This window comes from Maritimimonas sp. 2210JD6-3 (assembly GCF_056591795.1).
On record NZ_JBWQOJ010000001.1, the window covers coordinates 115,344 to 230,686 of the forward strand.

Sequence of the window (115,343 nt, forward strand, 5' to 3'; positions counted from 1 at the left end):
ATTCAAAATTATTTTATTCTCATAAGCTTGCCTATCATTTAGAAATCCGTCTGATTTATTCATGTATTTATGGGAAAACGTGGTTAAATATAGAACCAAGTTTGAAATTTTGCTTTTAAGTAGATAAACCTCCTCAACCTTTAAAGTATCCTTCCTTTCAGAATCAAAGAAGTTTTTCGGACAATTGAAGAATCGTTTATTGTTAGTTTCTTGTCCAGAATCTTCACAAATTCCATATACAAATGTTTCAAAATCTTTAATTCTAAATTCTTTAAATAAGACATCTTCATTATCCAAGCTAAGTTGACTTGTTTTGTATAGACCAGAACCACATGAACAAGCGATTATAATAAAAAGTATAGCTGAGATTAATCTTTTCATTTCGGAAGAGTTATTTGATTATATTCATATCTTCCTCCAAACATCCACCTGTAACCTCTATAATAGTCTGGATGATATGGTACATTGGTGTTAAAATGCAGGTAGTCTTGAAAATCTAATCGATTGTAATTATATAATGATATACTGCCGCCAAAGCCAGTTTTAATATTTGAAATGTTTAGTCGCCACCTTTGTTGATTATAAGAAAATTGATTGTCATCATAATAGTTCAAGTAGTCTATTTGTAGTTTGTCTGCAACATCAAATGCGTACTTTTGATAACCTGTATATTTGTGGTAACTTAATTCTATCAAATTGATAGGGTCTTTCATAGGACCGTGATAAGACAGAACAATCCCTCCTGTATAATATCTATCTCTTTTATCCCCTGCTATTTTTAAAATTGGCCCTCCGTCATTATAATAACTTACTTGACCTCGTCCTAGAATATTTAAGTTAAAAAACCCTACTCTTTGGGATTTCTTTTCTTGAACAAAAATCCAATTAGCCCCATAGGTAATTGATGATTTATAAGGGTTTTGTAAAGGGTTTGCGGTAAATTCAGAAAAATGATATAGTGGAACACTCCTGTCAGTAAAATCAAAATCCCTTTTATCTAATTGAACTGTTATTTGTGCGTTTGTATAAAAATGAGACTGAATTTTATACCATCTTTTACTTTGGTTGGCTCCAATACTACCTTTATTAAAAAAAAGAATACCTGAATGGACTGACGGAGAAATGTTAGTGTTATCAATTTTATATCCTATTCCTCCCGTGAGACTAAATTTAAAAGCAGGAGAACATTTATGGCTAAACTCGATATTTAATTTGGTTGCAACACCATATTGAAAAGAAGAATTAGAACCGCGAAAATCATTTTGTGCGATTATAATCTTCGATAAAAACAGAAGACTAAATGCGGTAACATATTTTATAAGGTTGGCCATATAGCCTTTAAATTTAGATTTTTAATAATAAAAAACACAATATTATGTAAGCTATTTCCTCTTATCTTTACTGTGCTCATCAAAAGCAATCAAATTGAACAACTGCCGCATCCTTGAACGTACCCGATTGCCATACCGTTCTTCTAGTTCTTGGGCATTAAGGTTGGTAGTGGCATGGGTTTTTAGTTTGTTTTCTAAAAATAAATCATATCTGGAAAGAAGTATTTCGCCCATTACGTTACAATCCTTTCCAAAATGCCTTCCGGTGGGTTCAACGCCCAAATCATCAAAACAATAGAATTTTTTGTCGCCGTAGGCTTCAATTATTTTGTAGCCTATGTTGTTAAAGGCAAAAGCAATATTTCGGGTTGGTATAACCTCATAGGGTTTTTGATGTGGTACCATATGACGTAACAGTTTCATTAAACTTGTCTTACCACAACCAACAGGGCCAGAAAGTAAAATCCCTTTGTTGATGTCGATGTCCAACTTTTTACAATTCGCTTCATCCTTGATGAAGTAATTACAGAGCTTGAACAGAATCTCTCGGTCTTCCTCAAATATTTTGAAGTTCTTTCCAAACAACAATTTTCCTTTGGCATTAAGGTAAATAAGCATTTTATCGAAATCGTATAGCAATTGATTGTTTTTCAGTTCTCCTAATTTGTATTGAACGCTGCCCTCGATGATGATATGTGGTTTTATAGTCTTCATTTATTCTGCCAAATGCCCATTATCGGCTTCATAAGGGTTCATTGTAGTTTTTGTTGGAACTTGTCTTTAGGTTGTCCATATTTTGGTCAACTGCGATTAACGTTTTTTCATTTTTCAATTCATCAGCTTTTAACATCCAGTTGCGAGCTGTGGCCTGCCAATCGACAATTTTTGTTTTGCCGCCTACTTTCCAACCGATGCCCTGATAATGATTGTAGAATTTTTTAGCTTCCAATGCTGGATATTTTTCTTCTTGAAAAAAATCAATCACTACATTTTCATTTTTTGGTGGCCCGAGTTTAGTATCGTTTGTATTGTTTTTTCCTGTTTGATTATGTTTGTTTATAGGTACCAGTGCTTGTTCACTGCTTGTTCCGATATTGGTGCAGCTTGGGTACAGTACTTGTTCATCACTTGTCCCAAAATTGAACATCTTGATTCGGCTTCCTTTAAATGGATTGTGTGAGGGTTCATATAACAGGTATTTCCAATGGTGCATTTCTTTGATACAACGATGATAGGTTGCCTTTGAACCAATTTTTGAATACTGCATAAGTTCGCTGCGATTGATGTAAAACTCATCAGGAAAATGATAGGCGTTCCATAACTGAAACAATGCCACATATAAACTGATATGCGTGGGGTTTAAACGACTGTCCTTTGAGAATTGTAAAAAAACATTGTTCAAATGTTTTATATAATTGATTTGCTCCATATAAAAAAGATTCAATAGTTAAGAAACTAATGTTTGTTATGAATCTTATTATTTTCCATCATCTTTAGTAGTTCTACATAATCATAATAGATAACCCCGCCAACCTTAGTGTAGGGTAGCGTTCCATTGATTCTAAGATTCTGTAATGTACCTGGAGAGATATTTAGTATTTCGCGAACTTCTGGAGATTTGAGCCATTTTTTAGAAGTCTGCCCAGATTGATTGTTCAGTAATTCTTTAATATCATCGAGTAGTTCCATTTTAAACTCTCGAAGATCTTCGGTTGTAATAATTGTTGCTGCCATTTGTAAAACGATTTTAGAAAAACAAAGCCGCCAAATAGTTGCTAATTTTTAAATGACGACTTTGAATTGATTTAACTTTCGTTTGGCAAAATTGGATAAGATTATTGGTTTTTATTACATAGTTGTACCCAAGTTGGGTGTTTTTATTTACTCATTATTAATGTGTTAGATTGATGCAATTTGGTTAGTAGAAAAAAAATGCTCCTATCAATTTGAAGCAAAAAAAATGATTTTGGTGAAAATTTTGATTTTACCCAACTTGGGTACAACTATAGGTTTTATGCATCAGATTCCCGATAGCGTTTTAATAACGCTTCTTTTAGCATATCAATAAATTTTGTTTGATTGATTTTTCTCGAACGAATGCCAACAAAGGTATGGTAGTAATTTCCCAAGTTAACATTGAACAAGTATTCAGCCGCAATTGCTAGTTGCTTTATACCAGCAGTACCACTATTGATTACCCCACAACTATGCAAGGCATAAATTAACTCGATTAAGTCTGTTTTATGTCCTGTCCAGAAAAGCTTCGATTTTTTCCTAAAGGGCAAGCTTATAGTTTCTCCATCATGATGTTTTTCTAGCACATCTATTTCAGCTTTTAAATAAACGATAAGCATATCGTATGCTAATATAGTCGCGACCGTACTATCATGGCTCGTAGAAAACTGTTCATCGGTAAAAAAATGAAAGGTGTCGGAATACAAACGTATATCGGCTTTTCCTCTTAAAAAATATTGTTCATCTAAAGAAGTTGCATTTCTGCGGTAGTATTGATAAAACTCTAAATTATCATTAAAATAATTTTGGAGTCTATCGATATGCCTGTTCAAATATTTGATTTGAGATTTATTACTGCTTCTAGGTCTTTTACTTTCGATATTGAACAGCTTTACGTAATAAATGAGTCTGCTAAACAATCTTGGTTTTGTCTTTTTGAAAAATGATATTTCATCTTGTTTTGTTTTAAATTCACAGTCAGTAACTAAATTTCGTATGTCCTTTAAAGCTCGTTTGGTAAGTTTAATCCCCTTTTCTGCTTTTACCAAAATGTCTTCTGTTTCAACTTCTAATATATCCAGTTCTTTATCTAACTTTATTACTATTTCTTTATAAATTTTCATTTTACATTATGTTTTATGTGAAATAGAAAGCTCTTTAAATTCTTAGCAATATCGGTATGTGCCACCCATACTATTTTTACGGGTCAGCCATACCAAAATTATATCTCTGTTGAATATCTTTTCGGGTGCAATTCAATTTCTTATTTTGAAAAAATATATTATCGTTGAAAAAGATGTTAATGCAGCAAAGCACATTAGAACTGTAATAGATTATTTTGATGATATTACGTTTTTAGGATACTGTAAAAATCAAGAGGAAGCACTTATTTTAATATTTAAAAATAACCCAGATATAATTTTTTTGGATATCGATAATACTATTGATAATCTACCTGAATTTCTTTTGGAAATCAATCAGCACTGCAAAAGCCTGCCTGTTTTTATAGCATCATCTTCTTCGGAAAAAGATGCTTGTAGAGCTTATAAATATGATTTTTTTGATTTTCTCTTAAAACCTTTAACAGAACTCAAATTACAGAGAAGTATTTTGAAGTATCAAAAAAAGCATCCATCGAAAACAAATGAGATAATATGCTTAAAATCAAATAAAGATTATCAATACTTAAATACTGAAATGATTCTTTTTTTAAAAGCCGACAATAACACCACCGATTTTTATATGAAAGATGGTTCTATAATAGGAGCTTACAAAACGCTAAAAACTTTCGAAAACACACTTCCCAATTTTTTTTTAAGAATTCATAAAAGTTATATTATAAACAGCAAATGTATTTCTAGAATTCATTACGGTAAATCGGTTTGCATTATTAGAAACCCTTCTCATAAAATACCCTTTACAAGAACTTTTGTTAAGAACATTGATTCTATAAATGCAACTTTATCAAATAGGGCATTTATTACGCTAAATTAATTTCCCTATATAAAAATAGGATTTTCCTCACAGTTGTATAGGTTTCACTAAATGGTTGTTTTTTAGACTGTTTTCTTCTACTACTGATACTACTTTAGCCCTCGAAGTTTCACTTGCGTTACAAAAACAACAACGCTTTTCATTGTACACAATTTAAAAAAACGGCTGTATAAACGGCATAGTAAACCATTGTTTAATCTTAAAATTTTGCATTTATGAAAATCTTAAAAAGTACCCTCGTTTTAATCCTATTTTTTAATCTTATAACTTCTTGCACTGTTGATGACATTACAGAAGAAACAGAGGCAACAGAAAATATACAAGCTACCGGTGGGGAAGAAACTGAAGTTGACCAAACGGAAAAAGGTTAAAAATATCTTTGCAAAAACTAATCAGCCTTTGGCACAATAGCTAAGGGCTTTTTCATAGATTTGTCTTATATAAACAAATCTTTTTGAGAGTAAATATCCTACATAAAACAATATTAATATTCCTTATTTTGCATGGATGCAGTTCCGAACATGATCAAACAAAACATTCAGAACTAAAAAACGATAGCATTTCTTTATGGCTTAAATCTTCAAAAAAATTATCTCTCCCATTGGAAGAACGCAAGTTTTATTTAAATAAAGCATATACTACAGTAGACCCCAATAAATTAGACACTTTTACTACCAGAACTCTAAGTAAAATTGCTTATCAATATTTAAAATTAAAGGACACTGCTAATTTTAAAAAACTAAATAAAGAAACCTATCGATTAGCACTAAGTATTAAAGATACTTTTGCTTTAGCAGATGTGAATTGGAATGAAGCTAACTTTTATAAAAAAAATGAGGTATATGATTCCGCTTACTATCACTATAACAAGGCGTATAAGTATTTTGAAAGTATAGACCAACAAAACTATGCTGCAAAAATGTTATTTGGTATGTCATTTATAAAAGGGCGTTATCGAGATTACTCAGAAAGTGAAATTTTAATTATAAAAGCCATTTCAAAATATAAATCCTTAAAAAAGAATGAGGCACTATATGCTTCATACAATCATTTGGCATTATTGCAAAATGATATTAAGGAATATGACAGGGCATTGTTTTACCACAAGAAGGCATTGGAATATTTAAATAAATTAAAAAACAAGAAACATTTTTATGGAGTCAGTTTAAATAACATTGGTTTTGTTTATCTCAAAAAGGGAGAAACATTGAAAGCATTAGAATATTTTAATGAAGTTTTAGAAAATGATAGTTTAAAAATCAAAGACATTAAGAGTTATGCTAGAGCAATAGATAATAGAGCCTATTCCAAATTTTTAAATAAGGATACTACTGATGTAATGCAAAATTTATACGAATCTCTCAGGATTAGAGATAGTATAAATGACAAAACTGGCATAGTCATAAGTAAGATTCATTTGTCTGAATATTACGCAACAATTCGGGACACAGTTAAGGCCATAACCTTTGCCAAAGAAGCAAATTTATTATCAAAGGAAATAAAAAACAGTAGGGATTATTTAGCTTCTCTTGAAGCATTGTCAGAACTAGATACTAAAAATGCAAAAGGCTATTTGAAAAAACATATTACGTATAATGACAGTCTACAAGATTTTGAGAGAAAAATTCAAAACAAATTTACCCGAATAGCCTACGAAACAGATGAATATATTGAAGAAACTGAACGCTTATCTCGCCAAAAATTTCGCATTTTAGTTCTTGCTTTAGTGATAGTCGTCATTTTGTCTCTTATATACTATATCATACTCCAAAGGTCAAGAAATAAACGGTTGTTACTGGAAACCGAACAACAAAAAGCCAATGAGCAAGTTTATATTTTAACGCTTAAACAACAAACTAAATTAGAAGAAGAAAAAACAAAAGAACGCAATAGAATATCCCGGGAACTGCACGATGGTATTCTTGGGAAATTATTTGGTATTCGTGTCGATATGGGTTTTTTAGAACTTAAAGGGAGTAATGATACCCTAAAAAAACATGAATCCTTTTTAGAGGAATTACAGTTTATAGAAAAAGAAATTCGGGAAGTTTCCCATAAACTGAATACTAATTTTGATAGTTCTGAAATTGATTTTAGCTCTGTATTAAAGCAGCTTATTGAAAACAAAAGTCATTTAGGCAATTTTAGTTATCAATTAAATATTAGTGATACTATTTCTTGGAACAAAATAGATGAAATTATTAAAGTAAATTTGTATCGGGTTTTACAAGAAGCATTACAAAACATTATTAAATACGCTAGTGCAACAATAGTTATTTTAAATTGTTCGGTAGAAAAAAGTAATTTAATAATAAGTGTAAACGATGATGGTAAAGGCTTTAACGCTAATAAACGAAAAAAAGGAATTGGCATTAAAAACATGAAATCTCGAATACAAAAATTAAAAGGTACGTTTACCATTACATCCGAAATTGGTAAAGGAACCGCAGTACATTTTACAATTCCAATTCATTAAAAAAATATGGAGAATAAAGAATATACAGTACTACTAATAGATGACCATCCTCTAATAACGAACGCCTATAAGAGTGCGTTTAATTATATTGGAAAAAATAATGATACTATGTCATTTAATATAGATGTTGCTCATAATTGTGATTCGGCTGATAGAAAAATTAAGTATTTTTCAACCAATAATAGGGATTTAGATATTGTTTTTTTGGATATCAGTTTACCACCTTCAAAAGATGGAAACATATTATCTGGGGAAGATTTAGGCCTAAAAATCAACAAATTGATGCCAGATACCAAAATTATAGTGTCCACTAGCTTTAATGACAATTATAGAATCCACAGTATTGTCAAGAGCCTTGACCCTGATGGATTTTTAACAAAAAATGATGTTAATCCAAAGAGTTTAGTAGCAGCTATTAATGATGTAATTAAAAATCCTCCTTATTACAGTAAGACTGTCGTAAAATTACTTCGCAAAGAAGTAACCAACGATTTTTTATTAGATGCTATTGACAGAAAGTTGTTATACGAACTTTCTATAGGAACAATGATGAAAGACCTTCCCAAAATATTAAAACTTTCACTTCCTGCTATTGAAAAACGAAAACGCCGAATAAAACAGGTTTTTGATGCTGAAAGCCCGTATGATAAAGAATTACTACAAAAAGCCAAAGAAAAAGGGTTTATATAAAAAATAATCAAATAAATAGTTTAAGTGAATAAAAAAAGTATGGGTCTCCCATACTTTTTTTACGGGTAGCCCATACTTTTATTTTATGGATAAGGTATAAATTCATAACCTACAATATCTCTAAATACTCTTTGAGATATTATTAGATATGGCGGAAATCGAAAAGCCAGCAATGAGTAGGTGTAATCAAAATCATATATGATGAAAAACAAGGAGAAAAGTCCTAAAGAAATTCTTGATACTAAAGAATTATCAGCATTAGAGAATGAGACATTAAAAGGTGGGACTGCTGCTAATGATAAAATCAAGCAGAAACAAAAATCAGGTGATCAATAGTTACTTGACATTAAATAATTGTGGCTTGATTTCATTCAAGTCACAATTATCTATTATTAATAAAAGTTAGTTTAACTCAGAAAATGAAAACAAATCAAGTAGATAAAATAAAAACAAAAAGCTTTAGCAAAGACTGGTGGTTTGAGTTTATTGAAAAAAATAATTCATTTACAGAAACTCAGGTCTTTAAGAATGTCATATCAGAGAATTTGATAAAAACTTTGCACAAAGGTGTTTTTGAGATGTTACAGTCAAGAATTAATAGACTTTACATATATGATGGTCTAAGAGTATATGTTGACGGTGAAAAATTAACAGATACCAAGACCGAAAAATTGCTTAAAACAAATAAGCTTAAAGATGGAGAAAACCTTGAATTATATTTTAAAAGAGTTTTCGGTCAGAATTGTGGAGTTATTTTAAATTGTGGAGAAAGTTATTCTGATATTTTAGCTGGAGAACTTTTACAAACTATACAGCCACTATTTGATATTATTGGAGTTCCTCCTTGGGGTCTTGAATTAACTACATTTATAGGAAACTATGGATGGACACCATTAGGCATTCATACTGATAAGAGAGGTGAAAATGTATTGCACTATCACTTAGGGCCTGGAAACAAGACAATGTATACTTGGGATGAATCGGTATATCAAAAAGTAGGGAAAGGAATTATTAACAATCAAAATATTAAGCCATTGCTAAAGTATTCCAATAAATACGAGTTTGGAATGGGAGACTTGTATTATATGCCTTGGAATAAACATCATGTAGGTTATTCGGGAGACTTTTCTATTGGTGTAACTATGTGGTTCAATAATCCCACTCGACAAAGTTTTTCAGAGGTTATGATTGAGTCAATTAAAAGGTTATACGTAAAAAATGATAAAAGTATAATTGAAAATCAGTTAGATTATTTAAACAATGAAAATACTTTTTTAGATTTTATAAGTACATTAAGCATAGATAATAAGACATTAAAAGCACCACTAGAAGATTTCTTAAAAAACTCTTATAGTGAATACAAAAAATGCTTGTCAAGTAATGGATTTTGGAGAAGTCTACCATTAAATCATTTTAATGAAATCGATCATGGTGAGCATATATTTCCTAATCTTGAAAATCAGGTATTACACCTTAATAAGGTAAGCAAAATTAATATAGAAAAAGTTGACAATAGACTGCTAATCTATGTTAGGGGGTCTAAACTATCGTTTAAATATTTCCAAGAACTTGTTGAAATTGTTGAAGAATTAAATAAAGGAGGGGAAGTAACTGTTAGGTCAATTATTGAAAAGCATTCAACTTTATCAAAGGAGGTGGTTTTATACTTTTTGAAGTTATTACTAAATCATAAAGGTATTGAAATCGAAGAACTAGACTTAGTTCATAGCGAATAAAATCAAATTTTATAAAGAATATTTGGGCTAACATATAAATATTAAGTTTCATGATTCAAGAACAATCATATTATGAAGTAATTAATTTTCCTAAGCTAAATGAAATATGTGAAAAATGGAAAATTATCAGAGAGGAATTTCTTCAATTGGATGCTCCAATTATGCCAATAAATAGAGTTGAAAAAACCCATGAAGATGTGTTTTCAGAAGTTCATAACCATGTAGTTGTTGAGGGAAATGAATATGGCTGGGTTTTGGGCTGGGGAGAAAATGGTGAAAACCATGACTGGATTCAATATGGCTTAATACTAAATGGTAAAAAAGTGCCTTTTACAGGGACTAAGATGAGGCGTACAATTGAACTCTTCAAGGGTGTTGAAGGCATTATTGCAGTAGCACTTTTGAAACTAAAACCTAATTCTATACTACATACGCATCGTCATCCTGATATTAGATTAAAAAGGGCTCTTCAATTACATTTGCCAATTGATACCCCAAAAGAATGTAACTATAACTACTTAAATGTTCAAGGAGAGTTCCGTCAATATGAATGTGGAAAACCAATCGTTTTTGATGGAGCTTTAGACCATTTCGCTCTAAACGAATCCCATAATGAAAGAACAACTCTTTATATAGAGTTTCATAAGAAAACATTGATATCTATTTAAATGAGAATGTTAAAATAAACGAAAACAAATGGATAATAATTATGAAATTATTAAAAATCGTCCTGATAGTTACGGATTCATAACAAGAGAAAATATTGAATATGAACTAGTAATTAAAGCATCAGGAATCGTTTATCTAAACAAAGAAGGTAAGCAAAAAAATGTTATAGAATTAGCTTTAAATTGTGATTTCAATAGTGCAAATAAAGATTATAAAACTGTGAAAACAATAATCTTTTTCTGTAAGGAACTTTCACAAAGATTAGACGCAGTATATATTCAGATGCACAATCAACCCGAACTTATTAATAATAATAAAACTAAAAGAAGAGGTCTTTCAAGAATCAAACTATGGAGTAGGATTATTAATAAACATTTTAAAGAATATGTTTTTTTAACTAATCAAATATTAGATCCCCATAAGGATAGAGATATTTTATGCATTGCGATTAAGAAAGATTCAATTTATTACAAACAAATAGTTACAAATTTTTATAGATTTCGTTACGCTCCAAAATAATATGTTCAGAAGTAAGTCGAATATTAATCTAGTACGTCAGCACGATAAAATGGATTGTGGTCCAGCTTCATTGAGCATGATTACTAGTTATTATGGAAATGAATTTTCACTAGAGAAATTAAGAAATTTATCTGAAATTGATAGGGATGGTGTTTCTATGCTTGGTATAATTCATGCCGCAAAAAAAATTGGATTTGAAACAACTTCAGTAAAAATAAATTTAGAACAGTTAGTAAATCATTCAGATAAATTACCCGTAATATTGTTCTGGAATAAAAATCATTTTCTTGTTTTAGAAAAAATTAGTTCAACAAAAAAAACAGTCAAATTTCACTTAGTTGATCCATCTCACGGAAAAACTATTTTAGACAAAAATGAATTTAAAAAATGTTGGTTAACAGAAAATGATTGTGGTATTGCCCTTTTTTTGAGCCCGACAAATAGATTCTATTCATTAAAAAAACAAAAAAACTCTAAAAACAGACTGAAAATCATTTTAAAGCTGCTATCCCCATACAAAAAGAGGGTGCTTCTTTTAGCTTCTTTTGTCTTATTTGGGAGTATTTTAAATATTACTCTTCCCTTTTTGACTGAAATGCTCATTGATAATGGCGTTAATAAAAAAGATCTTAATTACATAAGTTTAATTCTACTTGCCCAATTATTTGTTTTTTTAGGGATAATGTTTTTTAATGTTTTAAGAAACTGGTTTACACTTGTTATTGGGAATAGATTTAGTATTGATATTATTTCTTCTTATTTAGGTAAAATACTCAAATTACCTTTAAATTTTTTTGAGTCAAAAAATTCTGGTGATTTCAATCAGAGAATACAAGATAATGTAAGAATAGAAGAATTTCTTACCTCGGATAGTATTTTAACAGTCTTTTCTGTTCTTACCTTAATTACCTACTCTATAATTTTATTCTATTATGATTTTTATTTGTTTGCCTTGTATATGGGATTAACCATTATTGCTGTTTCTTGGTCAATTTTTTGGCTAAAAAAAAGAAAAGTACTGGACTATCAACTATTTAGAACTAAATCGGAAAGTCAAGAAGCAGTCTATGAATTTTATAATGGTATCAAAGAAATGAAATTAAATCAATTTGAAAATGTTAAAAAAGAGGAGTGGATTAATTTGCAAAATAGGTTATTTAAAATAAATATTAAATCACTTAAAATTGAACAATTTCAATCTACTGGTTTTACTTTTTTTAATCAATTAAAAAATATCCTTGTAACTTTTTTAGCAGCCAATTATGTTATAAAAGAGCACATGACATTAGGTGCTCTTTTAAGTGTTTCATATATAATTGGTCAAATGAATTCTCCAATACATCAATTGTTGATTTTTTTTAGGTCTCAACAAGATGCTTTTTTGAGTTTTAATAGATTAACCGAAGTGTACAATCAAAAAAATGAAGAAAAGGATACACACAAAACTTTGAATACAAGGCTTATTCCAGTAGATATAGTTCTAAAAAATGTAAGTTTTAAATATAATAATCTAGCAGACAAACTTGTTCTTAAAAATATTAATTTAACAATACCCGAAGGTAAAGTCACTGCAATAGTAGGACATAGTGGTAGTGGAAAAACAACACTAATGAAACTACTGCTTAAATTCTTTTTACCAACCTCTGGAAATATTTTTTATGGAGAGGATGAAATAAATAAAATTTCACCTCAAAGCATTCGTGAAAATTCTGGTGTCGTTATGCAAGACGGATATTTGTTTAATGATACAATTGAAAAAAATATTACTACTAATGATAAGAATATCAATAAAGAAAAATTAGTAAAAGTACTTAAGACTGTAAACCTATATGATTACGTTAACTCTCTCGCAATAAAAGAGTCAACTAAAATTGGGGCAGGCGGAAATAATTTATCTGGAGGACAAAAACAAAGAATTTTGATTGCTAGAGCAATCTACAAAAATTCCAAGTATTTTTTTCTTGACGAAGCTACTTCTTCACTTGATGCTACAAATGAAAAGTTAATTCAAGAAAATTTACAAAATATGTTTAATAATAAAACAGTTGTAATTATTGCACATAGATTAAGTACTGTTCAAAATGCTGACCAAATAATTGTTTTGTCAAAAGGTGAAGTTGTTGAAAGAGGTACGCATTCAGAATTAATAAATAGAAAAGGGAATTATTATTCCTTAGTTAAAAATCAATTAAATATATAGAAATCATGAACATTAAAATCACAAAGTTATTTATAGCTTGTTTATTTACAAGCTTTAGTTTCGCAAATGAAGTAAACAAATCGCAAGATGAATTAATCTATTCAGCTAATTTAACCAAGCATGAATATGAAACGGTACATTCTATTCTGAAAGAATATTTTGTAAACTTTCCAACTGATAGTAAGAGAAAAATAACTTACACAGAAAATGGAAAAAGTTACTCTTTAGAAATAATTTTAGCAAAGAGGAAATTAAAGATAAAGTATAGAAGCAATAAAGTTTTAAATAATAAAGAGAAAACATTGAGATATGTAATCACCAATAATCCTGACAATAAAATTAGAACTATAAAATCTAAAATAGAAGAAGTAAAACTAAGGATTAAAAAAAACAAGGAGATACAATAATGTATTTCGTTATTTAATGTTGATCCTAAGAGACAGGTTACAGATTAACTCCAGTATATTTTTGTCTAGATAAAAATATAAACGCAATTATGTTGGGGCATTTTATTTACAATTACAAAAAACACTATTGATAATATTCTATTAATATTATCAAGAAAAACTATATGAAATTTAAAATCATTATAATATTTTTTATATTATCAAATATAAATTTTACATATGCTCAAAATAAGATAAGAGGAAAAATTATAGATAAATCTCAAGTGTCTATACCTTTTGCCAATGTTGTTTTATATCAATCAGATATAGACAAAGTTGTGACAGGAACTGTAAGCGATGATACAGGAAATTTTTTATTTAATGATATTCCAGACGGAAGCTATGTACTCGAAATCTCTGTGTTAGGGTTTAAAACTCAAAAATCAGATTCTTTTACCTTATCTAATGAAAATAGTGATATATCAATGGATTTTATCCTAGATGAAGAAACCCAAGCACTAGATGAAGTAGTAATTAAAGGTAATCGTCCAGTAATTCGTCAGACTGCGGAAAAATTAGTTGTTGACTTGGAAAGATCGGAAATGGTAAGTTCCAATTTACAAGATGTCATGAAAAAAGTACCAGGGATAATTGTAACTAATGGTAATATTACTTATGGAGGACAGGAAGGAGTTAGGATTTTGATAAATGGAAAAACTACTGAATATATGGATATGACATCCTTGTTACGTGATTTGCCTGCCGATAATATTGCTAAGATTGAATTGATCCAACAACCTGGGGCGGAATTTGATGCTGAAGGGTCAGGCCCCTTAATTAACATCATCCTAAAGAAAAATGTTAAACTTGGGACAAATGGAAACGTAAAACTTTATACTGGTTATGATAACGAAACTGAATATGGCATAAGTGGTTCTGTAGCTAGTTATAAAAATAAATTGAACTGGCAGCTAAGTGCAGGATATAGAAAAACTGCATGGCGTGAAGATTTGTTTATAGTTCGAAAAGTTAATAATCAAGTATATGACCAATCTAATATTTCTCCTTTCGACCCAAGAACCTACAGGTTCAATGGGAGCTTGGACTATTACATAAATGAACATCATACATTTGGAGTTGGAACAAGTTTTATCAATACGGATTCTGATAGGGTTGCATCCAATAGTACCGAGATTATCGAAATTGGTTCATCAGAAACACTCTTGACTGAAAATAACTTTAAACGTAATAGAAAAACTTATAACATAACTCCATACTATAAGTTTGAAGATGAAAGAAACAAATTGATTTTGGATTTCAACTATGTTGATTACAAGAACGCTAATATCAACAACCTTTATAGTGTTGGTCAAAGTTCTATAATATACGATAATCAACGGTATTTTCAAGACGGTAAATATCAAATATCAACCTATAAAGGAGACTATAAACGTACTATGACCGGGGATTTTAATTGGATGTTTGGAGCGAAGTATTCTACGGTAACTACAGATAACGACTTGCGTTCCTTCGCTCAAAATATGGATGGAAATTTTATTTTGGATAATAATCTAAGTAACCGCTTTTTGATTGACGAAAATATCCTAGCCATATATTTAAAAACATTCAAGAAGTGGAAGTCTTGGTCCTTCTCTGGGGGGATACGGTGGGAAAATAGTAACACAAAAGGAACATCCACTAATCCTGTTGAAACAAGAAATAGGAATATATCAAAATTTTTCCCTAGTGCCAATATCGGAAGAAAGCTAAATGATAAACTCGGAACTAATCTGTCCTATAGTTATCGGATATTAAGACCCTCCTATAATTCTTTAAACTCATTTGTATATTATTATGACCCTTATACTTTTGAACAAGGGAATCCCAATTTAAAACCTGAATTTACAAACAGTTTTCAATTTGACTTTACCTATAATAGCCAACCTTTTTTTAGCGTAGGATATAAAAGTACTACAGATGCATTATTTGAAATTATATCCCAAAATGATGCTACAGCGCAGACATCTCGATCAGTAATCAATCTATCCGAACGAAAAAATTGGAACTTTAGAGCATTTGCCCCTTTAAACTTTATAAAAGGGTTGGGTGGTTATACAGGAATCATAGTAAACTACAATAAATATGAATCAAATGATTTAAAACCAAAATTGAATTTGGATAAGTGGGGTTTAACTTGGTACACAAATATGGAATATCAACTACCTTGGGATATAAATTCAGAATTAACGGGATTTTATACTACTGGTGGTCTTCAAGGTCAAATAGAACACGATTGGTTGGCTGGTCTTAGCTTTGCCATGAGTAAAAAATTTATGAATGATCGATTTAAAATAAATTTCGGTATTGAAGAAATATTCAATCGTAAATTCAAAGGCAATATTAAATATGCTAATATAGATGCCGACATTATAAGCGATTGGTCGCGTCAAAATGTTTATCTTCAATTAACTTACAATTTTGGTTCCAAGTTTAATAAAGAGAAAGAGAAAAGAAACTCATCTGAAGATGAACAAAATAGAGTTAAGGACAATAACTAAAAGAGGGTATTCTATAAGACTACTATCTAAAAAACAGGTGGCAAGATTTATGGTTTATGAATACCAAAAAGTTAGTGGTTCTATATGATATTTTTTCCTTTTGAAGCACATACTTACTTCCTTATAAATCCTTTCAAAATTCAATCGTAAATCCTCGTTGGAGTAATATGTACTATTTTTGGCAATTCTTTTTGAATGGACTGAAGCTTAAACTGCACCTTCTTATCTCTTCCATCAGCAAAGGCAATAAACTCATTTAGTTTTTGTCAAAAAAAGATAGCTTTTTTAGTAGTTAAAATAGTATGGGTCGCCCATACTATTTTTATGGGCAGCACATACCACGGTTCAGTTTTAAGTATTTAACTTTTACCATTAAAATCCGGTTAGATATGAAAAACAATTACCTGTATGTACTACTACTTTTATTGGCCTATACCAACGGCTGGAGCCAATCCAGATTTATCCATTTCAATGCCAAAGAAATAGATACGACCTTGATATCCGCCCACGGCGATTCGTTGCAAGTGGCAGCAGCAACAAATTTCGCAGAGAAAAAAGCAATGATAAATTACAATCCTGCTATCTCCTTTAATGGTACCAATGATTATCTTGTATTGGAAAAACCCATTTCGAATATTTCGCAAGTAACTGTTTTTACCATCTTTAACCCAGTAGTAATAGACACATTGCAAGGCAAAGCTGTTTGGGGATTACATAGTGAAGAATCGGAAATAGCATTGACCACCAAAGGCGCATTTACAGGCAATAAGTTCGCTTACTATACAGGCGGTGAATCCAACATCGCTACTTTACATACCTATACCCAAATGTATCGTTCCAAAGGAGAGCCTGGTACTGAGACCTACATAAGTATAGGAGCTACAAAAAAAGAAAGCCTGTACCCTTATTTTAAGGGAACTATTGCCGAAGTTATTGCATACGATGGCATTCTAAGAGGGACAAAGCGTCAATCTATAGAAACTAGTTTGGCTCTAAAATATGGCATCACCCTAGATGCCGAAAACTATATTACTTCCAAAAAGAAAGTGGTTTGGGATCGAGAAAACGATGCTGCCTATTCCTATAATATTGCTGGTGTTGGTCGGGATGATGAAACGGGACTCTATCAAAAACAAGCTACAAGTTCCAATGCCCCTGGTTTGTTGGGTATTGGAGTAGCTACAATGGCAGTATCTAACAACGAAAATACTGCCGTAATCAATGACCTGGATTTTATAGTCTGGGGAGACAACAATCAACCATTGGAACTGGAACCTGAAGGAAGTGTAACTGATAGAGTTCCCGTATTACAGCGTAAATGGCTGATTAAACCAACAGGAAACTCTGCTAAAGCCATTGAGACCCAATTGCAATTTGATGCAAGTACATTAGGGGACAGTACCCTAACTAAAGATAATTTCTTACTAATCATTGACACGACGGGGGAAGGTGATTTTTTACCTGAAAACAGTAAATACATCCAACCTTCCTCCATTTCTGAACAAGGTATTGCACTATTTAATAACCTTATATGGGACGAAGACAATTCTGGAAAAGACCTGTTCTCATTTACGCTTAAAAAAGATTTAGAGTTGACTTTATCAAGCCAACAGCCCATTATATGCCCTGATGGTTCAACAAACCTGGATTATCTGGCTACAGGGGGCATCCCTCCCTACAGTTATGATTTGGCAAACAATGAAACTTCCGCCAATCAACAATGGGATAGTAGTCAGGATGCTGAACAAAACAATAGCGTAGAAGTTACATCAGAAGGCATTTATACACTTACGGTTACCGATGCCTTGGGTACACAAACCCAACAAGAATACACCATAGTTATAGAAGAACCTTTAACAGTAGATTTAGGACCTAACCGGCAATTGAAGTTTGAAGAGTCTTTATTCCTACAAGCTGTAATTTCAGATGTAAACAGGGTGGTAAGCTATAGTTGGACGAGCGACAACGGATTTACCAGTGAAGAAGAAACAGTTTACATTGATGATCCAGGAACATACACCCTGACCGTTGAAACGGCATTGGGCTGTCAATACTCAGATGACATTCTTATAGAAGAAAGTTTTGTCCGCGAATTTATTATATATCCAAACCCTGTTACCGATGGTACCTATACCATCTCTATTGTACTGGCTGAAAAAGCCGATATAGATGTGACGGTTTTTAGTGTTTTGGGGGTCGAAGTAAGCTCAGAGGAACTTCAGGCCGAAGAAATATATGAATACGATAACAAACAGCGGGCCAATATAAAGGGTCGCGGCCTTCGAACTCCGGGGGTCTATAGTGTAGTACTGACAACACCCTTTGAAACCGTTTCCAAAAGCCTCATTGTAGAATAACCTATCTGTCACCTCTTATGCTATCAACATATAAAAAAACGATCATTATGATGAATTCCAAAATATACACCTTTTTCTTGACCAGTTTGATTTGTGCTGCCACTTTTGCAAATGAAACTATAAAAGAAACACATCCAAAAAAAGATAAGAACAAGACTTCAACAGAACGCTATTATCCTTCCTCTCTAAAAGAAGGCTATATCGGTGTTTTTGATGACCGGCCTTTGGACAGTCCTGCCGATAATGTATTTACGGTAGTCCTGGATGCCATACCGACAAATGACGAAGAAGTATGGCTTACCTATGACCTCTATGGTATTAGCGACCATACCGGTATTTCCCGAAGTATCAACAACCAGCTTTCTGCCGGGGGTTATTTGGTGGCTCTAAACAATGGATGGCAAAAACAAGAAGAGCAACTAAAAAAAGATTGGTTGCAACAGGGCGATAATATCATTCGTTTTACACTTCCTGAAAATGCCGGGTACAACTACCGTATTAAAAATCTGGGTTTACGCATTTTAAAAAAAGGAATTCAAGGGAGAGCTGTAATTATCAATCAACCTTTAGGGCAGAAATATGTCAATGATTTGGGATATCTCAAAGGTTTTGTACAGGGAAAAGACAGTCGGCAAGCACAGGTCTTCATCGACGATGTAGCCATTTATGATGTATCGGAGGAATTTGAGGCGTTGATTCCCAGACCAGCAAAGAAAAACAAGTGGGTATCTACTTTAAAAGTAGTATTCCCGGACGGTGAGACCTTTACAAAACAGATTGCTTATACTACCGCCGTTAAGGCAGACTATCAAAATACGATATCGGTGCGTTCAGCGGATTATGCCGTGAAACGGTATGCACCGGAAAAAACAATGGAGCTTTCCGTACAAGGCGCTGCCATTACAGTGGCTCCACAAGCATTGACGGTATCAGAAAATATCTCCATAACCACTTTGCGGGCAGTAGATATTCCGGCAATGGACGGTACTATGGTCAATGTGACCAAAAAACACAAAGGATACCGATTCTTGCCCCATGGCACACAATTTAAAAAAGAAGCCACCATTCATTTGGATTACGATAGTTCCAAAATTCCTGATGGGTACACACCTGAAGATATCAAAACCTACTATTTCGACGAAAAGTCCAAGCATTGGGTAGCCCTGAAAAAAGACAGTTTAGACACCAAAAATAACCGTATCATATCCAAGACCACTCATTTTACAGATATGATCAATGGCATTATTAAAGTACCCGAATCACCGGAAACGGCCGGGTTTACGCCTACATCTATCAAAGACATAAAAGCGGCTAATCCATCAGCGGCCATCAATACTATAGAGCCACCAAGTGCCAACAATATGGGTTCTGCCAATATTGGTTACCCGATTACCTTACCTGCCGGACGTCAGGGTATGCAACCCCAATTGGGCATTCAATACAACAGTAGTGGTAGTAATGATTGGTTGGGTATGGGTTGGAACTTGCAAATACCGGCTATCAACATCGATACCCGATGGGGCGTACCGCGATATGATACCGCTATGGAAACCGAAACTTATACCATGGGAGGGCAAATGATGGCGCCCGTGGCACATCGCGAGTCACCCGTGGCAAGAACTTCGGAAAAACAGTTCCATCCCCGTGTAGAAGGCAGTTTCAACAAAATCATCCGTCATGGAGACAATCCTACAAACTATTGGTGGGAAGTGACCGATAAATCGGGGACGATATATTCCTATGGAGGAACATCCGGTTTAGGCATAGTGGATAACTCTGTACTAAAAGATGCCAACGGCAACATAGCCCATTGGGCACTGGTAGAAGTACGCGACCTGAACGATAATTTTGTACGCTACCACTGCACCAAAGTACTAGATGTAGGTGTACAGGGTGGCAGTGTGCCTGGTCAAAACATTTACATTGACAGAATTACCTATACAGGACATGGCAATAGTGAAGGAAAATATGAAGTATTGTTTACTAGAGACCGTGAGCTGAACGAGGCTAAACGTACCGATGTAACCATTAATGCACGTTATGGTTTTAAGCAGGTTACAGCGGACCTATTGAAAAAGATAGAAGTACAACTGAACGGACAGAATATACGCAGCTACGAGCTTACCTATGTGCAGGGAGCTTTCTATAAAACCTTACTACAAAAAATAACTGAATTTGATGCCAATGGGCAGGAGTTTACCAACCATGAGTTTGAATATTTTGATGATGTTCAGGCAGGCAATGACTATGTTCCATATACGGCTATGGAAGAAAACTGGACACCACAGGAAGACACTGTAGAAGGTGATTTTATAAACCCCATAGAACATTTTGGTGATGAGGCATCCGCTTTGGGAGCCAATAAATCCAACGGTGGTGGCGGTGCCATTGCGGTAACAGCGGGTATTAATGATGGTAATTTGGCAGCAAAATCAAAAACAGCAGGAGTTTCCGTAGGTTTTTCAAAATCCAAAAACGAAGGGCTGTTGGCCTTAGTGGATATCAATGGTGACGGATTATCGGACAAAGTATTCAAAACGGATGAAGGGCTCTTTTTCAGGGCGAATCAGTCAGGTCCTGACGGTACAACTACATTTAGCGATGAAGACCCGATACCTATCGTTGGAATCTCTAACTTTAATAAAGGAAGAAGCAGTACGACCGACTTCGGCATCGAATCCCATTTTGTCGTTTTTGCCGGCGTACAGTACAGCAAAACAAAAAGTACAACCTCTACGTATTTCTCCGATGTCAATGGAGACCAGTTAATTGATATAGTAAGTGGAGGAATTGTCTATTTCAACCATATCGACGATAACGGAATCCCCACATTTACGGCATCAAGTGCACCAACACCCAGCCCCATCAATGCATCGGATAATATAGATCCGGCTATTGTGGAAACAGACCCTGCCGAACTGGAAGCAGCCATAGACCAAAACCCATTGCATGACGTGGTAAAAGTTTGGGAAGCTCCTTATGACGGTACCATCAGTATTACCGAAAACGTACAATTGGTAGAGGATACCAGTAGCGACAGGCAGGAATATACAGCGGCCGATGGAGTACGTGTAGCCATACAACATATTGGTACAGAACTATGGTCTACCACCATAGCTGCCGATGACTATACCCCAAAAACACCAACAGGGGTAGGTGCTATCACGGTAACCAAAGGCGATCGTATCTATTTTAGGGTACAATCGGTCTTTGACGGAGCCTATGACCAGGTGCAATGGACGCCTACCATAAGCTACACCTTACAAACTCCAGATTTGGTAGATGCCAATAACCTGCCCGTATATGCATACAATTCAGGAAATGATTTTATCATATCGGCACCCATGTCAACAGGCATGGCCATCGACGGTGAAGTTACCATTGAAGGTACTTTTATAAAACCTATTACCACAGATGATGTTACCGTTGAAATCATTAAGGAGACCAATGGTACACAGCAAGTGGTATGGCAACAGGATTTTGCGTGGAACACTGCTGTAAATCAAAATATAACACTTGATCAAACGGTTTTACAGGGAGAGACCTTTTATTTTAAGGTTTTGGCCAATACCAATATAGATTGGGCAGCACTACAATGGAATCCAAGGGTGTATTATACGGTTTCAAATGACCCGAATATTACACAGATAACCGATACTAATGGAAATCCGGTTTTGGAATTTTACCCTACCGTAGATTATAGTTTGTTCAATGTGTCGGCAACACCTACCCTGGCATGGGAAGCCACGCAGAATGAGACCGTTACCATTACCCCGCAACTTACCTTAGATGCAAATACAGAAAACGGTGCCATTGTTTTTTCCATAAAGAAAAGTGATGAATGGCTATACGAACAGAAAATAACCGTTACCAATGGTGTATTGGGTACACTAACACCAACAACGTTGGATGTAGTAACCGGAGATAAATTGTATTTGGAATACCATATCGAAAACAAGCTATTGGCAGATGTGGTAACTTCTACGAACACTGAAATAGCAGGAGCAGCAACAACTGTTGTTGCGGCCGGCTTACACACAAAATTAGAAGAAGCATCCCTATTTGGGGCCATGTACCGCAATTGGGGTCAATTTACCTATAACGGGAACAGGGACAGGGCTACACAACCCATCAATGAGGCAGAACTGGTACTGGACGATGCCATTACGAATCCGCCGGAAATCGATTTGAGTACGGCCACCACCCCTGAAGAAATGGAAGATATGTACGATACCCAGGGTGGAAACCGGGCCAATGAAAACAAGTTTATCTATATGATTCCGAATATGGAAGAACAGGCCTATGTGGGCTATGATGACCTTACCTATGTAAAAAAACAGGTTATCAGTGCCTCCAGGTTGGGGGAAGACGATATTTTGCCGATAAACCCATTAGAGGCAACGGGTAGTTCAGGAGGCACCGGAGCCACTGCCATTAAAAAGGTGGCCAAAAGCGAAAACGTAAGCTTTTCGGTAGGTATAGGACCAGCAGGCCTTAGCTATAGCAAAGGAAATACCATACAAGAGTATGACTATATGGATATGAATGGGGACAGGCATCCCGATATCGTATCCAAAAATAAAATCCAGTATTCCCTGCCTACTGGAGGTTTAGAAGCAAATGCCGTAACACATGCTTTTGGAAGGGTACATTTATCCGAACATGAGGCTACAGGCTTTACCCTGGGAGGCACCTTCTTGAAATCTGGTGACCAAAACTCAGATCAAAAAGGAAAAGGTTCAAAATCCAGTGATTCAGAATCAGAATCTAAAATAGCTGCTGGTATTAGTGGCAACTTCAACACTAATAATGACGAGACCCAATATGCATGGATGGACATCAACGGTGATGGCTTGCCAGACAGGGTCTATACAGGCGGAGAAGTGGAACTGAATCTGGGCTATACATTTGCCCCAAAAGAACAATGGGGTTATGTAGGCATTAGCGATGGCGACGCCATTAGTTATGGTGCCGGCCTTAATATTAATCTTTTTAATTACAGTTTATCTGTTGGTATTGGGCTTTCGAGAAGTGAAAGCGATACCAAAAAAACTTTGCAGGATGTAAACGGAGATGGTCTGTTGGATTATATTGTTGATGCCTCGCCCCTGGTAGTGGCGATCAATACTGGTAATGGCTTTGCCGCTCCAATCCCTTGGGCAGGTGCCGATGCCATACGCGAAGGCGTTTCCACGGGAGAATCTGCCAACGGCTCTTTTACTGCCTGTATTCCTATTTTACTGGCAAAATTGTGTTTTAACCCTTCAGCAAATGCTTCGCATGGGGTGAGCAGGGAAAAAGTACAAATTGCCGATATTGACGGTGACGGTTTCCCAGACTTTTTAAAGTCAGATAAAGACAATGACCTTACCGTATATCGTTCTACCATAGCCCGCACCAATTTATTAAAAGGGGTAAAACGCCCGTTAGGTGCCAGTTTTGCCGTAGATTATAAACGTGTTGGCAATACCTATGGACTGCCCAATGATGTATGGGCGTTGGCACGGGTAGCTATGCACGATGGTTTTGAGGGTGACGGTGCCGATACCATGGTAAGTACCTTTGAGTACGAAGAAGGTCGTTATGACCGTAACGAGCGCGACTTTTATGGCTTTGCCACCGTGAAAAGTCAACAGTTAGATACCGAAAACAGTGATGCCGTGTACCGTACCGTGGTACAGGAATTTAAGACCGATAACTACTACGAGAAAGGAACCCTGGAGCGGGAAGTATTACAGGATGCAAGCGAAAATCTATATACCGAAAGCCTCAATACCTATGAGCTAAAAGATATTGACAGTGGCAGCACCCTGCCCGACACCTTTAAGGCCAGAGATAACGGAGCCGCCTTTTTGGCCGCTACCGAAATGGCCAAGAACTTCTATGAAGGTCAGGGCACTGCCGGAAAGAGTACCCGTATGACTTATAGCTATGATTTGTTGGGTAATGTAACGGGTTATACCGACTTCGGCGATGATGGCAGTGATGATGACATCTCCTCATCCATAGCCTACCATTCGGTGCCTTCCAATTATATTATGGGCCTTCCGAGTAGTATTACAGTTACCGGTAACGGACAGACCTATCGCAAACGTGAGACCAGTATCAATACAGCTACTGGAAACATTACCCAAATACGTAAATATTTGCAAACAGGGGGTGTAGCTACCTATGACATGGACTATGACGGCTTTGGAAACCTGGCCAAGATCACCAGGCCCGAAAATGCCAATGGCGAACGCCTGTTCTTTGAATATACCTACGACCCTGAGGTGAACACCTATACCATAGGGGTTACCGACGGCTATGGCTATAGTTCTTCATCGGAATACGATTACCGTTTTGGGCAGTTATTGTTAAGCACAGATTTAAACGGGCAGCAGATGCGTTATGAAATCGACAATGTAGGACGTATCACCACCATAACAGGGCCGTTTGAACTGGCAGCAGGACTGCCTTATACCATTGCATTTGAGTATCACCCTGAAGCCGATGTACCTTGGGCGGGCACTAAACATTATGACCCGGCCCACCCCGATAACGATCTGGAGACCATTACCTTTATAGATGGTTTAAAACGAAGTTTGCAAGTCAAAAAAGACGGGGATATCCATTCCGCTCCCAATGCTGCCGACGATGAACAGATGATCGTTTCCGGGCGTGTTACCTTCGATGCTTTTGGGCGTATTATAGAAAGTTATTACCCTACAGCGGAACCTAAAGGAGGTGAAAGCGATTTTAACGATACCCCGGATGGCATTACTTCTACTAAAACGACTTATGATATTTTAAATAGAACACTAACATTAACCCTACCAGATGCTGCCGTAACTACTGCGACCTATGGTTTTGGAAGTGACCGTGATGGCAATACCCAGTTCAGTACTAGGGTAACCGATGCCAATGGTATCTGGAAAGAGAATTTTACCAATATACGTGGGCTTACCAAAGCCGTACAGGAACAGTACAGCCAGGGCAGCGATATCTGGACCAGCTATGCCTATAACCCTATCAACGAACTCATAGAGGTAAAAGACGACCAGGACAATATCATCAATTCTAGTTATGACTGGCTGGGCAGGCGTACCGAAGTGGTACACCCTGATGCAGGAATCACCAAATATGAATATGACCTGGCAAGTAATTTGACCAAAAAGATAACCGCAAATCTGGCGGATGCAAATTTGGCCATTGGCTACACCTATGACCATGAACGGTTAACGAACATTACTTACCCACAAAATCCGCAGAACAATGTCACCTATACCTATGGTGCTAGTGGTGCACCCAACTTTAGGGCAGGCCGTATTATAACACAAGAGGATGCTACCGGGGCACAGGAGTTTTTCTATAACGAGTTGGGGGCCGTAACCAAGAACATACGCACCATTATCGTACCGGACGCACAGCTGCTTACTTATACCACCCAATGGGAATACGATACCTGGAACCGTATTACAAGTATGATATACCCCGACCAGGAAACCCTGACCTATAATTACAACCTGGGTGGCCTATTGCATAGTTTTAGCGGACAAAAAGACGGTACGGACTATGACTATGTAAAACAACTGGGCTACGACAAATTTGAACAGCGTGTTTATCTGGGCTATGGCAACGGTACGGAAACCTTTTATAATTACGAACCCGAAAGGCGTCGTTTAAAAACCATGGTGGCAGAAACAGCAACCGACCGTAAGATGATGGACAATGTGTATACTTACGATAAGGTAAACAACATTCTCCGCTTACAGAACAATGCCGAAATACCGACCAGTAACCTTATGGGCGGACAGACCGATTACAATTATACCTATGACGACCTGTACAGACTTACCAATGCCACAGGTAGCCATCTCGGAAGCAACCATGAGAACAAGTATAGTTTGGCAATGGAGTACAACTCTATTCACAGCATTGTTAAAAAAGACCAGTTGCACGAGTTTAAGGGCTACGACGAGACCGAATGGAGCCCGCGTAACAAGACGACCTATGCCTATGATTATGAATATGGCGAAAACCAGCCCCATGCCCCAGTACATATAGGTAATAAAACCTATACCTACGACGCCAACGGCAACCAGACGGGTTGGACACATGATGTAAGCGGGCAACAACGCCAGATACTCTGGGACGAGGAAAACCGTATCAAGGCCATAGCCGATAACGGTGCTATGTTTAATTATGTATATGATGCCGACGGCGAACGTGTATTAAAAAGCAATGGTGGCGGACAAAACGTAAAGGTAAACGGTAAAAATACCGGGGGCAACGGTAGTATTGGTAACTATACCATTTATGTAAACCCCTATGTGGTCATACGCAACAGCATGATCACCAAGCATTTTTATATAGAGAGCCAGCGTATCGTGACCAAACTGGCAGAAAGCAGTGATGGGCTTTTACAGGATACGGCAGGCGATAATATAAACTATACCAATAAGACTGGGCAGTTAAAGGCAAGCATTACAAAACTGTATGCAGATTTGGGCTTGGAGGTGGAAAAAGTAGATGGTGAAGTCGGTAACTCTGGTAAGATACCCCCTGGGCAGAGTGGTATACACCCTGACCATCCAGACCACCCTAACAATGGCAACAACGGTGGTGGAAATGATGGAGGTTCCGGTGATGGAGGAACAGATGCTTCAGGCGGTAATGGTAACAATATAGAAGCCTTTATCTTTTATTACCACCCGGACCATTTAGGCAGTTCTTCGTATATTACCGACGCCAATGGCGAGGTATCACAGCATATAGAATACTTTGCTTTTGGCGAGACGTTCTTAGAGGAACATAGCAATACGGAGAGAACTCCGTATCTCTTTAACGGTAAAGAATTAGACGAAGAAACCGGCTTATACTATTATGGGGCTAGGTACTACGACCCGAAAACATCGGTATGGCAAAGTGTAGATCCACCAATTCTAGGCAAGTTTATGGATGGTGTTCACAATGGCGGAGTTTATAACTCGTTTAATCTGGGCGTTTACAATTATGTTTATCAAAACCCAGTAAAACTACTGGATCCTGATGGTAATCAGACAGAAGCCGTTGTAGATACCGTAACGGATTTTATCCCTTTTGTAGGAAGTGGGAAAGATATTTATAGAGGTGCCAGAGATGGAGACTGGTTAACATTTGGAATAGGTGTTGGAGGCTTAATTTTAGATGTAGTAACTTTGGGCGGTAGTTCTGTTGTTAAAGGAACGGTAAAAACGGTAGCCAAACAAGGTATAAAACAAGTTACTAAAGAAACTGCTGAGCAGGCTGCTAAAGCAAAAGCGAAAAAGGCAGCAATAATTCAAGCTAATAGAATTGCAGGAAAATTGGCAGAAGGAAAAGTAACAAAAACTTTGGCAAAAAGATTTAAGGGAAGTGATATAGGAGAGCAAATTACAGCAAGATTCAAAGACGGAAAAGCAGTTGTTTTTGATAATGTTGTAGTAAAAAATGGTAAAATACAATTAATCAATGAAACTAAATCTGGAGCAGCAAAATTAACTGCCGCACAAAAAAGATTTTTTGAAGGAGGTGAGGCTGTTAAATTTGTAGGAAAGAAAGCAGATGATTTGGGAATACTGGGAAAAAGTACAAATAAAACTAAAGTGGCTACGGAAATTACACGAGTAGACTAATAAATAAATAAATGAAAGTATCAGAAGTAAAAAAACAGTTGTTAGAATCATTTATCCCTTTAAGTAAGGAGTATGATTATAAAATAGTTAAAGGCAAATTTGCATTGATAAAGAAAAGTGCAAATGGATTTTCGTCCTTATACTTTACAGAAAATCACTGGCATGATGAAGTACAAATTATGCCAGCTGTTGAAATTGGTGTAAAGGAGATAGATGATATTATTAATAAATTTGATGAATATCATAAAAGAACTTTTTGGATGAATTTACTCGAATTGAAAGATTGGTATGATATTGGTAAAGTGGATTGGGATAAGTTTAATTTGAATCAAGGAAATAGATATAAACTGTTTAATTATGAAAATGATTTAACGAATGCCTCAATTGATATTCAAAAGTTATTCAAAGAATATGGTATTCGTTATATCAATGAATATGGAAACATACAAGGGGTAGATAAATTGTATAATAGCAATCCAACTGAAGAAGATAACCCCCATTGTGCTGGTTTTCAAGTTCAAAGTGTAGTTGGGTTAGTAGCTGCAAAATTAGCTGATAACCCAAAGTATGATGAAATTGAAAGTGTTTATACGAATAGAATAAATAATCACGAGGAGGAAGATACGATGGATGAAGAAGATATTGAACGCTTTTTTAAAGTTAAAGAATATTTAAAAAACGATGTTTTTGTTGACCAATAGAAATTTTTTTTTAGCACAAAGTGAATGAAATACAAAGTTTGCCTAATATTATCCATGCTATTGCTTTCTTGTGTTAATAATAAGAAAGATACTGTAACCAATACAGCCATTAAGTCTCTTATAAATAAAGATAGTTTACCTGTTGATTCTTTGAGGATAGCTAAAGTTAAAGACACACTTTCTTTAAGACAAAAACCTTTATCTGTTTCAAAAGAGATAAAACGAAGCATAGTAAAACCGGATTCAACCAGTAGAGATATTGTTTTAAAATACAGAAATGTTTTATCTGGAAAATTGGAAATTAAAATTCCTATATCTTTTGAATTGTTGCAGGAAGATATCTTAAAATTAAAGTATCCGAACAGTAACCCAAAAACAGTCAATGTTTATTCAAATGATGAGGCAACAATAAACCTATTGTTTAACCTTTCAGAGAAACCATTGCAAGCAAGTGAACTTCCAAATGTTTTAGAAAAAATAGTTAAGAAGTTTGAAGGTATAAATAGTATAACTATAGAAAATGCCGAAATACAAAAAATTAACGGTAAAGATATTGTTGTAATAGCCTTCAATTCTCAAGCAATTGATACAAAAGTCTATAATTTGATGTTTATTACGGATTTAGAGGGGAAATCATTTACAGGAAGTTACAATTGTACTTTTAAAGAACTGGTTACATGGAAACCGATAGGCATGAAAATTGTAGAATCCGTGAAAGTAATGTAAGCAAAAAATACTATAAAAATGAAAACTATACTATCCATACTATTTTCCCTTACTTTTTTAGTTAGTAGTTATGGTCAGTACTTAAAAGCTGATGTCGTACTAAAAGACGGCACTATAAAGCACGGCTTTATGAAAAAAATGAAGTTTGATACAGATGTTATTCTGTTAAAAACCACCAAAAAAGACAAAGAACCTATTGAAATAGACCAGAAAAAGATTGAGAAAATAATTCTTTTCAATAAAAAAGATGAGTCTGTTTCTTACGAATATTATTATCTACCCGTTGACAGATATTTAGGAAAAATGAGGATAAAAATGGAGCAAAAAAATATTTGGGTACAGTTAAGAATGGAAGGATATGTGAGTCTGTACCAATTTTCTAAAAAAAGTAGTTTTTATGATAATAATATAAGCATGTCAAGAGGAGTTAGCCAGATTGTATACTATGCAATTCGCAAAGGAGAAAAGGTTGCAACCAATATTGGAATAAATACCATGAATGGGTATTACTTAAAACGCGACGGTGCTAAATATTTTGCAGATTATCCCGAATTGTCTGAGAAGCTAAAAAAGAAAAAGAAAGGTTATAGGATAAGAGATATCATACAGATTGTTGATGAATATAATACATGGAAAACAGGTAATTAATCTGCCCTTTTCGGTACATCTGTTATAAAGTATTCCAAAAAAAATGATAATCAAAGTAGCCTTTTCCATTGGTTGTATATAGTTATATTTATGCTTTAAACGGATAAATTCCAAATCTTTTTATGCATAAAAAATGGCTCAATTATTGGAAAAACAGCTTAACCGATTCACAACGGTTACAGGTTGATTTTGAAAAGGAAAAACATTTTGTCATCAAAGATGTATCTATAGCATCTGGTGCTATTCCTGTTTCTATTACCAAAGAGCTTTTTCAAAGCGAAGAGCGGAAATACAACAAAAAAAGAGGAGTAAAAGATGTAACTGATCCAAAATGGGTACAACTCAAAGCTATTGATGTTCTATTGAGTGTTTTTACTTTAGTCCCGGTAGCCAAGCATCTATCTCATTCAAAGTCTGACAAACCTGCATATCCTTTTTGGATTAGGGCAGGTTTAAATCGAGAAGGAACGCTTAGTGTTCCTGACGAACCGTTTCCCTTGATTCCCAGATACTATTTAACCCCATCTGCCGGAAAAGAAGCCGATTTTATTCTGGGTGATGTGGACGTGGTTGACAAAGCAGCCGCGATAAGCCAGATAAAAGTTAAGACTTGGGGTGATTATATGGAATATATTTCCAAAATTTTTCAGGAAATCACCCGACAAGATATTGATACCTTTACCGTGGAAGGTTATCGATTGAACCATGAAATTATCATGTTCTCCCCAGATGAGGAACAAGGTGCTGCTTCAGGAATTATAAACCTCTATCATCATTTGATAGAAAGGGATAAAATCTCCGGATTACTTAAAAACTTAGTTCAACCTGATAAAAAAAGATTCCAAAAACCTGTCGGGGTTGATAAGTATATGGATGGTCTCCCGCTCCATCTTGGGCAAATGGGAGATAATTTTCCGCTGTCCATTACACAGCGGAAAACACTTAACACCTACCTATCGTCTGCTAACCATACAGTCTTTGCAGTAAACGGACCTCCGGGAACGGGAAAGACCACTTTGCTGCAAAGTGTGGTTGCCAATGAAATGGTGATAGCAGCTGTTAAAGGCAATAGGGCACCGATTATTTTGGCCTGTTCATCGAACAATCAAGCTGTACAGAACATCAACGAAAGTTTCTCCAAAGCCGAAAGCTCCCTTCAAAAGTTGCAAGGTAGATGGCTGCCCGATTTTGACGGGTATGCTTCATATTTGCCTTCAAACAAAAAATCGATAAACGAATTAAATGGAATCAATTTTATAAAACTGGATGGTTCAGGAACCTTTAAGGAGCTAGAGAATTTTGATTATTTGGAGAAGGCCAAATCATATTTTCTGGATAAAATATCAGCCTACAAGAATCAACGATTCATCAATATTGAACAATCCGCCAAAGTCTTACGTAATGAAATTCTAGAAATTCAATCTTTACTGGATACCTTTTCGCAAAAATGGAAAACTTATGCTACCGCTTGGGAGCATTTTAAAAAGGCATATCATCCCATAATACCTATTGATGGTTATTTAAAAGATAATTTGGCTGACAGGAGTTTAATTCAAAAAGATATTGAGTGGTTTAATAATACCGAAACATCCATAAATCGATACTATAAAAGTGAATCCGTTTTTCGCAAGCTGGGTTGCTTCTTCGGATTCAAATCCAGTCTTAGTTTGCGTGCTTTTGAAATAGATAAGATTTTTAAAGGTTGTCCAGTCAGGATTTCGCAAAAGCTAAATCGAGAAAAACATCGAGCATTGATGTTTTGCAATGGGCAAATCAATATTCTTGAGGCACTCGAACAATCAGTAATAGCATGGGAAAATCTTTGTGCCGAAAACGATATTTCGGGAATACCACCTCAAAACGAAGATAAATTATGGAAACTTGAGTGGGATAAGATAAACAATAAACGTTTTGAACCCTGCTATTTTTACGATGAACTGGATGTTAAATTTAGACATAAAGCTTTTCAACTGGCGGTACATTATTGGGAAGCCCGATGGCTCTGTGAAGTACCAAAACTTTTAATGGATGATAAAAAGGACAGCAAAGGGTATTACCCTTCCATCCGTAGGTGGGAAATACGGTCTATGCTCACACCTTGCTATGTAAGTACATTTTATATGGCTCCCAAATTTTTTTCCTATTGGGAATATGATGATGAGAACGAGGGATGGGCCAATCCACCCTTAACAGACTTGGTGGACGTACTTATGATCGATGAAGCAGGACAGACAACACCTGAAACTGGGGTGGCAATCTTTAGCCTGGCAAAAAAAGCTATTGTTGTGGGTGATATCAAACAGATAGAACCTATCTGGAATATTCCTTCAAAAATAGATGCTGGTAATCTTACAAAAAATGGACTGCTTTTAGATAATTGGACAGAGTCGGTGCATTATTATGAAAGTCTCGGTGTCCTGGCTTCCAGTGGCAGCCTTATGAAAATGGCGCAAACAGCTACGCCTTATAAAGAGAAAGATGCTTCAGAAAAAGGGCTTCTTCTCAGAGAGCATAGGCGATGTTATGATGAAATCATTGGTTATTGCAATTATCTTGCTTATGGTGGGCAGCTCGTACCGATGAAAGGATCCAAGCAAAACAATCATGTATTTCCTGCTATGGCAATTCAACATGTAGATGGTAATTCCATTACCAAAAACAGGGATAGGTTCAACTTAAACGAAGTAAATGCCATCGTAGAATTTCTTCTTAAAAATAAGATAGAAATAGAATCTATAAACGGAAAGTCCATTGAAGAAGAAGTTGGCATTATCACTCCATTTGTTGGTCAAAAAAGAGCCCTGACAAGAACCCTACTCGAAAAAGGGTTTAATGTAAGTGACATGAAGGTTGGTACTGTACATGCACTTCAGGGGGCTGAACGTTCTATTATCATATTCTCATCAGTGTACGGTGAAGGTGATGTGGGGGTCATGTTTTTTGATAGGGACAATAAACCCAACATGCTCAATGTAGCTGTTTCCAGAGCCAAGGAAAGTTTTATTGTATTTGGAAATAAAAACATATTCAACCCTAAATCAAACAGCCCGTCTGGAATGCTAGCCAAGTACTTGAAATTATAAGCAATCACCAGGTGAAAATGTACTTGTTAGGTCTTTTCTATCTTTTTGTTAAAAATAGATCTCACCTCGTTATGGATACGAATAAAATTCTCCTCTAAGTCATATCTAGTAATTTTTTTATAAGGTGGTAGATTCCTTTTGATTTCAGGTTGTCTGAACCGTACCCTTTTATCCTTACCATCTGCAAAAACGATAAATTCACCCTGCTTGAGCCCATAAAAGGCATCTGCTCTGGTTTTTGCTACTTCTTTTTCACCTTTGGTAATACGCCGTTCCCAACTCAGTCCGCTACTTTTACTGATGCTCTTGGTAGGCTTTTTGACGATCTCGAAAAAACGCTCATAGTATTTTGCCGTATCGGGGTCATTGGCCTTGCCAAAGAATTGATAGGATAGATTGCTTAAAATGGCTTTGCTAGCCTTCTCCCCATACATCATATCATTCTGTATTTTGTCCTGTAACACATATAAAGTCACAATATCATAACTACGGAGCGTTGCCGGAATGCGGTGCATATTTAGGAGCCGAATGGTCGAAGCTTCTTCCAACAATACAAAAGAAGGATTTTGGTTTCTTTCACTCATCTGTTTGGTAATGGTGTGCATAATGGTAGCGATTACCGGGGACAGGGAAGCCTCTTTTTTGGGATTGTTCACAATGGAAATCACTGCCGGATTCTCTGGGCCGTTGATATTTAACGGTACATCATCTGCCGACAGTACCATAAATATTTTTTTGGTGCTGATCTTTTTAAAGGCATTGGCCAGAGTACTTTTAACCCCTGCCGTCTGCCTGTCCGACCCTGTACCACTGATAAAGGCATCCGCCATTGCTTTAGATGTTAAATCCGCCTTTAAAAATACAATGAGTTCTTTGGTCTCCAGATATTGGTATAAAGCGATTAAATGCGGAATGGTACAATATTCCTGATAATCCGTTTTTAATCTCCAGATAAGCCCACCGATCAATCCCTCTACGGCATCTTTAAAAAACCGGGAGGTGCTGTTTTCCGAATCTTTTGTTTCCAACAGGTTTTCCAACAGCACCCTTGATATCTCATACACACTTTCTTCATCGGGTAGGTATCTTGGGGCTATGGGATTTACCTTATGATAAATGGGGTCAAAGGAAACAATATAAAAATGGGTGCTGCTTTTTTGGAACAGGGGATATGCCATTTCCGTAATCTCAAAATTCTTGTAATCGTGTAGTACGCCACAAAAATGATGCATGGCAAAATGTTCCAAGAAATTATAGACCACACTTTCGGTCTTTCCACTACCTGCCGACCCGATGATGGAAACGCCCCTGCGGATATTGTCCAGTTTATATTTAGTCCCCTTTGTCCTTAAAACGACCTTATATATTTTATTGCTGCTGGTCGTCTCTTCTTTATGGGCATATACATATATTAAAATGGCACAAAAAAGAAATGGCAGTATAACGTAAAGCATTGTTCTTAAAAAAGGCTGTAAACCCATAATGGGATATAGCATTGTGGATGCACCAATAAGACCAATAAGCAGCATATAAAAGCCAAAGCGTATATACCTTATAATGATAAAGGATAGTATAAGCCCCGTAACAAAATAGATAATTCCTGAATGTAATCCATCAATCATATTGTTTCAAGTTTATATGCCTATTGAACCAGAATTCATAGCCTTTTCAACACCTCTTTTAAGTTTCATAAAGGCTTTAAATGCCAATTGTACCTTATTGGTTGGAATGGAGGGGATATGTACTCCAGACTTGTGCAACATTTTGAAGGCCACTTGTTTTTCAGTGACAGGAAGTCCTGCTAGCATCGCAAAAAAACGTTTTGGGTCTTTGTCCAATAGATTTCTTGCCTGGTAACTTTCTACAAAATTGCGGTTATACCCAAATGTTTTGTCAAAGGTTTTTTCAACCGACTTACGGAATTTATCACGGTCAAAACCTTGTTTAACTTTTTTACTATTTAACGTAGTCTCACAGACCTTATTCTTTGCTCCAGGGGAAAGACTACGCCTATTGGAACTATCCATTCTGCTAACAATGATATGAACGTGCCCTTGATAGCCTTCCTTTTGCATCCCAACAACGACACGTTTGCCGTTCTGCCTGTGTGGGGCTTCCTTTTCGAGCTTGGCTATTTTCAGTTTCGGTCTATCAATATTTCCTTTTAATTCGCCTTGTTCTATCTGTCGTATTTCTTTTTTAAGTTCCAATATCTTGGTCGCATAGGGTTGGTTCTCCTGTATCTTCTTGTCCGTTTCCGAATAGAACCGCTCATATTCTATTTTGGCGTAGTATTTAATATCATCTACGGTAACCGCTTTATCCCTGTAAAAAGAATTGGCATAGTCCTTCATCAGTTCCCGGGTATAGTACCGTAGTTTTTCAGGGGTGTTACCGATGTGCTTGAGTTCTTTGGGGCTTGGGCTGACCACTAGGGAATAGAATTTAGGATCTTCCTTTTTCAGCTTATAGGTATTGCTGTCAATTTCTGAAATGACTTCTTCACGGTCAATCCTGTCATTATACTGGTCAAAAAAATGTTCATGGAGTTCGGGTTCTTTTTCCTCGTTTTCCTTTTCCAGATAGTTCACCAGGTCGCGGACACTGCCTTTGTAATTGATGCCCATTTGTTGTGCTGTAATACCTATATACATACGTTATAAATTTTTAAGTCTTCGTTTTATTTTCTCAAATTCGTTTTCGGTGATTTCCAGTTTTAAATACCTTTTGCCGAAACTACTTTTTACAACTTTCACCTTATCCAGTAAACACTTAAAATCCTCTTTTACCGCATCCATTTTATCGGCCAACCGTTCATAGCGGATTTTGGGTATTGTAGTTTCAACCGTTTGTTTTTCTTCCGGTACTGTATCTTCCAAGAATTTCCGTTCCACCAGTTCAGGTTCTTCGTTATCGTCTTGCATCAAATTTTCCTCAAAAAGCGATAAGAGCATGGCATTGGTGGGCTTGGTTTGGTCTTTTTCAATGCTTTTGATAATGGCAATGGAGGCATCGGTACGTTTGCGGTTCTTGATGATTTCCTGTACGATGCTTTTACCAAAACGGTCGGAGGGCATAAAGCCATGCCACTCAAAAAAGTTGATGATAAGCTCCATTGTTTCTGAATACGATTTCGATACTTTTTTGGAAAAGCTCTTGAATCTTCTGGCGGTGTTACGCTTAAATCGTATGGTATAAAAATTGTCCATTTTTTTGTTGTTAACTATCCTATTGGGTCATTTTTTTCCAATGTTTATAGGGTTTTACAGAAGATTTGACCCAATCATCAATATTCTTTCTTCATCCTTGATGTTCTAAAAACCTTGTAAATACAAGGGTTTGCGGAGCAAACTGCATTAGAGGCACCGCGTGAGCGTGCCACCCTCTTGCTCTTCGATTTCGTCATGCTTTAGCATGACAAAATTTTCAGACAACCTGACTAAAAAAGTCAGTTGCTCTTTTACGGAATTTACATTCCGTTTTAAGTTTTTTTGATATATACGGTCAAAGGAAAGTCAAATCTAATGTGCTTAACCGTGCTTAAAATATGCTGATTGACAGCTTTATAAATATATTGTTTTTATGTGCAAAATAAAAACGAAATTTGGTCTCAAATGATATGATTTAATACTAAAAAATATGATTTTGAGATAAATTGAAAATTAGAAAATCAGATTTTAAAATGTCCAGAGCTTAATTATTCAATAGGATACAAATTAAAAGACCCTTGAAAAAAATCAAGGGTCTTATTTACGGATTTATAGTATTTCAGATATTAAATACATACTGATAATTATATAAATTTCGTGTCGCTTCTTCGTCCAACAGAGCATCATAATTCAAATAATGTTCTTTGGCGTAGGCTTTAAGGTCATCCCCAAATTTACTTTCAATTTCTTCTTTAGATACCGATAATAAGTGTTGTTGGGTTTCGTTATCGAGGTTGTTAAAATTAATATATATCATTTTTAAAGTAGTATAGGTCGTATAAATCGGGATTAAAATCGTCGGGATAATCTCCCCATGTTTCCTGTTCTTCCAACCAGATTTCAAATTCGGTTTTTTATTGGTCTGTAGTTTTCATAATGCTGAATGTTATAAATCTCCGTTATCGGCAAAACTGTAGTAGTCACCATTGGGTGTAATAATCAAATGGTCCAGAACCATAATGTCAAAAAACTGGGCGGCTTTTTTGATTTTTTTGGTCAGATTTTTATCCGCCACACTAGGTTTTAATTGCCCCGATGGATGGTTATGAGCCAATATAACCCCAACGGCTAAAGATTTCAAAACAACTGCAAACAGGATGCGTATATCGACCATAGTGCCTGTGATACTCCCTTTTGACAGTTCATAAATACCTTTTACCTTATTGCTATTGTTCAATAGCAATACTTTAAAAGTTTCTTGCAATCCTATGGTGTCCTTGTTCCAATGCTCAAAAAGAAATTCGGCAGTATCTTGTGAAGATTTGATTTTAGGAGATTTCAATGTACTTGCCTTTTCTTTGTAGCTTATCTGTATTTCGTTAACTTTGTTATTCATTGTTTTTCTGATTAAGATTGATAATGAAAAGAGGGCAAGACTTTTCGACGGTTTGCCCTCTTTCTTTTTTACTTGTTATTTCCCATTAAAAGGATTTCATTTGCCACGATTTCGGTTACATAGCGTTTAACACCGTCTTTATCATCGTAAGAACGTACCTTTAGTTTTCCAACTACTCCAATTTCATCGCCCTTAGCTACATACTTTTCGATAATGTCAGCCGTTTTGCCCCAAGCGACAACGGTATGCCAATTGGTGTCCGTTTGCTTTTCGCCTTTAGCATTTTTGTAGTTTTCATTGGTAGCCAATGATAAGCGAGCTACTTTTTTTCCGCTTTCAAGATTCGTAATGGTTGGCTCTTGTCCAACGTTTCCGATTAACTGTACGTGATTTTTAATGGTACTCATAATAAAATGGTTTTAGATGCCTTTTTACAGGCTTGATTAATATTTCCCTTTTGATTTAAACTGGATTAAATTTTAAGGGGTGTTTGTTTGATTTCTTTCGTGCAGGGCACAATGGATAAAGTGGGTTTTGTCAAGACTTTTAGGGAACAAATCAGGAGTGTCTGCTACGTAGTAAAATCCTTGGATTTTCAAGGAAGTAGAAACCTTATTTTTCAATAAAACTTTGTACAGTCTTGACAAGTTCCATAAGGGCATTAGCAATTCTTTTAAAACCGTTCGTGATTTGAGCGTACCGACAGTTAAGCGAGTGAAACGAATGGAGTCTAAATTAGAATTGTTTATGCCATGCCTGTTTTTCGATGCCCCGAAAAACAACAAAAGGCTTTATCTATTATAAACCCCTTAAAATGTTCGGGGCAATACCTCAATTTTTAAGTATTATCGAGCAAAGGCTCAAGAAGAATTTGCCGATAATGCTGTTAAAAAAAATTGAGGTATTGACCTTCCGGTTTTTTTAGCGGACTTAACTTTAAAGATGGAGCTTGTAATGGAGTTTGCCCACTTCCCGACTTTCTCGAGAACGGGTGGGCAAGCGGAACGGAAATCGGAATCTTTAAAGTTGTGACCAAGACCCTTTTTGAGAGCAGCTCTTTTCCCGAAATGAAGAGCAACGAAATGTTGGGAAACGTGCTAAACGGAATAATATGTCAGAAGTATAATTAAAACTCCAGTTTAGATAAGGTACTGGAAAAACCTTTTTAAAATGACAGATTAAGCCATTTCGTATATCTCATCGAATAGTTTCTTGTCCAACTTTTCTTGTTGGGAAAAACTCTTTTTCAATGTACCGTGCAATACCGAGTTAAAGGCATTATAACCTAACCACAGATTGGGAGTTTCGTTTAACAGGATGGCTTCATTATCCAGAACTTCTATGACATCTCGTGATTTTTTGGAAGGGTCATTGTTCTTATCGCTACATTCATATCTAAACAGCTTTGTTTTTTCAAGAATGTCTCGAACAAATGCTTTGGTATCGAGGATTTCGATTTCCTTCATTTTATCGAATTTTTGAACAATCGAATAGAATTCATTGTCCAAAAACTTATCGAACAGTACATTTAATCTTGGCATTATTAAATCGATACTGTTCTTTGTATGTTTGATTGAAAAATCTATTTCAGTTTCTGCAACATGCAATCCATTGGAACATATTTTTCGATAAAAACCGAAATGTCCAGAAGTTTTTTCGCTACCATCATAGGAATTTTTAAAACGTAGCATTGGTAGAATTGAATCTTTGTCATTCTTGACCGAAAATTGGTTGTCTTCCTCGGTGATAAAATCCGTTATAAAAGACCTGTCATTTCGATTGATAGTTCGTTTATGATACTTCAGGTTGGCATCAATCAGCATTTGTTCTGCTTTCTTAAAAAACAGTTCATTAGGGATATGTCCGTAACTGTTGGAAACGACATTGACTATTTTACCATTGGAAATAATGGCATTTTCCAATCCTCTACGGGATGGAATTCCTGTTAGATTTTGTAATGATTTCATTTCTGAGAACACAAAAATCTCATCTTGTTGCAATTTGTTCAAATACATAATTTTAAATTTTTAGATTAAACATTATTTAATAGTATGTGGTAGTACAAGGGATGCTTTTCTCTATAGTAAGCTAAATGACTCTCTGCACTTTCAATAATATAATTTTCACTACTTAATCGATAATGTTCTTCTGCTTCTTGTAATGAAATGTTAGGTTTTTCAGATACTTGTTTCATAATTTTAAATTTTTAGATTAAACAATATTTTTCGGTAATATTGTATGATATAACTACATCCTCATCGCTCTCAATCATCAAAAAGGTGCTTTTGGTTAGTAACAACCTCCATAGATTTTGGATGGTTTTCTGTTTTCATTGATTGCTTCAGTGCCTTACGTCGTTTGTCATAAATCCATCTTCTAAGGTCGCTTAATAGGTGTGTTTCATAATCGGAAAGCTTTTCTGGAGCTATTTTTCCCATAGTCGCTGCCATTTCTTTTCTCTGGTCAGCGTTATTGAATACATTGGCATATTGAAGTCCGCACCAAGTATAGATATTGACCCATTCGGTGTGCATCGGAGCTTCAAAAGTTCGGGGCATCGTATAGGCTACGACTTCGGTCAAGGAGGCCATTGGTTCACCTGTTATTAGGCACATCATCCGGGCCATTGTTATTTTTTTCAATAAATCATCAGGTATGGCATCTTGCCAGGCAGATTTAAAAACAATGACAGGGCTTCTAATGCAGTCTATAAAGTCGAAGACAAAATCGGCTTTTGCTTTTTTATATGATTTAGACTGGTTTTTTTGATTGATTACAGGTTTACATTCGAAACCAAAATCAAGTTGTAGCAATTCTTTAGGATTTTCCATGATTATAAATTTTAATTGAACAATAGTTGACATAAAAAAAGAAAGCCCACTCATATCGAGCAGGCTTTCATAGTTGAAGCTATTTAAAGTTTCATTTAAAGTTCAAATTGAACAATCTGCTGTTCAATTTCAGATTTGCGTTGTTCCAAAGTGGACTGTAAATGTGAAGTTACCAACTTGATTAAATTCGTGTTGGTGGTCTTGAATTCCAAGTTTCGAGAATCACGAAGATAAAAAGAACTCGAATCGTCTTGATTGTAATTGAACTTGGTCAGCTCGTTTAACGTCTGTGTCAATCGTTCACGTTGCGTGGCCAATCCTCTTAGCTTTTCAAACTTCTGGATTCTGTCGTCCAAGTTGATTACTGGCTTTTGGGCAGTTACTTTCTTTTCTGGAATAACGGTTTTTCCAATTGCTTGTTCAGTTAGCTTCTTTTGTACTTCCTTTTTAACGGTTGCAGTTTGTTTTTTTGCTGTTCCGTTTGACTTTGTTTTTGTTTCCATAATTAAATGATTTTAGATTAAACAATATTTGAGCATCGACCAAACGGAAGACAAAATTTTGGAGTGGGAAGGAAACGGAATAAATAAGCGAGGGAAGAAGTGGTGGCTTTATGCCGTCCCTTTTCCGAGAAATATTTTGCGACGTTTATATTTCGGTAATATTGTATGAATATATATTCTCACCTATACATTTATCTATAGACTTATTTTTTTGGAAAGGATAGAGGTCAAAAAACATCTTAAACTATTGAAACTCTTTGCTCCTTCAAATTAAGGTTATCAGAATTAAGTTTAGCTTTTAAGCTCTGGATATCAGTACTGACTTTTTGCTCAATTACTCGTGCGTACACTTGAGTCGTGGATAATTTAGTATGTCCTAATAACTTAGATACCGTTTCTATAGGAACTCCATTAGATAAGGTAACCGTTGTTGCAAAGGTATGTCGGGCAGAATGGAACGTTAGTTTTTTTGGTATTTCCAATTCCAATGCGATTTCCTTTAAATAGGTATTCACTTTCTGATTGCTATATACAGGCAATAAGCTGTTGGATAATGCTCCGTCATATTTGTTTATAATATCCTGTGCTTTGTTCAAAAGCGGTATTTTAACAGACTTATCTGTCTTTTCTCTACTCGTGAATATCCAATAATCACCATCGATACCTTTGATAATATTGTTCTTGGTCAAAGATTTCACATCGATATAGGATAATCCTGTATAACAGGCAAAAACAAATATATCTCGGGTCTTGATATGACTTTCGTGTTTTAAAATGCCAAGCTCCAATACTTGCAATTCCGATTTTGATAAGAAAGCACGTTCATATTTTTGAAACTTTAATTTGTAGCGAGCAAATGGATTCTTTTCTATCCATTCAAGGTCTATTGCCAAATTGAGCAGCTTTTTAAAACGTTCCAAATGTTTCATAATACCATTATTGTTCAACGGTTGTGCATTGTTGATAGAGGGTGTATTACGCAAGAATTGCTCAAAATCAATGATAAAACTATAGGATAACTGCTTCAAATAAATATCATTGGCTTTTAATTTTTCCTTCAAAAACTTTTTTAAATACTTTTCGGTAGTGTAATAGTTTTTTAGCGTTCCGAATTTGAGAACGGACTTCATACTGGTATTATGGTAGTCTACTAATTCCATTAGGGTCTTGTGCTGTTCGTCCTCTCCCAAGAAACGGGCTTTGATATTGTGGGCGGTAATCAACTTGAATTCAGCCGTCAACTGCTTATGGCAGTCCAATAAATTGGCATAAATATTATCCAAATAAGCATTGAGCATTTTAGCTCCAGGTGTCCTTGGTTTGACTCTTTTTGATTTGGTGTCCCAATAGGTAACCAAAATGTCTCGTTTTAAACTGATTTCGGCACGTTTTCCGTTTACGGTGATACGGGCATAAATAGGGGCTGAATTTCCTTTTTTCTTGGCTAGGTTCAGCCAAAAATGAATACTGAATGTTTTTGAAGTTTGCATAAACTCTCGCTTTAAGTGAATATTCGATTTGTTTTACGAAAGTCAAATCGAAGCGAAAGTCAAATCTTAATTGAGTACCAATGTAATGAAAAATTTGGTAACTATACAGGTAACCGAATAGGTAACCTTTCATTTGATATTAAAGCTAATCTTATGAGTTCAATAAAAATGAAAATCATTGATTTTCATAAGATTAGCTATTTTTTGGTATCATTTGATACCCTTTTTGTCGGGGTGGCAGGATTCGAACCTGCGACCTCCGCGTCCCAAACGCGGCGCGATAACCGGGCTACGCTACACCCCGAGTTTTCATAGATTTTGAATATTGAAATTGGAAATTCAAACTCTACTATTTAGATTACTTTTCATGAGCATAGTTTATGCCGTGCTTGACACAGTACTACACCCCGAAAAATGGAGGGCAAATATATGTTTTTTATTAATAGTTACAATAGATATTTCTTTGTAAATTATACTCAAATTCAAACGAATAATTATGAACAAATTAGGTCTATGTTTACTAGTAGTTTTTTCTACCTTTCTCAATGCTTGTTCACAACCAACGGCTGAGAAAAATAATAAATACGGTTATGAAATTGTTGTTCCCAATCTATATATACCTTGGGGTTTTACTTTTTTGCCTGATAAGTCAATGCTAATCAATGAAAAGTCAGGTAAATTGATTCATTTTAAAGATGGAAAGAAAATCGAAATTAAAGGACTGCCAAAGGTGGAAGTTTTAGGTCAAGGTGGCCTAATGGATATAGAATTACACCCTAATTACTCTCAAAACAGATGGATCTATATAACCTATGCGATGGCTGCTAATAGTTCAGAAGGAGCAAATACCGCTTTAATGCGCTTTAAACTAAAAGACGACCAAGCAACAAATAAAGAACTTTTATACAAAGCAGAACCCGATACTGAAAGAGGGCAGCATTTCGGATCTAGAATTGTATTTGATAATGAAGGTTATTTATATTTTACGATTGGCGATCGTGGTAATAGAGATATAAACCCACAAGATATTACCAAAGATGGGGGTAAAGTATATCGATTATATGATGACGGAACTGTGCCTATTGATAATCCGTTTGTAAATAAAGAAAATGCCAAAAAAGCTATCTATTCTTATGGCCATCGAAATCCGCAAGGAATGAAAAAGCATCCTGTTACTGGTAGCATTTGGACGCATGAACATGGCCCAAGAGGAGGAGACGAGATTAATATCGTTCAAAAAGGTAGAAATTATGGTTGGCCTGTAATCACCTACGGTATTAATTATAGTGGTACGAAGATTACCAATAAAACATCGATGAAAGGCATGGAGCAACCTTTACATTACTGGACACCCTCCATAGCGCCAAGTGGAATGGCGTTTGTTTACAGCGATGTGTATCCCGAGTTGAAAGGTAATTTATTAGTAGGTTCTTTAAAATTTCAATATGTAAATCTTTGTAAATTAGAAGGAAACAAAGTAGTAAGTGAAGAACGATTGTTAGATAAAATCGGAAGAGTTCGCAGTATAGAGCAAGGTCTAGACGGTTTTATATACATTGGTGTAGAAAATCTTGGAATCGTTAAACTAATAAAAAAGAAATAATCTTACTTTTGTGAAGATATAAAATTAGATTTCATGTTAATTATCGGTATTGCTGGAGGCACAGGTAGTGGTAAAACTACTGTGGTAAAACAAATCGTAGATGAGCTTCCATATAAAGATGTTACAGTCATTTCTCAAGATTCTTATTATAAAGCTACTGATTATCTATCTTATGACGAACGTGTAAAAATTAATTTTGATCACCCTAAAGCAATTGATTTTAAGTTGCTTAGAGAGCACTTAGAAAAACTAAAAAAGGGCGAAGCCATAGATCAACCTGTATATTCTTTTGTTGAACATAATAGAACAAAAGAAACAATAATAACAAAGCCAAGTAAAGTTATCATCGTAGAAGGAATTCTTATTTTCTCTAAGCAAAAGGTAAGAGATCTGTTAGATATAAAAATCTTTGTTCATGCAGATTCTGATGAGCGCTTAATACGTCGTTTAAAACGCGATATACAAGAACGCGGACGCGACATGGACGAGGTTTTACAGCGCTATCAAGATACATTAAAGCCTATGCACGAGCAATTTATAGAACCTATGAAAGAATATGCAGATATCATAATACCTAACAACAAATATAATACGGTAGCTATAGATATAGTAAAGACCATTATAAATGATAAGTTATAGTAACAAATGACGCTTAAAGAATTTAGAAATAAACCTATTATAAAAATTCTGACTAATAGATATATGCTCATAGCAATCATTTTTATGATTTGGATGTTATTTTTTGACGGAAGTTCTATACTATTACATAACGATCTAGATAAAGAAACCAAAAGACTAGAAAATTCTAACGATTTTTATCAGAAGGGAATAAGTAAGGATAAAAAGAAAATAAATAACTTAAAACATCCTGATTCTTTAGAGAAATTTGCCAGAGAAGAATATAAAATGAAAAAGAAGAATGAAGATATTTACATTATTGAATTTGACACTATAAAAAAGTAAGATGAGTGATTTTTTATTTGACGAATTCGATCAGGTATCTGCGAAAGAATGGAAACAAAAAATACAATTTGATCTTAAAGGCGCAGATTATAATGAAGTATTAGTGTGGGAGTCTAATGAAGGAATTAAGGTAAAACCGTTTTATCACCTAGACGATTTTGAAGCTTTAGAAATTCCATCGTTTAAAGGTAAAAGTACCGTCTGTCAATCTATTTTTATTTCAGATGAACAAACTGCTAATTTTTTAGCCAACGATGCTCTTAGTCGAGGAGCAGAGGCTATACAGTTTGAAGCCAATGAACCCTTTAATATCGATGCTCTCTTACAAGATGTTACCCTGAGCGCAGTCGAAGGGTCTTTACATTTCAAACTAAATTTTTTATCTGAATGCTTTTTATCTGATTTAACTGAAAAAACAAAAGAATATACAGTATTCTTAAATGTTGATCCTATTGGGAAACTCGCTAAAGAAGGCAACTGGTTTTCGAATAAAGATACTGACTTTGTAGCCTTAAAAAATATTCTTTCAAAAGCAATTAAAAATGTTACTGTTTTAAGCGTTGATACAGGTTTATATCAAAACGCAGGAGCTAATATTGTGCAACAAGTAGCTTACGGGTTGGCACATGCAAATGAATACTTAAATTTTTTAAATAACTCACGTCTCACTTCGCGCGTAGTCGAGAAGTCTATTCAGTTCAATTTTTCAGTAGGTAGTAATTACTTCTTCGAGATTGCAAAACTAAGAGCATTTCGATATTTGTGGAACTTACTTTGTAAAGAATATAATCTAAACATTAAACCACTAATTTTTGTATCACCAACTTTGCGTAACAAAACCTTATACGATTATAATACCAATATGCTTCGTACAACTACAGAGTGCATGAGTGCTTTATTAGGTGGTGCAGATACAATCTCAAATATTGCTTACGATACAATTTATCATAAAAAAAATGAGTTTGGTGAGCGCATTGCACGCAATCAACTTTTAATATTAAAAGAAGAGAGTTATTTTAAAGATGCATCACAATTTACCGAAGGTTCGTATTATATTGAATCTCTAACAAAACAAATTGCAGAAAAAGCATTAGTACTTTTTAAAGATATAGAAAACGCTGGTGGATTTTTAAAACAATTGTTTGAAGGGACGATTCAAAGAAAGATAACTCAAAGTGCTCATAAAGAACAAGCTCAGTTTGATAGCGGACAAGAAATCTTGTTAGGAACCAATAAACATCCTAATAAAAAAGATAAAATGAAAAACGAATTAGAGTTGTATCCTTTTCTTAAAATGAAACCTAGAAAAACGGTAATTCAACCAATCGTTGCGAGACGTTTATCTGAAAGGTTAGAACAAGAGCGATTAAAAAAAGAATAATAGAAGATTATGGAAAGCTTTGATTCTATATTTAAATATTTTTTTCCAATTGTAGTGTTGCTACAATTTTTTGGATGCAATCTTAATAATAATTATACAGTATATGAACCCACACCAGTGAAACCAAGTTTAGAAATAGGCGCACCACCAGCAGTAGTAAATGATGCTGATTGTTCTGAATTAATTGGATATCAATACAATGGTTTTTATGAAACGGTAGAAGATGGAAAGTTATTTACTTTAAATACAGCTTCAAAAAAAGAGAGTTTAAGAGTTTCAGAAATACCAGTGATTACTAGTAACGACTTTGCTTCGGTGGCTAAAACCTATGATGCGATGGGAAAGCCTAGCTTACTTGTTACTTTCACAGAAAAAGGTAAGTTTACATTTAAAGAATTTACAACACAAAACATAAATAAAAAAGTAGCGATAATTATAAATGATAAATTGATTGCAGCGCCTAAAATTTTAGCTACCATTGCTGGAGGAAATGTCGAAATTTCCGGGAATTTTGCGCAAGAAGAGGTAAATGAGTTGTATGATGCTATTAATGCATTAATGTATTGTAAAAGTTAAATGACTAGAAAAGATATACAGCATATTCAAATTGAAATAAAAGACGTAAAATCAAAAACTTTTGAGCATGAGAACTTTGTTGCGGGTATTGCTCCTAATTTAAGAGGTCCCTATGCAACGATGTATGTTCGAAGACCTTGGACTATTCGTCAATATGCTGGTTTTTCGACTGCCGAAGAGAGTAATGCATTTTATAGAAGAAATCTAGCTGCGGGTCAAAAAGGTTTATCCGTAGCTTTCGATTTGGCTACACATAGAGGTTATGATTCAGATCATGAGCGTGTACAAGGTGATGTTGGTAAAGCAGGTGTAGCGATCGATTCTGTAGAGGATATGAAGATTCTATTCGATCAGATTCCGTTAGATCAAATGTCAGTTTCTATGACCATGAATGGTGCTGTACTACCCATTTTAGCCTTTTATATAGTGGCTGCCGAAGAGCAGGGGGTAAGTCTCGAAAAATTATCAGGAACAATCCAAAATGATATTTTAAAAGAGTTTATGGTGCGTAATACGTACATCTACCCACCAACACCTTCTATGAAAATAATTGCTGATATTTTTAAATATACCAGCAAAAATATGCCTAAGTTCAACTCTATTTCAATTTCTGGATATCACATGCAAGAAGCTGGTGCGACACCTGAAATCGAATTGGCATATACGTTGGCTGATGGCTTAGAATACATTAGAACTGGAATTGATGCTGGAATGGATATTGATAGTTTTGCGCCGCGTCTATCGTTTTTTTGGGCTATCGGAATGCATCATTTTCAAGAAATAGCTAAACTGCGTGCAGGAAGAATTTTATGGGCAAAGATCGTTAAACAATTTAATCCTAAAAATGCAAAATCTTTAGCATTACGAACGCATTGTCAAACCAGTGGTTGGAGTTTAACAGCTCAAGATCCTTTTAATAACGTCGCTAGAACAACTATAGAAGCGATGGCAGCTGCTTTTGGTGGCACACAAAGTTTACATACAAATGCTTTAGATGAAGCGATTGCCTTACCTACCGATTTTTCTGCTCGTATTGCAAGAAATACACAAATTTATATTCAAGAAGAAACAAAAATTACGAAAACAGTCGATCCTTGGGCTGGTTCTTATTATGTTGAAAAATTAACAGAAGATATTGCTAACAAAGCTTGGGAACTCATCCAAGAAGTTGAAAACCTTGGCGGAATGACCAAAGCAATTGAAAAAGGAATTCCAAAACTTCGCATAGAAGAAGCTGCTGCTAAGAAACAAGCTCGTATTGATAGTGCTCAAGACATAATCGTAGGAGTAAATAAGTGTCAATTAAAAGAAGAGGATCCGTTACATATTTTAGAAGTAGATAACGATGCGGTTCGCAATTCACAAATAGAGCGTTTAGCAACACTAAAAAACGATAGAAATTCAGTCGATGTTGATAAAGTATTAGATAAATTGACGATTAGTGCCAAGACAGGTGAAGGAAATTTATTAGCTTTAGCTATAGAAGCAGCTAGAGCAAGAGCAACTTTAGGTGAGGTTTCAAATGCGTTAGCAACTGTTTTTGGCAGATATAAAGCAACAATTAATTCTATTACAGGAGTGTACAGCAGGGAAATAAAGGAAGATAAAACGTTTAAAAAAGCCACAGATTTGGCAGATAGGTTTGCCGAATTAGAAGGGCGTCGCCCACGCGTTATGGTAGCCAAAATGGGCCAAGACGGTCATGATCGTGGTGCCAAAGTTGTTGCCACGAGTTTTGCCGATTTAGGTTTTGATGTAGATATCGGCCCGTTATTTCAAACGCCTAAAGAGGCTGCTAAGCAAGCCGTAGAGAATGATGTACATATTTTGGGAGTATCTTCTTTAGCAGCTGGTCATAAGACATTAGTGCCCCAAGTATTAGAAGAACTTAAAAAGTATGGTCGCGAAGATATTATGGTTATCGCTGGTGGTGTAATACCACCTCAAGACTATCAATTTTTATTTGATGCTGGGGTTGTTGGAGTTTTTGGACCAGGTACAAAAATTGCAAAAGCAGCTATTGAAATATTAGAAATATTAATTGAAAGTACCGAAGAAGTATAGAATAGATTATCTATCCTTCTTGTAAATTTTTTAATTATCCGTAAAGAGTCATAAAAGGTGTTTGTCAACTTGAACTTGTTTGAGGTTCTCACTGTAAATACTTGATTTATTGAATGATGAGATTCTGAAATAAATTCGGAATGACGCTTTAAAATATGTTTATGACATAAAACGGACATACAATTTTTTTTCTATATTCACTTAAATATAAAATCAAACATAATGAACAAATCAATCAAAACTGTACTTTTAGTAGTAGGTATTATCCTTTTAGGATATGGAATTTACACAATGGTAGCACCCGAAGCTTCTGTAGATCTTGGTGTTGCTAAAATAGAAGCCCAAGACAACACAAATTCTTATATTACTATAGGATTGGGTATTGTGGCTTTACTAGTTGGAATGCTTGGTGGTAAAAAAGCTTAAAAAATTAGTCTTGAAGGGCAAATACACGTTGTAAAAGTGTATTTGTTCTTGAGGCAATATCTGTTCTTATTTCTTTTTCTTGAATTGCTATCATGGTATAAACACCATCTAGTGCTTCATTAGTTACATAATCGGTTAGATCGGGATTTATCTTAGTGAATACAATTGGTAAGTTATTGTATTTGTTAATAAGATTCTTCCATATTTCATCTGCTCTTACTTTCTGAAAAGAACTTTTTACAACAGGATGAAATTTTGTATATAAGGCTTGTGAAGTATTGATTTTTAAGTAATTAGTTGCAGCATTGTTATTACCCAAAAGAATGTTTCTTGCATCAGCAAAAGTTATATTTTTAACGGCATCTATAAAAATAGGTGTAGCTTCTTTTACAGCATCTTCAGCTGCTCTATTCAATACTTTTAATCCCTCATCAGCTAAACTACTAAGGCCAATATCTCTTAATGTTTTATCAATTTTTTGTAATTTTTCAGGTAATAAAATTTTCACAAGTTCATTTTTGTAAAAACCGTCTTCGAGAGCAAGTTTACTTACTTGCTTATCGATTCCTATATTTAGAGCTTGTTTTAATCCAGAAATAATATCGGCATTTGTCACTTCACCCTGAGGCAATTGATTAACTACTTGTTGTAGTTCTGCACAAGATGTTAGTAAAAATAAAGAGACAAATAATAATATTTTTGAACATTTCATGCGAATTAAATTTTTTCAAAATGTTCTTTAGTTAACTTATGTTGAACGCCACCAGTGTGCTTAATATTACTTGGCTCAAATAATAAAACCCATACTTCTTCTTTTGCAATTGGTTTATGCTCAACGCCTTTTGGAACTATAATCATTTCCCCTTCATTAAGGGTAGTTATTTTATTTCTAAACTTTAGTATGAGTTGTCCTTTAACAATAAAAAATAATTCGTCTTCATCTTTATGATCATGCCATACAAATTCACCTTTTAGTTTTGCTAACTTCACATCTTGTCCGTTGAGTTGTCCTATAATTTTTGGGCTCCAATGCTCACTAAAAAGTGAGAATTTTTCTTTTATATTGACTACTTCCATTTTAATTTTCCAAAAATTTTGGAGCTTTTCTGTGTTTAGTACCTTGCTCATATGCATAAGCAATTTCTAATAAAATAGGTTCACTCCAAGCACGACCAAATATTGAAATGCCTACAGGTAACTCACCAACAAAACCCATAGGAACAGATATGTTTGGGTATCCTGCTATGGCCGCTGGCGAAGAACTTCCCAAGCCAAATGAGTCACCATTTAGATGATCAGTTTTCCAAGCTGGACCTCCAGTAGGAGCTACAATGGCATCTAAATTATGCTCATTCATCACACGGTCAATGCCATTTTCACGAGAACCTTTTAGCATATTAGCTAAGGTAGTTTTATATTCTTCTGAATCTAGTCCATCTTTTTCTTGAGCCATTTCTAAATAATGCTGGTTATAAAATGTTAATTCAATTGAATCTTTTTTGTTGAATGCTATGAGTTCTTCTAAATTTTTAATTTTTGCATCGGGACCTAACGCCTGAAAATATTTATTTAAACCATCTTTATATTCGTATAACATAATTTGAAAAGACATACCTCCAACACTATTATCTGTTATTTGCTCAATTTCAATAATTTCTGCTCCTTGATTTTTCATATAATCAACTGCTTGCTGAAAAAGTGTATCTACTTTGAAGTTTCTTCCGAGAGGTGCTTTATACATACCAATGCGTTTACCTTGCAGCCCGTCTTTTTTTAAGAATTGCATATAATCTTTTTTGATATGTTCTTTACTAGCTAGTGTTTTTGAATCTGTTGAATCAATTCCTGTTAATACATTTAAACATAATGTGGCATCTGTTAAATTTCTTGCCATGGGTCCTGCAGTATCTTGTGTAAATGAAATAGGGATGATACCCGAACGACTTATTAAGCCCACTGTAGGTTTTATACCCACAACACCATTTGCATTAGAAGGACATACAATCGATCCATTAGTTTCTGTACCTATAGCTACTAAACTCAAGCCAGCAGAAACAGCAGCTCCAGAACCTGAACTAGACCCGCAGGGATTACGATCTAATACATATGGATTTTTAGTTTGTCCATTTATGCCACTCCAGCCACTGCTAGACATTTCACCTCTAAAATTAGCCCATTCGCTCAAATTAGCCTTAGCAAGTATAATAGCTCCAGCTTCTTTTAATTTTTTTGCTACGTAGCTATCTTTAAGTGGTTTTGATTCAGCCAAAGCTCTTGAGCCAGCCGTAGTGTACATATTATCTTGTGTATCAATATTATCTTTTATAATAATAGGAATACCATGTAATGCACCTCGCGATTTTCCTTGCTCGAGTTCTTTATCTAGTTGCTTAGCTATTGTTAAAGCATCTGGATTTATCTGAATAATCGAGTTGAGTTGAGGACCATTAAAATCGATTTCGTCGATTCTATCTAAAAATTTTTGAGTAACTTCAGTAATTGTGAACTTGTTTTCAGCGTATCCTTGCTGTAATTGAGAAATAGTTAATTCTTCGAAAGAAAATTTTTCATTACTTTTTACATTTGATGATGTGTCAGACTTGCATGCATTTAAACAAGTTATTACTAATAGTACACTAATGAGTCGATTGGGAATAGTCATTACTTAATAATTTATTTATAGAACCTAAAGATACTTTTTTTCAATCTTTTAATATATCTCTTTCTGGTATTTTAACTTTTACCCACGTGTGAGGTAGGTGAGGTTTCCCATTTTCTTGTTTCCACTTTTTATGTGTTTTGTACTCATCGTACGCATTATAGCTAAAAAAATCTATAGTAGTATTGAATATAGAACGCTCATATTTTTGCATGCCACAAACGCTACACACCCACCAAGTAGTTTTTGTAGAAAGCATTACTATGGCTAATAGTATAAATAGTATTGCTATAAGGTGTCTGTAATTTAAACTCACTCTTGTAAAAAATAAAAAAACCGCAGTTAATTAGACTGCGGTTTTTTTATTATTTATAGAGTAAAATTAGTCTTCAGGAATGTTAGCAACTGCTCTTCCTAAAGCTTCTGCTTCTGTACTAACTACAAATTCAAATTCGTTATCAAGTAAGATTTTTACCAATTCTCTATCGTTATTAACCCAATAGTAAGCAGGTTTCATCTTTTTACCTTCGTGAACAAATTTATGAAGCGTTTGATTTTCACCGTCTATATCTGCAACTTCTTCACCTGCATAGGTAATCGTTTGACCTTTATGTACATACAATTTAGTCTCATCTAAAGAATTAAACTTGAAAACGCCTTCATTTTTATTAAAAGGTAGTTGAGGAACAATTGCCCATACATTAAAAGAAGGCACTGTTTCTGCAGGAATTCTAAGTACAGATTTGTGTTTCGGTAATAAAAATTGATTTACTTCTGGATCATTAGTAATTTCATTTTTAAAATCACCATGAAAACTCCAGAAAGAAGCACCTCTTTTAGTTTTTAATTTTTCACCATTGTAAACAACTGGATTCATGTTAGAATCAATCGTACCATTAAATTCTATCTTATTAGCATTTGCTAACTTATCTGTATCACAAGTAGTAGTTGAAGTAAAGTTCATTTTTTCGTTACCAAAGTTTGAATTTACTGTAGTAACAACAACAGATTTGTCTTGTTTATTTTTTTTAATCTCAATACTTATATATCCACTTCCATCAGAAGATTTAAACCAAGATTTTTTAGATTTTTTTTCATCAGAAAAAGAAGAGAATATTAAAAAACAAGAGATTAATAAAAGGGGTAGTTTTTTTATCATAGCTAAATATTTATTAAAATTACAATAACAAATATAAAATTTTTTAGCATAAGTGACTAATTTTTTTGTCTTTTGGTAGATTTTTGCTAACAAAATGCTCAAAAATTAGTTTTTTTGGCGTCTTCGTTCCTCTCTTTTTCTTTTGCGTTCTAAAATTCTTTTTCTACGCTCCTCTAGTCTTTTTTCTTTCTCAATTTGATTTTTAGCGCGTCGTTCTGCTCTTTCTTGGGCTCTTTCTAAGGTTGTTTTGTTATTGCCAAAAATACTTTCAAAAAATTCTTCGAGCCCAGTGTTTTCTATATAATCTTCGCATTCTAGCAGTTCATTTACATCTTCAGATACGGGTTCGAATTTTGTAAAATATGTTTTTTTAATCCAGTTCGTTTTTTGAACTGATTGTAATGTTTTCGCAATAAGAGGTAACGCCAATCTACTGCCAGAACCATTTGACCCAGTATTAAACTTTATAATAGGAGATGAAGCACCGACTCTTGTTACCATTACTAAATTAGGATTATAGGCAGCAAACCACGCATCTGCGTAGTCTTGAGATGTACCTGTTTTACCAGCAAGAGGCAAGGTAACACCATATGTACTTTTTAAAGAAACCCCAGTGCCTTCTACAATAGCTTTTTGCAGCATAGTATTCATAATCTCAGTAGTTTCCTTATGGAGTACACGCTCATTACTTTTTAGCAACTTGTTATAATAGATAGTTTCACCATCTGATTTTTTAATAGAAAGTATGGTTTGCGGTTGTACTTTATAACCTTTATTTGCAAACGCTGCATATGCAATAGCTACCTCGTAAATACTCGCAGTTGATGTTCCTAAAGCTGTAGAAGGTTTATTAACTAATTCTTGGGAGAATCCTAATGCTTCCCACGTATTTTTTAAATTAGTATAAGGTGTCTGCAGGTATAGATTTACAGTAGGTATATTCAAAGATTTTGCTAAGGAAGCTGAAAGCGAATACTTTCCGCCAAGAGAATTATCGTAATTATTGGGTTTCCAATTTTCAAAATCGGTTAAAATGATTTCATCATTATCTAAATAGTCGCAAGGTTGCATACCATTTTCTAAGGCAGCAGCGTACAAAATAGGCTTGAATGTAGATGCTACTTGTCTTTGTGCATAAATTTGATCGTAAGGCTGGGTTCTATAATCAATACCACCTACCCAAACTTTTATAGCTCCAGTATTCGGTTCAAATGCAAAAAAACCAGCATGTAATAATCGTAACGAATGCCTAATACTATCACGAATAGAAATGGAATCGGTATAGAAGCCATTCCAATCAAAAAGTTCTCTACTTTTCTTTTCGTTAGCACGTTTTGTTAGTTTTAGTCTCTTTAACTCTTTATCTACAAGTTCATGTAGTGCCTTTCTACTAGCGCCACTTTTATATTGTGTATTCAACCTATCTTGCATTACTTTTAAGTGACTTTTATAAGCATTTAAAGCGTAGTTCTGTAAGTTTAAATTCAAGGATGTTTTTATAGTTAATCCGCTATTTTCTATGTTGTAATTGGTTCCTTGTTTTTCATTAATATCTTCGAGAATTTTTTTTACATCTTTTTTTACTTGTACTAAAAAATAATTTGCAGGCCCTTCAGATTCAAGATTTGCATAGTCTAATTTTAATTGTAATTGCTGCAACGAGTCTTTTTCAATCTTGGTTAAATACTCATATTTTTCCATTTGAGCTAAGACTATATTTCTGCGCTTTAAGGCATTTTCTGGATACAACCTTGGATTGTAATAGGTATTTGCTTTCAGCATCCCTACCAATACAGCTGCTTCTTCAGTTTTAAGTTTAGATACTGGTTTGTTAAAATAGCGTCGTGAGGCAGCTTCTATGCCCAATACATTTTCTCCAAAAGGAACAGTATTCAGATACAAAGTCAAAATTTCTTCTTTAGAGTAGATTCCGTGTAAACGATGCGCTAAAAATCCTTCTTTGGCTTTGTTTACCAACATGGTTAGCGGGCCATGGCTTTTACGCCCATACATGTTCTTGGCTAATTGTTGATTGATAGTACTACCGCCACCCGAACTTTTTTTATTGAATAAAATTGTTTTGAACAGTACACGTAACAGACTTCGAGAATCTACACCTTCATGTTCAAAATAACGTGCATCTTCAGTAGCAACCAAAGCATTAATTAAATGTTTTGGAATCTTGTCATAGGTAATATTGATACGATTTTCAGAATAAAACTTACCAATAATAGCACCTTCTTCAGAAAGTACCAGTGTGGCAGTTTCATTTTTAAAACTTTTGAGTTCTTCGGCGGTGTAAAGTTTACCAAAAACACCGTAATAGACAGCTAATAAAAATAATGTTACCGCAAGAATGCCAACTATAGTTAGCTTGAGTAAGAGTTTAAATAGTTTTTTTAACATGTTTAGTTGGGGAATTCATCTTAAAATCTACGATTTTAAACGTTGTTTTAAAACAATTAGTATTGATAACTCTATAATAATTTTCCTAAAATTCTTGGCAGATTAAATATGCTGCAAAGCCAAAATCATTTTGTAAATTGCGCCTCTAATTTTAATACTTAGATGTTTAATAAAAATATAAAATTAATAATTGCCGTAGCTGTTTTTGCTTGGGGAATCTATCAGTTCATTGAGAAGAATATAGGCAATGGTATAGCTTTGATATTGTTGGCAGGTGTTTTTGTGTTTTTTTATTTTAAGAATGAATTTTTATTAATGGCATTTTTAAGAATGCGTAAACAGGATTTTGCTGGAGCGACAAAATGGTTGAATTATATTAAAAACCCTAGTGGCGCTTTATTAAAAAAGCAAGAAGGCTATTATAATTTTCTTAAAGGTATTATGGCCTCTCAAACGAATATTACACAAGCAGAGAAGTACTTTAAGCAAGCTATAAAATTAGGCTTGTCTATGGATCACGATCTAGCTATGGCAAAATTACAATTAGCGGGTGTAGCGATGACTAAAAGAAGAAAACGAGAAGCAACTAACTTAATAGCTGAAGCAAAAAAATTAGATAAACACGGTATGCTTAAAGAGCAAATTAAGATGCTAAAACAACAAATGAAGAAAATTTAACAGTACTTACTCGTTAAATATTGAAACTAAAAAACCTCGAAATCTAATATTTCGAGGTTTTTTATTCAATCTTAAAAGGGAATAAAGATTGTTTATGTATAATATATACTACTCTTCTTCTTGAGCAGCTACATTTGCAGCAGGCTTTTTAAATTTAGCGTATTTATTTTTGAATTTATCAATACGACCTGCAGTATCTACTAACTTCACCTTACCAGTATAATATGGGTGTGATGTTCTAGAAATTTCCAATTTAATTAATGGATATTCAACACCTTCTACTTCAATCGTTTCCTTAGAATCAGCAGTAGATTTAGTTAAGAATACATCATCATTAGACATATCTTTAAAGGCTACCATTCTATAATTTTCTGGATGAATTCCTTTTCTCATCGTTACTTCTTTTTATTTTGTTAAATATAGCTATGCTATTTTTGAGAGTGCAAATTTAATACTATTTTTGAAAAATCAAACAATAAAAATACTTTTTAAAACAAATTTAAGGTAATGACAATTAAATCGCTAGGTATTGCGAGTCTTTTAGCCGTTTTTTTAACTGCTTGTGGTAATCAATATAAGTTTGAGTTATCATCTCCAAAAGAGCTTCAAATAGATAAAAAATTAACAGTTTCTATTAAAGAGAAAAATGGCAAACCACTAGACTCTGTTCGTTATTACATAGACGGAATTCGATTAGATTCAAATACAAATATAGATATATCAAGTTTTAAATTAGGAAAGCATGCGATTTCTGCTACCGTTTTCTTTGAGGATAAGCAAAAACAGCTTACAAATACAGTATATTTTTTAGCAGACAAAGCACCAGAATTATATACGTATGAAATAATAAATGAATATCCTCACGATCCTAAAGCTTTTACGCAAGGATTAGAATTTCATGATGGCTTCATATATGAAAGTACTGGGCAGTATGGTGAATCTAGTTTGAGAAAAGTGAACTTAGAAACTGGAGAAGTAATTTTAAAGAAAGAGTTAGATAAGAAGTATTTTGGTGAAGGGATGACCATTTTTGGTGACAAAATTTATGTCTTAACATGGCAAAGTAAAAAAGGATTAGTTTTTGATAAAGAAGATTTTAAACTTGCGAATGAGTTTTACTACGGAGCTAGCCAGCAAGGTTGGGGCTTAACACATACTTCGAATAAATTTATAAAATCTGATGGTAGTGAACGTATTTGGTTCTTAAATCCTGTTACACAAAAAGAAGAAACATTTGTAGAAGCCTATATGCATAACCGTAAATTAGATAAACTTAATGAACTTGAATATATAAAGGGAAAAATTTATGCAAATAGTTGGCAAAATGATTTGGTAGCGATTATTAACCCAGAGAACGGTTTTGTTGAAGGTATTGCTAATCTTAAAGGGCTTCAAGAAAAGGCAGGACAAAAAGGTGACGAGAATGTATTGAATGGAATCGCTTATGATGCACCCAATGATCGACTGTTTGTTACGGGTAAGCGTTGGAACAAACTTTTTGAAATCAAACTCAAGAAAAAATAAGTAGATTTTAACTGTAATTATTATATGAGATTAGTATCTTCTTTAATTGTCATAATATTACTTATTGCTGTAAGTTCTTGCCGTAAAGATTTTGATACCATCGCTTCTACTGGAAAGTTGCAATTTTCTAAAGACACCATTTTTTTGGATACTGTTTTTACACGGTTGAGCTCCAGTACACGAAGTTTTAAAGTTTACAACAGAAGTAACGATGCTATAACAATCCCTACAATAGAATTAGGTAGAGGTGAAGCTTCTTTTTATCGCTTAAATGTTGACGGACAGCCAGGTAAATCTTTTGAAAATATTGATATTTTAGCCAAAGATAGTATCTATATTTTTGTTGAAGCTACTATAGATTTTGATGTAGTTGTAGATCCTTTATATACCGATTCAATTGTGTTTGATAAAAACAATAACCTTCAAGATGTAGATCTCGTTACGCTAGTACAAGACGCAACTTTTTATTTTCCTGAGCGTGATGCTGACAAAATCAAAGAAACCATTACTCTGGCTGTTGATGAAGAAGGAAATCAACTTGAAATAACGGGACGATTATTAAAAGATGATGAGTTGGTTTGGACCAATGAAAAGCCTCATGTTGTATATGACTTTATCGGAGTGCCCGAAGGAAAAACATTAACCATAGAGGCGGGAGCAAAAGTTCATTTTCATGCCAATTCAGGATTACTAGTGCAAGAAGGTGGTACTTTAAAAGTTTTAGGAGTATTAAATGAAGAAGTAGTATTTGAAGGAGATCGATTAGAACCAAGTTTCTCTGAAGTACCAGGTCAATGGGGAGCTATTTGGCTACGATCTGGTAGTGTAAATAACGAAATCAACTATGCAATTATCAAAAATGGTATTATTGGCCTTTTAATTGATGGAGTTATAGAAGACGATAACCCGCTAATGACGTTAAAAAACACGCAGGTATATAATTTTTCTAATTATGGTGTGTTGGCAAGGCATGGTAATATTATAGGTGAGAATCTAGTCATGGCGAATGCTGGGCAATCGGTATTAGCATGTACAGCTGGTGGAGATTATGAATTCACACATGCGACTTTTGCTAATTTTTGGATAAATGGTATAGCGAGAAATTTACCTGCAGTTTTAGTAAATAACTTTATAACCCGTATTGAAAATGATTTGGAGATAATAAATCCGATTAATTTGAGCAAAGCAAATTTTACAAATTGTATTATTGATGGTAATCAGAGTGTAGAGTTTCTATTAGATAGGGTGGATGGTGCTGATTTCAATTTTAATGTGTCACATAGTATGCTAAAGTTTGATACCAATAATGCTCAGTTATTAAATAACCCATTATTCGATTTTACAAATACTAGCTTATATCAAAATAGTATCCTTAACGGAACTACTGATTTCAGAAATAGTAGTTTAAATGATCTGATTATTGGTCAAAATTCTGACGCGAATGGCAGTGCTTCACTACTAAATGCGCAGCGTATTCCGCTAGATATTTTAGGGGTAGATCGAACCGTATCTCCAGATATTGGAGCCTATCAACATATTACGTTTGAAGAAGAAAATTAACCGTAATTATTTAAAATTTGGATATAGTTTTTCTACTTCTGAAGCTTTCATAGAAATAATATTTACATCTAAAGGAATAGCAACTAACGGTTGATCTAAAGAGTCACGTTGCACATTTACAATCTCATCTACAACAGACATGCCTTTAATAACTTTACCAAAGACCGTATATTTATTATTTAATCGGTGTAAACCGTCCTTATTTTGTACAATATAGAATTGACATCTGGCTGAAAGCATGTTAGGGTTGTCATCTCTACCAGCACCTACAGCACCATAATCATGTCGCAAACTATCATCAAATTCAGGGTCTAATAAATATTCAGGATCATTAAAACCTTCAGGTGTATCAGGGCACCCGCCTTGAGCAACAAAATTCGGGATTACTCTATTAAAGGTATAATCATCCCAATATTTGTTGGTAGCTAACTCAATAAAACTTTTTTTATGATTTGGAGTTTCGTCATATAACCAAATAAGTATTTCCCCTTTAGTGGTATTAATTTGTCCTATTTCATACATTTTCTCATTACTGCAAGATGAGTAAATTAAAATTAAAAACAGAAAACATAATTTCTTCATCATCACCTTTTATATATTTTACCATCTTTCATTACAAAAACAACATTTTCGAGCGTTTTTATATTTTTTGTGGGGTCTTCATCTACAGCGATAATGTCTGCCAAATACCCTTTTTTTAATTCACCTAACTTGCCCTCCATGTCTAATAGCTTCGCATTGGTTATCGTAGCCGATTGTATAGAAAACATAGGAGACCAACCTACTTCTACCATATAACCAAACTCTTTGGCATTTTCACCATGAGGAAATACGCCTGCATCAGTGCCAAAGGCTATAGGTACTCCCTCTTTGTAAACCATCTCAAAGGTATCTTTTAAAGTAGCTACCGTACTCTTAATTTTAGGAATAATAATAGCAGGATAGTAGTTCGGTATTTTAGCTTTTTCTTCGACATACTTTCCTGCAGAAAGTGTTGGAACCAAATAGGTGTTATTTTGTTTCATTAGTGCTGCTGCTTCTTTATCCATAAAAGAACCGTGTTCTATAGTTTGCACACCTGCTTTTATTGCTCGCTTCATACCTTCTTCGCCATGTGCATGTGCAGCGACTACCATGCCATATTCTTTTGCAGTCTTTACAATTTCATTCACTTCTTCTTGCGTAAATTGAGGATTTTGACCGTTCTTAGAAACGCTTAACACCCCGCCAGTAGCGGTAATCTTGATCAGATCAGCGCCGTTTTTATAGCGTTGGCGTACTGCTTTTCTTGCATCTTCAGGGTTATTAATGACACCCTCTTTAGGACCGGGATCTCCCATGAGTTCTTTTTTTCTTCCATTTGTGGGGTCGGCATGACCACCAGTTGTTCCGATTGCTTTTTCGGCAGTAAAAATTCTGGGACCAGAAACTTTACCTTTTTTTATCGCATTGCGCAAAGCAACATTTACACCACTTCCTCCTAAATCACGTACGGTAGTAAAACCAGCCATAAGTGTTCTATTTGCAATTTCGGCAGCATTAAAAGCAACATCGGCTTCGTTGTTTGTGAATACATCTAGATAACGTGTGGGACTTGTTTCTCCTTCTATATGCACATGCATGTCTATTAAGCCAGGAAGTACGGTTTTATCTTTAAGATCGATCACAGTATCATCAGCAGAATTTGGTTTTTTATAGCCTTTGTTTAGACTTTTTATTTTTTTTCCCGAAACTATTATAGTCATTTCGGTTATTACTTTTCCATTTCTTGTGTCTAATAACTTTCCACAATGTAAATAGGTATCTTGGCTATGCGAAAGTACTATTGAGCATAATAATAGTAATGAAAGTACATTTTTCATGTGTAGTTTTTTTGAGTTAGCTTGTATAAAAGTATCAAAAAAAAATGGTAGCTTTCAATCCAATAGCGATAAATAAAAATGAAAAGTAAAAATATAGTTGTTACGGGGGCTAGTAGAGGTATAGGTTATGCATTGGTAGCGCAACTTCTAACGAGCGGACATAATGTATTAGCGCTTTCGCGGAATATTACTCCATTACAAGATATGCCTTCAAAAAATCTAAGTGTAGATGTATGTAATAGTAAAGATGTAGAGCAAGTTACTAACTTTATTGCCGACAATTGGGATAAAGTAGATGCAGTTATTCATAATGCAGGAAAGCTAATTAATAAACCTTTCGCTGAACTTACCACAGATGACTTTATGGATGTATATAAGGTAAATGTTTTTGGAGTTGCCGAACTCACTCGTAAAGTATTGCCTTTTCTTAAAAAAGGAAGTCATGTAGTCACCATAAGTAGCATGGGCGGAATACAAGGAAGTATGAAGTTTCCTGGTTTGGCGGCCTACAGTTCTTCAAAAGGAGCTGTAATTACCTTAACAGAACTATTGGCCGAAGAATATAAAGATCGAGAGATAGCATTTAACGCCTTAGCATTAGGAGCCGTGCAAACAGAAATGTTAGAAGAAGCTTTTCCAGGTTTTAAGGCACCTAATACCGCAATTGAAATGGCAAATTATATTGCTGATTTTACTTTAAGAGGGCACCAATTTTATAATGGAAAAGTATTACAAGTATCCTCTAGCACGCCTTAATTTATGAGAGTGATTTTACAGAAATACGTACCTAAGAATTCAATAGATATGGTTGTCGATCTTATTAAAAAGTATCCATGTACCATAAAAATAGTTAAAAACCGTAGTACCAAGCATGGTGATTTTAGAAAATTGCCAAATGGTAAACAACAAATCACTATTAATAACGACTTAAACCAATATCGTTTTTTATTAACCTTACTACATGAGATTGCTCATTTAGTAACCTACCAAAACTATAAACGTATTAAGCCTCACGGTAAAGAATGGAAACAAACGTTTCAACATTTAATGTTACCCTATTTAAAACCAGAAATATATCCTAATGATTTATTATCATTATTAGCAAACTATTTTAAAAACCCTAAAGCTAGCACAGATAGTGATGTGAAATTATCGTTAGCTTTAAAACAATATGATGAGCGAAACGGAAAGAATTTTATCTTTGAGTTACCTATAGAGAGTAAGTTTATATATAAGAACAAGGTATTTGTGAGAGGCGCTAAGCGTAGAACCCGTTATGGTTGTATAGAAGAAACTAGTGGAAGGATATACCTATTTCATCAAAATGCCGAAGTGCAACTTTTAAATTAAAAAATTAAGCTACATGAATAAGAATTATTATGCAGTAATTATGGCAGGTGGAGTCGGTTCACGCTTTTGGCCTGTAAGTACCAAGAATTTTCCTAAGCAATTTCACGATATGTTAGGCACAGGAGATTCATTATTACAAAAAACATTTCATCGTTTGACTAGATTGATTCCTGAAGATCAAATTTTAATTTCAAGTAACAAGCGTTACAAAGAATTAATTTTAGATCAATTAAATATAAACCAAAAACAGTTAGTGCTTGAACCTGCTATGCGAAATACAGCACCTTGTATTTTGTATTCAGCATTAAAGATTTATCAAGAAAATCCTGATGCATTTATGGTAGTTGCTCCCTCAGATCATTGGATTGAAAACGAAGTAGAATTTATTAAAAATATTGAAACTGCTTTTAAAGCCTGTGCTGCAGAAGATATTTTAATGACCTTAGGTATTAAGCCTTCGTATGCAAATACGGGCTACGGCTATATTAATTTTGAGAACTCATCTAAAGAAATAAAAAAAGTTAAACGATTTACAGAAAAACCAGATATAGAAACTGCCACACAGTTTTTTGAAGGAGGTGAACACCTATGGAATGCGGGTATTTTTATTTGGAGTGTAAAAAGTATTTTAAACGCATTTAAAAATTATCTTCCAGAAATGTATTCACTATTCTGTGAAGGAGAAAATGTTTATAATACCGAGTTTGAAGATGATTTTGTTAATTCTAATTATGAAAAATCAGAAAATATATCGATTGATTATGGTATCATGCAAAATGCAAATAATATTTATGTATTACCTGTAGATTTTGGATGGAATGATTTAGGTACATGGAGCTCTTTATATGAAAAGCTTACAAAAGATGAACAGCTTAATGCCACCGTAAATAGTGATGCCATTTTCGAGAATGCTTCTGGTAATATGGTAAAGACCACAGATGGAAAAAAAATAGTAATTCAAGGATTAGATAATTTTATTGTAGTTGAAAAAGAAGATGTAATTTTAATTTGTCCTAAGAAAGAAGAACAAGAGATCAAACAGATTGTTGCAAAAGCCAAAGAAAAATTTGGTGATAATTTTGTATAATTACGAGTCCAAACCCATAAATAATGCAAGAAGAAGATAAAAAAGTTGAAGTTGAGTTTGATGTAGAAAAAGCAAATGTTAAAAAAGAATTTTCTGGATTTTTGGGAAGCGTTAAGCATTTTCTTAAAGATCTTTTAGAAATACGACACGACACAAATAAAGAAGGTACAGTTCAGCAAATAAAAGATGGTATCTCTATGAAAGGGCATACTGCTTGGATTTTAGTATTCTCGATCATCATAGCTTCTATCGGACTTAATGCAAATTCTGCCGCAGTTGTAATTGGTGCCATGCTTATTTCACCGCTAATGGGGCCTATTTTAGGGGCAGGATTAGCCATAGGTATTAACGATATTGATACACTCAAGAGATCTATGACCAATTTAGGAGTTATGATTGGTTTAAGTTTGCTCACTTCTTTTTTATTTTTTAGTATTCCGTTATTTCAAGAAGCTACTCCCGAAATTCTTGCGCGAACCAGACCTGATGTACGTGATGTATTTATTGCACTTGCTGGTGGATTGGCATTAATAGTGGCTGTAAGTAGGCCCTCAACACAAATTAATACCATAGCAGGTGTAGCTATCGCTACAGCTTTGATGCCACCTTTATGTACTGCAGGTTATGGATTAGCAACAGGTAATTTTGCTTTTTTTGGAGGTGCTATGTTTTTATTTACGATCAATACAATATTTATAGCATTAGCGACTTTTGTGATTGTAAAGTATTTACGCTTCCCAATGGTAAAGTATATCAATTCAGCAAGGCGTAAAACTATTGCTCGTTTTGCTTCTTTTGTAGCTTTTGTAATATTGGCGGGTAGTATTTATTCATTCTATAATTTATTTAAAGAGAATCAATTTAAACAAACAGCTAGCAGCTTTATAGAAGACATAAGAAACGGAGGAGTAGCAATTTTAGGAGAAGATGATGAGAATATCGATTACTTAAATAGAAGAATTAAGTTGCCTATTTTGGGTAGTGAGAGACCACAATCAGAAATTGATAGTTGGAAAGCTAAGATGCAAGAAATGGGATTAAAAGAAGTAAAACTTGATGTTCAACAAGGTGATGATTCTGAAATAAGACAACAAGTGCAAGATTTACAAGATCTGTATTCACAGAATCAAAAAATTATTACCTCTCGTGATGAATCTATAAAAGAGAAAGATGAGAAAATTAGAAAATTAGAGCAGCAACTTTCTCGTATTAGTGAAAATAGCGTTCCGTTATATCAAGTAGGTGAGGAAGCTAGAGTTTTATTTTCTGCCTTATCTGAAATTTCATATTCAGATCAGATAAAGACAAATTTTAAATCGTTAGATACGGTTCGAGTTTTTGAATTCAATTGGTATGATTCTATACCGCGAAAGGTACGAAGAGAGCAAGAACCTAAATTAAAGGAATGGTTAAAAACACGTTTGAAATTAGATACTTTACGCGTAGGTAATTGATATGGAAGAACAGCCTTTAATACGAATCAACAAATATTTAACTGAGGTAGGCTATTGCTCGCGACGTGCAGCCGATAAATTGATAGATCAAGGCAGAGTTACCATTAATGGTAACATACCCGAATTGGGCACCAAAATAACTGTGAATGATGAGGTACGAGTCGATGGCAAATTGATTTCAAAGCCAAAGACAAATCATGTTTACTTAGCGTTTAATAAACCAAGAGGAATTGTATGTACAACTGATACCAGTGTTGAAAAAGATAATATTATAGATTATATAGGGTATCCTAGTCGTATATTTCCGATTGGACGTTTAGATAAACCTAGTGAAGGTCTTATTTTTCTAACCAATGATGGTAATATTGTAAATAAGATACTTCGTGCTCGTAATAATCATGAAAAAGAATACATCGTTACTGTTGATAAGCCTATTACTAAAGAGTTTATCACTAAAATGAGTAATGGTGTTCCTATTTTAGATACTATTACTAGAAAATGTTACGTAGAACAAACTGCTAAATACAAGTTTAAAATCATTCTCACACAAGGGCTAAATCGACAAATTAGAAGAATGAGTGAGTATCTGGGTTATAACGTAACAAAATTAAAAAGAATTCGAATAATGAACATTTCTTTAGATGTACCAATTGGAAAATGGCGTTATTTTACAGATTATGAACTTAAAGAAATTAATAGGTTAGTAGCAACTTCATCTAAAACATATACTTAACTTAAATAAAAAAAACAATTTTTAAAGAACAAAGTATTAATTTCATTTTTTAAGCTACGGTGTATATAAACTTATTCTTAACTTTCATAGTTTAACCTAATTTCTTTAAGAGTTACTTGATTATTTTTTTTTCAGCCTTATCTATTTAAAAAAGTATTACTTTTCTCTAAAAGTTTGAAAAAATTTATTTAAAATTATCCAAATCTGCACAAGTTAATTTTAGGTTATTCAAGATAATTTCGTAATTTTCGATACGATTATTTATCGTATTTAATGGTTTGATATTCAGTTAAATGTATTATTTATAAATCACTTGAATAATCTTTTTTACGAATGCACAACAGATTAGATATATTTATCCTCACCTATATGAATCTTATGAAGCGATTTCTAGCCATTAGCTTATTGTTTGCTGTTGTTCATCTTTCAGCACAGCAAAAATATCAAAACCTTTTATGGAAAATATCGGGTAATGATCTTGCCAAAGATTCATATCTCTATGGTACCATGCATGTAAGCAGTAAAGTTGCTTTTCGATTAGATGATGTTTTCTATAAATCGCTACAAACATGTGATGCAGTAGCATTAGAATCTGATCCTACGACATGGATGGAACATAGTTATGAGATGATGAATGCAATACCTAATTACGCATACAACTATGGTAATACAGATTTCTATGCACAACGTTTTGGACTAAACTTTCCTAACGATATAATAACACGATCAGCCATTCGATTTGATAATTATATTATTAATGGATATTTATATCGCAAAAGTTTCGCAGGTGATAATTTTGAAGAAGAAACCTATCTCGATATGTTTATTTTTCAAGCTGGTAAAAAGCAAAATAAACCAGTGATAGGACTCGAAGATTTTAAAGAGTCAAGGTATTTAACCACTAAGGCAAGTTATAATATAGCAAAGCGAAAAGTAGATGGATGGTTGTTAAAACGATATAAAGAAGAATCGCGGTTCGATTTTACCGAAGAGGCTTATCGAAATAGAAATTTAGATCTTCTAGACTCTATCGGTAGTGCTACAAACACTGAGCATTTTAGAAAATACATGCTCTACGAAAGAAATGAAAATATGGTTGATGTATTAGATACACTAATGCATAGTAAGTCTATTTTTGCGGGAGTTGGTGCGGCTCATTTACCTGGAGAGTATGGTATGATTGAAATGCTTAGAAGAAAAGGATATACAGTTACGCCTTTAAAATCTAATCAGACCACATTTGGTAAAAAATCTAAGAAAGAACTCGAATCAATATTTGTAAAGCCAGTTCTAGAAGAACACGCTACCGATGATAGATTTTTGAGTATAAAAAGTTTCGAAAAATTACGAGAGCTTAATTTTCTAAATCAGAAGTATTATGTAGCTACTGACATGACAAATGGTGCTTACTTAGCGATCACTCGAATCAATACATTTGAGTATTTAAACAAAAAAAACAAAACAAAATTAGAAGATATTGACGATCTATTGTTCGAAGATATTCCTGGAGAAATTTTAGAGAAAACATATTTTGATACTCCTTTTAAAGGAATTAGCGTAGTAAACAAAACAAAAAAAGGAGACTATCAACGATATGCGATTTACAAAACACCTTTAGAAATTGTTATTGTAAAATTAGGGGGTAAAAAAGATTATGTTTTAAAATATGGTGATGTAGTTTTTGATTCTATTTCTTTTAGAGAACCAAAGAACGAATGGCATACGTTTACACCAATTTTTAAGAAATATGAATTTTCAATTCCGACTAATTATATTGCTGAAAATTTTGGCAAAGCAGGAAAAAGAATAGTACAATCATATAATGATAAAGGATTCTATTTCTTTGAAGAAGTACCTATTGATGATGTAAATTATATCGAAGAAGATGCTTTTGAAGCAAAATATATTCACAAAGCATTTTTAAATACCTATGATTTAAAACCCTCGAACGGAAAATTTGAAAAAGGGAGTTATGTGTCGTATTTGTCAGGTACTAAATTAGACTCTATTAGTAACAAAGAAGTGAGGTTAAAGAGTATTGTAAAAGATGGATCGTATTACCTACTAGGCTATGTAGGTGAAGATCAAAATAACGCGAATAAATTTTTTAATTCGTTTAAATTTCGACCAATCCGCTATACTAAAAAGGCCGAAAAAGTAATTGATACCTCACTACATTTTTCGGTGAACACGATTACGAAGCAACCTTTCCCTAATACGTATATGGGCTACGCTGATAGAAAGCGTAAACCGTATAAACAGTTTATAAAAAATACACGTTATACTTCTAAGACTAATGAGGTAATTCATGTTACGCGAACAAAATATCACGATTTACGAATGTTCGCTAACATTGATAGTCTTTGGCAGGACATTAAAAAACCCCTAATAAAAGATTATACAATAACTAATGAGAAAAAGTCGATGCATGACAATATGTACACTTATTCTTATATACTTAGAGATAGTTTGAGTAAAAAACAAATAAAAGTTAAGAACATTCTTAAAAAGGGAACACTCTTTGAATTAAAAACATTGCAAGATAGTTTGGGTGAGAACTCAAAGTTCGTTAACGCCTTTTACGAAAGTTTTATACCAAAAGACACGCTGCTTGGGCGTACTTTATTTGTTGATAAAGTGCCTGAATTTTTAGAGTATTTAAAGAAGAATGATAGCATTACATTAGGTTCTAGTTATTTATTAAAATTTTCTAAATCACATGTAGAACAGTTAAAAGCAATCCTTAGCGATTTTAAATTTCCTAAAGATAAACAGGTTATAAAAAGTCAACTGGTAAGAGAGCTTATTACGATAGATAATGAAGCAATTGTGCCCTTTATAAAAAATCTATATACAAAATCATATAGTGAACCACAGATACAATTTACGATTATTAATTCTTTAATTAAAAAGAAAACAAAGGCATCATATGAACTTATTTTAGAGCTGTTGGCAATCGATTTTCCTGTAGGTAATGATTATAACATGAGTTCATTATTCTCTTCAGGTAGATTTAAGAAAGATTCACTAAAACTTAAGAGAAAATTATTTCCTGAGTTGTTAAAGTATTCGACAATCAATGAATATAAAATGCCGATTTATAAATTACTTTCTAAACTATCAACGAAAGGCTTGATAAAGCCAAAAGACTATAAGCGCTATAAAGATCAAATTTTAAATGATGCTAAATTAGAATTAAAAAGAAGCCTCTATACTACGAATAGTAAACGATATACAAGATATAATAATTATGGAGCTGGTAAACGTTCGTTATTAGAAGATCAAGTAAAGCTTTTATTTCCTTTTAAAGACGAAAAAGAGTACCGTATTTTCTTTCTGAGATTATTAGAAAGTAACGATAAAGATGCTTTAAGCATGTACTATGCGCTTTTAAAGAAAAATAAATTACCAATCAATCAAAAATTAACCGATAAGCTTATAAAGAAAAATGAAAATTTTAGTGCTTTAGTTGATAAGTTAGAAATACTAAAACTTGAACACGATCTTTTAGATGATGAGCTTAGCAAACAGAATTATGCTCAGTCTAAAATACTCAGCAATAAGATATATTCTAACGAATCTGATGAGGTAATTTTTTTGAAAAAAGAATCTATAAAGGTCAAAGATGATATGGTAGATGTTTATTTTTTTAAAGTAAAAAAGAATAATCAGTATGCTGCCAATAATTCTTCCATGTATGCTATTGCTTTTAAGGTAAAAAAAGGAAAACTAGTATTAAAACCTGTTTATGAATCTGAAAGTAATGGAAGATTACTTGATAATATAAGTACAGAAGAAGAAATAATAGAAGATATACTCGAAAAAATAAAATATAAAGATAGAAAAAGGCTTTCTAGACCTGGGTATGGGCGCTATTAAATTGGTTTGTTACTTCGTAGAGTGTAATCGCTAAACTGTGAATCACATTCATAGAAGAATTCTTTCCGTACATGGGTATTGAAATCGTGTGGTCAATTAAGGAAGTGTGTTTAATACCATATCGTTCACTACCAAGTAACAAGACAATTTTTTGATGCTGAGAGAAATCATAATTTTGTATTGCTGTACTTGTATCAGTAATTTCGATACCAATAATGGCATTATCTTCAGTTTTTAATTGCTTGATTAGGCTTTCAAAGTTTTTATATGTCTTATGCGAAATAGTATTAATTGTATTTCTAGCTGTTCTTTGTACAATTCTATTATCGATGGATGGTGAAGATTGATGGATAAAAATCTTTTCAACACCAAAACTTTCCGCAACACGAAAACACATACCTATATTTTCGGGTGTTCTAATAGCATCACATACAATCGTAATAGGAAAAGTTTTTTGTACATTATTTATTTCATAATGGTTAAGTTGCTTCATGTCTGTAACGAACTAATATATTTTTTAGGGGTAGTACCATATTTTTTCTTAAAAGCAGCAATAAAATGACTGGCAGTACTATAGCCTACTTTTAAACCAACTTCATTCACATTATATTGATTTGTTTCTAATAAACGCCTTGCATGTTCCATTTTATAATCAAATAAAAAACTGTAAACAGTATCACCATAAATTTGCTTAAAGCCTTCTTTTAGTTTTTTTAATGTGAGTCCTACTTCATGTGCTAATTCTTGTAGTGATGGCGGTTCAGACATTCTTAAGATGATAATATCTTTAGCTTTTCTTATTTTGAGAACATTTTGTTCATCAACCAAGAATGGACAATATTCGCCAAGATCTGCTTCATCTTTCTGAAAATACAAACTTAACAGTTCATAAATTTTTCCTTTGATGTATAAATCTCTAATAGAACTATTACTATTAGAATTTATAATTTGTTGAAGTACGACTAATACAGAAGGTTTTATAGCGCTGTTGTCGTAATATTTTCTATTGGCATTTTCATCTCTTAAAAAATGAATAATACCCGCTTCTTTAGAAAATAGAGAATGAAATTTTTTAATTGAAATCAATAAAGATACTAACGTGGTTTTTGGTTGTATCTCAACGTTAATAGGTAATTTCTGCTGCGGATTGTAGAGTAGTATAGAGTATTTATCTAAGACATCAAAAGCATAGTTGCTATTGTTGAACAAAAATTTAGAAAGCCCTTTAATGCAAAAATGTAACTGTATAAATGAATTATCTATATCGCGTTGATGGCATTGCAATTCGTCTGTATTATTTTGAAACTCTAACAGGTAAAAACCATTTTCAAAGTTCGTTTCTTCAAAGGTACTTTTTGCGATACTTTTTATCATTTATAAAATAAAATTTAAAATCATTCTTATTTAGAATCAATCTATATAGCAAATCTTAGAATTGCTGATTTTACTACAAAAATAGGGTTTTTAGTACGTTTTTACAATGAATAGCTTTTAAAATTCATATAGCGACATTAAAAGTTCTTCTAGCGTTATTTTTTTACTATCACGAATAATACTTTTGTTTTAGAATTTTGACAATTTGATGAAGCGTTATCATATCTCTAAACATACTACTTTTTATTGTATTGGCTTAAGTTATAAAAAAGCGAATGCCGAAGTTAGAGGTAAATTCTCCATAGATGGTGCTACTAAAAGTCTATTACTAGAACAAGCCAAAAGTGCTGGTATAGACGAAATTATAGCAATCTCTACTTGCAATCGTACAGAGATTTATGGTTTTGCAGAACACCCTTTTCAATTGATACAATTGTTATGTCAAAATACAATCGGTACAGTAGAAGAGTTTCAACAAGTTGCGTATGTTCATAAAAACAGAGAAGCCATTGATCATATGTTTCGAGTAGGTACAGGTTTAGAAAGTCAAATTCTTGGTGACTTTGAAATTATAAGTCAATTAAGACAAAGTTTTAAATTATCTCAGAAGCACAGTTTAATTAATACATTTTTAGAACGCTTAGTAAATGCCGTAATTCAGGCAAGTAAGCGTATAAAAAACGAAACCGAAATTTCTACAGGCGCTACGTCGGTCTCTTTTGCTTCGGTGCAGTATATTCTTAACAAAGTACAAGAGATTTCTTCAAAAAACATTTTACTTTTTGGTACTGGTAAGATCGGAAGAAATACTTGTGAAAATTTAATAAAGCACACAGAAAACGATCTTATAACACTTATTAATAGAACTAAAGATAAAGCAGAGCAATTAGCTGGTAAATTTAATTTATTGGTTAAAGATTATGATGAATTATCTAATGAAATAGATAGAACTGATATTTTAATAGTAGCTACTGGGGCACAAAACCCAACGATTATACCAGCGTTAATTTCTAGTAACAAAGAGTTGTTGATTTTAGATTTATCAATCCCTAAGAATGTCTCAGAAGAAGTAAACCTGATGCCAAACGTAACCGTTGTGCATTTAGATCACCTATCGCAGATCACAGATGAGACGTTAGAAAAGCGTAAGCAGCATATACCAAAAGCACAGGCTATTATCGATGAAGTACAACAAGACTTTAATGCATGGTTAGAAACCAGAAAATTTGCGCCTACTATCAAAGCATTAAAATCTAAATTAAAAGAAATCCAAACAGAAGAGATTGACTATCAAAAGAAAAAGCAAAATGATTTTAACGAAGATCACGCCAAGGTTTTATCAGATAGAATTATTCAAAAAATAACAAAACATTTTGCAAATCATTTGAAAGAAGACAATGCTGCTAATGAAAGTATTGAATTGATTTCGAAGGTTTTTCAATTAGAAAAAACTAAGTAATGAAGCCTACTATTAGAATAGGAACTCGCGATAGTGAGTTAGCTTTATGGCAAGCAAAAACGGTTCAGCATCAATTAGAATACCTCGGATATACTACAGAAATTGTTCCTATAAAATCTACAGGAGATCTTGTGCTAGACAAACCGCTTTATGAGTTAGGAATTACAGGAATTTTCACTAAGAATCTAGATATAGCTTTATTAAATGATGATATAGATATTGCTGTACATTCTTTAAAAGATGTTCCTACGGCCTTACCAAAAGGTATTGTACAAACTGCGGTTTTGAAGAGAGGTAATAATAATGACCTATTAGTCTATAATAAGAACGAAGAATTTTTAGGGCAGAAAGAAGGGCTCATTGCTACCGGAAGTTTGCGAAGAAAAGCACAATGGTTAAATCGATATCCAACACATAAGGTAGTTGATCTTCGTGGAAATATAAATACACGCATAGAAAAGTTAGCAGCTAATGATTGGAATGGTGCTATTTTCGCTGCCGCTGGATTAGAACGCATTGGTCAAAAACTAGAAAATGCTATTCATTTGGGTTGGATGGTTCCTTCGCCTGCTCAGGGTGCCATTATGATTGCCGCGCTAGAAGAAAATGAATATGTAAGAGAAGCCTGTAGCAAGTTAAATGATGAAGACACTGAAATTTGTACAACTATAGAGCGTGAATTCCTGAGACTATTAGAGGGAGGATGTACAGCGCCGATAGGAGCTCTGGCATATATAAAAGAAATTGAGGACGGACCAAATGAAATCCATTTTAAAGGAGTTTTATTAAAAAAAGACGGAACCCAAAAAATAGAGACCTCAAAAAAAACAAAATTTAGAGACTGGAAGAGTATTGCGAGATACTGTGCTGGTGATATTATGAGTCGAGGTGGTAAACGCCTTATGGTAGAAGATGCTGAGGCCTTGGTGAAAGATAGTAAAGTGTTTTCAACCAAGAAATTATCAAAACCTCAAGAAGAACTATTTAACAATACTATAGAAGTAAAGAGTAGTGATTTTATTAAGATTCGATTTAATAGAATAGCGCCAAAGGTTGTAAAAAATGAAATAGAGAATGTAATTATTACGAGCAAAAATGCAGTCGCATCTTTACTCAATAGCTTTTCTGCAGTTGAATTACAATTCAAAAATATTTACTGTGTAGGTCGTCGAACTAAAAAAATGATAGAGCAACAAATAGGTAAAGTAAAATATTCAGAAAAAAATGCTGCCAAGCTAGCAGAATTTTTAAAAGATGAATTGCAGAACGGTGACAATGTCACCTTTTTCAGTGGAGATTTACGCCGTGAGGAACTACCAGTGATTTTAGAAAAAAATGGAATTACCGTCAATGAAGTTGAGGCTTATCAAGCTATTTTTGACGGAACTATATTAGAGACAGATGTAAGTGGAGTGCTTTTTTACAGTCCATCAACAGTACAGAGCTATATGCAGTACAATGCTGCCGATAAAATAGCTTTCTGTATTGGTGAAACTACGGCATCTGAAGCGAGAAAGCATTTTAAAGAAGTACAAATTGCTAAAGTGCCTACAGTAGAGAGTGTCATAGAATTAGCTAATTTGCATTACGCAAAACAATAATGTCATTCCGAATGGAGTGAAGGAAATCTGTTTAAATAGATTACCATGTCACTATGTTACTCGCAATGACTATCTATAAATTTATGAACAGAACCAGAAGAATTCGTAAAACAGAGCATATTCGCAGATTAGTTCGTGAAACCAAACTGTCTGTTGATGATTTTATTTATCCACTTTTTATTGAAGAAGGTAAGAACATCGAAACAGAGATCGAATCGATGCCTGGCATCAAGCGCTTTTCTCTAGATACTATTTCTAAAGAACTAGATGAGGTAGTTGCATTAAATATTCCTGCGGTTTTATTATTTGGTATTCCAACAAAAAAGGATGAAGAAGGTACAGAAACTTGGAATGATAACGGTATCATCCAACAAGCCATTCGATTTATTAAGAAGAACTATCCTGATTTATATGTAATTACCGATGTATGTTTTTGTGAATATACGTCACATGGTCATTGTGGAGTTATTCATGATAATGATGTAGCCAATGATGCGACATTGGTTAATATTGCAAAGCAAGTGATCTCTCATGCAAAAGCAGGTGTTGATATGGTAGCACCATCTGGAATGATGGATGGCACCATAGCTATGATTCGTGAGAGTTTAGACAATTCAGGGTTCGTTAATTTACCCATTATGGGCTATTCCGTAAAGTATGCTTCTGCTTTTTATGGTCCCTTTAGAGACGCTGCAGATTCAGCACCTAGTTTTGGAGATAGAAGAACATATCAAATGGATCCTTCGAATAGAGATGAAGCATTACGAGAAGCTACTTTTGATGATGAAGAAGGTGTAGATATTTTAATGGTGAAACCAGCACTATCGTATTTAGATATCATTCGTGATCTTAAAAATAATTTTGATCGCCCTATAGCTTGTTATAATGTAAGTGGTGAATACGCCATGGTAAAAGCAGCTGCTGAAAAAGGATGGATTGATGGAGAAAAAGTAATGCTAGAGAGCTTGCTGTCGATGAAACGTGCAGGAGCAGATATTATCATTACCTATTTTGCAAAAGAAGCAGCGAGAATTTTATCTGGTTCTGAATAGATGAAACAATCAATAATACATATCGCATTAGTTGTTAGAGATTATGACGAGGCTATTGAATTTTATACACAAAAGTTAGGTTTTGATTTAATTGAAGACACTTATATTGCTGAACAAGATAAAAGATGGGTGGTTGTAGCTCCTCCAAATTCAAAGGGTACAACTATTTTATTAGCTAGAGCTTCAAAAAAAGAACAAGAAAATTTTATAGGTAATCAATCTGGAGGCAGAGTATTTCTTTTTTTGAACACTGACGACTTTTGGAGAGATTACAATAATATGATTGCAAAAGGAATTGAATTTTCTAGAGATCCCAAAGAAGCAGAGTATGGGATAGTAGCTGTATTTAAAGATCTTTATGGAAACCTTTGGGATTTATTACAATTAAGACAAGATCACCCAATCTTAAAAAGAATAGAGTAATTTCAATAATTAACAATTATGAGCTTTAAAAACTCGAAAAAACTATATATAAAAGGCTTAGAAAACCTTGTTGGGGCTGTGAATTCACCAGTTCGAGCGTTTGCGTCTGTTGGTGGTAATCCACTTTTTATAAAAAAAGCGAAAGGCAGTAAAATCATAGATGTTGATGACAATGAATACATAGATTATGTATTATCATATGGCCCAATGATTTTAGGGCATCGACATAAAAAAGTACAAAAAGCGATTGCAAAAGCGTTAGAAAATGGCTATTCATTTGGAGCATCTACAGAGAATGAAATAAAATTAGCAAAATTGGTTTGTGATGCTTTTCCAGGGATGGACAAAATTCGTTTTGTGAATTCAGGAACCGAAGCCGTACTTAGCGGAATTCGTTTAGCGCGCGCTTTTACAGGAAAAGATAAAATTATTAAATTTTCAGGCTGTTACCATGGGCATCAAGATGCCTTGTTAGTAGCTGCTGGTTCAGGATTGGCAACCTTAAGTTTACCTGGTAGTAAAGGGGTACCCGAAAGTGCAGTAGAAAATACATTAATTGCTAATTATAACGATCTAGAGAGCGTAAAAGCACATTTTAAAAAACATAAGGATATCGCCGCTATTATCATAGAACCTATTGGTGGAAACATGGGTGTAGTAGTTCCCCAAAATGATTTTTTAAAAGAACTAAAAAACTTGGTACATAAAAATAACGCATTATTAATAGCAGATGAGGTGATGACTGGTTTTCGTTCCAAATTTGGTGGCGCTCAAGAGTTATTAGGTGTAGAAGCTGATATTACGTGTCTAGGTAAAGTGATAGGAGGCGGATTTCCGGTAGGTGCCTACGGTGCTCGAAATGAAATCATGGAGCAAGTAGCTCCCTTAGGAGGAATGTATCAAGCTGGTACCTTAAGTGGCAACCCGATTGCTATGGCTGGTGGAATTGCAACTTTAACAGAGCTCAAAAAACAAAATCCATATAAACGTTTTGAGGAAATTGCAAGTATTCTCGAAGTCATACTCAAAGAAAAAGCAAAGAAGCATAATGTTGATATTGTAGTAAATCGATTTGGTTCGATGATAAATCCTTTCTTTACGAAAACTAAAGTCACAAATTTTGAAGAAGCACAACAATGTGATACCAAGAAATTTGCCACTTTTTTTTGGGAGATGATTCGTAATGGGATCTTTTTACCACCATCACAATTTGAAGCATGGTTCTTATCATCCGCGTTAAGCGATAAAGACATAGAGCAAACATCAAAAGCAATTGATAAAGCTATGGAGGCAGTTTCTAAAATGTAATTAATATGAAGAGTATAATTGTATTATTTTTATTAGGTGCAGTTGTGTCTGGTTGCCCTGAGAAAAAAGGCAGTATGACAACTAAAGAAATCTATATGCAAACTGTTAAAAAAGGGATATTGCATGGCGCAGGTGAAGAAGGTATTGCTAAAGAGAATATGATCATCGAGAATAATGATGACTGGAAAGTAGTGATATCAAAATTAGATAAGATTAATAGAATATCTGATAGTTTTGATGGACTACCAATTGATTTTTCTAAAGAAATGGTGCTTGCTTGCTTTGATAAAGTGCACAATTCTGGAGGATTTACCGTACAAATGGATAGTATTGCAGAAGAGAACACACGAATTAAGGTTTTTATTAAAAAGACTGCTCCTGGTCCAACTGATTTTGTAACCATGTCGATAACACAACCCTATCATATTGTAAAAATCACCAAAACTGATAAAGAAATAGTATTTGTTGAATAGTTAAAAGTAATAAGCTATTGGCTTTTAGCAATTAGAATGTTTTTTAATAATGAGAGATTTTAGAAAACTTGAAATTTGGAAACAAGGTATTGAACTTGTAAAAAGAGCTTATGAGTTATCTGAAAAATTACCTAGAGAAGAAAAGTTTGGATTAAGAAGTCAAATTACAAGAGCAGCAATTTCAATTACATCCAATATTGTAGAAGGATGTAGTAGAAATAGTGAAATAGAGTTCAAGAGATTTTTTAGAAATAGCTAGGGCTCTCTTTTTGAATTGGAAACACAAATGATAATCATTCAGGAACTTGACTTAACTGAATCGGAAAAATTTAAAAACATTTTTTAGCTGATTCAGAAACAAAGTAGAATGATCAATGGATTAATAAATAAAATTAAGAATAGCTAATAGCCAAGTGCTAATAGCCAAGAGCTATAATATGATAAAAAACGATTTATTTTTAAGAGCCCTTAAAGGGGAAACAGTTGATAGACCACCCGTTTGGATGATGCGTCAAGCTGGACGTTATTTGCCAGAATTTATGAAGATTCGTGAAAAATACGATTTCTTTACACGTTGTAGAACTCCAGAATTAGCTTCAGAAATTACCGTACAACCTATCCGTAGATACGGTATGGATGCTGCAATTCTTTTTTGTGATATTCTAGTGATTCCACAAGCAATGAATATCGAGGTAGAGATGAAACCCAATTTTGGGCCTTACTTGCCAAACCCAGTTCGTGATCAAAAAGGAGTTGATAATGTGATTATTCCTGACGTGTATCAAGAATTAGGTTACGTTATGGATGCTATTAAAGCGACAAAGGAAAAGCTGAATGATGAAATTCCATTAATAGGCTTTGCAGGTTCTCCATGGACAATTTTATGTTATGTAGTGCAAGGACAAGGCTCTAAGAACTTTGATAAAGCCAAGGCTTTTTGTTTTACAAATCCGATTGCAGCGCATCAGCTGTTACAAAAAATTACAGATACAACTATTGCGTATTTAAAAGCTAAAGTAAAAGCGGGTGTAAATGCTGTTCAAATTTTTGACTCTTGGGGAGGGATGTTATCACCAACAGATTATCAAGAGTTTTCATGGCAATATATCAATCAGATTATCGAAGCATTAAAAGATGACACTCCAGTGATTGCTTTCGGAAAAGGGTGCTGGTTTGCTCTAAATGAAATGTCAAAAAGTAATGCATCTGCCTTAGGTGTAGATTGGACGTGCTCTGCTAGAAATGCCCGTTACTTATCAGGTGGAAATATCACCTTACAAGGTAATTTTGATCCCTCGCGGTTATTATCACCACCTACTGTAATTAAACAGATGGTGCATCAAATGATCAATGAATTCGGGAAGGACAAGTATATTGTGAATTTAGGTCATGGAATCTTACCCAATATTCCTGTAGAAAATGCGAAAGCATTTATAGAAGCTGTAAAAGAATACAAGACCGATTCGTAACTTTTTGATAGTTCGATAGTCAAATTTTGTATGATCAAGAATATTTTTAAAGGTGTAAGAGCCTATGCCGATTCGTTGAGTTTAATTTCTAAATTGAAGCTCTGGAACTATTTTGCCATACCTATGGCTATTAGTTTAGCTACTGCATTAGTGGTTGGTTTTTTTGCTTATTACTTTTCAGATAATATTACCGATTATATTTCGAACTTTATTCCGAGTTGGAATCCACCAAGTTGGGTGCGAAGCATCGAAATATTTTTAATAAGCTTAATTATTCTAGCTATAGGGCTAATGCTTTATAAGCATATTGTCATGGCACTAAGTGCTCCTTTTATGAGCCCGGTTTCTGAAAAAATAGAACATCACATTTTAGGTGATAAACACATTAATCATAGAGAGACCACTTTTCAGCAACAGCTTTGGCGTGGTATTAGAATTAACGTAAGGAATTTAGCTAAAGAAGTATTGTTCACGATTCCTGTATTATTGCTAGGGTTTATTCCTGTGATCGGAATTTTTTCTACCGTATTACTCTTTTTAATACAGTCTTATTACGCGGGATTTGGTAATATGGATTACACGTTAGAACGTCATTTTAATTATAAAGAAAGTATCGAATTTGTAAGCAAACATAAAGGCTTAGCAATTGGTAATGGTATTATTTTTATGCTGTTATTGTTGATTCCCGTCATTGGTGTTATTTTAGTCTTACCTTTTTCAGTAGTTTCAGCAACAAAAACTACTATTAACGAATTGCATGGGTAGATCATGACTATTTGGAGAATTATAAAGCAGTTTCGATATCGTCAATTGTGGCAGCTTTTGGTATTAAGCATTCGTTATCCTATTTATATATATCCAACATTAAAAGCTACTTCTCTGAGTTATGCCTGGGCTAAAAAAGAGTTTCCTCAAGACCATGGTAAAAAAGGAAGAGCAAATGCTTATAGACATGCGCTCTGGAATAGTCTGATATGTTTTGAATGTAAAAAATGGAGTAAAAATACGCGTAGGGTGCTGGCATGGACTAAATTGATTACCGATAAGCACGAGCAATTGTCTCCAAATCACCCTTTAGATGAGCGAATGGATTTACATAATAATAAAATAGGTAGAAATTTATTTATAGCCTCCTCTTTTATATCTGTAGAAGAAATGTCAGATACAATTAAAGAGAAAATGAAAACAGCTCAGAAAATAGAAAACATAGAAGATGCCGAATTGCACCCAACGAACTTGATTTTTATAAAAGAAGAATGATACAGCTAATAAATGGGTATAGAATTGAAGAAATCTCTTTGCATGATGCATGGAGCTTATGTGACCTCATGTTGGCAAACGAAGATAGGTTTAGCCGTTATTTTCCAAAAACATTAGAGCAAAATTTAACACCTACTTTAGCAAAGTTGTTTGTTGAGAAAAAGGTGTCTGAATTTGAAAGTAAAGAAGAATTTCTATTTACTATAAAAGAAATGGAATCGAATGTCATTGCAGGCTTAGTGTATATAAAAGAGCTTGATTGGCAAAAGAAGCAAGGAGAATTTGCTTATTGTATTGGGTATCAATATGCAAATAAGGGAATTGTGGGTAGTGCTGTTAAAGCACTTGCTGCGTATGCTTTTAATGAATTGGGATTAGTAATATTACAAATTATAGTACATAAAGATAATGTAAGTAGTGTAAAGGTTGCACAAAAAGCTGGTTTTATCTGGCAAAAGACACTATTTAAAACATATGCACCTCCAGGTGAAGCACCCTTAGATATGGAATTATACGAACTCTACAAGTCGCCAAATACCAACAGCTAATAACTAGAAAATGAAAGATAAATTTTACAACTACATACAAGAACTACAAGATACCATTACCGCTAAGCTCGAAGAGATTGATGGTAAAGTAAAGTTTCGAGAGGATTTATGGAAACGACCTGAAGGCGGCGGTGGTAGAACACGCGTCATTGAAAATGGTAATGTGTTCGAAAAAGGAGGTGTCAATATTTCTGCGGTTCATGGACCACTACCGAAAGCAATGCAAGCTTACTTCAATGTGGGTGAAGTAGATTTTTTTGCCTGTGGTTTAAGTTTGGTGATTCATCCAAAGAATCCATTTGTACCGACTGTACATGCTAATTGGCGCTATTTTGAAATGTATGATAAAGAAGGCAACATAGTTGATAGCTGGTTTGGTGGCGGGCAAGATTTAACACCGTATTACTTATTTGAAGACGATGCTAGGCATTTTCACCAAGTTTGTAAAGGGGCATGCGACAAACACGATTCTAATTTTTATTCAGATTACAAAAAAAAGTGTGACGAATATTTCTACAATTCGCATCGTGAAGAGGCGAGAGGGATTGGTGGCTTATTCTTTGATTACTGTAAAAAAACAGATGAAATGACGATGCATAACTGGTATGATTTTGTGTCTGAAGTAGGGGATAGTTTTTTAGAAGCCTATGTGCCGATTGTGAAACGAAGAAAAGATATAGAGTTTAATCAAGAACATAGAAATTGGCAAGAAATTCGTCGAGGTAGATATGTAGAGTTTAACTTAGTGCATGATAAAGGTACATTGTTTGGACTCAAGACTAATGGACGTATAGAAAGCATCCTAATGAGTTTACCACCACATGTACAATGGGTGTACGATCATCATCCCGCAAAAGGAAGTGAAGAAGCTAGACTTTTAGAAGTACTTGAAAATCCTAAAAACTGGGTTTGATTATTGAATTAATAACTTTAGAGGCTATTTGTTAAATTTAATGTAACGTAGTATTTCTATTTATATAATTTTTAACAAAATGATAAATTTAACAAATAAATTAATCTTTTAATTCAAAATTCGCATCCTATAATTTCTTAAATTCGCAGTCTCAAAACTAGACAACTATTATGGCAAAATTTGAGCTAAAACTTCCTAAAATGGGTGAGAGTGTTGCAGAAGCAACGATTACCGCTTGGTTAAAAGAAGTAGGCGATACCATCGAACTTGATGAAGCAATTGTAGAGATTGCTACCGATAAGGTAGATTCTGAAGTGCCTTGTGAGGTAGAAGGGGTTTTAGTTGAAAAACTATTTAATGTAGATGATGTGGTACAAGTAGGTCAGACATTAGCCATCATAGAAACCGACGCAGCGAGTTCTAATACTCAAGATAGTATTCCAGAAATTCAAGAAACTGCAGTGCCAACACCAACTGAAGTAAAAGAAGATGTTATTGAACCTATTATAGCTGCTGAGCAAACTGTAGCTGCTGCCGTGGCTGAAATAAAGAATTCGCCCTCAGGAAAATTTTATTCACCATTAGTAAAAAATATAGCACAAAAAGAAGGGATTTCTTTAGATGAACTAGAAGCATTATCTGGTACAGGTAAAGATGGTCGTGTAACTAAAAATGATATATTCACCTATATTGAAAATAGAACTAATAATGTAGTGCAACCTGTTGCTAAAGTTATAGCTACAGAGCATAAACAAGTTATTGCTCCAAAAGCGGCTTCAATAACTGTAAGTGGTGAAGATGAGATCATAGAAATGACGCGAATGGGTAAATTGGTTTCAAAACATATGGTTGATTCTGTACAAACATCGGCACATGTACAGTCCTTTATTGAAATAGATGTCACCAATATTTTTAAATGGAGAGCAAAAGTAAAAGATGTATTTTTTCAAAGAGAAGGAGAGAAATTAACATTTACTCCAATCTTTATGCAAGCTGTGGCAGCTACGATTAAGAAATTTCCATTGATTAATATTTCTGTTCAAGGTGATAGTATTATCAAAAAGAAAAACATCAACTTAGGTATGGCGGCTGCTTTACCCGATGGTAATTTAATTGTTCCTGTTATTAAAAATGCAGATCGGTTAAATTTGGTGGGTATGACCAAACAAGTAAATGATCTAGCAAATAGAGCACGAAATAATCAATTGAAACCCGATGAGATACAAGAAGGTACTTATACTGTTACGAATGTAGGTAGCTTTGGTTCTATTATGGGTACTCCTATTATCAATCAACCTCAGGTAGCAATTTTAGCATTAGGTGCCATTCGTAAAATGCCTGCCGTAATTGAAACACCCGATGGTGATTTTATAGGTATCCGTCACAAAATGTTTGTTTCGCATTCATACGATCATAGAGTTGTGAATGGTGCTTTAGGAGGTATGTTTATTAAAACATTAAAAGAAACCTTAGAAGCTTGGGATGTGAATCAAGATTTCTAGACATGCATTGCCAATTATATTTTAATATTTAGAGTACTCTATCTTTTTTATTCTGTAATTTTTGTAACGTTTTTAAAATAGCTGAGTTTATCTGTACAGAACCAATTTAATTCTATACAACATGAAAACATCAGTTAAATTACTTTTTACATGCGCACTGGCTATTTTTATAGGTACAAGCTCTTGTGCACAAAAAAACAAAAACAAAAACAAGAATGAAAGAGGACACCGTGTAACGAACATTTCATTTAATAACTTTTCGAACTCGCCCAAACTAGACAAGGGTTTTTGGACAGCAACGAAGGAAGGAAATACAATCTATATAGGTTTAATGAATGCTGGAGGTAGAAATCGAGGCTCTTTTCATATCAATTTTTCAGTTGATGAAAACGAATTGAAACGCACTGCTGATGGTTTTGAAATAGATCGTGAAGCTGGCCTTATGAAATTTGAAGGAGCTTATCCAATAGGTGAAGATACGGGTAAATTCACGTTTACGAAAAAGCCAGATTTTGAAAGTTTTCTAAACGGAAAAGTACTATCGAGTATTGAAGGTGATAAAGAGTATTATTTCTTTAAATTGTTTTTAGGTGATGTTACAAGAGGGTATGTAAACGATTTAAAAAAATTTGGCTACCAACCCACCATGAGACAGTTAGGGAAACTTGGAATTCATGACGTAGATATAGATTACATTACTGAGTTACGAAAGACCAATTATAACGATCTTGATCTTGATATGATGATTAAATGGGCAATTCATGGTGTATCGGTATATTATGTAGATCAATTGGCAAAAGCGGGTTATGGTACTATAGATGCGAATATGGTAAAAAAGTTCGCGATACATAACATTACTATAAACTATATTAATGAGTTAGAAAAGGCAGGTTATGGAGATTTAGAAGCGAATGATCTTAAAAATTTTGCTATTCATAACATAACTCCAGATTATATACACGCTATACTAAATACAAAAATTAGTAAACCTAGTGCGAATACCTTAAAAAAAGCAAAGATTCATAATGTAACAGCTAATTTTATAAAACGCACCAAAAATGAAGGATATAACTATGACGATCTTTATGATTATGTTAAGCTAAAGATTAGAGGTACTATTTAAAAGTATCAAGAATATAAAATTGCTCAAAAAAATATCGAGGGTTACAACCCTCGATATTTTTTAACTTTATACATTTGGTGAGATATTATCATAATTTTTTTATTTTACCTTTATTACTTCATCAATATTTGTAGTGTATCTATCTGAAAGTCTTTCTTGACGCATTTTCCAAGTGTGAAGTAAATCTTGATTTCCTAATTTTATTTTATAATCTTTTAACTTTTCATTTATAAGATCTAAAGAACTCATTATGAGTTTATGTTTTGGGTTTTCTCTATAAAACATATCTAATTGATAATTATCAGTAGATACTAATCCTGTAACAATTACACCAGCTCTTTTATATTTAATACCCTCTTTAAAAATTGATTTTACTGCGCTAACCGCATATTTACTAATATTAATAGACGATTCAGTCGGATATGGTAACACAACATGCTTACTTACTCTATGTTGGGGTAATCCTTTTTTATGTCGATCGCTACTGAGTGTAATAATAATTACATGACAACTTGAATTTTGTTTGCGTAGTTTTTCTGCGCAACTAGTCGCAAAAGTTGAGACACGTTCTTCAATATAATTTATATCATCATAAGTATAGTCAAAGCTTCTAGTAGTTGCTATTGCTCTTTTGTTTTCGCGAATATCTAAATTTAGTTTAGAAGTACCTTCTAAATCTTTTTTTAGCTTCCACAAAGTAATAGAAAAAGTTTTTCGTACCCAATCATCAGATAATTGTGTAAAATCATACGCAGTTATGCAACCCTTAACTTTAAGCTTTTTGTGTAAACCATAGCCTATACCCCAAACAGCATCTAGTTTTATCCATTTTAAGGCTTTAATTCTTTTTGCTTCAGAATCAATTACATAAACACCTTTAGTTTGTTCTGGAAATTTTCGAGCAATCTTATTAGCTACTTTACTTAATGCTTTAGTGGGAGCTATACCAACACATGTCGGAATACCTGTCCATTTAGATATTCGCTCACGGATATCGTTTCCATAACGATTAAAATTACAACTATCAAATCCTTTAAATTGCAAGAATGCTTCATCGATACTATAAATTTCTACATTAGGAGTAAATTGCGATAGAATAGACATTACACGTTCACTCATGTCTCCATATAAAGGATAATTAGAAGATAAAACATTAATGTTTTTTGATTTGCAGAAATTTTCCCATTTAAAAATAGGAGCACCCATAGGTAACCCAATTTTCTTTGCCTCATCACTACGAGAAATAACGCAACCATCATTATTGCTTAAAATAGCTACAGGTTTACTACGTAATTTAGGGTTAAAAACCCGCTCGCAAGAAGCATAAAAATTATTACAATCTACCAATGCAAACATGGTATAAAGGTACAAGATTTTGATACATTTGTGATAATGAAATTTCCTAAGAAGTTAGAATACAAAATAGCAGATAGAAAAAGAGATAATGCTTTACGGATGTTAAGTAAAGAATCAAAATTAATTGATTTTTCTTCAAATGATTATTTAGGCTTTGCTAAATCAGAAAATATCTTTGATAAAGTACATGACTATTTAGTTTCATCAAACAGTGTACAAAATGGAGCTGGCGGATCTAGATTATTATCAGGCAACCATTTCTTATATGATCAAGTAGAAAAGCTACTCTGTGAGTTTCACAAAACCGAAGCAGCCTTAGTTTTTAATTCGGGTTATGATGCCAATATTGGTTTTTTTTCTTCAGTTTCTCAGCGAGGAGATATTATTTTATATGATGAATTGATTCACGCTTCTATTCGTGATGGCATGAAAATGAGTAATGCTAAGTCGTACAAATTCAAGCACAATAATTTAAAAGATTTAGAAGATTTAATTAGACGTTATATAAAGGCTGCTTCAGAATCTCAGCATGAGTTATATGTCGTTACAGAATCCGTTTTTTCGATGGATGGTGATTCACCAGACCTATTAGAAATGGTTTCTATTTGCAAAGAACATAACGTTCATTTGATTGTAGATGAAGCGCATGCTGTAGGTGTATTGGGAAAGCATGGTATTGGTTTGGTACAACAATTGAGTTTGCACAATGATGTTTTTGCTCGATTAGTAACTTTTGGAAAAGCAATGGGATGTCATGGCGCCGCTATTTTAGGGAGTAATTCATTAAGACAATATCTTATTAATTATGCACGAAGCTTTGTCTATACAACTGGTTTACCTCCGCATTCATTAGCAACGATTAAAGTAGCCTATGGGGAGCTTGTTAGTTCGACTGGAATTGAAAACTTATCAAAATTATATAGTAACAATCAACATTTTAAAGAAGAAGTAAAACGATTAAATTTAAAATTTATTGATAGTAACTCAGCAATTCATTGTTGTATTATCCCAGGAAATAAAGAAGTAAAAATCATTGCACAAAAGTTTCAAGTAAAAGGATTTGATGTGAAGCCTATTTTATCACCAACAGTTTCTAAAGGTCAAGAGCGATTACGTTTCTGTCTGCATGCCTATAATTCTGAAGGAGAAATCACGAATGTTTTAGAGAACCTTGCTACTTTTGTTTCATAAGAATTACTATGAACGATAATTACATTTTATTAAAATCATTTGAATATTCTACGGAGGCACAACTCATAAAATCTAAGTTAGAATCTGAAGGCATTGTAACAATGTTAATGGATGAAGCTACCGTAGATTCAGATCCACTTATTAGTCATGCTATTGGTGGCGTAAAATTGCTAGTTCGAAAAGATCATGCTCAATGGGCCTTAGATATTTATAACGATATTCGAGAATACGAAAAAGATAAAAATGGTAACGTAATACATTGCCCAAGGTGTACTTCTCAAAGAATACTGGTTGCTCCACCTAAAGAAGGTAATTTTTTATTAATGCTTTTTCCTTTTTTCGAGAAGAAAAAATACATATGTAATTCTTGTCAAACAATTTTTAAATGAATAAATACTTCATTACAGGTATTTCTACCGATGTAGGTAAAACTATTGCAGCGGCAATAGTTACAGAAGCACTGCAAGCAGATTACTGGAAACCCATACAGGCTGGTGATCTTGATAATTGCGATACCAAAAAAGTAGCACGATTGGTTTCTAATAGTACATCAAAATTTCATTTGAATAGTTATGCGCTGCATACACCGATGAGTCCACATGCGGCGGCTGAAATCGATGGTGTAAAAATTGATCTAAAAAAAATAAAAGAGCCTACAACCAAGAATGATTTAGTTATAGAAGGTGCTGGCGGACTTTTAGTGCCATTAAATAATAAGCATACTATTTTAGATATTATAAAACCTGATTATAAAGTAATTGTAGTTTCACGTCACTATTTAGGAAGCATCAACCATACATTACTAACGGTAAACTTATTGAAAGAAAAAGAATATGATGTTTCTATTCTATTTTCTGGTAATGAGCATGAGACCACAGAATCGATTATCCAAAAAATGACAAAAGTACCGGTCATAGGCCGTATAGCGGAAGAGCCTTATTTTGATCAAAATGTGGTGAAGGAATATGCAGAGCTTTTTAAAAAGAATTTAAAATAATGACTTTAAAAGAAAGAGACAAAAAGTATATATGGCATCCGTTAAAGCAACATCAAACCCATCCTGATAGTTTAGCGATTGTAAAAGCAAAGGGATGTACGCTAATTGATGAAGAAGGAAATCAATACATAGATGCAATTTCTTCATGGTACACTTGTATGTATGGGCATTGTAATACATATATTATTGATCGTGTATACAAGCAAATGCAGCAGTTAGACCAAATCATGTTTAGCGATTTCACACATGAACCTGCCGTAAAACTATCAGAAGAATTGATTAAAATTCTTCCTAAAGGACAGCAGCGCGTATTTTTTAGCGATAACGGATCTACCAGTACCGAGATAGGTATTAAAATGGCTTTACAGTTTCATTTCAATAGAGGAGAAAAGAAGCAAACACTCATTGCTTTTGAGAATGGATTTCATGGTGATACGTTTGGTGCTATGTCAGTTTCAGGATTGTCAGTGTATAATGGTCCGTTTGAAGATTTTTTAATAGATGTAAAAAGAATTCCTGTTCCAGATGGAGTTAACAATCAAGATGTTTTAAAGCAGTTAGAAAGTATTATTTCTCAAAATCATGTTGCTGGTTTTATCTATGAACCTTTGATTCAAGGTGCAGCGGGAATGAAAATGTATGATACTGATGGATTAAATGAACTATTAACATTATGTAAGACAAATAAAGTTTTGACGATTGCAGATGAAGTGATGACTGGTTTTGGCAAAACAGGAAAATATTTTGCTTCAGACCATCTCGAAACGAAACCCGATATTATTTGTTTGAGTAAAGCATTGACTGGAGGATTACTACCGATGGCGCTCACAACGTGTACCCAAAATATTTATGAAGCCTTTCTGAGTAATGATGTAGCGAAAGGTTTATTTCATTGTCATACTTATTCGGCCAACCCGTTAGCGTGTACAGCTGCGCTTGCTAGTTTAGAACTATTGCAGACTGCAAAGATTCAAACTAGCATAAAAAGGATTAGTACTAGCCATAAAGAATTTGAAAAACGAATTAAAGATCATCCTAAAGTGAAATCCACCAGACAGCTAGGTGTAATTTTTGCTTTAGACCTAAATACTGAAACAGAGCGTTATGGTGGTTTGCGAGATAAACTTCTACAGTTTTTTATGTCAAAAGGTGTGTTTTTAAGACCACTAGGAAATACTATATATATACAAGTACCCTATATAATTTTAGAACAAGAATTAGAAAAAATTTATTTAACTATAGAAGAGGCTTTAGAAATAGTTTAGCTTTGTGAACTTCTTTTTTAACTGTATGAAGCAACCTATTTCAATAACAAGCATTTCGTCTATTTCTCCAATAGGAATTTCTTTGCAAGAGAGTTGGCAGGCGTATCTAAATTCAGAACACTACATTACCAGTAAAAAGGTGTTTGAAAAGGATGTTTTTATGGCTCCTTTATCAGCATTAGCAAGCGAAAAGATTGATATGTTAAGGCATTCTAATAGTAAATACGCGGCTCTAGATAACACAGTTTTGTATGCAATTTATGCGTCTAGAGAAGCGGTAAGATTAGCCAAATGGAGTGATGCATCTAATTTTGGAGTGAATATCGGTTCTTCACGTGGGGCGACCTCTTTATTTGAAAAATACCATAGCGAATTTTTAAAAGCGCAGCACTCTTCAACATTGAGTTCACCAACAACAACGTTAGGAAATATTTCGTCATGGGTTGCACATGATCTACAAACGAAAGGGCCAGAAATATCTCATTCTATTACGTGCTCAACAGCTTTACATGCTTTGTTGAATGGTGTAGCTTGGTTAAATTCGGGTATGGTCGATAAATTTCTAGTAGGGGGAAGTGAAGCACCACTTACTCCTTTTACCATTGCTCAAATGAAAGCGTTAAAAATATATGCTAAAGAAGATTCGCAATATCCTTGCCGCGCATTAGATTTGGAAAAGACAAATAATACGATGGTGCTCGGTGAAGGGGCATCTATAGCTTGTTTAGAAATAGGTAAAAAAGAAAATGCTTTAGCTTATGTCGAAGGTATTGGCTACGCAACTGAAATTCTAGAACATAATGCGTCTTTATCTGCTGAAGCAGATTGTTTTCAGGCTTCTATGAAAATGGCACTGGGCAATATATCGCATGACGATATAGACGTCATTGTAACACATACACCCGGTACTATAAAAGGTGATTTAGCCGAATTCAAGGCTATCGAAAAAGTGTTTTGTAACAAAATTCCATTTTTAACAACCAATAAGTGGAAGTTAGGCCATACGTTCGGTACTTCGGGCTTATTGAGTTTAGAGTTGGCTATTCTAATGTTACAACACCAACAAGTTGTAGAAGTACCATACGCCAAAACACCAAATCAACCAAAAACCATAAAAAGAATATTGGTCAATGCCGTTGGTTTCGGCGGAAACGCTGTAAGTGTTTTGATTTCTAAAAGTTAACATTTATCTTTAGATGAAATATACTTCAATGCGACTTTTATTATTAGTTCTACTCTTATTTACCTTAGGTTGTATTCAAGAAAAGCCCAAAAATCTTCTTGAAACGGTATTAACTTCTAATAATTTGAAAATCAAAACTGTAATGAATAATCTTGCTAAACATGAAGTTCAAATCTTGTTTACCGAGGTGGCTCGCGATTCTTCTAAAAGAGTTTTATTTACAGACTATGATTTTCAAGTAAACGATAGCATATATTTTTACCCAGCAAGTTCCGTTAAGTTTCCAATAGCTGTGTTAGCTTTAGAAAAATTGAATGAACAAACAGAGTTGCATAGAGATTCAAAATTTTATGTAGAAGGCGATTCTGTAGAAACTACTTTTGCTAACGAGATTACAAAGATATTTGCCGTAAGCGATAACGATGCTTATAATCGATTATTTGAATATTTAGGTAAAGATGATATCAACAAACGCTTGAATGCAAAAGGAATAACTGCTAGAATTTCACATCGATTATCAGTAGAAAATTCTGGAGAACTCACCACAAAATCATTGATTTTTTATGTAAACGATAGTACAACCACACCAACCGAAGAAATCGTTAACTCGACTATCAAGAGATTGAAGTTAGAAAAAGTCTTAAAAGGAAAAGGCTTTATTGAAGGTGATAGCATCATAAACGATCCGAAAGATTTTTCACAAAAGAATTACTTACCCTTGTCCTCATTACATGGTATGATGAAACGTGTAATTTTTCCCGATAATTTTCCTAAACAACAACAATTCCATTTATCAGAAAGTGAGCGTGATTTTTTACTAAAAACAATGAAAATCCTTCCAAAACAGGCAGGATATAATTCTGACGTGTACTATGATAGTTATGTTAAGTTCATAGTGTTCGGTGATACAAAAGATGCCATACCAAAGCATATAGAGATCTATAACAAAGTGGGCTATGCCTACGGATACCTAACGGATTGTGCCTATATAAAAAACACAAAAACGAATAAGGAATATATTATCAGTGCTACGATTCACGTAAATGAAAATCAGATTTTTAATGATGGTAATTACGAATACGAATCAGTAGGCATTCCCTTTCTAGCAGAGTTAGGTAGGCAATTGGTGTTAAAATAAAAGGATACTATTTGCTTTGAGAGGACAAGCTTTTTAGTATTTTTGAATTTCAAACCGAATCAAATTTATGAGCGTTACAAGGCACGACTGGACAAAAGAAGAGATCTTAGCTATTTATAACAAACCTTTAATGGAGTTGCTTTATGAAGCTGCAACAATTCATAGAGAGCACCATGACCCAAATACCGTTCAGGTATCAACGTTATTGTCTATAAAAACAGGCGGCTGCCCAGAAGATTGTGGGTACTGCCCGCAGGCAGCTCGTTATCATACCGATGTTGAGGGTAATGATTTGATGTCTGTTTCTCAGGTAAAAGCGCAAGCCTTACGCGCTAAAGCTTCTGGGAGTTCAAGAGTATGTATGGGCGCCGCTTGGCGAAATGTAAAAGATGGACCAGAATTCGATCAAGTGCTAGAGATGGTTCGTACAATTAATAAGTTAGACATGGAAGTATGTTGCACGCTAGGTATGGTTACCGAAAACCAAGCCAAGCGATTAGCTGAAGCTGGATTATATGCATACAACCATAATTTAGACTCTTCTGAAGAATATTATAAAGAAGTTATTTCTACCCGAGGTTATGAGGATAGATTAGAAACCATCGATAATGTTCGTAAAACAAATGTAACTGTGTGTTCGGGTGGTATCATCGGTATGGGAGAGAAGGTAGAAGATAGAGCTGGTATGTTGGTGGCCTTATCAACGTTAAATCCGCAACCAGAATCTGTACCTATTAATGCGTTAGTAGCCGTTGAAGGAACGCCATTAGAAAATCAAGAACCCGTTTCTATTTGGGAAATGATTCGTATGGTAGCGACCACACGTATTGTAATGCCTGAAACGCAAGTTCGCTTGAGTGCTGGTAGGACAGATATGACTAGAGAAGGACAAGCGATGTGTTTCTTTGCAGGTGCGAATTCTATTTTTGCAGGAGATAAACTCTTAACAACACCAAATCCTGATGTAAATGAAGATATGGAGATGTTTAAATTATTAGGACTGAATCCTCAAAAACCATTCATTAAAAAAATGCAGCCTGAAACTGTAGAAGCTAAAGATTCACAATATGAATCACTAGGTGAGAAACCAAAATGGACTCGACCAGAACATAAGATAGATCGTAATGAGGAGGCAAAGTTACGAGCGAAAGAAGTAACAAAGTAGTTTTTCTATATCTTAAAGAAGTAAGAGACTTCCCATCAAGTTACTATTTATTTTTTTGTTTTCGTTACCCTGAACTTGTTTCAGGGTCGCACATCTAAGTTTTATTATTTTATTATTCTGAAATAAATTTTGTATTATATGAAGATTTCCTTCTAGCTTCCGATAAAATGAAGATACGCTATTCATAGATGTTAACTAATAAATAAAAAACAACTTTTTATATTGGAATTACTTCGAATTTATCAAATCTACTACATTATATTTTTTTGTAAATCTTGAAGCAGCACCTTCATAATGTTCAATTAATCGCTTTGATAAATTCGAAGAATTTTCAAACATAAATCAAGCTGTTGCTCGATAAAAACAACTCAAAAATAGGTATAAATGTTTGAAAATCAATCTTGCAAAGGTTAAAAACTTTAGATATTTAAAAAATATGATGTGATGCTGAAACAAGTTCAGCATGACGATAAATTAAATCTTCTTCTTAGAAAGTTTATCATGATATTTATTGACAAACCCTAATGCCGCAGAGCCATACCAAGGGTGTAATTCCATTACTAAACTGCCTGCTTTTATAGCAGGATCTGTCTCTGTTAGCTTCTTAGCTTCTTCTACAGATTCCACATTAAAAATATAGATCCCACGTAGTTCACCATTATCTAAAAAAGGTCCAGCTAAAGCTAATTTCCCTTCGTTAGCCAAGCGACCAATATTTTCCATATGCGCTGCTTGCAACTTGGTAGCTTCTTCTTTATCAGTAGTTCTATTAGGTCCTTTCTTTAAAAAAGCCATTACATATTTTCGCATACCATAATCATCTGCTTTCATTTCTTTTGCAAGACTTTCATTGTAGTTTTTTTCTACTTGAATTGGAGAGGGAGGTGGTGGAGTCTTAGCTTCTATTTGGGCAAAAATATTAAACCAAAAAGACACTATCATTAGTAACGTTAATACATATTTCATAAGTTGATATTTTTACAAAGATAAAATTTTCATACTATTTGTAAAGAGTATCTTTAGGCATCTATTGCAATAAATTAAAAGACTTAATAGATGAAGAATATATTCTTTACAGCTATTTTATTTATTTCTTTGGTTGCTAACGCTCAAATTGACGGTAAACATTTAGAAGTAGGAGCAGCACCCTTAATATCTGGAGTTGATCAATTTGGTAAAATTATCGATTCTAAAATCCTATTTAAGGATACTAAAATACTGCTCTTATTTTATCGTAGTAATTGGTGTGGCTACTGTAAAAGCACCTAACAGACTTGCAAAAAACTTAGAAGCACTTACCCAAAAAGAATATTATGTGATAGTAGTTTTACTAGAGAAACCCGAAAAAATTGAAAAACAACGAAAGATATTGATGCCAAATTTTCTATACTTCATGATGTAGATAATAAAATTATGAATGTTTATAAAGTAGCTTATGAAGTGAATGATCTTACAATACCCAAATATTTAGCTGCTGTTAAAAAGAGAGTGAGTTCGCATAATGTAGAAAATAACAATGTATTGCCAGTACCAGCTACCTATATTATTGGTAAAGATGGTAAGGTGTCATTCGTACATTATGATCCTGATTATAATAAAAGAGCATCAATTGAAGATATCTTGAATATGTAATTAATACTGAAAAGCTTCGATTTTTAGTCGAGGCTTTTTTTATATTTTAATGTAGCTTCTACAAACGATACGAACAATGGGTGGGGATTCAATACGGTACTCTTATATTCTGGATGGTATTGTACACCTACAAACCAAGGATGCGAGGGTAATTCTATAATTTCTACTAAACCTGTTTTTGGGTTTACGCCTGTAACTTTCATTCCTGCTTTTGTAATTTCTTCTAAATAATCATTATTAAATTCATAACGATGTCTATGACGTTCACTTATCATATCCATTTTATAGGCATCAAATACTTTAGATTTTTTATCTAATTTACAGTCCCAAGCACCCAAACGCATGGTACCTCCCATATTTTTAATATTTTTTTGCGTTTCCATGAGATCAATTACAGGATAGGTTGTATCATTGACCATCTCTGTAGAATTCGCATTGTATAACTCAACAACATTACGTGCAAACTCTATCACTGCCATTTGCATACCTAAACAAATACCTAAGAAAGGGATGTTGTGTTCTCTAATATATTTAATAGCATCAATTTTACCTTCAATACCGCGTTCACCAAAACCAGGAGCCACTAATACACCATGCAGATTTTTTAAATCTGACGTTTGCAAGGTTTCTGAATGTAACCAATGTAAGTTTACACTAACTTCATTTGTAGCACCCGCATGAATGAAAGCTTCAGAAATAGATTTATAAGCGTCTTGTAATTCAACATACTTACCAACTAATCCAATTTCTACAGTATTTTTAGGGTTTTTGTGACGTTGCAAAAAGTTGTTCCATTTATTTAAAACAGGCTTATCATCTGAAGAGAGTTGCAATTTTTTAAGCACAACACTATCTAAGCCCTCTTCATACATCATGTTGGGTACATCATATATAGTTTCTGCATCGAGTGATTGAATTACATCTTCTTGTTTAACATTACAGAATAATGCTAATTTTCGTTTAATTTCATTAGAAATATGATGCTCAGTTCTACAAACTAAAATATCGGGGTTTACACCACTTTGCATTAACATTTTAACAGAATGCTGTGTAGGCTTTGTTTTTAATTCACCAGCTGCTGCTAAATACGGAACTAACGTTAAGTGTATTACAATAGCATTATGTTCACCCAATTCCCAAAGTAATTGGCGTACAGACTCTACATAAGGCAAAGACTCAATATCACCAACAGTACCACCAATTTCTGTAATAACAATGTCAAACTCACCTGTATTACCAATGAGTTGAACACGTTCTTTAATTTCATCTGTTATATGAGGAATAACTTGCACTGTTTTTCCTAAATAATCACCTCTTCTTTCTTTATCAATAACAGCTTGATAAATTCTACCAGTAGTTACATTATTTGCTTGAGAAGTTGGTATGTTTAAAAATCGCTCATAGTGACCTAGATCAAGATCAGTTTCGGCACCATCATCAGTTACAAAACACTCTCCATGCTCGTAGGGATTTAAAGTTCCTGGATCAATATTTATATACGGATCTAGTTTTTGAATGGTTACAGTATATCCTCGCTCCTGTAAAAGTTTGGCTAAAGACGCTGCAATAATACCCTTACCGAGTGATGAAGTTACGCCTCCAGTAACGAAAACGTATTTGGTGTTTTTCATTGCTATTAGGTTTTGCCAAAAGTACAAACTCTAAAATTTATGGCAAATGAAAAAGGAGGAAAAAATTACCTCTTTTAGATTTCTAGTAATTCATTGTATTTATTACTTTGTAAAAGGCATATTTATTTTGGTATGTATGGTAATTGGTACACTATTAAAAAAATCTTGAAAGATCAATTCATCTTGATAATCAAATTCAATTTTTAAGGAATTAGCGGTCAGTTCAAAAATATTAATAACTACTGGTTCATTTTAGCTGTTTATACTTAGCAAACGAGTTTTAAAAGAAAATGTATTCTTATTAGCGCTATTTATTAAATACATATAATTAAAAATCGTTAACTTTAGGGCTCTAAAAAAAAACTAAAAATTATGTCTGTAAATTTATTAGACCTTGCTAAAGGTTATTTATCTGATGATTTAATTGGCTCAGCTGCCTCTTTTTTAGGCGAAAGTGCTGATACAACAAAATCTAGTATGGAATATATTATGCCAACATTGCTTGGCGGATTAATGAATAAAGCTGGGAGTCCTTCTGGAGCTTCTGATTTATTAGGAATGGTCACTAATTCTCAATTTGGTGATAATCTATTAGGGAATCTAGGGGGGCTTTTTGGAGGCTCTAATAGTGGATTAATGGATTTAGGTGGTAATTTACTAGGCTCTATTTTTGGTAATAAACTAGGTAGCGTAACAGATTTAATTGTAAATGCCGTAGGTTTAAAATCTGGTACTGCATCAAGTTTGCTTAAAATGGGTTTACCCTTTTTATTAAGTATTGTAAGTAAACAAGTAGGAAAAGGTGGTGTTGGTGCACTCAAGAAATTACTCTCCGGTCAAACAGAATATATTAAAAAAGAAGCTCCCACTGGATTTATGGACAATATGTTAGGCGCATTAGGAGTAAATTCACTAAGTAATTTAGACCCTATTGATTCATCAGATGCAAGAACTAGAGTTTCAGATACTATGGAAGATGTTGAACATACGGTGAAAAAAGGAGGTAATAAATGGTTGCCGTTATTGCTAATTGCAGCATTAGCAGCACTCACTTTTTATGCTATGAAAAACTGTAAAGGTGATGCAGAAACTGTAGAAGATAAAGTAGAAGAAGTAACCTCTGATGTTAAAGAAGAAGTTGAGGAGGTGGTGAACAATGTTGTTGATGATGCTAATTCCTTATACAACGCAGGAGCAGATTTAGTTGGTAAAACTGTAGCTGGATTTGAATATTTAGGAGAATTCGTGAAAAGGAAATTAAGTGATGGTACTGAGTTAATAATACCTTCAAAAGGATTTGAATCGAAATTAGTTAATTTTATTGAAAGTGATAAAAAGGTTGATAAAGATACTTGGTTTGATATGCGTCGTGTATTATTTAAAACGGGTTCAGCAGATTTAGATGATCGTTCAATGAATCAGATAGATTATGTTGCTTCTATACTTAAGGCATATCCTTCTGTAAATATTAAAATTGGTGGCTATACTGATAATACAGGTGACGCAGCTTTCAACAAAACACTATCAGCAGACAGAGCAACTTCGGTAATGAAAGCATTAATTTCGAAAGGTATAGATGCTTCACGCTTATCAGCTGAAGGTTATGGACAAGAACACCCTATAGCTGATAATACTACTAATGAAGGCAGACAATTAAACAGACGCGTTTCTGCTAGAGTTACAAAAAAATAATCAGCAAACGAAAAACGAAAACGAAAAGCAGCTTTTTTTAGCTGCTTTTTTTATGCTTTTACAGGAATATCTTTTAAAATTTCTAATACAAATTTCCAGTACTTTTGAGAAGAACTAATACTTGCTCTTTCGTCAGGAGAATGCGCTCCTTTTATGGTAGGTCCAAAAGAGATCATATCCATATTCGGGTAATTTTGCCCTAAAATACCACACTCTAATCCTGCATGACAGGCCATTACATGGGGTTCTTCATGAAAGAGTTCTTTGTATTTTTTAGTGAGTACTTTTAATATATTTGAATTCGGATTCGGTTTCCAACCAGGATAAGCACCTGAAGTAGTTACTGTAAACCCTGCCAATTCAAACCCAGTTGTAATACTATTTACTAAATCTTGTTTACCCGATTCCACTGAGCTTCGTGTAAGGCAAAGAATTTTTATTTCACCATCTTTTACCAATACTCGGGCAACATTATTTGAAGTTTCAACCAAATCTTCAATATCTGGACTCATTCTAAAAACGCCGTTGTGTGTTGTATAAATTGCCTTTAGAAGCGAATCTTGATCTTTTTTAGAAAGTGTAAAGTTTGGTGTTATACATTCTTCTAATTCAATTTCTAGAGCGTTTTCAATAGTAGTATATTCATCTATGATAGCTTTAGCAATTTCATAGAATTGCTCTTCTATTATTTTTGGTTTTTCTGTAGTGATAACAGCATTACTTTCTCTTGGAATGGCATTTCTGAGACCACCACCGTCTAATTCAGCAATATCAATTAAATCATGTAAAGCAAATAAAATTCTATTCATCATTTTATTGGCATTTCCAAAACCTTTATGGATATCCATTCCCGAATGCCCACCTTGTAATCCCTTTACAGAAATTTTATAAGCCGATACATTGGTTTTGGTTTGTTGAGGTACATACAATTTTGTTGCAGTAATGTCAATTCCGCCAGCACATCCAACACCAATTTCATCATCATCTTCAGTATCTAAATTCAACAAAATTTCACCTTCTAATAATCCGCCTTCTAAACCTAATGCTCCTGTCATGCCCGTTTCTTCATCAATGGTAAATAATGCTTCTATCGTAGGATGAACGATATTTTTTGATTCTAAGATAGACATGATGGTAGCAACCCCAAGACCATTATCAGCGCCAAGTGTGGTTCCTTTAGCTTTTACCCAATCTTCATCAACATACATTTCGATACCTTGTGTATCAAAATCGAAATTGGTATCATTGTTTTTTTGATGTACCATATCTAAGTGCGATTGCATAACAACCGTTTTTCGATCTTCCATGCCAGGGGTAGCTGGTTTCGTTATAATTACGTTGCCTACAGCATCTACTTTTGTTTCAAGATTCAATCTTTTTCCGAAATCGACCATAAATTGAATAACATGTTCTTCTTTTTTTGAAGCACGTGGAACAGCATTTAAGTTGGCAAAATTATTCCAAAGTGGCTTGGGTTGAAGGTTTCTTATTTCTTGACTCATTATATGGTAATTACAGTTTCATTTATTGGTTTTCTTACTTTTTTAAGTGTACTCATAAAATCATCATCGGCTCTATAACCGATAGGTAATAATAACACAGATTTTAAATTTTGCGCTCGTAAATTTAAAATTTCATCAAATTTTTGTGCATTAAAGCCTTCCATTGGGCAAGCATCTATTTGTTGTAAGGCACATACAGTCATTAAGTTTCCTAAAGCTATATAGGCTTGGTTGATAGCCGATTTTTGTTTTTCGTTTGTCGATTTGTTTTTAAATAGTTCTTTTAACTGTGTTCTGTATTTACCTAAGATTTCTTCAGAAGTTCCTCTAATTTTCTTTTCTAGGTCGAAATACGCATCAATATCTTCAAGTGTAAAATAATCATGGATACAAATTACGAGCAAATGAGAAGCATTATAAACTTGCTCTTGCTGAAAAGAATGTTCAACTAATTGTTTTTGTAGTTTTTTATCTTTAATGATTAACATCTTTATAGGCTGTAAACCAAAAGATGTAGCTGTTAAATTAAAGGAATTTGATAGTGTTTCTATATCATCGTCAGAGACGATTTTCTGACTATCAAATTTTTTACAGGCATAACGCCATTCTAGGCTTTCAATAATATTCATAGCGTATAGATTCTCAAGCTAAAGATTGCATATCAACAAGCTTTTTATAAATGCCATTTTTGGCTAATAGTTCTTGATGTTTACCTTGTTCTACAATTTTTCCCTTTTGCATAACCACAATACTATCTGCATTTTGAATTGTAGATAAACGATGTGCAATGACCAATGAAGTTCTGTTTTGCATCATTTTCTCAAGCGCATCTTGAACCAAACGTTCAGACTCGGTGTCTAGAGCTGAGGTGGCTTCATCTAAGATCATTATTGGTGGATTTTTTAAAACAGCTCTGGCAATACTCAGACGTTGTTTTTGACCGCCAGAAAGCTTATTACCACCATCACCAATATTGGTATTGAAACCTTGAGGCAATTCTTTTATAAACTCGTATGCATTAGCAATTTTTAAAGCTTCAATAATAGCATCATCACTAGCATTTTCAACACCTAATAACATGTTGTTTTTTACAGAATCATTGAAAAGAATAGCATCTTGAGTAACAATTCCTAATTGATTTCGCAAAGACTCTTTGGTAAGATCTTTAATATTGATATTGTCAATAGTAATTTTACCCTCATTAACATCATAGAACCGTGTTACAAGATTCGCTAAAGTAGATTTACCACTACCAGATTGACCTACTAAAGCCACTGATTTTCCTTTTGGAATTTCTAATGAAAAATCTTTCAATACAAAATCATCTTCATATTTAAAAGATACGTTTTCAAATTTTATACTAGTATTAAAATCAACTTTTTCTAAAGCATTTGGCGCATCCTTTAAAGGATTATCAGTTTCAATAATTTCTAAAACTCTTTCTGCAGCAGCATTACCGCGTTTCAAGCTATAGGATGCTTTAGAAATAGCTTTTGCAGGAGTTAAAATGTTATAAGCTAACCCCATAAAAGCTAAAAACGATTCACCATCAAGTGATTTTTCAACCAATACTAACCTACCTCCGTACCATAATAATACAGCAATAACAGCAATACCCAAAAATTCACTAGTAGGTTTTGCTAAATTCGTTCTATTTAAAAGGCTATTAGAAAACTTATTATATCGAGATGTAGAATCTTGGAATTTAGTATTAAACTTTTTTTCTGCATTAAATCCCTTAATAATTCTCAAACCACTCAAGGTTTCTTCTAGAATCGATAGAAAAGTGCCTTGCTCTTTCTGAACCCTTGTTGATCTTCGCTTTAAACTTTTACCGATGAGTGAAATAATAAAACCTGAAATAGGTATAAACACAAATACAAATATGGTAAGCTTAACACTAATGGTAAGCATAAAAATAATGGTGAAGATAATCGTTAATGGCTCTCTGAATAGCAGTTCTAAAATCGATAAAAATGAGTGTTGTATTTCTAGAACATCGGTACCAATTCTTGCCATAATATCGCCTTTTCTTTTTTCAGAAAAATAAGATAAAGGCAACGCAACGGTTTTTTTATAGAGCTCATTTCGTAAATCTTTTAACACGCCATTTCTTAAGAAAGTAATGAAATACATGGCTAAGTAATTAAAAAGATTCTTTAATAAGAACACCACAATCACCAATAAAATTACAATAGTAAGTGCTTTTGATTTATCATCACCAGCGATATCGGTGATGTAATAATTTATACTGTTTTTAAAATATTGACCTGCTTCGGTAATACCATTATACACAGGTTTTTCAGTAACTCTCTCAGCATCTTTCCCAAAAATCACCTGTAATAAAGGCATAAGTACCATAAATGATAATGCACTAAATAAGGCATAGAAAATATTACAGATAATATTTAAAACTCCATAAATTTTATAGGGTAAGGCAAAGCGAATTATCCTTTTAAAATAGTTCATTAATCTAACTTCATTTCTTTGATAATGCGCTGAATTTTTTGTTCTAATAATCGCTCAGTAGGCATTAAACTTTCGATATCATCTAATGGAAGATTCACACTAAAATAGAATTTTATTTTAGGTTCGGTTCCACTAGGTCTAGCGGCAACTCTTGTGCCATCTTCCGTTTGATAGATTAAAACGTTAGATTTTGGCAGATTGATGTCAGTTTTTTCACCTGAAATCAAATTTTGACAGATAGATGTATCATAATCAAATAATAATTCAACTTTAGATCCGTCTAATTGTTTTAAAGGATTATTTCGTAAATCTGTCATCATCTGTTTTATCTCTTGAGCGCCATCTGCTCCCTTTTTCACTAAAGAAATTAAGTGCTCTTTATAGAAACCATGTTTTAAATATAAATTTACAAGTTCTTTGTAAAAAGTAGAATTATTGTTTTTAGCATTTGCGGCAATCTCACATGCCAATAACGTTGCAGTAACCGCATCTTTATCTCTAATAAAATCTCCTACCATATATCCAAAACTTTCTTCACCACCACCTATGAATTCTAAATGATCAAAATCACGTATCATTTTGGCGATCCACTTAAACCCTGTAAGCCCAACTTTAGTTTCTACATTATAGCTTTTTGCTATATCTGCTACTAAATTGGTTGATACGATGGTTGAGCCAATAAATTGAGCGCCATTTAGTTTTCCTAATTGATACCATTGCTCAATTAAAAATTCGGTCATTACACTCATGGTTTGATTTCCGTTTAAGAGTAACATGTTTCCGTTAAGGTCTCTTACAGCAATACCTAACCTATCAGAATCTGGATCTGTACCAATTACAATATCAGCATTATTTTTATTGGCAAGGTCAATAGCCATTTGTAATGCTTCAGGTTCTTCAGGATTTGGTGACTTTACTGTAGGAAAATCTCCATCAGGCTTTCTTTGTTCTTTTACAATGCTTACATCAGAAAACCCTGCCTTTTTTAGAGCTTGCGGAATTGCCATTACCGAAGTGCCATGTAGTGGTGTAAAAACAATTTTTAAATTGCTTCTGTTCTTAACGTTAAAGGTTCCATTAGCAACACATGCTTTAATAAATTCAGCATCTACTTTTTTCCCTATTTTTTCTATCAGAATCTCATTCTCAGTAAAACTGATCTCAGAAAATGCAACACTATTTACTTCGCTAATAATCTCTTTATCTTGAGGTGGTACTATCTGCCCACCATCATTCCAATACACCTTGTAGCCGTTATATTCAGGAGGGTTATGAGAAGCTGTTAACACGATACCCACATCACAATTAAGATGTCTCACTGCGAATGATAATTCTGGGGTTGGGCGTAAGTCTTCAAATAAATAGACTTTAATATTATTTGCTGAGAAAATACCAGCGACTATCGCTGCAAATTCCTTGCTATTATGCCTACAATCATAAGCAATAACAGCTTTTAACTCTTTTTCTGGAAAGGATTTTCTAAGATAGTTAGACAATCCTTGTGTAGCCTTACCTAGTGTATATTTATTTATTCTGTTTGTGCCTGCACCCATAACACCACGCATACCACCAGTACCAAATTCAAGGTCTTTATAAAAAACTTCAAATAGATCTTTCGAATTTTTTTCAAGTAGTGTTTTTACTTCTTGCTGGGTAGTAGTATCAAAAGGGGAATCAAGCCAAGTGTTGGCCTTTGCAATGATTTGTTCGTTAGTCATAAATTCTTTTCCTAAATTTTATTAAGCAAATGTACTAAAAAGTAAAAAGCATTTTTAGTGTTTAAACAGAGATAAAATTATAAGTTCGTTGTTTGACTTATTTTATAATGTGTATTGTCTCTTTTACTTCTTAAAATTAATTCTCCAATAAACCCAGCTAAGAATAATTGTGTACCTAAAAGCATTGCTGTTAAGGCGATATAAAATTGTGGTCTTTCTGTTATCAATCTACCTGAAGGGTTTAAGAAAAGTTTATCAATACCTAAATATAATGCGAAAAGAAAGCCAATAAAAAACATCAAACTACCAAGAAGCCCAAATAAATGCATGGGTCTTTTACCGAATCGAGATAAAAACCAGATCGAAATAAGATCTAAAAAACCATTAATAAAACGATTCATGCCAAATTTAGTAACGCCATATTTTCGTGCTTGATGTTGTACTACTTTTTCACCAATTTTTTCAAATCCTTCATTTTTAGCTAATACAGGTATATACCGATGCATTTCGCCATAAACATCTACATTTTTTATAACTGCTTTTTTGTAGGCTTTGAGTCCGCAATTAAAATCATGTAATTTTACACCAGATGTTTTTCTGGCTGCTGCATTAAATAATTTTGAAGGTAGGTTCTTTTTTAGTTTCGAATCATACCGCTTTTTTTTCCATCCAGAGATTAAATCATAATTCTCTTTAACGATAAGATCATATAATTCGGGTATTTCATCTGGGCTATCTTGAAGATCAGCATCCATGGTAATAACAACTTCTCCTTCCGCTGCTATAAAACCTGCATGTAAAGCTTGTGATTTACCATAATTTTTTTGAAAACGAATGCCTTTTACATTTTTATTGGTTTTTGTTAATTCTTCAATAATCTTCCAAGAAGTATCTGTGCTACCGTCATCTATAAAAATAATTTCATATAAAAACTGATTGGACTGCATCACGTGTGCAATCCAATCATGTAATTCTTGTAAAGATTCTTCTTCGTTAAGTAGTGGAATTACTACCGATATGTTCATGAGTTGATTCTGTTTTAATATTCTTCTTTTTGCTGCATCACTAAAGAAGCAATCAAAGATACTACAAAACCGACAAATATATTAAAGATCATAATCCAACCTATGGTGAATACGTAGAAATATTTTCTAGTATTTTCTCCTATTTTATCAATCATTTCTTCAGTAGAATTAGGGTTGTCTAACATTTGCTCCCTTTGTAATTCTACAACGCGCTCTACAAAATCTGGTTCTACAAATTTTGCAAAAACAAACATATACACTGAAAAAAGTGCACCACTTATCAATGCGATACCAACTCCAGTTTTTAGTCCTTGCCCTAAAGATAAAAAGCCATTATTTCTCTTTTTAAATTCTTTGATACCTAGTATTACAAATGCTACAAGTAAAAGAACTCCAGCTGCTTGGCTGTACCATTCTTGTTCATAAGTCTTACCCATAGCATACTTTACTACGTTAATAAGGATAAATAAGCCACCTAGTATTAAGCCATAATTTAATGCTGTAGATCGTGTGTGTTGTTGATTTTCCATTGAATTGAATTTTTTGAGTTGAACAAATATAATTATTTAAGTATTAGCTACTTATTTTTATAGTTATTTTTGCAATTTAAAAAACTATAAAAACAGTAGGAAAATTAGAAATTGATTGTAACTTTGCAGCGGCAAGTCCTACACAACCAGCTCCCTTTGAATCCTCCAGGGCAGGAATGCAGCAAAGGTATTAGGTCGTAGCGGTGTGATGTAGGTCGCTTGCCATTTTTAGTTTTTAAGAACTTCTAAAAATCATCTCATTAGTAACACAATACTTCAATTTGTTACATTTGTCTTAAACAGTAGCTATCATGTCTAAAGTAGTTTTAATTACAGGAGCATCATCTGGAATTGGTAAAAGTATCGCAGTATATTTAGCATCTAAAGGTATGACTGTGTATGGTACAAGTAGAAATCCTGATACAGTGGCTACTACTAGTTTTACGATGCTGGCTTTAGATGTTACTGATGTGAAGTCGATTGACAATGCAATCGCAACCATTATTAAAAAAGAAAATAAACTTGATATTTTAGTAAATAATGCGGGTATGGGCATTACAGGTCCTATTGAAGATACCCCAACCGATGAAATGCGTCGTGTTTTTAACACTAATTTTTTCGGCGCTATAGATGTGATGAAAGCAGTGTTACCGCAAATGCGTAAACAAAATGCTGGATTGATAGTAAATGTAACTTCTATTGCTGGTTATATGGGGTTGCCCTTTCGGGGGATGTATTCGGCTACCAAAGGGGCTTTAGAATTGGTTACGGAAGCTGTTCGAATGGAAGTTAAAGAATTTGGAATTAACGTTACGAACGTAGCACCAGGTGATTTTGCAACAAATATTGCTGCGGGACGCTATCATACGCCTGTATATGAAACATCTGCCTATAAAGAAAAATATGCCGAAAATTTGGCATTGATGGATGCTCATGTAGCTAAAGGAATGAACCCTGAGGTGATGGCAGCAACTATTTTTAAAATTATCAAAACCTCTAATCCTAAAGTGCATTATAAAGTGGGCGGTTTTATGGAAAAATTTTCTATCGTTTTAAAGCGCATACTACCAGACAAGGTCTATGAAAAATTACTTATGAATCATTATAAATTGTGAGTTTATAAGATACAGAGTGCGCTTGATTAGCGCACTAATTTTTTAGTCATTTTACTTCAATTTATAGTTACTTGTATAACATGTTAATAAGTTGTGCGTTATCTATTTGTGAACTGCAAAGCTGTTAAAGTATATTTGCGCAACTCAAAAACAACTGATGAAATTTTTTATAGATACAGCAAATCTAGACCAAATAAAAGAAGCCCAAGATATGGGTATTCTTGATGGGGTAACAACAAACCCATCATTAATGGCAAAAGAAGGAATTACTGGTGAGCAAAACATCTTAGATCATTATAAAGCAATTTGTACTATTGTTGATGGCGATGTAAGCGCTGAAGTAATTGCCACCGATTTTGACGGAATGGTTAAAGAAGGGGAAGCGTTAGCAAGCTTAAACCCTCAAATTGTTGTAAAACTTCCAATGATTCGTGACGGTGTTAAGGCGTGTAAGTACTTCTCTAATAACGGAATTAAAACAAACGTGACTTTAGTGTTTTCTGCTGGGCAAGCTCTATTAGCTGCAAAGGCAGGAGCCACCTATGTTTCACCGTTTATTGGTCGTTTAGATGATATTTCTACGGATGGACTCGGATTAATTCAAGAAATTCGTCTCATTTATGATAATTATGGCTTTGATACGCAGATTTTAGCAGCATCAATTCGTCATACCATGCATGTGATGGATTGTGCTAAAATAGGTGCCGATGTGATGACAGGCCCTTTAAAAGCGATTGATGGATTATTAAATCACCCATTAACAGATATAGGATTGGCTAAATTTTTAGCCGACTACCAAAAAGGAAATTAACGTATCAGAAAGAGGAAAAGTCATGCTAACTTGATCCTGCCTTGTAACCGACAAAGCAGGATTTTTTATTTTTAGCAAGTTCTAAATTACTTAACTAAAGTGTTCTAATTTGTTTAAAACTATTTAAATCTGCACAACTTAATTTTAGAGTATTCAAGACAATTTTGTAATTTTCGATAAGATCGTTTATTGTGTTTAATTGTATGATTATCAGTTAAATGAATTCTTTGCAAACCACTTTAATAATCTTTTTCTAAATGCACAACGGGGAGTATAATATTTAGTTAGTGATAAATCAATATCGTAAATTTAATTGAATCTTAAGTGTACTAAAAACAGGAAAAATATTCTTTTTAAATAGGAAAATATCCTATCCTAGTTACTTAATTATTTAATAAATATTCTATATATTCTCTTTAAGCTGTGCTTCTCTTACTTTTTTGAATAAATTTGATGAATATACGAAGTTGGTAACTGCTTCGTTATCGGTTTTAAATACTAACCCGCTATGACCTTCCCATTCTTTTATACCGTCTTTTAAGAAGATAATCTTTTCGCCGATTTCCATAACTGAATTCATATCATGCGAATTAATAATGGTTGTGATATTATACTCTTTTGTAATTTCTTGAATTAAGTTATCAATAAGAATAGCTGTTTTGGGGTCTAAGCCAGAGTTAGGTTCATCACAAAATAAATATTTTGGATTCATCACTATGGCACGTGCTATAGCCACACGCTTTTGCATTCCACCTGATATTTCAGCAGGGTATTTATCATTCGCATTTTCAAGATTTACGCGCTGTAAAACAAAATTTACACGGTCGCGCTTTTCTTCTAAAGTTTGTTTTGTAAACATCTTTAACGGAAACATTACATTTTCTTCTACCGTAGAAGAATCAAAAAGTGCACTACCTTGAAAGACCATGCCTATTTCCTTTCTTAAGTTTCTCTTTTCGTCATCTGTCATTTTTTTATAACTAACACCATCATAAATAATATCTCCTTCTTCAGGAGAAAATAAACCAAGCATACATTTTAAAAAAACAGTTTTTCCAGAACCACTTTGACCAATAACTAGACTTGTTTCTCCTCTATTAAAAGTCGCAGAAATACCTTTTAGTACTGGAGTTCCGCTAAATTCTTTATATATATTTTGAACCTCGATCATTGTCCTAAGATCATTTGTGTTAAAAAGTAATTTAATACAATAATTACGATACTAGTCCATACCACTGCTCGTGTACTAGCCCTACCTACTTCAATGGCTCCGCCTTTAACAAAATAGCCATGATAAGCAGGTATCGTGGCAATCACAAAGGCAAAAACGCATGTTTTTATTAAAGAATAGATAATATGAAAAGGTTCAAAATCAGCTCTAATACCTGTAATATAATCTGTTGAAGCCACTAATCCGGTAAGAATGCCAGCTACCCATCCTCCAAAAATTCCTAAAAATATGCTGATAACAATTACGAACGGATAAAAGAAAACAGTAGCTATTATTTTAGGTAGTACAAGATGATTTAAAGAATTCACGCCCATTACCTCTAAAGCATCAATTTGTTCTGTGGTACGCATTGTACCAATACTTGAAGTGATATAAGAACCAACTTTACCAGCTAGAATAATAGAAATTAAAGTAGGTGAAAATTCTAATATTAGTGATTCTCTTGAAGCAAAACCTATCAAGAACTTTGGAGTTAAAGGGCTTTCTAAGTTTAAAGCTGTTTGTATCACAACAACACCACCTACAAAAAAAGAAATAAAGGCAACAATACCGATTGAACTAATACCAAGATCTTCTATTTCTTTAAAGATTTGCTCTTTAAAAACAGAAGTTTTTAGCGGTTTTCTAAAAACATCACCGAGCATTTGAAAATACTTACCAATATGTTCGATATAATTCATGAACGATACTTGATCTTTAGCTTTAAATTAAGGTTAATTTTGTATTAACCCTTTTTCAAAAATAGGATTTTAAATATAAATTAAGCTACATTTGAATAATATTAAACTAAATTTTAATGAAGTCTTTTTTTACACTTGTTATAAGCATATTGAGTATCTGTGGGTTTAGTCAAAAAACGATGACAGATAAAATTGAACGACCAAAATTGGTAGTTGGTATTGTTGTAGATCAAATGCGTTATGATTATTTAACTCGTTTTTATAATAAATATGGTAATGGAGGTTTTAAAAGGCTAATGAATCAAGGTTTTAATTGTAAAAATAATCACTACAATTATGTGCCTACTTATACGGGACCTGGTCATGCGTCTATTTTTACGGGAACTACACCAAAGTATCATGGTATTATTGCTAATAATTGGTATGATAAAGAGAAAAAGAAGGAGATCTATTGTGCTTCAGATCCGACCGTTTTTCCAGTAGGTTCAGATAGTGATGATGATAAAATGTCACCGAGAAGATTGCTAAGAACAACGTTTGCCGATGAGAATAGATTATTTACGCAACAAAGAGGAAAATCCATTGGTATTTCAATAAAAGATCGCGGTGCCATTTTACCAGCTGGTCATAGCGCTAATGCCGCGTATTGGTTTCATGGAGGTGATATAGGTAAGTGGGTAACAAGCTCGTATTATATGAAAGAGTTACCGAAGTGGGTAACTAAATTTAATTCAAAGAAAAATATAAATAAGTATTTAAAGGTTTGGAAAACATTGTATGATATTGATGATTATGTAGAAAGTGGTACGGATCTTAATGAATTTGAACGTGGCTTCGTAGGCAAAAAAACAGCTACTTTTCCGTATAACTTAAAAAAACTAAAAGATGAAAACTGGGGCTATAGTATTATTAAATCTTCTCCTTATGGTAATACATTAACTACAGACTTTGCTTTAGCTGCTATCGATGGTGAAAATCTCGGCGAAGACGACCAAACAGATATTTTAACGATTAGTTATTCAAGTACAGATTATATAGGACACAATTTTGGCGTAAATTCTAAAGAAATAGAGGATACTTATATTAGGTTAGACAAAGACATAGAGCATTTATTAAAGGCATTAGATACTAAAATTGGTAACAATGAATACGTTGTATTTCTAACATCTGATCATGGAGCTATAAATGCGCCTAGTTATTTACAAACTCTTAAAATACCGTCAGGATATTTTGATTCTGATGGTACCAAAAAGAGATTTAGTGAGTTTTTAGTAAGAACATTTGGTACTATCGATATTTTAGAAAATGTGAGTAATGATCAAATTTTTCTTAATAAAGAAAAGATAAATGAACTTAAGTTGAATTTAAAAGATGTTCAAAATTCTATAGTAAACGAGGTTATTACGTATCCTCTAATTGAAAAGGCGTACACAGCGACAACAATAAATACCACAAATTTTACCAAAGGAATTGAAGCTTTAATACAAAATGGATGTAACCAAAAACGCTCTGGTGACGTTATAATCGTGAAAGCTTCAGGTATCATATCGTATGAAACTAAGGGGTCAACTCATGGTTCGGGTAATAATTATGATACACATGTTCCGTTACTTTTTTACGGAAAAGGAATAAAAAAAGGTATCCTTTATAGAAAAACGGTAATAGAAGATATAGCGCCAACTATTTCTTCGTTGTTACAAATAAGTTTCCCAAACGGAAATACTGGAACTATTATTCATGAAGTTCTTGATTAATGGCTTTTTGAGCTTTTCTAGAAAGATGTATTCTTCTTTTTCTATTTTCTATATATAATATTCTTACTACAAGTATAAGTGCAAAGAGGAGTAGCGATAATATTATTTTATTGGTCATATTGAAGAGTATTTACATATAGTAACGACCTTAATTTTAATTTATTATATAAAAAAAACCTCTGATTTTCAGAGGCTTTTTAGTTTTCTAGTTAACTTTTCTTTTCTTTAGAGACTTTTTCTAGTTTTTCCTTTTGTTTTTTAACTTTCTCTTTATTTTCTTTCAGCTTTTTATCTACATTGTTTAGTTTCTCTTCAACTTTGTTGATTTGGGCTTCTTTCTCAGCGTATTCTTCATCACTAATCTTATTATTTTCTCTCGCTTTTTTTATCTTTTCGCGTGCCTCTTTAATTCGATTTCTACCTTTATTAATACGTTCTTCATTTTGGCCTAAGCTACGCTCATTATCTTCTACTTTATTTTTTGCTGCTGTTGCTCTTGCCTGTCCAAATTCTTTGCCTTTAAGATCACCTTTATTTTTTCCGTAGGCATTTCCCTTGTTATCTTTGTCTTTCACCTGTGCATCAAGGTCTTCAGAAGGGTTATCATCTTTACCTTTTTCTTTATCCTTTCCTTTCCCTTTATTCTCTTTTATCTTATCTTTTCCTTTCTGAACATTCTCATTAGCTTCACGTTCTACTTCCTCAAGGTGCTCTTCTGCATCTTCTTTTATTTTCTTTTCTTTCTCTTTTTTAATTTGTTCAACTTTTTCCTTAGCTTCTTTTTGTTTTTCTTTACCCTTACCTTTTCCTTGGGCAACCGCAGTATTGAAACTAAAAAGTACAACTAGTATAACTACTAAAAATAACTTATTTCTTTTCATGATTTTTATTCTTTAATGATACTATCTAATTCTTGTAAATCTTCTTCTACAGATTTAATATCTTCTGTAATTTCTTCTGAAGTACTATTAATTTCTTCGTTAAGTTGTTCTACCTCTTGATAGGCTTGTTCAACTTCAGGGTCGATTTTTTCTTTCTTTTCGCCACAGCTATACAACGCAAATGCCGCAAAAAGCACTAAGACTTTTAAAATTTTCATGTTTTAATAGATATTGGTTTTGTTTACGTAACGTATTTATTTGTAGTTAAGTATGTACTTTAATTAATACTTATAAACAACTGCGTTGATATTCATACCTGCTCCAACAGATGCTAAAATAATAACATCACCCTTATTTACTGAGTGATTTTCTAATTCTCCTTTTAAAACTAGATCAAGTAGCGTAGGCACGGTAGCAACTGAGCTATTGCCTAGTTTGTGTATGCTCATAGGCATAATATGAGGTGGTTCAGGTGTTTTATGTAGCCTAAAAAAGCGTTTTATAATGGCTTCATCCATTTTTTCGTTTGCTTGATGGATAAAAACCTTTTTTACATCATGAATGGAAACACCACTTTTATCTAGCGCTGTTTTCATAGCATTAGGAACATTATTTAAAGCATATTCATAGATTTTACGCCCGTGCATTTTTATATATCTAATTTTTGGGTCAGTGTTTGGTATGTTAGATTTGCCCATAAATAGATAATTTGCTTGTTCATACGTATGAGATTGTGTTGTATGGCTCATGATACCTGATTTACCATTCTCACTAAATTCTACCACACAAGCCCCAGCACCGTCAGAATAAATCATAGAATCTCTATCGTGCATGTCTAAAACTCTAGATAACGTTTCTGCACCAATGACCAGACATTTTTTTGCTAATCCACCTCGTATATAGGTATGTGCTTGTATTAAACCTTCAATCCATCCAGGGCAACCAAAAATTACATCATAGGCAACACAGTTAGGATTCTTAATCTTTAGTAAATACTTAACACGAGCTGCTAAACTTGGTAAAATATCTGTCTGTATTGTTCCTTTTTTAATATCTCCAAAATTTTGCCCGAGAATAATATAATCTAGTTCTTCTGGATCAATGCCAGCATCCTCAATAGCTTTTTGTGCTGCGATAGCTGCAATATCACTGGCTTGTTTTTCTTCAGTAACATAACGTCTTTCCTCAATTCCTGTAATCGATTTAAACTTTTCTATAATGACTTCATTTGTAACTTCGAAAGGCTCATTTTTATCATTATAAAAACGTTCTTCATTAAAATCAGCATTCGTTTTTGTAATGGAGGGTATATAACTTCCTGTGCCAGTGATTACAGAATTCATAAGTATGGGTTTTGGTTTGGTATAGTAAAACTAAGTCATTTTCGGTAAAGTGAATAATTACATAAAATTAAGTTATAAGTTTAGCGTGTATTTTTACGAATATAAAAATATCAATGCACAAAAATTATCATTTTGTTAATTTGATTTGCATGATAGTCGCAATAGAAAGGGCTCTATTTTTTGCAATATTCACTTTTTCTCCCTCGAAAAGTGCATCTATAGTTGTGTTAAAATGATTTAACCAAATTTTAAAATGATTTTTACTAAAAGGTAATCGTTGATGTAATTCAAGGTGAGGTTTCATGGCGTTTTTACCATATTTTATAGTGCCAAAAAGAATGTCTTCCCAAAAATTAACAATAACGATAAGATGATGGTCAAGAGAATTTTCTTTAATAATATGCTCAAAGAAATGGTTAATTTGCGTATCGTTTAACAACTCGGTATAGAATTTAGAAATGAAATATTCTATATCTTCTCTATCTACGATATCCTTTTTCATCAGTTAAAGAAAAGATTTGTCAAATCCAAGGGGTAACAAATTTTTAAGAGAATCCGTTTTTATAACTTTTCCAGATGCTCCCATAAAATAGATAATTATTGGATGTTCTTGTTTGACTTCATATTCAGCAATAGCTTGCCTACAGGCACCACATGGTGCTACCGGTTGATCTACTTTTTTATTTGAAGAACTGGCGTTTATAGCCATTTTCAGAATCTTAGCTTTAGGATAATTGGCACCAGCATGATAAATTGCAACACGTTCAGCACAAAGTCCAGATGGATACGCTGCATTTTCTTGATTATTCCCTAAGATAATTTCATTATTATCAAGAAGTAGGGCAGTGCCCACTTTAAAATTCGAATATGGAGCATAGGCTTTTTCTCTTGCGATAATAGCTTGCGCCATTAACTCTTGATCTTCTTTCGGTAGCTCCTGAAGCATTTCATAAACAGTAAACTCAGAAGTAAGCTCAACTTTTTTCATTAACGCTTGTATAAGATTTTAAATATAGATAAAAAAATAATCATTAAGGGTGTAAGCCAAAATGATTATTTTATAATGTTTTCTATGATTAACTATTAGAAACCTTCGTAAGAATCTCCAAAATTAAATAATAATGAGAAACGTAAAGTATTTTCTAAGGGATTGTTAACATCAGATGAATTCAGTAAATACGATAAATCTAAATTAATGGCATTAAATTTAAATCCAGCACCTAAGGTGAAGTATTTTCTATCACCTTTAAATTCACTTTCATTAAAATATCCCGCTCTAAATGCAAACGTTTGATCGTACATATATTCGGCACCTAAAGCCCATTTAAATTCTTTGAGTTCTTCACTAAACCCTCCTGGTGCATCACCAAAAGATTGAAAAATACCACCTATAAAACCAACGTCTTCTTGCCTATAAGTTTCGGGATTTGTTCCTTGTGGTACACTAGGGGTTGGCACCAATAATTTGTTAAATTCTAGATTGGCTGTAATCGTATTAAAATCATCTAATATAAAATCGAATCCTCCTCCTATTTTTAAGTTTGTTGGAATGAAGTTTTCTTGGCCACCATCCGTTAAGGTAACTTTAGGTCCAATGTTAGAAAGATTAAATCCACCACGCCACTTACCATTAAAATTGCCATAATTCACTTCATTAGATTCAAAATAACCCGCAACATCAACGGCATAAGTATTTACGGTGTTTATATTGGAATTATCGACATTTAGTGCATAGTCTGAGCGTAAATAACGAACCGCGACACCCATTGAGAAATAGTCACTTAGTTTTAATCCGTACGTGACATCAAATGAAAGTTCATTAGGATTTTCAGATCCAATACCTTGTCCGTCAAAACTCGTTAGATCAATAGTACCTAATGAAAAGTATTTAAAGCTTGCACCCCAAGCACTGCCTTCATCAATTCTATTTGAGAAAGTTAAACTACTTACAAATACATCGTTCGTTAAATTTCTAAGCCAAGGTGTATAATTAACACCAACAGCATATTGAGATTCTAAAAATGCAAGTTTTGCAGGGTTGTGATGTAAAGAATTAGCATCAGCTTTGGTTGCGATACCAATATCACCCATACCACCAGCACGTGCATCAGGCGCAATTAATAAAAACGGCGCGGCAGTAGTTATTGGGTTTGGTTCGTCTTGAGCAAATCCTTTATGTAGTATAAAAAGAAATGCTAATGAGAGTAAAATTGTTTTTTTCATGAAATAAAAGTCAAAAGTTTAAAGGGGTTCTTACTGTAATATTACTAGTTTTTCAAATTTTTTGGCTTTAGCATTTGATAGTGTAGAAGTAACATTTAACTTATAAATATATACACCCTTTCCTATTTT

Annotated in this window: 106 protein-coding genes, 1 tRNA gene and 1 other RNA gene (2 of these 108 cut by a window edge); 61 read left to right on the forward strand and 47 right to left on the reverse strand. The window is 33.8% G+C overall.

Annotation, left to right across the window (positions count from 1 at the left end):
- The 6 genes from AC1EUY_RS00530 to AC1EUY_RS00555 form a co-directional block, all read right to left on the reverse strand.
- Positions 1–381, reverse strand: partial view of a hypothetical protein gene (locus AC1EUY_RS00530; protein WP_480193538.1) — the beginning only. 420 nt of this gene lie to the left of the window's left edge; the window shows 381 of its 801 coding nt (coding positions 1–381); the start codon lies at positions 379–381; the stop codon falls past the left edge of the window.
- Positions 378–1,331 carry a hypothetical protein gene (locus AC1EUY_RS00535; RefSeq protein ID WP_480193539.1) on the reverse strand — a complete coding sequence of 318 codons (954 nt, stop codon included), beginning with the start codon at positions 1,329–1,331 and terminating at the stop codon, positions 378–380. The genes AC1EUY_RS00530 and AC1EUY_RS00535 overlap by 4 nt, the downstream gene beginning before the upstream one ends.
- 51 nt (positions 1,332–1,382) lie before the next feature.
- Positions 1,383–2,045, reverse strand: coding sequence for a P-loop NTPase family protein (locus tag AC1EUY_RS00540; RefSeq protein WP_480193540.1), 663 nt, complete (start codon positions 2,043–2,045; stop codon positions 1,383–1,385).
- Positions 2,046–2,073: 28 nt separating this feature from the next.
- Complete coding sequence (locus AC1EUY_RS00545) at positions 2,074–2,760, reverse strand: hypothetical protein (protein WP_480193541.1); 687 nt, start codon at positions 2,758–2,760, stop codon at positions 2,074–2,076.
- 26 nt (positions 2,761–2,786) lie between these two features.
- Positions 2,787–3,065, reverse strand: coding sequence for a helix-turn-helix domain-containing protein (locus AC1EUY_RS00550; protein ID WP_480193542.1), 279 nt, complete (start codon positions 3,063–3,065; stop codon positions 2,787–2,789).
- A 278-nt stretch (positions 3,066–3,343) separates the two neighbouring features.
- Positions 3,344–4,189 (reverse strand): RteC domain-containing protein, encoded by an 846-nt coding sequence (locus AC1EUY_RS00555; protein WP_480193543.1) that lies wholly within the window; start codon positions 4,187–4,189, stop codon positions 3,344–3,346.
- A gap of 145 nt (positions 4,190–4,334) precedes the next feature.
- Here AC1EUY_RS00555 and AC1EUY_RS00560 point away from each other — a divergent pair, with 145 nt between their 5' ends.
- The 17 genes from AC1EUY_RS00560 to AC1EUY_RS00640 all read left to right on the forward strand — a co-directional run bounded on the left by AC1EUY_RS00560 (position 4,335) and on the right by AC1EUY_RS00640 (position 33,444).
- Positions 4,335–5,060 (forward strand): LytR/AlgR family response regulator transcription factor, encoded by a 726-nt coding sequence (locus AC1EUY_RS00560; protein ID WP_480193544.1) that lies wholly within the window; start codon positions 4,335–4,337, stop codon positions 5,058–5,060.
- A gap of 215 nt (positions 5,061–5,275) precedes the next feature.
- Positions 5,276–5,431: a hypothetical protein gene (locus AC1EUY_RS00565; protein ID WP_480193545.1), complete on the forward strand. Its 156-nt coding sequence runs from the start codon at positions 5,276–5,278 to the stop codon at positions 5,429–5,431.
- A gap of 230 nt (positions 5,432–5,661) precedes the next feature.
- On the forward strand, positions 5,662–7,536 hold the full coding sequence (locus AC1EUY_RS00570; protein ID WP_480193546.1) for a tetratricopeptide repeat-containing sensor histidine kinase: 1,875 nt from the start codon (positions 5,662–5,664) through the stop codon (positions 7,534–7,536).
- Positions 7,537–7,542: 6 nt separating this feature from the next.
- Positions 7,543–8,226, forward strand: coding sequence for a response regulator (locus AC1EUY_RS00575; protein ID WP_480193547.1), 684 nt, complete (start codon positions 7,543–7,545; stop codon positions 8,224–8,226).
- A 201-nt stretch (positions 8,227–8,427) separates the two neighbouring features.
- Positions 8,428–8,562, forward strand: a complete 135-nt coding sequence (locus AC1EUY_RS00580) for a hypothetical protein (protein WP_480193548.1) — start codon at positions 8,428–8,430, stop codon at positions 8,560–8,562.
- A gap of 83 nt (positions 8,563–8,645) precedes the next feature.
- Entirely contained in the window at positions 8,646–9,962 is a 1,317-nt protein-coding gene (locus AC1EUY_RS00585) for a hypothetical protein (protein WP_480193549.1), read from the forward strand.
- 50 nt (positions 9,963–10,012) lie between these two features.
- A complete protein-coding gene (locus AC1EUY_RS00590; protein WP_480193550.1) occupies positions 10,013–10,630 on the forward strand; it encodes an aspartyl/asparaginyl beta-hydroxylase domain-containing protein in 618 nt (205 codons plus the stop codon).
- 28 nt (positions 10,631–10,658) lie between these two features.
- The gene (locus AC1EUY_RS00595; protein ID WP_480193551.1) at positions 10,659–11,150 is read left to right on the forward strand and encodes a hypothetical protein; all 492 of its coding nucleotides are present in this window, start codon (positions 10,659–10,661) and stop codon (positions 11,148–11,150) included.
- 1 nt (position 11,151) lies between these two features.
- Positions 11,152–13,350 (forward strand): peptidase domain-containing ABC transporter, encoded by a 2,199-nt coding sequence (locus tag AC1EUY_RS00600; protein ID WP_480193552.1) that lies wholly within the window; start codon positions 11,152–11,154, stop codon positions 13,348–13,350.
- A 5-nt stretch (positions 13,351–13,355) separates the two neighbouring features.
- Positions 13,356–13,757 carry a hypothetical protein gene (locus AC1EUY_RS00605; RefSeq protein ID WP_480193553.1) on the forward strand — a complete coding sequence of 134 codons (402 nt, stop codon included), beginning with the start codon at positions 13,356–13,358 and terminating at the stop codon, positions 13,755–13,757.
- Between the two features lie 164 nt (positions 13,758–13,921).
- On the forward strand, positions 13,922–16,294 hold the full coding sequence (locus AC1EUY_RS00610; protein WP_480193554.1) for a TonB-dependent receptor: 2,373 nt from the start codon (positions 13,922–13,924) through the stop codon (positions 16,292–16,294).
- 494 nt (positions 16,295–16,788) lie between these two features.
- Positions 16,789–18,651: a DUF8202 domain-containing protein gene (locus AC1EUY_RS00615; protein ID WP_480193555.1), complete on the forward strand. Its 1,863-nt coding sequence runs from the start codon at positions 16,789–16,791 to the stop codon at positions 18,649–18,651.
- A 47-nt stretch (positions 18,652–18,698) separates the two neighbouring features.
- Entirely contained in the window at positions 18,699–28,286 is a 9,588-nt protein-coding gene (locus AC1EUY_RS00620; protein WP_480193556.1) for a toxin TcdB middle/N-terminal domain-containing protein, read from the forward strand.
- Positions 28,287–28,297: 11 nt separating this feature from the next.
- Positions 28,298–28,987 (forward strand): hypothetical protein, encoded by a 690-nt coding sequence (locus tag AC1EUY_RS00625; protein WP_480193557.1) that lies wholly within the window; start codon positions 28,298–28,300, stop codon positions 28,985–28,987.
- A 24-nt stretch (positions 28,988–29,011) separates the two neighbouring features.
- Entirely contained in the window at positions 29,012–29,713 is a 702-nt protein-coding gene (locus tag AC1EUY_RS00630; protein WP_480193558.1) for a hypothetical protein, read from the forward strand.
- A gap of 18 nt (positions 29,714–29,731) precedes the next feature.
- The gene (locus AC1EUY_RS00635; protein WP_480193559.1) at positions 29,732–30,361 is read left to right on the forward strand and encodes a hypothetical protein; all 630 of its coding nucleotides are present in this window, start codon (positions 29,732–29,734) and stop codon (positions 30,359–30,361) included.
- Between the two features lie 122 nt (positions 30,362–30,483).
- The gene (locus AC1EUY_RS00640) at positions 30,484–33,444 is read left to right on the forward strand and encodes a DEAD/DEAH box helicase (RefSeq protein ID WP_480193560.1); all 2,961 of its coding nucleotides are present in this window, start codon (positions 30,484–30,486) and stop codon (positions 33,442–33,444) included.
- Between the two features lie 26 nt (positions 33,445–33,470).
- Here the strand turns inward: AC1EUY_RS00640 and AC1EUY_RS00645 are convergent, their stop codons facing one another.
- From AC1EUY_RS00645 to AC1EUY_RS00700, 12 genes are all read right to left on the reverse strand, one after another.
- On the reverse strand, positions 33,471–35,066 hold the full coding sequence (locus AC1EUY_RS00645; protein ID WP_480193561.1) for a type IV secretory system conjugative DNA transfer family protein: 1,596 nt from the start codon (positions 35,064–35,066) through the stop codon (positions 33,471–33,473).
- Positions 35,067–35,078: 12 nt separating this feature from the next.
- Positions 35,079–36,098, reverse strand: a complete 1,020-nt coding sequence (gene mobB / locus AC1EUY_RS00650) for a MobB family relaxase (protein WP_480193562.1) — start codon at positions 36,096–36,098, stop codon at positions 35,079–35,081.
- A gap of 3 nt (positions 36,099–36,101) precedes the next feature.
- Positions 36,102–36,653: a BfmA/BtgA family mobilization protein gene (locus AC1EUY_RS00655; protein ID WP_480193563.1), complete on the reverse strand. Its 552-nt coding sequence runs from the start codon at positions 36,651–36,653 to the stop codon at positions 36,102–36,104.
- Positions 36,654–37,212: 559 nt separating this feature from the next.
- Positions 37,213–37,410 carry a hypothetical protein gene (locus AC1EUY_RS00660; protein ID WP_480193564.1) on the reverse strand — a complete coding sequence of 66 codons (198 nt, stop codon included), beginning with the start codon at positions 37,408–37,410 and terminating at the stop codon, positions 37,213–37,215.
- Positions 37,411–37,539: 129 nt separating this feature from the next.
- The gene (locus AC1EUY_RS00665; RefSeq protein ID WP_480193565.1) at positions 37,540–37,989 is read right to left on the reverse strand and encodes a JAB domain-containing protein; all 450 of its coding nucleotides are present in this window, start codon (positions 37,987–37,989) and stop codon (positions 37,540–37,542) included.
- A 68-nt stretch (positions 37,990–38,057) separates the two neighbouring features.
- The gene (locus AC1EUY_RS00670) at positions 38,058–38,396 is read right to left on the reverse strand and encodes a single-stranded DNA-binding protein (protein ID WP_480193566.1); all 339 of its coding nucleotides are present in this window, start codon (positions 38,394–38,396) and stop codon (positions 38,058–38,060) included.
- Between the two features lie 771 nt (positions 38,397–39,167).
- Positions 39,168–40,004: a DUF932 domain-containing protein gene (locus tag AC1EUY_RS00675; RefSeq protein WP_480193567.1), complete on the reverse strand. Its 837-nt coding sequence runs from the start codon at positions 40,002–40,004 to the stop codon at positions 39,168–39,170.
- 17 nt (positions 40,005–40,021) lie between these two features.
- Positions 40,022–40,183, reverse strand: coding sequence for a hypothetical protein (locus tag AC1EUY_RS00680; RefSeq protein WP_480193568.1), 162 nt, complete (start codon positions 40,181–40,183; stop codon positions 40,022–40,024).
- Between the two features lie 70 nt (positions 40,184–40,253).
- The gene (locus AC1EUY_RS00685) at positions 40,254–40,874 is read right to left on the reverse strand and encodes a hypothetical protein (protein WP_480193569.1); all 621 of its coding nucleotides are present in this window, start codon (positions 40,872–40,874) and stop codon (positions 40,254–40,256) included.
- Positions 40,875–40,915: 41 nt separating this feature from the next.
- Positions 40,916–41,323, reverse strand: a complete 408-nt coding sequence (locus AC1EUY_RS00690; protein ID WP_480193570.1) for a hypothetical protein — start codon at positions 41,321–41,323, stop codon at positions 40,916–40,918.
- Between the two features lie 239 nt (positions 41,324–41,562).
- On the reverse strand, positions 41,563–42,813 hold the full coding sequence (locus tag AC1EUY_RS00695) for a phage integrase SAM-like domain-containing protein (protein WP_480193571.1): 1,251 nt from the start codon (positions 42,811–42,813) through the stop codon (positions 41,563–41,565).
- Positions 42,814–43,042: 229 nt separating this feature from the next.
- A tRNA-Pro gene (locus tag AC1EUY_RS00700) sits at positions 43,043–43,117 on the reverse strand.
- A 192-nt stretch (positions 43,118–43,309) separates the two neighbouring features.
- Between AC1EUY_RS00700 and AC1EUY_RS00705 the strand changes: the two genes are divergently transcribed.
- From AC1EUY_RS00705 to AC1EUY_RS00735, 7 genes are all read left to right on the forward strand, one after another.
- Positions 43,310–44,416, forward strand: a complete 1,107-nt coding sequence (locus AC1EUY_RS00705) for a PQQ-dependent sugar dehydrogenase (RefSeq protein WP_480193572.1) — start codon at positions 43,310–43,312, stop codon at positions 44,414–44,416.
- A gap of 33 nt (positions 44,417–44,449) precedes the next feature.
- A complete protein-coding gene (udk, locus tag AC1EUY_RS00710; RefSeq protein WP_480193573.1) occupies positions 44,450–45,055 on the forward strand; it encodes a uridine kinase in 606 nt (201 codons plus the stop codon).
- 6 nt (positions 45,056–45,061) lie between these two features.
- Positions 45,062–45,379: an FtsB family cell division protein gene (locus AC1EUY_RS00715; protein WP_480193574.1), complete on the forward strand. Its 318-nt coding sequence runs from the start codon at positions 45,062–45,064 to the stop codon at positions 45,377–45,379.
- 1 nt (position 45,380) lies between these two features.
- Positions 45,381–46,760 (forward strand): methylmalonyl-CoA mutase subunit beta, encoded by a 1,380-nt coding sequence (locus AC1EUY_RS00720; protein ID WP_480193575.1) that lies wholly within the window; start codon positions 45,381–45,383, stop codon positions 46,758–46,760.
- A gap of 9 nt (positions 46,761–46,769) precedes the next feature.
- Entirely contained in the window at positions 46,770–47,336 is a 567-nt protein-coding gene (locus AC1EUY_RS00725) for a SecDF P1 head subdomain-containing protein (protein WP_480193576.1), read from the forward strand.
- The gene (gene scpA / locus AC1EUY_RS00730) at positions 47,337–49,400 is read left to right on the forward strand and encodes a methylmalonyl-CoA mutase (protein ID WP_480193577.1); all 2,064 of its coding nucleotides are present in this window, start codon (positions 47,337–47,339) and stop codon (positions 49,398–49,400) included. It abuts the gene before it with no gap.
- 222 nt (positions 49,401–49,622) lie between these two features.
- The gene (locus AC1EUY_RS00735; protein ID WP_480193578.1) at positions 49,623–49,826 is read left to right on the forward strand and encodes a hypothetical protein; all 204 of its coding nucleotides are present in this window, start codon (positions 49,623–49,625) and stop codon (positions 49,824–49,826) included.
- Positions 49,827–49,830: 4 nt separating this feature from the next.
- On the opposite strand, the gene AC1EUY_RS00740 is transcribed toward AC1EUY_RS00735, so the two are convergent.
- The 6 genes from AC1EUY_RS00740 to AC1EUY_RS00765 all read right to left on the reverse strand — a co-directional run bounded on the left by AC1EUY_RS00740 (position 49,831) and on the right by AC1EUY_RS00765 (position 56,050).
- A complete protein-coding gene (locus AC1EUY_RS00740) occupies positions 49,831–50,538 on the reverse strand; it encodes a DUF4197 domain-containing protein (protein WP_480193579.1) in 708 nt (235 codons plus the stop codon).
- Between the two features lie 5 nt (positions 50,539–50,543).
- Positions 50,544–50,903: a cupin domain-containing protein gene (locus tag AC1EUY_RS00745; protein ID WP_480193715.1), complete on the reverse strand. Its 360-nt coding sequence runs from the start codon at positions 50,901–50,903 to the stop codon at positions 50,544–50,546.
- Between the two features lies 1 nt (position 50,904).
- Positions 50,905–52,488: an amidase gene (locus tag AC1EUY_RS00750; RefSeq protein ID WP_480193580.1), complete on the reverse strand. Its 1,584-nt coding sequence runs from the start codon at positions 52,486–52,488 to the stop codon at positions 50,905–50,907.
- A gap of 40 nt (positions 52,489–52,528) precedes the next feature.
- Positions 52,529–52,801, reverse strand: coding sequence for a hypothetical protein (locus AC1EUY_RS00755; RefSeq protein WP_480193581.1), 273 nt, complete (start codon positions 52,799–52,801; stop codon positions 52,529–52,531).
- Positions 52,802–52,867: 66 nt separating this feature from the next.
- On the reverse strand, positions 52,868–53,644 hold the full coding sequence (locus AC1EUY_RS00760) for a hypothetical protein (RefSeq protein WP_480193582.1): 777 nt from the start codon (positions 53,642–53,644) through the stop codon (positions 52,868–52,870).
- A 105-nt stretch (positions 53,645–53,749) separates the two neighbouring features.
- Positions 53,750–56,050, reverse strand: a complete 2,301-nt coding sequence (locus AC1EUY_RS00765) for a transglycosylase domain-containing protein (RefSeq protein ID WP_480193583.1) — start codon at positions 56,048–56,050, stop codon at positions 53,750–53,752.
- Between the two features lie 162 nt (positions 56,051–56,212).
- Between AC1EUY_RS00765 and AC1EUY_RS00770 the strand changes: the two genes are divergently transcribed.
- Positions 56,213–56,728, forward strand: coding sequence for a DUF2892 domain-containing protein (locus AC1EUY_RS00770; RefSeq protein WP_480193584.1), 516 nt, complete (start codon positions 56,213–56,215; stop codon positions 56,726–56,728).
- A gap of 108 nt (positions 56,729–56,836) precedes the next feature.
- On the opposite strand, the gene AC1EUY_RS00775 is transcribed toward AC1EUY_RS00770, so the two are convergent.
- Positions 56,837–57,121, reverse strand: coding sequence for a type B 50S ribosomal protein L31 (locus AC1EUY_RS00775; protein ID WP_480193585.1), 285 nt, complete (start codon positions 57,119–57,121; stop codon positions 56,837–56,839).
- Positions 57,122–57,235: 114 nt separating this feature from the next.
- Here AC1EUY_RS00775 and AC1EUY_RS00780 point away from each other — a divergent pair, with 114 nt between their 5' ends.
- The gene (locus AC1EUY_RS00780) at positions 57,236–58,252 is read left to right on the forward strand and encodes a glutaminyl-peptide cyclotransferase (RefSeq protein WP_480193586.1); all 1,017 of its coding nucleotides are present in this window, start codon (positions 57,236–57,238) and stop codon (positions 58,250–58,252) included.
- A 24-nt stretch (positions 58,253–58,276) separates the two neighbouring features.
- A complete protein-coding gene (locus AC1EUY_RS00785; RefSeq protein ID WP_480193587.1) occupies positions 58,277–59,812 on the forward strand; it encodes a hypothetical protein in 1,536 nt (511 codons plus the stop codon).
- 6 nt (positions 59,813–59,818) lie between these two features.
- Here AC1EUY_RS00785 and AC1EUY_RS00790 read toward each other — a convergent pair whose 3' ends face one another.
- The gene (locus AC1EUY_RS00790) at positions 59,819–60,394 is read right to left on the reverse strand and encodes a peptidylprolyl isomerase (RefSeq protein ID WP_480193588.1); all 576 of its coding nucleotides are present in this window, start codon (positions 60,392–60,394) and stop codon (positions 59,819–59,821) included.
- Positions 60,395–60,396: 2 nt separating this feature from the next.
- Positions 60,397–61,674, reverse strand: a complete 1,278-nt coding sequence (locus AC1EUY_RS00795) for a metal-dependent hydrolase family protein (RefSeq protein WP_480193589.1) — start codon at positions 61,672–61,674, stop codon at positions 60,397–60,399.
- A gap of 78 nt (positions 61,675–61,752) precedes the next feature.
- On the opposite strand from AC1EUY_RS00795, the gene AC1EUY_RS00800 reads away from it, so the two are divergent.
- The 6 genes from AC1EUY_RS00800 to AC1EUY_RS00825 all read left to right on the forward strand — a co-directional run bounded on the left by AC1EUY_RS00800 (position 61,753) and on the right by AC1EUY_RS00825 (position 70,177).
- Complete coding sequence (locus AC1EUY_RS00800) at positions 61,753–62,430, forward strand: SDR family NAD(P)-dependent oxidoreductase (RefSeq protein WP_480193590.1); 678 nt, start codon at positions 61,753–61,755, stop codon at positions 62,428–62,430.
- 3 nt (positions 62,431–62,433) lie between these two features.
- Positions 62,434–63,024 carry a SprT-like domain-containing protein gene (locus tag AC1EUY_RS00805; RefSeq protein WP_480193591.1) on the forward strand — a complete coding sequence of 197 codons (591 nt, stop codon included), beginning with the start codon at positions 62,434–62,436 and terminating at the stop codon, positions 63,022–63,024.
- A 13-nt stretch (positions 63,025–63,037) separates the two neighbouring features.
- A complete protein-coding gene (locus AC1EUY_RS00810; RefSeq protein ID WP_480193592.1) occupies positions 63,038–64,111 on the forward strand; it encodes a mannose-1-phosphate guanylyltransferase in 1,074 nt (357 codons plus the stop codon).
- Between the two features lie 23 nt (positions 64,112–64,134).
- Positions 64,135–65,565 carry a DUF389 domain-containing protein gene (locus AC1EUY_RS00815; RefSeq protein ID WP_480193593.1) on the forward strand — a complete coding sequence of 477 codons (1,431 nt, stop codon included), beginning with the start codon at positions 64,135–64,137 and terminating at the stop codon, positions 65,563–65,565.
- A 1-nt stretch (position 65,566) separates the two neighbouring features.
- Positions 65,567–66,298: a 23S rRNA pseudouridine(2604) synthase RluF gene (gene rluF / locus AC1EUY_RS00820; RefSeq protein ID WP_480193594.1), complete on the forward strand. Its 732-nt coding sequence runs from the start codon at positions 65,567–65,569 to the stop codon at positions 66,296–66,298.
- Between the two features lie 378 nt (positions 66,299–66,676).
- Positions 66,677–70,177 (forward strand): TraB/GumN family protein, encoded by a 3,501-nt coding sequence (locus tag AC1EUY_RS00825; RefSeq protein ID WP_480193595.1) that lies wholly within the window; start codon positions 66,677–66,679, stop codon positions 70,175–70,177.
- Here the strand turns inward: AC1EUY_RS00825 and AC1EUY_RS00830 are convergent.
- Together AC1EUY_RS00830 and AC1EUY_RS00835 are read right to left on the reverse strand one after the other, a co-directional pair.
- The gene (locus AC1EUY_RS00830; RefSeq protein WP_480193596.1) at positions 70,152–70,670 is read right to left on the reverse strand and encodes a TrmH family RNA methyltransferase; all 519 of its coding nucleotides are present in this window, start codon (positions 70,668–70,670) and stop codon (positions 70,152–70,154) included. The genes AC1EUY_RS00825 and AC1EUY_RS00830 overlap by 26 nt on opposite strands.
- Entirely contained in the window at positions 70,667–71,551 is an 885-nt protein-coding gene (locus AC1EUY_RS00835) for a helix-turn-helix transcriptional regulator (protein ID WP_480193597.1), read from the reverse strand. The genes AC1EUY_RS00830 and AC1EUY_RS00835 overlap by 4 nt, the downstream gene beginning before the upstream one ends.
- A gap of 208 nt (positions 71,552–71,759) precedes the next feature.
- Between AC1EUY_RS00835 and hemA the strand changes: the two genes are divergently transcribed.
- From hemA to AC1EUY_RS00905, 14 genes are all read left to right on the forward strand, one after another.
- Positions 71,760–73,010: a glutamyl-tRNA reductase gene (hemA, locus tag AC1EUY_RS00840; RefSeq protein ID WP_480193598.1), complete on the forward strand. Its 1,251-nt coding sequence runs from the start codon at positions 71,760–71,762 to the stop codon at positions 73,008–73,010.
- Positions 73,010–74,611 carry a hydroxymethylbilane synthase gene (hemC, locus tag AC1EUY_RS00845; RefSeq protein WP_480193599.1) on the forward strand — a complete coding sequence of 534 codons (1,602 nt, stop codon included), beginning with the start codon at positions 73,010–73,012 and terminating at the stop codon, positions 74,609–74,611. The genes hemA and hemC overlap by 1 nt, the downstream gene beginning before the upstream one ends.
- 83 nt (positions 74,612–74,694) lie before the next feature.
- Positions 74,695–75,663 carry a porphobilinogen synthase gene (gene hemB, locus AC1EUY_RS00850; RefSeq protein ID WP_480193600.1) on the forward strand — a complete coding sequence of 323 codons (969 nt, stop codon included), beginning with the start codon at positions 74,695–74,697 and terminating at the stop codon, positions 75,661–75,663.
- The gene (locus AC1EUY_RS00855) at positions 75,664–76,086 is read left to right on the forward strand and encodes a VOC family protein (RefSeq protein WP_480193601.1); all 423 of its coding nucleotides are present in this window, start codon (positions 75,664–75,666) and stop codon (positions 76,084–76,086) included.
- 18 nt (positions 76,087–76,104) lie between these two features.
- On the forward strand, positions 76,105–77,394 hold the full coding sequence (gene hemL / locus AC1EUY_RS00860; protein ID WP_480193602.1) for a glutamate-1-semialdehyde 2,1-aminomutase: 1,290 nt from the start codon (positions 76,105–76,107) through the stop codon (positions 77,392–77,394).
- 5 nt (positions 77,395–77,399) lie between these two features.
- Positions 77,400–77,867: a protease complex subunit PrcB family protein gene (locus AC1EUY_RS00865; RefSeq protein WP_480193603.1), complete on the forward strand. Its 468-nt coding sequence runs from the start codon at positions 77,400–77,402 to the stop codon at positions 77,865–77,867.
- Positions 77,868–77,916: 49 nt separating this feature from the next.
- Positions 77,917–78,126, forward strand: coding sequence for a four helix bundle protein (locus tag AC1EUY_RS00870; protein ID WP_480193604.1), 210 nt, complete (start codon positions 77,917–77,919; stop codon positions 78,124–78,126).
- Positions 78,127–78,304: 178 nt separating this feature from the next.
- Positions 78,305–79,336, forward strand: coding sequence for a uroporphyrinogen decarboxylase (hemE, locus tag AC1EUY_RS00875; protein WP_480193605.1), 1,032 nt, complete (start codon positions 78,305–78,307; stop codon positions 79,334–79,336).
- A 30-nt stretch (positions 79,337–79,366) separates the two neighbouring features.
- Positions 79,367–80,101 (forward strand): EI24 domain-containing protein, encoded by a 735-nt coding sequence (locus AC1EUY_RS00880; RefSeq protein WP_480193606.1) that lies wholly within the window; start codon positions 79,367–79,369, stop codon positions 80,099–80,101.
- A 3-nt stretch (positions 80,102–80,104) separates the two neighbouring features.
- On the forward strand, positions 80,105–80,596 hold the full coding sequence (locus tag AC1EUY_RS00885) for a DUF6973 domain-containing protein (protein WP_480193607.1): 492 nt from the start codon (positions 80,105–80,107) through the stop codon (positions 80,594–80,596).
- The gene (locus AC1EUY_RS00890) at positions 80,593–81,144 is read left to right on the forward strand and encodes a GNAT family N-acetyltransferase (RefSeq protein ID WP_480193608.1); all 552 of its coding nucleotides are present in this window, start codon (positions 80,593–80,595) and stop codon (positions 81,142–81,144) included. The genes AC1EUY_RS00885 and AC1EUY_RS00890 overlap by 4 nt, the downstream gene beginning before the upstream one ends.
- Before the next feature lie 10 nt (positions 81,145–81,154).
- Positions 81,155–82,057: an oxygen-dependent coproporphyrinogen oxidase gene (hemF, locus tag AC1EUY_RS00895; protein ID WP_480193609.1), complete on the forward strand. Its 903-nt coding sequence runs from the start codon at positions 81,155–81,157 to the stop codon at positions 82,055–82,057.
- A 170-nt stretch (positions 82,058–82,227) separates the two neighbouring features.
- Entirely contained in the window at positions 82,228–83,559 is a 1,332-nt protein-coding gene (locus tag AC1EUY_RS00900) for a dihydrolipoamide acetyltransferase family protein (protein WP_480193610.1), read from the forward strand.
- Positions 83,560–83,680: 121 nt separating this feature from the next.
- Entirely contained in the window at positions 83,681–84,682 is a 1,002-nt protein-coding gene (locus AC1EUY_RS00905) for a hypothetical protein (RefSeq protein ID WP_480193611.1), read from the forward strand.
- A 99-nt stretch (positions 84,683–84,781) separates the two neighbouring features.
- Here AC1EUY_RS00905 and AC1EUY_RS00910 read toward each other — a convergent pair whose 3' ends face one another.
- Positions 84,782–86,038: a Y-family DNA polymerase gene (locus AC1EUY_RS00910; protein WP_480193612.1), complete on the reverse strand. Its 1,257-nt coding sequence runs from the start codon at positions 86,036–86,038 to the stop codon at positions 84,782–84,784.
- Between the two features lie 36 nt (positions 86,039–86,074).
- Here AC1EUY_RS00910 and AC1EUY_RS00915 point away from each other — a divergent pair, with 36 nt between their 5' ends.
- The 7 genes from AC1EUY_RS00915 to bioB all read left to right on the forward strand — a co-directional run bounded on the left by AC1EUY_RS00915 (position 86,075) and on the right by bioB (position 92,977).
- Positions 86,075–87,229 (forward strand): aminotransferase class I/II-fold pyridoxal phosphate-dependent enzyme, encoded by a 1,155-nt coding sequence (locus tag AC1EUY_RS00915; RefSeq protein WP_480193613.1) that lies wholly within the window; start codon positions 86,075–86,077, stop codon positions 87,227–87,229.
- An 8-nt stretch (positions 87,230–87,237) separates the two neighbouring features.
- Complete coding sequence (locus AC1EUY_RS00920; protein ID WP_480193614.1) at positions 87,238–87,618, forward strand: putative signal transducing protein; 381 nt, start codon at positions 87,238–87,240, stop codon at positions 87,616–87,618.
- The gene (bioD, locus tag AC1EUY_RS00925) at positions 87,615–88,226 is read left to right on the forward strand and encodes a dethiobiotin synthase (protein ID WP_480193615.1); all 612 of its coding nucleotides are present in this window, start codon (positions 87,615–87,617) and stop codon (positions 88,224–88,226) included. The genes AC1EUY_RS00920 and bioD overlap by 4 nt, the downstream gene beginning before the upstream one ends.
- Complete coding sequence (gene bioA, locus AC1EUY_RS00930) at positions 88,226–89,491, forward strand: adenosylmethionine--8-amino-7-oxononanoate transaminase (protein ID WP_480193616.1); 1,266 nt, start codon at positions 88,226–88,228, stop codon at positions 89,489–89,491. The genes bioD and bioA overlap by 1 nt, the downstream gene beginning before the upstream one ends.
- Before the next feature lie 25 nt (positions 89,492–89,516).
- The gene (locus AC1EUY_RS00935; protein WP_480193617.1) at positions 89,517–90,674 is read left to right on the forward strand and encodes a beta-ketoacyl synthase N-terminal-like domain-containing protein; all 1,158 of its coding nucleotides are present in this window, start codon (positions 89,517–89,519) and stop codon (positions 90,672–90,674) included.
- A gap of 13 nt (positions 90,675–90,687) precedes the next feature.
- Positions 90,688–91,812: a serine hydrolase gene (locus tag AC1EUY_RS00940; protein WP_480193618.1), complete on the forward strand. Its 1,125-nt coding sequence runs from the start codon at positions 90,688–90,690 to the stop codon at positions 91,810–91,812.
- Positions 91,813–91,879: 67 nt separating this feature from the next.
- A complete protein-coding gene (gene bioB, locus AC1EUY_RS00945) occupies positions 91,880–92,977 on the forward strand; it encodes a biotin synthase BioB (protein ID WP_480193619.1) in 1,098 nt (365 codons plus the stop codon).
- A 474-nt stretch (positions 92,978–93,451) separates the two neighbouring features.
- Here bioB and AC1EUY_RS00950 read toward each other — a convergent pair whose 3' ends face one another.
- On the reverse strand, positions 93,452–93,943 hold the full coding sequence (locus AC1EUY_RS00950; protein WP_480193620.1) for a YciI family protein: 492 nt from the start codon (positions 93,941–93,943) through the stop codon (positions 93,452–93,454).
- Between the two features lie 90 nt (positions 93,944–94,033).
- Between AC1EUY_RS00950 and AC1EUY_RS00955 the strand changes: the two genes are divergently transcribed.
- Both AC1EUY_RS00955 and AC1EUY_RS00960 read left to right on the forward strand, forming a co-directional pair.
- Positions 94,034–94,246 (forward strand): hypothetical protein, encoded by a 213-nt coding sequence (locus AC1EUY_RS00955; protein ID WP_480193621.1) that lies wholly within the window; start codon positions 94,034–94,036, stop codon positions 94,244–94,246.
- Between the two features lie 144 nt (positions 94,247–94,390).
- Complete coding sequence (locus tag AC1EUY_RS00960; RefSeq protein WP_480193622.1) at positions 94,391–94,609, forward strand: hypothetical protein; 219 nt, start codon at positions 94,391–94,393, stop codon at positions 94,607–94,609.
- 23 nt (positions 94,610–94,632) lie between these two features.
- Here AC1EUY_RS00960 and AC1EUY_RS00965 read toward each other — a convergent pair whose 3' ends face one another.
- Complete coding sequence (locus tag AC1EUY_RS00965) at positions 94,633–96,240, reverse strand: CTP synthase (RefSeq protein ID WP_480193623.1); 1,608 nt, start codon at positions 96,238–96,240, stop codon at positions 94,633–94,635.
- A gap of 372 nt (positions 96,241–96,612) precedes the next feature.
- Between AC1EUY_RS00965 and AC1EUY_RS00970 the strand changes: the two genes are divergently transcribed.
- Positions 96,613–97,932, forward strand: coding sequence for a DUF937 domain-containing protein (locus AC1EUY_RS00970; RefSeq protein ID WP_480193624.1), 1,320 nt, complete (start codon positions 96,613–96,615; stop codon positions 97,930–97,932).
- A gap of 50 nt (positions 97,933–97,982) precedes the next feature.
- Here the strand turns inward: AC1EUY_RS00970 and AC1EUY_RS00975 are convergent, their stop codons facing one another.
- From AC1EUY_RS00975 to AC1EUY_RS01000, 6 genes are all read right to left on the reverse strand, one after another.
- Complete coding sequence (locus tag AC1EUY_RS00975) at positions 97,983–99,434, reverse strand: aminoacyl-histidine dipeptidase (protein WP_480193625.1); 1,452 nt, start codon at positions 99,432–99,434, stop codon at positions 97,983–97,985.
- Entirely contained in the window at positions 99,434–100,063 is a 630-nt protein-coding gene (locus tag AC1EUY_RS00980; RefSeq protein WP_480193626.1) for an NAD(P)H-dependent oxidoreductase, read from the reverse strand. The genes AC1EUY_RS00975 and AC1EUY_RS00980 overlap by 1 nt, the downstream gene beginning before the upstream one ends.
- A 13-nt stretch (positions 100,064–100,076) precedes the next feature.
- Positions 100,077–101,903 carry an ABC transporter ATP-binding protein gene (locus AC1EUY_RS00985; RefSeq protein WP_480193627.1) on the reverse strand — a complete coding sequence of 609 codons (1,827 nt, stop codon included), beginning with the start codon at positions 101,901–101,903 and terminating at the stop codon, positions 100,077–100,079.
- Positions 101,903–103,621, reverse strand: coding sequence for a phospho-sugar mutase (locus AC1EUY_RS00990; RefSeq protein ID WP_480193628.1), 1,719 nt, complete (start codon positions 103,619–103,621; stop codon positions 101,903–101,905). Before AC1EUY_RS00990 ends, AC1EUY_RS00985 begins: the two co-directional genes overlap by 1 nt.
- A gap of 77 nt (positions 103,622–103,698) precedes the next feature.
- Positions 103,699–104,646, reverse strand: a complete 948-nt coding sequence (locus AC1EUY_RS00995; protein ID WP_480193629.1) for a glycosyltransferase family 2 protein — start codon at positions 104,644–104,646, stop codon at positions 103,699–103,701.
- A gap of 14 nt (positions 104,647–104,660) precedes the next feature.
- Complete coding sequence (locus AC1EUY_RS01000; protein WP_480193630.1) at positions 104,661–105,176, reverse strand: DUF4199 domain-containing protein; 516 nt, start codon at positions 105,174–105,176, stop codon at positions 104,661–104,663.
- 129 nt (positions 105,177–105,305) lie between these two features.
- Between AC1EUY_RS01000 and ffs the strand changes: the two genes are divergently transcribed.
- The 3 genes from ffs to fsa all read left to right on the forward strand — a co-directional run bounded on the left by ffs (position 105,306) and on the right by fsa (position 107,102).
- Positions 105,306–105,404: signal recognition particle sRNA small type (ffs, locus tag AC1EUY_RS01005), an RNA gene on the forward strand.
- A gap of 83 nt (positions 105,405–105,487) precedes the next feature.
- The gene (locus tag AC1EUY_RS01010) at positions 105,488–106,291 is read left to right on the forward strand and encodes an SDR family oxidoreductase (RefSeq protein WP_480193631.1); all 804 of its coding nucleotides are present in this window, start codon (positions 105,488–105,490) and stop codon (positions 106,289–106,291) included.
- 157 nt (positions 106,292–106,448) lie between these two features.
- Positions 106,449–107,102: a fructose-6-phosphate aldolase gene (gene fsa / locus AC1EUY_RS01015; protein ID WP_480193632.1), complete on the forward strand. Its 654-nt coding sequence runs from the start codon at positions 106,449–106,451 to the stop codon at positions 107,100–107,102.
- Positions 107,103–107,505: 403 nt separating this feature from the next.
- On the opposite strand, the gene AC1EUY_RS01020 is transcribed toward fsa, so the two are convergent.
- Complete coding sequence (locus AC1EUY_RS01020; protein ID WP_480193633.1) at positions 107,506–108,273, reverse strand: ABC transporter ATP-binding protein; 768 nt, start codon at positions 108,271–108,273, stop codon at positions 107,506–107,508.
- Entirely contained in the window at positions 108,270–109,013 is a 744-nt protein-coding gene (locus AC1EUY_RS01025) for an MlaE family ABC transporter permease (protein WP_480193634.1), read from the reverse strand. The genes AC1EUY_RS01020 and AC1EUY_RS01025 overlap by 4 nt, the downstream gene beginning before the upstream one ends.
- A gap of 116 nt (positions 109,014–109,129) precedes the next feature.
- Between AC1EUY_RS01025 and pafA the strand changes: the two genes are divergently transcribed.
- On the forward strand, positions 109,130–110,767 hold the full coding sequence (pafA, locus tag AC1EUY_RS01030) for an alkaline phosphatase PafA (protein WP_480193635.1): 1,638 nt from the start codon (positions 109,130–109,132) through the stop codon (positions 110,765–110,767).
- 209 nt (positions 110,768–110,976) lie between these two features.
- Here pafA and AC1EUY_RS01035 read toward each other — a convergent pair whose 3' ends face one another.
- From AC1EUY_RS01035 to porU, 7 genes are all read right to left on the reverse strand, one after another.
- Positions 110,977–111,648, reverse strand: coding sequence for a hypothetical protein (locus tag AC1EUY_RS01035; RefSeq protein WP_480193636.1), 672 nt, complete (start codon positions 111,646–111,648; stop codon positions 110,977–110,979).
- Positions 111,649–111,653: 5 nt separating this feature from the next.
- The gene (locus AC1EUY_RS01040; RefSeq protein WP_480193637.1) at positions 111,654–111,866 is read right to left on the reverse strand and encodes a hypothetical protein; all 213 of its coding nucleotides are present in this window, start codon (positions 111,864–111,866) and stop codon (positions 111,654–111,656) included.
- 63 nt (positions 111,867–111,929) lie between these two features.
- Complete coding sequence (locus AC1EUY_RS01045; RefSeq protein ID WP_480193638.1) at positions 111,930–112,991, reverse strand: 3-oxoacyl-ACP synthase III family protein; 1,062 nt, start codon at positions 112,989–112,991, stop codon at positions 111,930–111,932.
- A gap of 127 nt (positions 112,992–113,118) precedes the next feature.
- Positions 113,119–113,493, reverse strand: coding sequence for a group III truncated hemoglobin (locus AC1EUY_RS01050; protein WP_480193639.1), 375 nt, complete (start codon positions 113,491–113,493; stop codon positions 113,119–113,121).
- A gap of 3 nt (positions 113,494–113,496) precedes the next feature.
- Entirely contained in the window at positions 113,497–113,979 is a 483-nt protein-coding gene (cdd, locus tag AC1EUY_RS01055; RefSeq protein ID WP_480193640.1) for a cytidine deaminase, read from the reverse strand.
- Positions 113,980–114,074: 95 nt separating this feature from the next.
- On the reverse strand, positions 114,075–115,214 hold the full coding sequence (gene porV, locus AC1EUY_RS01060) for a type IX secretion system outer membrane channel protein PorV (protein WP_480193641.1): 1,140 nt from the start codon (positions 115,212–115,214) through the stop codon (positions 114,075–114,077).
- A gap of 30 nt (positions 115,215–115,244) precedes the next feature.
- A protein-coding gene (gene porU, locus AC1EUY_RS01065) for a type IX secretion system sortase PorU (protein WP_480193642.1) crosses the window boundary here: on the reverse strand, positions 115,245–115,343 show its end. 3,246 nt of this gene lie beyond the right edge of the window; the window shows 99 of its 3,345 coding nt (coding positions 3,247–3,345); its start codon lies beyond the right edge, outside the window — the gene reads right to left on this strand; it ends in the stop codon at positions 115,245–115,247.

Excerpts from the sequence above, each read along its gene's own strand:
- AC1EUY_RS00535 (WP_480193539.1), bottom strand. The coding sequence starts at position 1,331 with ATGGCCAACCTTATAAAATATGTTACCGCATTTAGTCTTCTGTTTTTA.
- AC1EUY_RS00540 (WP_480193540.1), bottom strand. The coding sequence starts at position 2,045 with ATGAAGACTATAAAACCACATATCATCATCGAGGGCAGCGTTCAATAC.
- AC1EUY_RS00545 (WP_480193541.1), bottom strand. The coding sequence starts at position 2,760 with ATGGAGCAAATCAATTATATAAAACATTTGAACAATGTTTTTTTACAA.
- AC1EUY_RS00550 (WP_480193542.1), bottom strand. The coding sequence starts at position 3,065 with ATGGCAGCAACAATTATTACAACCGAAGATCTTCGAGAGTTTAAAATG.
- AC1EUY_RS00555 (WP_480193543.1), bottom strand. The coding sequence starts at position 4,189 with ATGAAAATTTATAAAGAAATAGTAATAAAGTTAGATAAAGAACTGGAT.
- AC1EUY_RS00565 (WP_480193545.1), top strand. The coding sequence starts at position 5,276 with ATGAAAATCTTAAAAAGTACCCTCGTTTTAATCCTATTTTTTAATCTT.
- AC1EUY_RS00575 (WP_480193547.1), top strand. The coding sequence starts at position 7,543 with ATGGAGAATAAAGAATATACAGTACTACTAATAGATGACCATCCTCTA.
- AC1EUY_RS00580 (WP_480193548.1), top strand. The coding sequence starts at position 8,428 with ATGAAAAACAAGGAGAAAAGTCCTAAAGAAATTCTTGATACTAAAGAA.
- AC1EUY_RS00585 (WP_480193549.1), top strand. The coding sequence starts at position 8,646 with ATGAAAACAAATCAAGTAGATAAAATAAAAACAAAAAGCTTTAGCAAA.
- AC1EUY_RS00590 (WP_480193550.1), top strand. The coding sequence starts at position 10,013 with ATGATTCAAGAACAATCATATTATGAAGTAATTAATTTTCCTAAGCTA.
- AC1EUY_RS00595 (WP_480193551.1), top strand. The coding sequence starts at position 10,659 with ATGGATAATAATTATGAAATTATTAAAAATCGTCCTGATAGTTACGGA.
- AC1EUY_RS00600 (WP_480193552.1), top strand. The coding sequence starts at position 11,152 with ATGTTCAGAAGTAAGTCGAATATTAATCTAGTACGTCAGCACGATAAA.
- AC1EUY_RS00605 (WP_480193553.1), top strand. The coding sequence starts at position 13,356 with ATGAACATTAAAATCACAAAGTTATTTATAGCTTGTTTATTTACAAGC.
- AC1EUY_RS00610 (WP_480193554.1), top strand. The coding sequence starts at position 13,922 with ATGAAATTTAAAATCATTATAATATTTTTTATATTATCAAATATAAAT.
- AC1EUY_RS00620 (WP_480193556.1), top strand. The coding sequence starts at position 18,699 with ATGATGAATTCCAAAATATACACCTTTTTCTTGACCAGTTTGATTTGT.
- AC1EUY_RS00625 (WP_480193557.1), top strand. The coding sequence starts at position 28,298 with ATGAAAGTATCAGAAGTAAAAAAACAGTTGTTAGAATCATTTATCCCT.
- AC1EUY_RS00630 (WP_480193558.1), top strand. The coding sequence starts at position 29,012 with ATGAAATACAAAGTTTGCCTAATATTATCCATGCTATTGCTTTCTTGT.
- AC1EUY_RS00635 (WP_480193559.1), top strand. The coding sequence starts at position 29,732 with ATGAAAACTATACTATCCATACTATTTTCCCTTACTTTTTTAGTTAGT.
- AC1EUY_RS00640 (WP_480193560.1), top strand. The coding sequence starts at position 30,484 with ATGCATAAAAAATGGCTCAATTATTGGAAAAACAGCTTAACCGATTCA.
- AC1EUY_RS00645 (WP_480193561.1), bottom strand. The coding sequence starts at position 35,066 with ATGATTGATGGATTACATTCAGGAATTATCTATTTTGTTACGGGGCTT.
- mobB (WP_480193562.1), bottom strand. The coding sequence starts at position 36,098 with ATGTATATAGGTATTACAGCACAACAAATGGGCATCAATTACAAAGGC.
- AC1EUY_RS00655 (WP_480193563.1), bottom strand. The coding sequence starts at position 36,653 with ATGGACAATTTTTATACCATACGATTTAAGCGTAACACCGCCAGAAGA.
- AC1EUY_RS00660 (WP_480193564.1), bottom strand. The coding sequence starts at position 37,410 with ATGATATATATTAATTTTAACAACCTCGATAACGAAACCCAACAACAC.
- AC1EUY_RS00665 (WP_480193565.1), bottom strand. The coding sequence starts at position 37,989 with ATGAATAACAAAGTTAACGAAATACAGATAAGCTACAAAGAAAAGGCA.
- AC1EUY_RS00670 (WP_480193566.1), bottom strand. The coding sequence starts at position 38,396 with ATGAGTACCATTAAAAATCACGTACAGTTAATCGGAAACGTTGGACAA.
- AC1EUY_RS00675 (WP_480193567.1), bottom strand. The coding sequence starts at position 40,004 with ATGTATTTGAACAAATTGCAACAAGATGAGATTTTTGTGTTCTCAGAA.
- AC1EUY_RS00680 (WP_480193568.1), bottom strand. The coding sequence starts at position 40,183 with ATGAAACAAGTATCTGAAAAACCTAACATTTCATTACAAGAAGCAGAA.
- AC1EUY_RS00685 (WP_480193569.1), bottom strand. The coding sequence starts at position 40,874 with ATGAGTGGGCTTTCTTTTTTTATGTCAACTATTGTTCAATTAAAATTT.
- AC1EUY_RS00690 (WP_480193570.1), bottom strand. The coding sequence starts at position 41,323 with ATGGAAACAAAAACAAAGTCAAACGGAACAGCAAAAAAACAAACTGCA.
- AC1EUY_RS00695 (WP_480193571.1), bottom strand. The coding sequence starts at position 42,813 with ATGCAAACTTCAAAAACATTCAGTATTCATTTTTGGCTGAACCTAGCC.
- AC1EUY_RS00705 (WP_480193572.1), top strand. The coding sequence starts at position 43,310 with ATGAACAAATTAGGTCTATGTTTACTAGTAGTTTTTTCTACCTTTCTC.
- udk (WP_480193573.1), top strand. The coding sequence starts at position 44,450 with ATGTTAATTATCGGTATTGCTGGAGGCACAGGTAGTGGTAAAACTACT.
- AC1EUY_RS00715 (WP_480193574.1), top strand. The coding sequence starts at position 45,062 with ATGACGCTTAAAGAATTTAGAAATAAACCTATTATAAAAATTCTGACT.
- AC1EUY_RS00720 (WP_480193575.1), top strand. The coding sequence starts at position 45,381 with ATGAGTGATTTTTTATTTGACGAATTCGATCAGGTATCTGCGAAAGAA.
- AC1EUY_RS00725 (WP_480193576.1), top strand. The coding sequence starts at position 46,770 with ATGGAAAGCTTTGATTCTATATTTAAATATTTTTTTCCAATTGTAGTG.
- scpA (WP_480193577.1), top strand. The coding sequence starts at position 47,337 with ATGACTAGAAAAGATATACAGCATATTCAAATTGAAATAAAAGACGTA.
- AC1EUY_RS00735 (WP_480193578.1), top strand. The coding sequence starts at position 49,623 with ATGAACAAATCAATCAAAACTGTACTTTTAGTAGTAGGTATTATCCTT.
- AC1EUY_RS00740 (WP_480193579.1), bottom strand. The coding sequence starts at position 50,538 with ATGAAATGTTCAAAAATATTATTATTTGTCTCTTTATTTTTACTAACA.
- AC1EUY_RS00745 (WP_480193715.1), bottom strand. The coding sequence starts at position 50,903 with ATGGAAGTAGTCAATATAAAAGAAAAATTCTCACTTTTTAGTGAGCAT.
- AC1EUY_RS00750 (WP_480193580.1), bottom strand. The coding sequence starts at position 52,488 with ATGACTATTCCCAATCGACTCATTAGTGTACTATTAGTAATAACTTGT.
- AC1EUY_RS00760 (WP_480193582.1), bottom strand. The coding sequence starts at position 53,644 with ATGATAAAAAAACTACCCCTTTTATTAATCTCTTGTTTTTTAATATTC.
- AC1EUY_RS00765 (WP_480193583.1), bottom strand. The coding sequence starts at position 56,050 with ATGTTAAAAAAACTATTTAAACTCTTACTCAAGCTAACTATAGTTGGC.
- AC1EUY_RS00770 (WP_480193584.1), top strand. The coding sequence starts at position 56,213 with ATGTTTAATAAAAATATAAAATTAATAATTGCCGTAGCTGTTTTTGCT.
- AC1EUY_RS00775 (WP_480193585.1), bottom strand. The coding sequence starts at position 57,121 with ATGAGAAAAGGAATTCATCCAGAAAATTATAGAATGGTAGCCTTTAAA.
- AC1EUY_RS00780 (WP_480193586.1), top strand. The coding sequence starts at position 57,236 with ATGACAATTAAATCGCTAGGTATTGCGAGTCTTTTAGCCGTTTTTTTA.
- AC1EUY_RS00785 (WP_480193587.1), top strand. The coding sequence starts at position 58,277 with ATGAGATTAGTATCTTCTTTAATTGTCATAATATTACTTATTGCTGTA.
- AC1EUY_RS00790 (WP_480193588.1), bottom strand. The coding sequence starts at position 60,394 with ATGAAGAAATTATGTTTTCTGTTTTTAATTTTAATTTACTCATCTTGC.
- AC1EUY_RS00795 (WP_480193589.1), bottom strand. The coding sequence starts at position 61,674 with ATGAAAAATGTACTTTCATTACTATTATTATGCTCAATAGTACTTTCG.
- AC1EUY_RS00800 (WP_480193590.1), top strand. The coding sequence starts at position 61,753 with ATGAAAAGTAAAAATATAGTTGTTACGGGGGCTAGTAGAGGTATAGGT.
- AC1EUY_RS00805 (WP_480193591.1), top strand. The coding sequence starts at position 62,434 with ATGAGAGTGATTTTACAGAAATACGTACCTAAGAATTCAATAGATATG.
- AC1EUY_RS00810 (WP_480193592.1), top strand. The coding sequence starts at position 63,038 with ATGAATAAGAATTATTATGCAGTAATTATGGCAGGTGGAGTCGGTTCA.
- AC1EUY_RS00815 (WP_480193593.1), top strand. The coding sequence starts at position 64,135 with ATGCAAGAAGAAGATAAAAAAGTTGAAGTTGAGTTTGATGTAGAAAAA.
- rluF (WP_480193594.1), top strand. The coding sequence starts at position 65,567 with ATGGAAGAACAGCCTTTAATACGAATCAACAAATATTTAACTGAGGTA.
- AC1EUY_RS00825 (WP_480193595.1), top strand. The coding sequence starts at position 66,677 with ATGAAGCGATTTCTAGCCATTAGCTTATTGTTTGCTGTTGTTCATCTT.
- AC1EUY_RS00830 (WP_480193596.1), bottom strand. The coding sequence starts at position 70,670 with ATGAAGCAACTTAACCATTATGAAATAAATAATGTACAAAAAACTTTT.
- AC1EUY_RS00835 (WP_480193597.1), bottom strand. The coding sequence starts at position 71,551 with ATGATAAAAAGTATCGCAAAAAGTACCTTTGAAGAAACGAACTTTGAA.
- hemA (WP_480193598.1), top strand. The coding sequence starts at position 71,760 with ATGAAGCGTTATCATATCTCTAAACATACTACTTTTTATTGTATTGGC.
- hemC (WP_480193599.1), top strand. The coding sequence starts at position 73,010 with ATGAAGCCTACTATTAGAATAGGAACTCGCGATAGTGAGTTAGCTTTA.
- hemB (WP_480193600.1), top strand. The coding sequence starts at position 74,695 with ATGAACAGAACCAGAAGAATTCGTAAAACAGAGCATATTCGCAGATTA.
- AC1EUY_RS00855 (WP_480193601.1), top strand. The coding sequence starts at position 75,664 with ATGAAACAATCAATAATACATATCGCATTAGTTGTTAGAGATTATGAC.
- hemL (WP_480193602.1), top strand. The coding sequence starts at position 76,105 with ATGAGCTTTAAAAACTCGAAAAAACTATATATAAAAGGCTTAGAAAAC.
- AC1EUY_RS00865 (WP_480193603.1), top strand. The coding sequence starts at position 77,400 with ATGAAGAGTATAATTGTATTATTTTTATTAGGTGCAGTTGTGTCTGGT.
- AC1EUY_RS00870 (WP_480193604.1), top strand. The coding sequence starts at position 77,917 with ATGAGAGATTTTAGAAAACTTGAAATTTGGAAACAAGGTATTGAACTT.
- hemE (WP_480193605.1), top strand. The coding sequence starts at position 78,305 with ATGATAAAAAACGATTTATTTTTAAGAGCCCTTAAAGGGGAAACAGTT.
- AC1EUY_RS00880 (WP_480193606.1), top strand. The coding sequence starts at position 79,367 with ATGATCAAGAATATTTTTAAAGGTGTAAGAGCCTATGCCGATTCGTTG.
- AC1EUY_RS00885 (WP_480193607.1), top strand. The coding sequence starts at position 80,105 with ATGACTATTTGGAGAATTATAAAGCAGTTTCGATATCGTCAATTGTGG.
- AC1EUY_RS00890 (WP_480193608.1), top strand. The coding sequence starts at position 80,593 with ATGATACAGCTAATAAATGGGTATAGAATTGAAGAAATCTCTTTGCAT.
- hemF (WP_480193609.1), top strand. The coding sequence starts at position 81,155 with ATGAAAGATAAATTTTACAACTACATACAAGAACTACAAGATACCATT.
- AC1EUY_RS00900 (WP_480193610.1), top strand. The coding sequence starts at position 82,228 with ATGGCAAAATTTGAGCTAAAACTTCCTAAAATGGGTGAGAGTGTTGCA.
- AC1EUY_RS00905 (WP_480193611.1), top strand. The coding sequence starts at position 83,681 with ATGAAAACATCAGTTAAATTACTTTTTACATGCGCACTGGCTATTTTT.
- AC1EUY_RS00910 (WP_480193612.1), bottom strand. The coding sequence starts at position 86,038 with ATGTTTGCATTGGTAGATTGTAATAATTTTTATGCTTCTTGCGAGCGG.
- AC1EUY_RS00915 (WP_480193613.1), top strand. The coding sequence starts at position 86,075 with ATGAAATTTCCTAAGAAGTTAGAATACAAAATAGCAGATAGAAAAAGA.
- AC1EUY_RS00920 (WP_480193614.1), top strand. The coding sequence starts at position 87,238 with ATGAACGATAATTACATTTTATTAAAATCATTTGAATATTCTACGGAG.
- bioD (WP_480193615.1), top strand. The coding sequence starts at position 87,615 with ATGAATAAATACTTCATTACAGGTATTTCTACCGATGTAGGTAAAACT.
- bioA (WP_480193616.1), top strand. The coding sequence starts at position 88,226 with ATGACTTTAAAAGAAAGAGACAAAAAGTATATATGGCATCCGTTAAAG.
- AC1EUY_RS00935 (WP_480193617.1), top strand. The coding sequence starts at position 89,517 with ATGAAGCAACCTATTTCAATAACAAGCATTTCGTCTATTTCTCCAATA.
- AC1EUY_RS00940 (WP_480193618.1), top strand. The coding sequence starts at position 90,688 with ATGAAATATACTTCAATGCGACTTTTATTATTAGTTCTACTCTTATTT.
- bioB (WP_480193619.1), top strand. The coding sequence starts at position 91,880 with ATGAGCGTTACAAGGCACGACTGGACAAAAGAAGAGATCTTAGCTATT.
- AC1EUY_RS00950 (WP_480193620.1), bottom strand. The coding sequence starts at position 93,943 with ATGAAATATGTATTAACGTTACTAATGATAGTGTCTTTTTGGTTTAAT.
- AC1EUY_RS00955 (WP_480193621.1), top strand. The coding sequence starts at position 94,034 with ATGAAGAATATATTCTTTACAGCTATTTTATTTATTTCTTTGGTTGCT.
- AC1EUY_RS00960 (WP_480193622.1), top strand. The coding sequence starts at position 94,391 with ATGAATGTTTATAAAGTAGCTTATGAAGTGAATGATCTTACAATACCC.
- AC1EUY_RS00965 (WP_480193623.1), bottom strand. The coding sequence starts at position 96,240 with ATGAAAAACACCAAATACGTTTTCGTTACTGGAGGCGTAACTTCATCA.
- AC1EUY_RS00970 (WP_480193624.1), top strand. The coding sequence starts at position 96,613 with ATGTCTGTAAATTTATTAGACCTTGCTAAAGGTTATTTATCTGATGAT.
- AC1EUY_RS00975 (WP_480193625.1), bottom strand. The coding sequence starts at position 99,434 with ATGAGTCAAGAAATAAGAAACCTTCAACCCAAGCCACTTTGGAATAAT.
- AC1EUY_RS00980 (WP_480193626.1), bottom strand. The coding sequence starts at position 100,063 with ATGAATATTATTGAAAGCCTAGAATGGCGTTATGCCTGTAAAAAATTT.
- AC1EUY_RS00985 (WP_480193627.1), bottom strand. The coding sequence starts at position 101,903 with ATGAACTATTTTAAAAGGATAATTCGCTTTGCCTTACCCTATAAAATT.
- AC1EUY_RS00990 (WP_480193628.1), bottom strand. The coding sequence starts at position 103,621 with ATGACTAACGAACAAATCATTGCAAAGGCCAACACTTGGCTTGATTCC.
- AC1EUY_RS00995 (WP_480193629.1), bottom strand. The coding sequence starts at position 104,646 with ATGAACATATCGGTAGTAATTCCACTACTTAACGAAGAAGAATCTTTA.
- AC1EUY_RS01000 (WP_480193630.1), bottom strand. The coding sequence starts at position 105,176 with ATGGAAAATCAACAACACACACGATCTACAGCATTAAATTATGGCTTA.
- AC1EUY_RS01010 (WP_480193631.1), top strand. The coding sequence starts at position 105,488 with ATGTCTAAAGTAGTTTTAATTACAGGAGCATCATCTGGAATTGGTAAA.
- fsa (WP_480193632.1), top strand. The coding sequence starts at position 106,449 with ATGAAATTTTTTATAGATACAGCAAATCTAGACCAAATAAAAGAAGCC.
- AC1EUY_RS01020 (WP_480193633.1), bottom strand. The coding sequence starts at position 108,273 with ATGATCGAGGTTCAAAATATATATAAAGAATTTAGCGGAACTCCAGTA.
- AC1EUY_RS01025 (WP_480193634.1), bottom strand. The coding sequence starts at position 109,013 with ATGAATTATATCGAACATATTGGTAAGTATTTTCAAATGCTCGGTGAT.
- pafA (WP_480193635.1), top strand. The coding sequence starts at position 109,130 with ATGAAGTCTTTTTTTACACTTGTTATAAGCATATTGAGTATCTGTGGG.
- AC1EUY_RS01035 (WP_480193636.1), bottom strand. The coding sequence starts at position 111,648 with ATGAAAAGAAATAAGTTATTTTTAGTAGTTATACTAGTTGTACTTTTT.
- AC1EUY_RS01040 (WP_480193637.1), bottom strand. The coding sequence starts at position 111,866 with ATGAAAATTTTAAAAGTCTTAGTGCTTTTTGCGGCATTTGCGTTGTAT.
- AC1EUY_RS01045 (WP_480193638.1), bottom strand. The coding sequence starts at position 112,991 with ATGAATTCTGTAATCACTGGCACAGGAAGTTATATACCCTCCATTACA.
- AC1EUY_RS01050 (WP_480193639.1), bottom strand. The coding sequence starts at position 113,493 with ATGAAAAAGGATATCGTAGATAGAGAAGATATAGAATATTTCATTTCT.
- cdd (WP_480193640.1), bottom strand. The coding sequence starts at position 113,979 with ATGAAAAAAGTTGAGCTTACTTCTGAGTTTACTGTTTATGAAATGCTT.
- porV (WP_480193641.1), bottom strand. The coding sequence starts at position 115,214 with ATGAAAAAAACAATTTTACTCTCATTAGCATTTCTTTTTATACTACAT.